The sequence below is a fragment of the uncultured Gimesia sp. genome, from assembly GCF_963976445.1.
Lineage (GTDB): Bacteria > Planctomycetota > Planctomycetia > Planctomycetales > Planctomycetaceae > Gimesia.
In genome coordinates, this window is record NZ_CAXBKP010000012.1 from 1 (window position 1) to 115,343 (window position 115,343).

Annotated in this window: 80 protein-coding genes and 1 other RNA gene; 44 read left to right on the top strand and 37 right to left on the bottom strand. The window is 49.4% G+C overall.

Annotated features, from left to right (window positions below; genetic code table 11):
- Positions 1-147: 147 nt before the first annotated feature.
- Positions 148-505: a transfer-messenger RNA gene (gene ssrA / locus AAC022_RS14530) on the bottom strand.
- A gap of 297 nt (positions 506-802) precedes the next feature.
- On the opposite strand from ssrA, the gene AAC022_RS14535 reads away from it, so the two are divergent.
- Both AAC022_RS14535 and AAC022_RS14540 read left to right on the top strand, forming a co-directional pair.
- On the top strand, positions 803-1,045 hold the full coding sequence (locus AAC022_RS14535; RefSeq protein ID WP_339732014.1) for a hypothetical protein: 243 nt from the start codon (positions 803-805) through the stop codon (positions 1,043-1,045).
- A 173-nt stretch (positions 1,046-1,218) separates the two neighbouring features.
- Positions 1,219-2,280: an alpha/beta hydrolase family protein gene (locus AAC022_RS14540; RefSeq protein ID WP_339732015.1), complete on the top strand. Its 1,062-nt coding sequence runs from the start codon at positions 1,219-1,221 to the stop codon at positions 2,278-2,280.
- Positions 2,281-2,295: 15 nt separating this feature from the next.
- Here AAC022_RS14540 and AAC022_RS14545 read toward each other — a convergent pair whose 3' ends face one another.
- Complete coding sequence (locus AAC022_RS14545) at positions 2,296-3,474, bottom strand: LptF/LptG family permease (protein ID WP_339732017.1); 1,179 nt, start codon at positions 3,472-3,474, stop codon at positions 2,296-2,298.
- Positions 3,475-3,939: 465 nt separating this feature from the next.
- On the opposite strand from AAC022_RS14545, the gene AAC022_RS14550 reads away from it, so the two are divergent.
- Positions 3,940-4,251 (top strand): Hpt domain-containing protein, encoded by a 312-nt coding sequence (locus tag AAC022_RS14550; protein WP_339732019.1) that lies wholly within the window; start codon positions 3,940-3,942, stop codon positions 4,249-4,251.
- A 55-nt stretch (positions 4,252-4,306) separates the two neighbouring features.
- On the opposite strand, the gene AAC022_RS14555 is transcribed toward AAC022_RS14550, so the two are convergent.
- Positions 4,307-4,639: a hypothetical protein gene (locus tag AAC022_RS14555; protein WP_339732021.1), complete on the bottom strand. Its 333-nt coding sequence runs from the start codon at positions 4,637-4,639 to the stop codon at positions 4,307-4,309.
- 280 nt (positions 4,640-4,919) lie between these two features.
- On the opposite strand from AAC022_RS14555, the gene AAC022_RS14560 reads away from it, so the two are divergent.
- A complete protein-coding gene (locus AAC022_RS14560; RefSeq protein ID WP_339732023.1) occupies positions 4,920-5,408 on the top strand; it encodes a hypothetical protein in 489 nt (162 codons plus the stop codon).
- A 15-nt stretch (positions 5,409-5,423) separates the two neighbouring features.
- Here the strand turns inward: AAC022_RS14560 and AAC022_RS14565 are convergent, their stop codons facing one another.
- Positions 5,424-7,478: a hypothetical protein gene (locus tag AAC022_RS14565; protein ID WP_339732025.1), complete on the bottom strand. Its 2,055-nt coding sequence runs from the start codon at positions 7,476-7,478 to the stop codon at positions 5,424-5,426.
- A 526-nt stretch (positions 7,479-8,004) separates the two neighbouring features.
- Between AAC022_RS14565 and AAC022_RS14570 the strand changes: the two genes are divergently transcribed.
- Both AAC022_RS14570 and AAC022_RS14575 read left to right on the top strand, forming a co-directional pair.
- On the top strand, positions 8,005-10,740 hold the full coding sequence (locus AAC022_RS14570; RefSeq protein WP_339732027.1) for a hypothetical protein: 2,736 nt from the start codon (positions 8,005-8,007) through the stop codon (positions 10,738-10,740).
- A gap of 200 nt (positions 10,741-10,940) precedes the next feature.
- On the top strand, positions 10,941-12,176 hold the full coding sequence (locus AAC022_RS14575) for a hypothetical protein (RefSeq protein WP_339732028.1): 1,236 nt from the start codon (positions 10,941-10,943) through the stop codon (positions 12,174-12,176).
- A 17-nt stretch (positions 12,177-12,193) separates the two neighbouring features.
- On the opposite strand, the gene tsaD is transcribed toward AAC022_RS14575, so the two are convergent.
- Both tsaD and AAC022_RS14585 read right to left on the bottom strand, forming a co-directional pair.
- Positions 12,194-13,225 carry a tRNA (adenosine(37)-N6)-threonylcarbamoyltransferase complex transferase subunit TsaD gene (gene tsaD, locus AAC022_RS14580; protein WP_339732030.1) on the bottom strand — a complete coding sequence of 344 codons (1,032 nt, stop codon included), beginning with the start codon at positions 13,223-13,225 and terminating at the stop codon, positions 12,194-12,196.
- Between the two features lie 109 nt (positions 13,226-13,334).
- The gene (locus AAC022_RS14585) at positions 13,335-14,768 is read right to left on the bottom strand and encodes a S41 family peptidase (RefSeq protein ID WP_339732032.1); all 1,434 of its coding nucleotides are present in this window, start codon (positions 14,766-14,768) and stop codon (positions 13,335-13,337) included.
- A 289-nt stretch (positions 14,769-15,057) separates the two neighbouring features.
- Here AAC022_RS14585 and AAC022_RS14590 point away from each other — a divergent pair, with 289 nt between their 5' ends.
- From AAC022_RS14590 to AAC022_RS14600, 3 genes are read left to right on the top strand one after another with little or no spacing between them, the layout of a single operon-like run.
- The gene (locus AAC022_RS14590; RefSeq protein WP_339732034.1) at positions 15,058-18,435 is read left to right on the top strand and encodes a PD-(D/E)XK nuclease family protein; all 3,378 of its coding nucleotides are present in this window, start codon (positions 15,058-15,060) and stop codon (positions 18,433-18,435) included.
- Between the two features lie 9 nt (positions 18,436-18,444).
- Positions 18,445-21,966 (top strand): UvrD-helicase domain-containing protein, encoded by a 3,522-nt coding sequence (locus tag AAC022_RS14595; RefSeq protein ID WP_339732036.1) that lies wholly within the window; start codon positions 18,445-18,447, stop codon positions 21,964-21,966.
- 8 nt (positions 21,967-21,974) lie between these two features.
- The gene (locus AAC022_RS14600) at positions 21,975-23,147 is read left to right on the top strand and encodes a class I SAM-dependent methyltransferase (protein ID WP_339732038.1); all 1,173 of its coding nucleotides are present in this window, start codon (positions 21,975-21,977) and stop codon (positions 23,145-23,147) included.
- 109 nt (positions 23,148-23,256) lie between these two features.
- On the opposite strand, the gene AAC022_RS14605 is transcribed toward AAC022_RS14600, so the two are convergent.
- A complete protein-coding gene (locus AAC022_RS14605; RefSeq protein ID WP_339732040.1) occupies positions 23,257-23,757 on the bottom strand; it encodes a hypothetical protein in 501 nt (166 codons plus the stop codon).
- Positions 23,758-24,138: 381 nt separating this feature from the next.
- On the opposite strand from AAC022_RS14605, the gene AAC022_RS14610 reads away from it, so the two are divergent.
- The 3 genes from AAC022_RS14610 to AAC022_RS14620 all read left to right on the top strand — a co-directional run bounded on the left by AAC022_RS14610 (position 24,139) and on the right by AAC022_RS14620 (position 28,756).
- Positions 24,139-25,338 carry a Gfo/Idh/MocA family oxidoreductase gene (locus AAC022_RS14610; RefSeq protein WP_339732041.1) on the top strand — a complete coding sequence of 400 codons (1,200 nt, stop codon included), beginning with the start codon at positions 24,139-24,141 and terminating at the stop codon, positions 25,336-25,338.
- A 72-nt stretch (positions 25,339-25,410) separates the two neighbouring features.
- A complete protein-coding gene (locus tag AAC022_RS14615; protein WP_339732043.1) occupies positions 25,411-26,982 on the top strand; it encodes a dicarboxylate/amino acid:cation symporter in 1,572 nt (523 codons plus the stop codon).
- Between the two features lie 208 nt (positions 26,983-27,190).
- Entirely contained in the window at positions 27,191-28,756 is a 1,566-nt protein-coding gene (locus AAC022_RS14620; RefSeq protein WP_339732045.1) for a GAF domain-containing SpoIIE family protein phosphatase, read from the top strand.
- 24 nt (positions 28,757-28,780) lie between these two features.
- Here AAC022_RS14620 and AAC022_RS14625 read toward each other — a convergent pair whose 3' ends face one another.
- Both AAC022_RS14625 and AAC022_RS14630 read right to left on the bottom strand, forming a co-directional pair.
- Positions 28,781-30,058 (bottom strand): hypothetical protein, encoded by a 1,278-nt coding sequence (locus tag AAC022_RS14625; protein WP_339732046.1) that lies wholly within the window; start codon positions 30,056-30,058, stop codon positions 28,781-28,783.
- A 314-nt stretch (positions 30,059-30,372) separates the two neighbouring features.
- The gene (locus tag AAC022_RS14630) at positions 30,373-32,451 is read right to left on the bottom strand and encodes a HEAT repeat domain-containing protein (RefSeq protein WP_339732048.1); all 2,079 of its coding nucleotides are present in this window, start codon (positions 32,449-32,451) and stop codon (positions 30,373-30,375) included.
- A gap of 256 nt (positions 32,452-32,707) precedes the next feature.
- Between AAC022_RS14630 and AAC022_RS14635 the strand changes: the two genes are divergently transcribed.
- The 6 genes from AAC022_RS14635 to AAC022_RS14660 all read left to right on the top strand — a co-directional run bounded on the left by AAC022_RS14635 (position 32,708) and on the right by AAC022_RS14660 (position 39,766).
- Entirely contained in the window at positions 32,708-33,496 is a 789-nt protein-coding gene (locus AAC022_RS14635; RefSeq protein WP_339732050.1) for a hypothetical protein, read from the top strand.
- A 30-nt stretch (positions 33,497-33,526) separates the two neighbouring features.
- Positions 33,527-34,348 (top strand): formylmethanofuran dehydrogenase subunit C, encoded by an 822-nt coding sequence (locus AAC022_RS14640; protein ID WP_339732052.1) that lies wholly within the window; start codon positions 33,527-33,529, stop codon positions 34,346-34,348.
- Between the two features lie 39 nt (positions 34,349-34,387).
- The gene (locus tag AAC022_RS14645; RefSeq protein WP_339732054.1) at positions 34,388-36,049 is read left to right on the top strand and encodes a fatty acid CoA ligase family protein; all 1,662 of its coding nucleotides are present in this window, start codon (positions 34,388-34,390) and stop codon (positions 36,047-36,049) included.
- Complete coding sequence (locus AAC022_RS14650; protein ID WP_339732056.1) at positions 36,046-37,047, top strand: NAD-dependent epimerase/dehydratase family protein; 1,002 nt, start codon at positions 36,046-36,048, stop codon at positions 37,045-37,047. Before AAC022_RS14645 ends, AAC022_RS14650 begins: the two co-directional genes overlap by 4 nt.
- Positions 37,048-37,233: 186 nt before the next feature.
- Positions 37,234-38,820, top strand: a complete 1,587-nt coding sequence (pckA, locus tag AAC022_RS14655) for a phosphoenolpyruvate carboxykinase (ATP) (protein ID WP_339732058.1) — start codon at positions 37,234-37,236, stop codon at positions 38,818-38,820.
- A 196-nt stretch (positions 38,821-39,016) separates the two neighbouring features.
- Entirely contained in the window at positions 39,017-39,766 is a 750-nt protein-coding gene (locus AAC022_RS14660; protein ID WP_339732060.1) for a hypothetical protein, read from the top strand.
- Between the two features lie 488 nt (positions 39,767-40,254).
- Here the strand turns inward: AAC022_RS14660 and AAC022_RS14665 are convergent, their stop codons facing one another.
- Positions 40,255-40,791, bottom strand: a complete 537-nt coding sequence (locus AAC022_RS14665; RefSeq protein ID WP_339732062.1) for an endonuclease V — start codon at positions 40,789-40,791, stop codon at positions 40,255-40,257.
- A 262-nt stretch (positions 40,792-41,053) separates the two neighbouring features.
- On the opposite strand from AAC022_RS14665, the gene AAC022_RS14670 reads away from it, so the two are divergent.
- Complete coding sequence (locus AAC022_RS14670) at positions 41,054-41,500, top strand: hypothetical protein (RefSeq protein WP_339732064.1); 447 nt, start codon at positions 41,054-41,056, stop codon at positions 41,498-41,500.
- 17 nt (positions 41,501-41,517) lie between these two features.
- Here the strand turns inward: AAC022_RS14670 and AAC022_RS14675 are convergent, their stop codons facing one another.
- Positions 41,518-42,453, bottom strand: a complete 936-nt coding sequence (locus AAC022_RS14675; protein WP_339732066.1) for a hypothetical protein — start codon at positions 42,451-42,453, stop codon at positions 41,518-41,520.
- A gap of 215 nt (positions 42,454-42,668) precedes the next feature.
- On the opposite strand from AAC022_RS14675, the gene AAC022_RS14680 reads away from it, so the two are divergent.
- Entirely contained in the window at positions 42,669-42,839 is a 171-nt protein-coding gene (locus AAC022_RS14680) for a hypothetical protein (RefSeq protein ID WP_339732068.1), read from the top strand.
- A gap of 153 nt (positions 42,840-42,992) precedes the next feature.
- Positions 42,993-43,511: a hypothetical protein gene (locus AAC022_RS14685; RefSeq protein WP_339732070.1), complete on the top strand. Its 519-nt coding sequence runs from the start codon at positions 42,993-42,995 to the stop codon at positions 43,509-43,511.
- A 625-nt stretch (positions 43,512-44,136) separates the two neighbouring features.
- Here the strand turns inward: AAC022_RS14685 and AAC022_RS14690 are convergent.
- The 6 genes from AAC022_RS14690 to AAC022_RS14715 all read right to left on the bottom strand — a co-directional run bounded on the left by AAC022_RS14690 (position 44,137) and on the right by AAC022_RS14715 (position 52,285).
- Complete coding sequence (locus AAC022_RS14690) at positions 44,137-44,487, bottom strand: DUF2149 domain-containing protein (protein ID WP_339732072.1); 351 nt, start codon at positions 44,485-44,487, stop codon at positions 44,137-44,139.
- Positions 44,468-45,148, bottom strand: a complete 681-nt coding sequence (locus AAC022_RS14695; protein WP_339732074.1) for a MotA/TolQ/ExbB proton channel family protein — start codon at positions 45,146-45,148, stop codon at positions 44,468-44,470. The genes AAC022_RS14690 and AAC022_RS14695 overlap by 20 nt, the downstream gene beginning before the upstream one ends.
- 23 nt (positions 45,149-45,171) lie before the next feature.
- On the bottom strand, positions 45,172-49,272 hold the full coding sequence (locus tag AAC022_RS14700) for a cobaltochelatase subunit CobN (RefSeq protein WP_339732076.1): 4,101 nt from the start codon (positions 49,270-49,272) through the stop codon (positions 45,172-45,174).
- Between the two features lie 67 nt (positions 49,273-49,339).
- Positions 49,340-50,293, bottom strand: coding sequence for a DUF1559 domain-containing protein (locus AAC022_RS14705; protein ID WP_339732078.1), 954 nt, complete (start codon positions 50,291-50,293; stop codon positions 49,340-49,342).
- A 68-nt stretch (positions 50,294-50,361) separates the two neighbouring features.
- The gene (locus tag AAC022_RS14710) at positions 50,362-50,622 is read right to left on the bottom strand and encodes a hypothetical protein (protein ID WP_339732080.1); all 261 of its coding nucleotides are present in this window, start codon (positions 50,620-50,622) and stop codon (positions 50,362-50,364) included.
- A 952-nt stretch (positions 50,623-51,574) separates the two neighbouring features.
- Entirely contained in the window at positions 51,575-52,285 is a 711-nt protein-coding gene (locus AAC022_RS14715) for a sulfite oxidase-like oxidoreductase (RefSeq protein ID WP_339732082.1), read from the bottom strand.
- Positions 52,286-52,681: 396 nt separating this feature from the next.
- On the opposite strand from AAC022_RS14715, the gene secA reads away from it, so the two are divergent.
- The 5 genes from secA (at position 52,682) to AAC022_RS14740 (ending at position 61,833) form a co-directional block, all read left to right on the top strand.
- A complete protein-coding gene (secA, locus tag AAC022_RS14720; RefSeq protein WP_339732084.1) occupies positions 52,682-56,230 on the top strand; it encodes a preprotein translocase subunit SecA in 3,549 nt (1,182 codons plus the stop codon).
- A gap of 46 nt (positions 56,231-56,276) precedes the next feature.
- Complete coding sequence (locus AAC022_RS14725) at positions 56,277-57,620, top strand: 3-deoxy-D-manno-octulosonic acid transferase (protein WP_339732086.1); 1,344 nt, start codon at positions 56,277-56,279, stop codon at positions 57,618-57,620.
- 369 nt (positions 57,621-57,989) lie between these two features.
- Complete coding sequence (gene metK / locus AAC022_RS14730; protein ID WP_339732088.1) at positions 57,990-59,168, top strand: methionine adenosyltransferase; 1,179 nt, start codon at positions 57,990-57,992, stop codon at positions 59,166-59,168.
- 60 nt (positions 59,169-59,228) lie between these two features.
- Positions 59,229-60,206, top strand: coding sequence for a hypothetical protein (locus tag AAC022_RS14735; RefSeq protein ID WP_339732090.1), 978 nt, complete (start codon positions 59,229-59,231; stop codon positions 60,204-60,206).
- Positions 60,207-60,684: 478 nt separating this feature from the next.
- Positions 60,685-61,833: a beta-ketoacyl-ACP synthase III gene (locus AAC022_RS14740; protein ID WP_339732092.1), complete on the top strand. Its 1,149-nt coding sequence runs from the start codon at positions 60,685-60,687 to the stop codon at positions 61,831-61,833.
- 120 nt (positions 61,834-61,953) lie between these two features.
- On the opposite strand, the gene AAC022_RS14745 is transcribed toward AAC022_RS14740, so the two are convergent.
- The 3 genes from AAC022_RS14745 to AAC022_RS14755 all read right to left on the bottom strand — a co-directional run bounded on the left by AAC022_RS14745 (position 61,954) and on the right by AAC022_RS14755 (position 67,807).
- A complete protein-coding gene (locus AAC022_RS14745; protein ID WP_339732094.1) occupies positions 61,954-63,222 on the bottom strand; it encodes a hypothetical protein in 1,269 nt (422 codons plus the stop codon).
- Between the two features lie 155 nt (positions 63,223-63,377).
- Positions 63,378-66,542: an efflux RND transporter permease subunit gene (locus AAC022_RS14750; protein WP_339732096.1), complete on the bottom strand. Its 3,165-nt coding sequence runs from the start codon at positions 66,540-66,542 to the stop codon at positions 63,378-63,380.
- Between the two features lie 62 nt (positions 66,543-66,604).
- Positions 66,605-67,807, bottom strand: a complete 1,203-nt coding sequence (locus AAC022_RS14755) for an efflux RND transporter periplasmic adaptor subunit (protein ID WP_339732098.1) — start codon at positions 67,805-67,807, stop codon at positions 66,605-66,607.
- A gap of 496 nt (positions 67,808-68,303) precedes the next feature.
- Between AAC022_RS14755 and AAC022_RS14760 the strand changes: the two genes are divergently transcribed.
- A complete protein-coding gene (locus AAC022_RS14760) occupies positions 68,304-69,254 on the top strand; it encodes a glucosamine-6-phosphate isomerase (RefSeq protein ID WP_339732100.1) in 951 nt (316 codons plus the stop codon).
- 200 nt (positions 69,255-69,454) lie between these two features.
- On the opposite strand, the gene AAC022_RS14765 is transcribed toward AAC022_RS14760, so the two are convergent.
- The 12 genes from AAC022_RS14765 to pheA form a co-directional block, all read right to left on the bottom strand.
- Positions 69,455-69,859, bottom strand: a complete 405-nt coding sequence (locus AAC022_RS14765; protein WP_339732101.1) for a bifunctional nuclease family protein — start codon at positions 69,857-69,859, stop codon at positions 69,455-69,457.
- A gap of 161 nt (positions 69,860-70,020) precedes the next feature.
- Positions 70,021-72,945, bottom strand: a complete 2,925-nt coding sequence (locus AAC022_RS14770; protein ID WP_339732102.1) for a valine--tRNA ligase — start codon at positions 72,943-72,945, stop codon at positions 70,021-70,023.
- A 162-nt stretch (positions 72,946-73,107) separates the two neighbouring features.
- Positions 73,108-74,682, bottom strand: coding sequence for a citramalate synthase (cimA, locus tag AAC022_RS14775; protein ID WP_339732104.1), 1,575 nt, complete (start codon positions 74,680-74,682; stop codon positions 73,108-73,110).
- 429 nt (positions 74,683-75,111) lie between these two features.
- The gene (locus AAC022_RS14780) at positions 75,112-77,412 is read right to left on the bottom strand and encodes a DNA translocase FtsK 4TM domain-containing protein (protein ID WP_339732105.1); all 2,301 of its coding nucleotides are present in this window, start codon (positions 77,410-77,412) and stop codon (positions 75,112-75,114) included.
- 473 nt (positions 77,413-77,885) lie between these two features.
- A complete protein-coding gene (locus tag AAC022_RS14785) occupies positions 77,886-78,515 on the bottom strand; it encodes a phosphopantothenoylcysteine decarboxylase (protein WP_339732106.1) in 630 nt (209 codons plus the stop codon).
- A gap of 49 nt (positions 78,516-78,564) precedes the next feature.
- Positions 78,565-79,104, bottom strand: a complete 540-nt coding sequence (gene coaBC, locus AAC022_RS14790) for a bifunctional phosphopantothenoylcysteine decarboxylase/phosphopantothenate--cysteine ligase CoaBC (RefSeq protein ID WP_339732108.1) — start codon at positions 79,102-79,104, stop codon at positions 78,565-78,567.
- Positions 79,105-79,137: 33 nt separating this feature from the next.
- Positions 79,138-79,422: a DNA-directed RNA polymerase subunit omega gene (locus tag AAC022_RS14795; protein ID WP_339732109.1), complete on the bottom strand. Its 285-nt coding sequence runs from the start codon at positions 79,420-79,422 to the stop codon at positions 79,138-79,140.
- The gene (gene gmk / locus AAC022_RS14800) at positions 79,406-80,020 is read right to left on the bottom strand and encodes a guanylate kinase (RefSeq protein WP_339732111.1); all 615 of its coding nucleotides are present in this window, start codon (positions 80,018-80,020) and stop codon (positions 79,406-79,408) included. Before gmk ends, AAC022_RS14795 begins: the two co-directional genes overlap by 17 nt.
- Before the next feature lie 67 nt (positions 80,021-80,087).
- Positions 80,088-80,972, bottom strand: coding sequence for a YicC/YloC family endoribonuclease (locus AAC022_RS14805; protein WP_339732112.1), 885 nt, complete (start codon positions 80,970-80,972; stop codon positions 80,088-80,090).
- 87 nt (positions 80,973-81,059) lie between these two features.
- Positions 81,060-81,590, bottom strand: coding sequence for a preprotein translocase subunit SecG (secG, locus tag AAC022_RS14810; protein WP_339732114.1), 531 nt, complete (start codon positions 81,588-81,590; stop codon positions 81,060-81,062).
- Positions 81,591-81,763: 173 nt separating this feature from the next.
- Positions 81,764-82,537 carry a triose-phosphate isomerase gene (gene tpiA, locus AAC022_RS14815; RefSeq protein WP_339732116.1) on the bottom strand — a complete coding sequence of 258 codons (774 nt, stop codon included), beginning with the start codon at positions 82,535-82,537 and terminating at the stop codon, positions 81,764-81,766.
- Positions 82,538-82,820: 283 nt separating this feature from the next.
- Positions 82,821-83,984 (bottom strand): prephenate dehydratase, encoded by a 1,164-nt coding sequence (gene pheA / locus AAC022_RS14820; RefSeq protein WP_339732118.1) that lies wholly within the window; start codon positions 83,982-83,984, stop codon positions 82,821-82,823.
- A gap of 687 nt (positions 83,985-84,671) precedes the next feature.
- Here pheA and dnaK point away from each other — a divergent pair.
- Both dnaK and clpB read left to right on the top strand, forming a co-directional pair.
- On the top strand, positions 84,672-86,582 hold the full coding sequence (dnaK, locus tag AAC022_RS14825; protein WP_339732120.1) for a molecular chaperone DnaK: 1,911 nt from the start codon (positions 84,672-84,674) through the stop codon (positions 86,580-86,582).
- Positions 86,583-86,845: 263 nt separating this feature from the next.
- Positions 86,846-89,461 carry an ATP-dependent chaperone ClpB gene (gene clpB, locus AAC022_RS14830; protein ID WP_339732121.1) on the top strand — a complete coding sequence of 872 codons (2,616 nt, stop codon included), beginning with the start codon at positions 86,846-86,848 and terminating at the stop codon, positions 89,459-89,461.
- 199 nt (positions 89,462-89,660) lie between these two features.
- Here the strand turns inward: clpB and AAC022_RS14835 are convergent, their stop codons facing one another.
- Entirely contained in the window at positions 89,661-89,831 is a 171-nt protein-coding gene (locus tag AAC022_RS14835; protein WP_339732123.1) for a DUF6800 family protein, read from the bottom strand.
- A gap of 316 nt (positions 89,832-90,147) precedes the next feature.
- Between AAC022_RS14835 and AAC022_RS14840 the strand changes: the two genes are divergently transcribed.
- A complete protein-coding gene (locus tag AAC022_RS14840) occupies positions 90,148-91,242 on the top strand; it encodes a DUF6268 family outer membrane beta-barrel protein (protein WP_339732125.1) in 1,095 nt (364 codons plus the stop codon).
- A gap of 3 nt (positions 91,243-91,245) precedes the next feature.
- Here AAC022_RS14840 and AAC022_RS14845 read toward each other — a convergent pair whose 3' ends face one another.
- Both AAC022_RS14845 and AAC022_RS14850 read right to left on the bottom strand, forming a co-directional pair.
- A complete protein-coding gene (locus AAC022_RS14845) occupies positions 91,246-92,349 on the bottom strand; it encodes a Gfo/Idh/MocA family oxidoreductase (protein WP_339732127.1) in 1,104 nt (367 codons plus the stop codon).
- A gap of 47 nt (positions 92,350-92,396) precedes the next feature.
- Positions 92,397-93,665 (bottom strand): CCA tRNA nucleotidyltransferase, encoded by a 1,269-nt coding sequence (locus tag AAC022_RS14850; RefSeq protein WP_339732129.1) that lies wholly within the window; start codon positions 93,663-93,665, stop codon positions 92,397-92,399.
- A gap of 435 nt (positions 93,666-94,100) precedes the next feature.
- On the opposite strand from AAC022_RS14850, the gene AAC022_RS14855 reads away from it, so the two are divergent.
- The 8 genes from AAC022_RS14855 to hemA all read left to right on the top strand — a co-directional run bounded on the left by AAC022_RS14855 (position 94,101) and on the right by hemA (position 104,375).
- Positions 94,101-94,346, top strand: coding sequence for a hypothetical protein (locus AAC022_RS14855; protein WP_339732131.1), 246 nt, complete (start codon positions 94,101-94,103; stop codon positions 94,344-94,346).
- 295 nt (positions 94,347-94,641) lie between these two features.
- The gene (locus AAC022_RS14860; protein WP_339732133.1) at positions 94,642-95,310 is read left to right on the top strand and encodes a CerR family C-terminal domain-containing protein; all 669 of its coding nucleotides are present in this window, start codon (positions 94,642-94,644) and stop codon (positions 95,308-95,310) included.
- Positions 95,311-95,515: 205 nt separating this feature from the next.
- Positions 95,516-96,964, top strand: a complete 1,449-nt coding sequence (locus tag AAC022_RS14865; protein WP_339732135.1) for an HlyD family efflux transporter periplasmic adaptor subunit — start codon at positions 95,516-95,518, stop codon at positions 96,962-96,964.
- Positions 96,961-100,194 (top strand): efflux RND transporter permease subunit, encoded by a 3,234-nt coding sequence (locus AAC022_RS14870; RefSeq protein ID WP_339732137.1) that lies wholly within the window; start codon positions 96,961-96,963, stop codon positions 100,192-100,194. Before AAC022_RS14865 ends, AAC022_RS14870 begins: the two co-directional genes overlap by 4 nt.
- Positions 100,195-100,324: 130 nt before the next feature.
- On the top strand, positions 100,325-100,714 hold the full coding sequence (gene panD / locus AAC022_RS14875; RefSeq protein ID WP_339732139.1) for an aspartate 1-decarboxylase: 390 nt from the start codon (positions 100,325-100,327) through the stop codon (positions 100,712-100,714).
- Between the two features lie 323 nt (positions 100,715-101,037).
- On the top strand, positions 101,038-102,078 hold the full coding sequence (locus tag AAC022_RS14880; protein ID WP_339732141.1) for a sigma-54 dependent transcriptional regulator: 1,041 nt from the start codon (positions 101,038-101,040) through the stop codon (positions 102,076-102,078).
- A 111-nt stretch (positions 102,079-102,189) separates the two neighbouring features.
- Entirely contained in the window at positions 102,190-103,098 is a 909-nt protein-coding gene (locus tag AAC022_RS14885; protein WP_339732143.1) for a hypothetical protein, read from the top strand.
- Positions 103,095-104,375, top strand: coding sequence for a glutamyl-tRNA reductase (gene hemA, locus AAC022_RS14890; protein ID WP_339732145.1), 1,281 nt, complete (start codon positions 103,095-103,097; stop codon positions 104,373-104,375). Before AAC022_RS14885 ends, hemA begins: the two co-directional genes overlap by 4 nt.
- A gap of 17 nt (positions 104,376-104,392) precedes the next feature.
- Here hemA and AAC022_RS14895 read toward each other — a convergent pair whose 3' ends face one another.
- The gene (locus AAC022_RS14895) at positions 104,393-104,875 is read right to left on the bottom strand and encodes a hypothetical protein (protein ID WP_339732147.1); all 483 of its coding nucleotides are present in this window, start codon (positions 104,873-104,875) and stop codon (positions 104,393-104,395) included.
- A gap of 355 nt (positions 104,876-105,230) precedes the next feature.
- On the opposite strand from AAC022_RS14895, the gene AAC022_RS14900 reads away from it, so the two are divergent.
- On the top strand, positions 105,231-108,290 hold the full coding sequence (locus AAC022_RS14900) for a PVC-type heme-binding CxxCH protein (RefSeq protein WP_339732149.1): 3,060 nt from the start codon (positions 105,231-105,233) through the stop codon (positions 108,288-108,290).
- A 13-nt stretch (positions 108,291-108,303) separates the two neighbouring features.
- Here the strand turns inward: AAC022_RS14900 and queA are convergent, their stop codons facing one another.
- Positions 108,304-109,359: a tRNA preQ1(34) S-adenosylmethionine ribosyltransferase-isomerase QueA gene (gene queA / locus AAC022_RS14905; protein WP_339732151.1), complete on the bottom strand. Its 1,056-nt coding sequence runs from the start codon at positions 109,357-109,359 to the stop codon at positions 108,304-108,306.
- Between the two features lie 239 nt (positions 109,360-109,598).
- Between queA and AAC022_RS14910 the strand changes: the two genes are divergently transcribed.
- The 5 genes from AAC022_RS14910 to AAC022_RS14930 all read left to right on the top strand — a co-directional run bounded on the left by AAC022_RS14910 (position 109,599) and on the right by AAC022_RS14930 (position 115,334).
- Positions 109,599-110,720, top strand: a complete 1,122-nt coding sequence (locus tag AAC022_RS14910; protein WP_339732153.1) for a glycosyltransferase — start codon at positions 109,599-109,601, stop codon at positions 110,718-110,720.
- Between the two features lie 202 nt (positions 110,721-110,922).
- Positions 110,923-111,378, top strand: a complete 456-nt coding sequence (locus AAC022_RS14915; RefSeq protein WP_339732155.1) for a cell division protein — start codon at positions 110,923-110,925, stop codon at positions 111,376-111,378.
- Positions 111,379-112,007: 629 nt separating this feature from the next.
- The gene (gene rsmH / locus AAC022_RS14920; RefSeq protein WP_339732157.1) at positions 112,008-112,919 is read left to right on the top strand and encodes a 16S rRNA (cytosine(1402)-N(4))-methyltransferase RsmH; all 912 of its coding nucleotides are present in this window, start codon (positions 112,008-112,010) and stop codon (positions 112,917-112,919) included.
- Between the two features lie 105 nt (positions 112,920-113,024).
- A complete protein-coding gene (locus AAC022_RS14925; RefSeq protein ID WP_339732159.1) occupies positions 113,025-114,920 on the top strand; it encodes a LysM peptidoglycan-binding domain-containing protein in 1,896 nt (631 codons plus the stop codon).
- Positions 114,921-115,013: 93 nt separating this feature from the next.
- Entirely contained in the window at positions 115,014-115,334 is a 321-nt protein-coding gene (locus AAC022_RS14930; protein ID WP_339732161.1) for a hypothetical protein, read from the top strand.
- The last annotated feature ends 9 nt before the right edge of the window (positions 115,335-115,343 follow it).

The following is a 115,343-nucleotide window of genomic DNA, read 5'->3' on the forward strand; positions in this document are numbered from 1 at the left end:
TGGATTCTGATGTCTGAAAACAGAGTTTATTACCAAAAATCAGACACGAAATCAGACATTATACCAGGAAAACAGTTTTTAACTGGGTTGTTGTTTTTTGTAACTCAATAAAAAATGGCCACTTACCGATTATGGTAAGTGGCCATTTAGTGGAGGCGGCGGGAATTGAACCCGCGTCCTGTGAACCCTCAGCTAAAGCCTCTACGTGCATATTTTATCGTTTGAGTCTCGTTTCTTCGGGCACGACAAACAGAGCCTTTCGGAAACCAGTCCACCACGGATCTCATATCAGACGGAGTGGTCATTGATCTGATACCAGCCTAATTTTGTGACTAGCCTTCGGACTCCTCAGGCGGGGATTCCTAAGCCAGGGATGCTTTTATTAAGCAGCCATTGAAAATTGCTTGTTTGCAATTAGATTGTGATCAGCTTTTAACGTGGCCAACTGATCAACCACGGCACGCCACCTTAACATACGGTGAACCAGTCAAATCCGATCGCCCCCCGTGTCTTAGTAGTACATCTATCATACGCAAAATGGTCACAAAAAGATCAACTCTATTTGAGAAATCTCTCTGTTCCGGTCTTATTATTATCAGCAGGTCGGCTGGAGTCAATTTACTTTGTTTCCAGAAATTCCTGATAGATAACAATTTAGCACCGAAATCCCCCTTTTGATCCGGTTCTGTGTCGTGTGTTCTTAAATCCACTAGAAATGGTATTTTCTGTCAATATTTGAACCACGGCAGCGAATCAACTTCGACTCACTTGAATTTGGATTGATTCTTCTCAGGGGCCAGCTATGGGTGATTTTGACATCATTGGATTTACTGCGATTATTTGTCTATTCGGGCTGCCTTTTGTGTGTGGGGTGACTGCTATTATCTCACGCGCCTGGGTGAAAATTGCCTGTCATCAAAAAGAGATCGATTTGAAACACCATCTGCTGGCTTCCGGTATGTCTGCTGCGGAAATTGAGCAGGTACTGAATGCAGGGAAGGGGGCGGAAAGAGTATCTTCTTCCGACTCTTGGCCTGAACAGTAATAATATTGCATTTTCAGTGTCTGTTTTCTCCTTTCAGTAAGGTTCTGTTTCAAATCGGTCTACAGAATTGTCTGTGTTTGGTCTAAAATAGGTCCGTTCTCTGCCGGCTACCCATAACGGAACTCGGTGGTTATTTTCTATTGATTTGTCTCAGAACGGGAATTTCATACGCAATGACATATCAACATCGTCTGGCGTCAGATCGACGTCTTCTGATTCTGGTTTGTGTGTTTTCTTTCAGTCTATTTCTACTGGCTGGTCAAAGCCGGGCGGAGAACAAACCGAGCGGCCTTGTGTTTGTAGACATTCCGGAGCAGGGGCAGGTTCAGTATGAAACCATCAAAGGGGAAGAGAATGTTCCCGTACGGTTTCATTTGGAGCCGCATACGTTTCCGTTCAGCTGCCAGTTTAAACGGATGAGTGGTCCGGTTCGCGTGTATGATGTTACGTTTCCCTCACCTGTCAAAACCGAAGTGGCAGAGAATAATACGGTACACGGGCATTATTATCAGCCAGAAGGCCCCGGGCCTTTTCCCGCGTGTGTCTGCCTGCATATTCTGGGGGGCGGTTTTGAGCTTTCAGAGATGTCGGCGAATTCACTGGCGCGTCAGGGGGTTGCGGCACTTACCATCAAGATGCCTTACTATGCCCAGAGACGGGGCGTAGGTGAGCAGAGCCGACGTCGGATGATTTCTTTTGTACCCGAACATACTGCAGAAGGGATGACTCAAGCCACGCTGGATGTGCGAAGGGCGGCCGCCTGGCTGGCTAGTCGGGAAGAAGTGGATACGGATCGGATGGGAGTGACCGGGATCAGTCTCGGGGGAATCATGTCTGCGTTGTCTTCCGCAGCCGAGCCCCGGTTCAAGAAGGTGGCGATCTACCTGGGCGGGGGCAATCTAGCTCTAGGAATCTGGGAAAATCCTCATCCGCATGCCAAGCTGTTTCGCAAGCATTGGCTGGAGAATGGGGAAACTTACGAGTCGTTTCTGAAGATCATGAAACCCGTTGATCCCCACACATATGGGCATTTACTGCAGAACCGTGATGTGTTGATGGTGGTTGCGAAGCACGATGAAATTCTGCCCCCCAAAAGTTCGCTCGCGTTGTGGGAGTCGATCGGTAAGAAGCCGGAGCTAGTCTGGCTGGATTCGGGGCATATCACAGCGGCCATGTACATTTTTGGCGAAACGCGGCGACTGACGACATTCTTCTCTGATTGGAAAACAAAGTAATCGTCTGACCGGGATTTAATTTCGGAGTACTTTTCGCAGCATATGAAAGGCGATGCACAGCAAACCCAGATTGCCGGCCCAGAGTGACCAGCTCGGTTCAATTTTCCCCAGCTTCGATAAATTGATCGTCAACAGGACGATGGGGTAATAGAACAGCAGGATCGGGACGAAGACCAGGAAAAAGCTGGTGAGGAATTGCCGGCGTGCCTGGGCGATGGAGAAGGGGCAGCCGACGAGGACAAAGAAGAAGCAGCTACAGCTTAAAGCGAAGCGGCTGGAGAGTGCTGTTTTGAGTTTGTTTTTCCGTTTTTCCTCAACATGATTCTGAGGCAGGTCGGTGTTGATTTCGGGAGATTGAAATCGTTCGAAATCTCCGAGGGCTAGTAGCATGGCGACTTCGATATCGCGTTGAAATTCGAATTCTCCCTGTTTTTCCTGCAGGTCTCCCAGTTCTGATTTGATGGACCGCACACTCATGTGTCTGGGTTTGGCCATTGCGGTTTGACTGGGTAGAGGAAATGGGAACACATCTTTCTCGACGTAAAATCGTGGTTTACCGGGAAAGTCGATGTGCCCTTTGGTGATATGCAGAATGACCTGCTGATTGGTCAGATCAAATTCCAGTGTTGCTTCTTCCGCTTGCAGATGGACGGGATTCTTGCCTGGGGGAGAATACCGAAATGTAGGGACGAGCAATGTTTTGTCTCGGACTCCCATCACGGTGATGGAGATACCACTGTTGGGGTCATGGATCTGGTTCTGGGAACGCAGTTTTTCCAGGAAGATCGTTTCGAGTTCGCAGGCAATGGTTTTTTCAATATTTTTTTCTGCCCAGGGAATGACCTGATCGCTGAGCAGTAGCGAACCTAGACTGAGAAAGCCTCCCAGAATAAAGGAAGGCCAGAGGAGTGAGAGCACATTGATGCCGGCTGCTTTGGCAGCGGTGATTTCCTGATCGCCGGCAATGCGGCCATAAACGACGCAAACAGTTAGGAGTAATGTTGCGGGAATGGTAAACGGCAACATGCTGGGAACGATGAACGGCAGAATTTTCAAGACCAGAAGTGCGCCCAGCCCCTGATTGGAAGCTTGCTGGAATGCGCCCACAAACACCAATAAAACGGTGAGAACTGTGATCATTAAGGTGAAAACGCGCAGCAATTCAAAAAGAATGTAGCGCTGAAGCAATCGCATGACAGGTGGTATTAATCTTGAAGTAAAGTGAAATGGGTGTGGATTTTAGGACAGGCAGTGGTTTGTACGATTTGACCGAGGTTGTATACGGGAAAAAGTGGATAAGAGTCAATATCAGACTCGAACGGATGTGCTTTTATGTATATGTGTTTGTTCCGGGTTAATAATTCAGTATCGGGCTGATTTAGGAGTTAAAGGGGATAATCATCGTTTGTCTGGTAACTTTGGTATCGGCAGATCAGGCATAATCCGAATATTCATTTCTTTGCAGGGAATTACATCCAGTGAAAATTGGATATTTTCGGTTTTTTTCAACAGGGGAAATAGTTCAACCTATTAATTGAAGAGGTCGTTACTCACCAGAATGAGCAGTTGTGTACTGAAAAATGTCTGAGTGAGCATGAACAATGTGGGAAATAGGCTGCAAAAGTATTCCCGGAAATATAACGAGATGGAATCTGGAACATGGTAAACGCCTTAGAAAACGCACCGATTCGATCATCTTTTTGTGATGACGAAGACTTTCTTGAGTTGATTGAGATGTTCGTTGATGGAATTGAAGAGAAAAAAATGATTCTTCGCGAGGCATCTGCTGATCAGGTAGAAGAACTGAAAGTCTTAGCTCATCAGATGAAGGGCGCCAGTGCGGGCTACGGATTTGAAGAACTTTCCCAACTGGCAGCTGATCTGGAAACAGCGTGCAAAGCGGAAGATCGAGCTGAAATTGAACGCGAGAAAGAAATTGTTCTCAATCATATGAATCGGATCGTACTTTAATCGATTGAATAGCTTTCATTTTCCATCGAAAACACAGATTTCACGCCAAATCTAGCTAATTTTCAAGCCGGTTCACCAGTTTCGAGAGCGCTACTATTCTTGTAATGAGCACGATGGCAGTTTGCCGTCCCGGTTGCCCCATTCCCTGCCGATCAAATAAAATCGATGTTTTTCGATGGCTGATGAATGCGGGTTGCACTTCTGCGATCTCTTCGCAAATCGAGTTCCATTCTGCCTTCAAATTGGCTGGAAGCGAAGAGGGCGTCTGGTCCGTTAACTCCAGGATTTTTTCAGAGAGATCCAGCAGCAGGTGTCTGGCGTCGTAATTTGCTTCCTGGAATTGTCTGACGAGATTAGTCAGGGCTTGCTGGAATTCTTCGGTTGTCATCTTCGGTCGTCTTTTGTGAATCGAATTCTGAGATCAGGTTCTATTTGTGCTTTATGTACGCTTTACGCTTTCAACAGCCTTAGATCAGGGCATTACTGGTTGATTTTTCAGGGTTCTTATTGACCTGAGCCGACAAATATTAGTAAATATGAGCTACAGATGTAGCATTTTGTCATTCTCTTTGAGCCAACAGTCTGAATTCATTTGATCAGTCTGGGGGATATTCTCATCTTGAATCGACGTCAATCATAACAAAAGTTGATTTCACGGGGAGTCTTTCATGTCCAGGTTGAGCCAGGTTTTCGTCGGTTTGCTTCTGATTTCTGTGGGCTATCTATTGGGGGCGTCAGAGACGTTTCAGACTCCAACATTACAGGCTCAGCAAAATAGCGGAACCCCTACTGAGGAGACCGAGGATAAGATCCGGCGCGGTGTGAAACAACTGGTTGAGGCGCAGTCTGCTTTGGAGCAGGAAAATTTCATGCGTACGGCGACCAAAGGTTTGAATGCATTTGCTGTCTCCTGTGGCGGAGTGAATGCGATGGATGATCTGGAAGCTGGAAATGGCGTGGATCCGGAAACCTTTGCCGGTTTGTATGCTGGTCTCGCGAAACCAGATGTGGCCGCTCAACTGGGGCGCGACGATCAGGGAAGAATTACCTACAAGAACAAGATCGTGCGAATGTATCCCGTTTCCCGTTTGAAGAAACTGTTTGCCACTCGTTTGAAATATACGGGTGAAAGTCAGGATGACTCCAGCAGTTTTTAATTCGTGTTAAATGAGTCAATTCTTCGTTGGTTTTGAAGTTTCTGCTAGCCGCTGTGCTGGTTGAGCGTCAAGCTTGAAATCGGTCTGTGCAGCCATTCGCTTTGATGTTTCTGTCTGGGCGATGGCCTTGAATGTCAGGCTGTCTGCGGTCTTCTGTTTCCGAAGTATCGTCCGGGGTATCCGGATCAGAAAATCAGTCACGCGGTTTTCGCCTTCCTGGTATGTGCCATCGGTTACTACTTCTAAGCTTGTTGCCTGTGATATCAACAATGAGTTCAGGCTGGAAGTTTGAAACAGGCGTGGCTGTCTGGCTGCGCGAGAGAGATAGGTGCCACTCAATTCCAGGCTGATGGTCTCTACCGTGGAGTCTGCTGGATGTTTGCAACTGAGGCGAATGTTCAGAAATTTCGCCAAGGTCGTGTCAGTTGCACTTGGGATGTTCTGTGTGGCTGTCAGTGACAGTCTGTTGCTGCTATGCGGGATTTTGAGCAGAGTCAACTGCATCTTCGGGGAGCCGTTCACATTGATCGTGACGTTTCCGTTTTGGGAATTGTTTGATTTGAGGTGTAGAAATCCCGAGGCCGTCGATGCGATGTTCAAGGAAGCCCGCGGTTCCTTGAACAGATCCCAGCTATGGAATGCGGGCCCCGCGAGGATGAATTTACCACAATGCCATGGGGGCTGATCACTGCCGGATTCTGGCTGAGTTTCTGGCTGAGTGTCTGGCTGAGTGTCTGGATCTAGCGTTTTTCTGGTAAGAGCTTGATGCGCCAGATTGAGCGACCACAGGCGAAACAGTTCCGGAAAGGGACGTGCTGTGAGTTGCTCCATTTTTGGGGTGCCCGTTAATGGATGATGCGTGAAGCGATGTGGGAAACGCTGCGTCGATTCAATTTGCGTGCACCAGTCCAGAAACAGATTGACGGCGCCGCGGCAGCCATGATTCCGCCAGAGTTGGGCGCGGTAGTAATCGGGGACCACCAGCGGGTAGGCTTCGGGTTTGCGATAAAACTCACTGATGCGATAATCACGGTTGGTATAACCGGGTTCCATAATGTGCGCGATGCCTTCGTTCAACCAGTCTTCTTCATCCATTAAGGAAGTCGCAGGGGAGTTGGATTGATCAGCGCGTAGGCTGGAGACTGCGGCGTGGGTCACTTCATGACTGAGGAGATCAAGTAGTTCCTGCCCTGGTTTGAGTGCTGAATTGAGATACAACATATCACAATGGTTGCTGAACGGTTCGGAAACTGTTTCCCGAAAGTCACTGGGACGCACAAAACCGTTGATGGAGGTTTTACCGCCTTGTAATCGACTTAGCCAAGGCGAAAGTAAAATGGTAAATCGTCCGTCCTGATCGATGTCTCGAATCGGGCCACATTCTCTGGTGATTTTATCCAGCACCTGCTGTTCCAGGGTTTCAATAATCCCATTGAGGAGGCCCGGTGCCAGTTCGCTTATTTTCTGTTGTTCATCCAGATAAATGGCAACGCGGGGACTATCTTGAACTAATCGTCCTGTGATTCGGGTGTATTGATTTCGGTCGGAGAGATTCCCATCGGTTACGAATAAGTAAAAGGAACGTTCGCTGGTCACTGATTTTTGTTGTGTTGTCGGCTGTGATGTTGTCGGTCGTGACGAGGAGAGGTCTGGTTGTGATAGAGCAGGCCTATGGCCGACATGCGAGGTTTGTGAGAGGGGCGTCGTATTTTGAAAGTAACAGCCTGTGGGATGTCGCTCCACGGAATCGAATTCAGCCACGAGGTGGACCGTTTGCGTGCGATGGGGCGCTTGTTCCAGGTTGTTGATGATTAACAGATATTCGTCGCCTTCTGTCAATGCAAGTGGGAAACGTTGATTGTTACCGGTGGGAATGATGCAGACAGGTTGATTCCAGTCGATGGGCAGTGTCTCTGCCATTACTGGTTTGCGGGCGATGATCCTACTTGGTGAGGTGGGGCTTCCTTTGGAAGGGGCGGTGCGTACGTTCTGAATTCCCAGCGCGATGAGTAGCGCTGCGATCGGGAGGAAGATCAATGTCAATATTTTGAAGTATCGTCGAGATAACATGCGCAGCAACAAATCGAAGAAGTGAGATCGAACTAAGGGTCTGCAGGATCTATCCGTGTGTACCGGGATCCCGTCAACAACAGGCAGTGATGATTGGGAAACAGCGGCGAGTCTCTGTCAAAGATCGTCAAATCGGTGGGAGGTTAATGAGTAGAATCGGTATAAAGCCTCTAAGTTATGATCCCACGTATAGATGAAATGGTCTGGGTTTAATGGACAATTGGATACAGTATGTCCGTTTTAATACAAAGAGTTTCTGAAATCGTCGATTTCGCTAAGTGGATGTTGATCCTCAATTTCCCCATAATCGGACTATAAATTACGCGGATCCTCCAGTCCGTGCCGCCAAGCCCTTTTCAAGTCGCACCAAATTTGGAGAATTCAGAGAAAATCGGGGGAATTTCCTTCAATGGTGTCCGAGACTGAATATACAATGCACAATTGAGGAGAATGCGCAATTTGGCAATCGCCCATCTTGGTTTGAGTTAGAGCATTCTTGCCTAAAGTTACTCGGGAGAGAGAAATCATGTCAGTATCCAGATTTGGAATATCAATGTTTGTTTGGGCCGCATCTGCCATTTTGTGGTGTGCTCCGGAAAGCTTCGCTGAGAGTCAAGTTCCAGAAATATCAAACATTGGCCAGATCCTCAGTTACCAGAACAGTCAAGGCGAGCATTATTATGCTCTGCAATTCAAAGCGGATCGGTTGCCCGCTGCGACTCATTCAGGAAAGCAAATCGCTGTCCTGTTTGATACGTCAGCGAGTCAGGTTGGCGAGCACCGGACTCAGGCTTTGGACGTTCTGAAGTCTTTGCTGAGTGAACTCCCGAATGATGCTACGGTTGCCCTTTATGCTGTCGATGTGCAATGCACGCCGTTCGTCACTGAGTTTGTGACACCTCAAAGTCGACAGGCGAAACTCGCTGTTGAATCATTAACATCTCGTGCTCCTCTGGGGGCGACTGATTTTGCTCAGGCATTGAAAACTGTAATGCAGGGCCTTCAGAAAGAACAACCACGTTCGATTGTTTATATTGGCGATGGAATGAGTTCTGCCAAGTTAATTTCTCTCCCGGAAATGGCAGCCCTGACTCGTCAACTGGCAACTCAACAGATTCCCGTTCACAGCTACGCTGTAGGTCCTAAGAAAGATTTACAACTGCTGGGTACATTAGGCGTCTACACAGGGGGCGTAGTTCTGATTGACCGAGCAGAGGGAAAACAGGATCGACCTGCCATCGTGGGGAAGGAACTGGCCAAAGCAGTTCAAGCTCCTGTTTTCTTTCCAAAGTCGATTCAGGTCTCAGATAAAAAATTAGAATTAGATACATCACGTGCTCTGCCAGTTCGGACAGACCGTGAAACCGTTTATCTTGCCAGAGGCGATCTCAGTGGCAGACTCAGTGTTGAATTGAGCAGCCGGAACTTGAATGCTGTCTGGAAATTTAATGTCCCTGTAGCACAGGCTGTCAACAGCTTCCTGGCTGTTCCCTGGGCGAATTACGAGCAGGGACAGGAACTGGGAGTCGCTTTTGCCGGACAACGAATGATGAATCTGGCTCGTACCGCCCATGAAGAGCAGATGGCTCAATTGGAATTTGCTGGTACGCGTGCGATTCGTAGTGGTAAATTTGAGCAGGCTGCCAAGTTTGGAAATTTGCTACAGCAGCTTGATCCCGGAAATTCCCGCGGTGACTCGTTACTAAAATTATCAAACAAGTTTCAACAGGATCAACTGGCACAAGCAGATACCAAGCAGCCAACTGCTGATGCAAAAGCGCAGCCGGAAGCGAAGAGTGATCTTCAGCCTCCGATTAGTGATTCAATCAGTAAAGTCGAGCAGTTACGGCAGATCAAGGGAGCCCAGATGAAGATCGAGGTTTCCAATGCGATTGAAGAGGCACGTCAGACTTCTGCCGAAAATCCCAACGGGGCACTTGGTTTATTAAAGCGAACTCTGAACTTTGTTAAATCCACTTCAGACATTGATGTCGATCTGCGTCAGCAACTGGAACGTCGCCTGAATAATATGATGGTAGATGTCCGTAGTCAGATGGAAGTTGCTGAAACACGTCGAATTCGCCAGCAGCAACAGTTGGCACAGGTGGAGCAGCAAAAGCGTCTGGTTGATCAGGTGCTTTTGGAGGACGAAAAACTGGAACAGTTGATCGACCGCGTTCGTTCTCTGATCCAGGATGGTAGGCACGGCAACAGTGATGCTTATGAAGAAGCGGAAGCCGTTTCTCGTGTAGCCGTGGATATGGAACCTGGTAACGGACCCGCGACTGCGGCCCTGTTTACCTCAGAAGCAGCCGGACAGCTGGATAAAGTATTCCGGATGCGTTCTTTACGGGCTGACCGCTTCCTGGAAACACTCTATCAGGTTGAATTATCACACGTCCCATTTCCTGATGAACCCCCAATTCGTTGGCCAGCCGCACCCGTCTGGACTGCTTTGACGGAACGCCGCAAGCAATGGGCCGCTGTGGACCTGCATCAAAATAGTCCTGCTGAACAGCGTATTTTTGAAGAGCTACAGCAAGAAACAGAAGCGAACTTCCCGGATATTCCACTTTCAGAAGTAATGACTTACTTTGCAGAGTTGCACAATATTACCATTCTGATCAATTCGAATGACCTTGGAGAAGAAGGTTTGACTGTTGATGAACCAGTCAACGTTTCTTTGAGTGGTATCAAATTGAAGAGTGCGATGAATATTATCTTGAAGCCGATTGGTTTGACCTATGTCATCGAAGATGAAGTGATGAAAATCACTACCATTCTTAAGGCTGATGAGATTTACGCCACTCGTGTTTACCCCGTTGCTGACCTTGTGATTTCAGTGTCTGCTCAGCAGTCATCAGTGGGATCGAGCCAGGGTGGCTTTGGTGGTCAGCAAGGTGGTCAAGGTGGCCAGCAGGGTGGCGGCGGTCAAGGTGGCTTCGGCGGCGGTGGCGGTCAAGGTGGTGGTCAAGGTGGCGGTCAGGGATTCTTTAATATCGCACCGGAATTTTTGATGATGAACGGAGCCAATGCACTACAGGGGCAGAAACAACCTGCTGTTAAAAAAGTGCAAGTAAAAGCTGATAAAAAAGTCATCAAGCCGATCAACGATCCGGAAATGAAATCCATCCTGGATGACATTCTGGGAGAGGCTGATTCAAAGCAGTCGAAAGCACAATTTCAAGTTGAAGACAATCCGTTTCGATTTGATAATCGCACGATTGAACAACTCAAAAAAAAACCGGAAAGCGTAAAGTAGGCGAGAAATCGGCACTACCTGATGTACCCGGACAATCTAAATTAACAGTACGGAGCCGTTCCCAAGGGAAAGGCTCCGTTTCTGTTAAAGGGAAGCCAGAAAAAAAGAACGAATTCAAGGCCCCTCTCACCAATGATATCAAAGATCCGGCAGCGTTCTGGAATGATTACTTTTCCAAGCGGAAACCTGCTCCTACTTTGGTGAATGATCTGATTTTCAATTTGCATCAAGCGGGGAAACACGAGCATGTGATTGCCGCCATCAATGCGGCTTTGATTCACAATCAATCGCAACCCTGGATGTATGATGTGCTGGCCTTGTCGATGGAAATCGTCGGACGCCCCAAGCAGGAAATTCAGCGAGTTTTACTTTCACGCATCGACTTTTCTGCCACGGATGTTCCAAGTATGGTTTATTCGGCCGCTTATCTCTCCCGGTTCGCTGCGGATGAACAGGCGCTGAAATTGTACCAGCAGGCTTCAAAGCTGCAGCCGACCCGTCCGGAGACTTATATTATGGGGCTACGGCTGGCAGAGAAACTGCAGGATGCGGAAGCGATCCAGTGGGCGGCGACCGGAATTTTGACTCATGTGTGGGTGAAAGATCATCAGACGTTACACAAAAAAGCGTTGAATGCGCTGGCCGATTTAGAGCAGTCGTTCAATAAAGCAGGACGAAAAGCAGAAGCCGCACGAGTGCAGGCAGCCCGGAAACAGGCTTTAGAACGCGATCTGAAGCTGGAACTGACCTGGAACGGGGACGGTGATCTGGATCTGATTGTGGAGGAACCCCAGGGGACTGTCTGTTCTTTTGAGGCACCTTTGACTGCTGGAGGCGGCGTACTGCTCAATGACGGGTATGGTCCCAAACAGGAAAATTGCCGTGAAGAATACGTGTGTGCAAATGCTTTTCCCGGTACTTATGTGGTTCGCGTGCGGTATGTCTCTGGAAATATTGTCGGCCAGCGTGCCCGATTAAAAGTAACGCGTTATCGGGGTTCAAAACATCCAATGATTCAATCCATGATCGTCCCACTGGCAAAAGAGGATCAGTTGATCCGCATCGATCTTTCAAAAGGGCGGCGTAGTACTAAGTCAGAGGCTGTGCGGCCTGCACCAAACTCTCAGAAAACAAGTCAATTTCAAAATCGCTCGCATCATCATCAGCGGCTTTCAAAGGGATCGCGGGTTGCACTTCAAGATTTTCGTGTATCACGACAGTCTGGAATTTCAACCGGACGACAGACGCCGTTTGTGACCGGGACACAGAACGTGGGGGGCGTTGCCAATCAACCTGTGATTACCGTCATTCCAGAGGGGATCAGTCTCTCGGGGGCGGCAGTCGTCTCGCCTGACCGCAGATATGTGCGGTTATCTTTGTCACCGCAGTTTACGAATGTGACAGAAATCTTCACATTCAGTTTTCTGCAGCCATAATGGTTTCGGGCGTTACGTCAGCGAACCAGGCCCGGTGTCACATCCAAATCGAGCGAGGCAATCCGCCCTTGATCCAGATGGTGCCAGGCGATTGCGGCCATCGCAGCGTTATCAGTGCATAAGTCGGGAGGGGCGATGCTGAAATAAACGCCGGCTTTCTCTGTCATTTCAGCTAACCGTTCCCGTAGCAGAGCATTCGCGGCGACGCCTCCGCCGACACAGAGTGTCGAATAGTTATGCTGCTCAAGTGCCTGCTTGCATTTACCAACAAGAACATCGACGACGGCTTCCTGGAAGCTGGCAGCGAGGTCCGCAATGCGTTCTTCGGTGAGTGGCGGTGGTTGTTTTTTTGCGCCCGGATTACCAAGGGCGGCATACAGAACCGCTGTTTTCAAGCCGCTAAAGCTGAAACGAAGTTCCGGATCTTTCAGAAACGAACGTGGAAAGGGAAAGGCTTTCGGATTTCCCCGGGCGGCTGTTGTCTGGATGGCAGGGCCTCCGGGATAGGAGAGACCTAATATTTTGGCGACTTTGTCGAAGGCTTCGCCGGCAGCGTCATCAATGGTGGCGCCGAGTAGTTTAAATTCAAATGATTCAGAACAATGATACAAATTCGTATGGCCGCCACTCACGACGAGTCCGATTGCCGGGAACAAGGGGCGTGTTTCCTGCATCTGGCAGGCAAACAGATGGCCTTCAATATGATTCACAGCAATTAAGGGGAGATCGAGCGTCATGGCCAGGGTTTTGGCTGCGGTTAAGCCGATGAGCAGCGAGCCCACCAGCCCCGGTTCCGTTGCGACCGCGATAGCGGACAACTGATTTAACGTGATGCCGGCCTGTTTTAAGGCGTCATCGATTACTGGCAGAATGCGTTCCAGATGCGCGCGGGACGCGATTTCCGGAACGACGCCTCCAAACTTTTCGTGCAAGTCGATTTGTGATGAGACGATATTGGAAAGGATGCGCATATCACGTGTGATGACGGCAGCCGCCGTTTCGTCGCACGAAGATTCGATTGCCAGCAGGTATTCTTCAGGTTGGTTCATAGATGATACGTTGATAGCTAAAAATGAAAAGCGACGTCCGGATAAAAAGTTGTCCGAAAGTCGCTTTGCTGTAAGAGCGAGCTGATTTCAGTTCTGCAGGATTGATCGATCAGGTTGTTTTAATGACCAGCTTGTCTTTCGCTGGCTGGGGAAGACTTGCTGCTTTTTTGGCTGGTTTGGCCTCTTTCGCGTCCGGTTTTTTTTCCGGATTCTTAGCTTCCTCTTTGTCAGCAGGCTTCGTTTTGCCGCTTAATGAGTCTTTGATATATTTTAATGCTAGTTCCAGTTGCTTATCTTTGAACTCTTCATCCAGCTTTGCACTATGGTCCAGAATATCGCGTTTACGGCGGTAAACTCCCAGTGCTTCCAGTTCGTCATCCGTCAGGCGTAAACGATAGTTTTCATCAGGAGTAACGCCCCAGACATCGGTGTCTTTCGATCCTGGGAAACGGTGGATGTTTTTTCCACTGGGGCGATGATAACTGGCTGTTGTCAGTTTTAAGGCACTATCGCCTTCTTCCAGCTCGATCACGTTCTGGACACTACCTTTCCCCCAGGTTCGTTCGCCGACGATGATGGCTCGTTTATGGTCCTGCAGGCAGGCGGATACGATTTCACTGGCCGACGCGGAATAGCGGTTCACAATGATCGCCATGGGGAAACCGGAATAGGTGCCTTCTTTGGTGGCTTCCCATTTTCGGTTGCGACTGTTGCGACCTTTGGTACTGACGATTTTTCCCGATTCGATGAACATGTCTGAAATTTCCGTGGCTTGAGAAAGTAAGCCACCCGGATTAAATCGCAGGTCGAGCACCAGGCCTTTCATGCCTTGTTTTTTCAAATCGTCGATTGCTTCCTGCAATTCTTCGGAGCTATGTCGACTGAAGTGCGTCAGGCGAATATAGCCAATTTTATCTTTATCATTGAGCATGTAGTTCCAGGAGTCGTCGGACTTGTATGTATCTCCCAAAACGGTGGCAACGTGGATGAGTTCACGTTGGATGGTGAGTGGTTTTGCTTCTTTCGTCCCTTTGTGAATCACAGACATACTGACTTTTTCACCGGCACGACCTTTGAGAAATTTGATGGCCTGCGGAAGGGTAAATCCTTTGGTCGATTTGCCTTCAATCGCATCAATGATATCGCCGGCCCGAATTCCTGCTTTATAGGCGGGAGTCCCCGGCAGTGGCGTCATCACGGTCAATCTGTCGTTATTTTCATCAATATGAACCTGAATCCCAATTCCCCCGAATTCCTGCTCAACAACCTGGTTAAATCGGGAAAGGTCTTTGGGACTGATGTAGTTGGAGTACTGGTCTAACTCTTGTACCATGCCTCGGATGGCTGCTTCGAGTAAAATACGCCGATCAATGTCTTTGACGTAATTCCGCTCAATCTGCTCGTAGGTATCCGCGAACAGTTTCATCATCTGGTAGTAGTCATCGTCTTTTTCTTTTTCATCCGCGCAGATCGATTGAGAGAGCGGTGCGGAAATCATCAGAATGAGTATTAACAACGAACTGATCAAGCGGAATTTTTGCATGGATGATTCCTTATGAGATATACAGAACACAACTCAAACCAGCCAGAAATAAAACTTCAAATCGTTGAAATGTGTTTTGTCTGGATATTGAAACTCGGGAGAGCTTCGTTTTTCTATAGTATTAGTGTAGGCGATCCGCAAACCAGTGGCAAGATTTGCTCTGTAACCAAAATGCCTAAAACGAGTTAATCTTAGAAATACCTCTGAAATTGAATTCTGACGATCAGCTGGATACAGTTCACTCTAGATCCGTTTTTTGGACATTTTTCCTTTAATCGAGCAACAGCAAATGCAGCCTGAAGTTCAAATATTGATTGGTACAGCAGGTTCCGGGAAAACGGAACAACTGCTGGATCAGTACCGGGGTGCATTACAGTCAGGTCTGGCAAGGCATTGTCCCGGAACGACACTCTGGATTTCTCCGACAATCCGTTCTCGTCGGCAGGTGCTGGATCAGTTGCTCTGTGAGAAAATGCCGGTCTGTTTTGCACCCAATGTTTATACGTTTGAAGCGTTTGCCGAAACAATCCTCAAGTCTCTGGATGAACCAATCCAGACCTTACCCGAGATCTCCAAACGGTATCTGCTGCGGACGATTGTAGATGATTTCATCGCAGCCGGGAAGATTCAGTATTTCAGTTCCATCGCGGGCACTTCTGGTTTTCTGGATCTGGTTTCGAGTTTCATTTCCGAGTTAAAGCGGGAAGAAATCTGGCCGGAACAGTTTTCAAAGGCCTGCGGGCAGCTCAATTCGGATTCGCGGCAAAAGGACCAGGAACTGGCTCTGATCTATGACCGATATCAGGTCGCTCTGCATGAGATGCGTCGCTATGATTCGGAAGGTCGTTTCTGGTCTGCGAGAACGGCGTTGCAGGAAGGCATGTGGGGACCCTTTGGACAATTTGATCTGGTTGTGCTGGATGGATTTGCCGACTTTACACATACGCAGTACGAGATCCTGGAACTGCTGGCACGCCGGACCGAACAACTGATGATCTCGCTTCCTCTGGAAGGTGAGATACGACGGAATGATCTATTTGCCAAATCGGTCGTCGCCAAACGAATCCTGGAATCTCGATTACCGGGCACGATCAAAACGGTCTGTTGCACACCGCCTGAATCTCAAACGTCGCGGTGGCAGATCAGTCATTCCTTGTTCGGAAACCCACGAGCAATTCAGCCTCTGCCGACCGCCGATCAGATCAAAGTGCTAGCGGTGGCAGGACAGCGGAATGAAGTTGAAGTGCTGGCGTCGGAAGTGAAGCAGCTACTACTGCAGGGGATTCTGCCAGAAGAGATTACCATCGCATTCCGTTCGACCCAGGAATACGGCGATCTGATTGAAGAAACGTTGACAGCAGCCGGCATTCCTTATTTTCTCGGTCTGGAGCAGGAGTTTGCCCGGTTTCCGGTGGTACGAGCGATCTTTACATTTTTGCAGATCGAACTGGAGAACTGGTCTTTCGACAGCATGATGTCGATTCTGGATTCGAATTATTTTTCACCCGATTGGCCGGAATATCGGGACGGCACCGCCGTTCGAAGTTTGTCGCGCGTGTTACGACAACTCAAGATTGATTCCGGAAAAACAGATCTTCTGAATGCACTGGAGAAAGAAAGCCAGAAGGCACGTGAACTGTGTGCTCGCTATCCGGGGCAGCCAAAGTGGGAATCACTGAGGCGAGAGTCGCAAGCCGCGAATCAGCTTGCCAGGCGGCTTGCCGATGCGACACAGCGATTGAGGGGGAAAGAGCTGTTCGTGAACTGGATTGAAATTCTGATTTCACTGGCAAATGAATTCGGTTTGCAGAAGGCATGGGCGGGAGCCGACACGGAACAGGGCCAGCTTGATAAGCGGGATCAATTCATCTGGGAACGATTTCAGGAGCTACTGTTTCATGCGGTATCGCAGATCGAACAGATTGAAGAATTTCATCAACGGGACGCGGCACCGCTGGATTTGATCGGATTTCGAGGGTTGCTGCTGGATCTGCTCGAACAGCAAACCCTCTCCATGCAGCCGGAAGAGACGGGACGAGTCCGGGTGCTGGATGCGACACAGCTGAGGAATTTAAGTATCCCCTATCTGCTGATCGGTGGCTTAAGTGAAGCCAGTTTTCCCCGCAGTCATCGTGAAGACTGCCTCTACAGTGAAAAAGATCGCGGGGAACTGAATCAAAACGGACTCTCGCTCAAGCAGCATGCAAATCAGCAACAGGAAGAAATGTTGCTATTTTATGAAGTGATGACCCGGTTTTCGAAGCAGTTAATTCTGAGTTATCCGGCCATCAGTTCAACCGGGCAGCCTCTGTTTCCCAGCCCTTATCTGACAGCGTTGATTGAATTGTTCGAGCCAGTGGCATTATCGGTTCAACAGGTGGGCGAGTTGAATCCACTGCCACGTCAGGAGCAGACGTTATCCAATCGCGATTTACGGGTACTGGCGACGGACCAGTTAAAGCAGGGGCGAACCGGAGTGTTTCTCAGTCTGTTGAATGATCCGGTGTTGAGGGATACGGCACATAATATTCTTGCAGCATCCGAAATGGCGGTTGCGCGTTTTGAATGTGAAGGGTTCACCGCGTATGAAGGTGTTCTAGAATCACCGCAAAACAGGCAGGCCATTCGCGAGCGGTTTCCGCGGGAATACGAATTCAGTACCACGCAACTCGAACTCTATTTAGCCTGTCCTTATCAGTTTTTTACACAGAGTATTTTGGGGATTGAAGTTCCTGAACCACCGGAGCTGCGTACGAATCATCTGCAGCGCGGCATTCACGTTCACAGCATTCTGACGAAGTTATATGAACTTCTGATTGAACAGGGAGCGATGGATCGGTTTTACGCTGCTGACCAAGTGGAATTCTTGTTTCTGGATCTGCTTGATAAACGGGTTTCCGATGAGATTGCAGAGACCAAACTCCAGCAGGTGTTGCTGACGATTGAAAAACAAATTCTGGAAGACTGGGGGGGATTGTTTGCGGAACAGTCGGAGATGTATGGCAAGCTATTTGATGAACTCTGGGATGATCCACCGGCGATCGTAGGGCGAGAAGTTCCGTTTGGCAGGGTGCCGACAGAACCAGATCCAACGCAGGAACACTACCAGCATCTGACATTGGGAAGTGGGGAACGGGAAACTCGCATTCGCGGCCAGATTGACCGGATCGATGTGGGACGTATGGAAGGGAAAAAATATTTCAACATCATCGATTATAAAACCGGGCGGGCGCTGCCTTCTGCATCAGAGATTCGTGCAGGAAAAAAAATCCAGCTTGCATTATATCTGATTGCCGCCCGGCGGTTGGAAATGATCGACATCGATGCGGAGCCGTTTCATCTGGGGTACTGGAAAGTTCAGGAGACCGGATTTGTCATGCCACTCCGTTCGCGGAAAAAGCTGGTAGAACCAATTTCAGGTGAGGATCTGGAATTACTGGAAACAACCATGGAAGGGCTGGTGCCCCATTTAGCACATTTGATTCGTGGTGGAATCTTTCCGGTTCAGGTGGATGAGAAGATTGCACATCTCGATTCGGCGTTTCAATCGGTGTGCCGTTTCTCGCAGGTAGAGAGTTACCGGGACTCGCTGGGCAAGCAGATTGACTTATTGCACTATTTAGAAACAGACCAGGATCTTTCCGAAGAAGAATCACCAGAAAAGTAACTTAAATTTATGTCAAACCAACCCACTTATACTGACCAGCAGGCGGCTGCCATCAGCACGCGTGATGTTTCGATTGCGCTATCTGCTGGTGCCGGTTGTGGAAAAACGTTTGTTTTGACACAGCGGTTTCTGAAACTGATTGAGCCAGGCACGCCCACCGATCGGTTGAGTCATATTGTGGCGATTACGTTTACCGAACGTGCGGCTCGTGAAATGCGGGATCGAATCCGTGAGACTTGTCTGGCGCAACTGCGCAACTGTCCTGAGGACGAAGTGGCACACTGGCAGACGGTGATTCGTGGTCTGGATTCCGCGCGGATCAGTACGATTCATTCATTTTGCACTTCAATTCTGCGAAGTCACGCCGTCAGTGCCCGGCTGGATCCTCATTTTGGATTGTTAGAGCAGGGGATGAGTGACACGTTTCTCAGAAAGGTCGTTCGCGAGGCGGTTCACGATCTCTTGAAACAGGAAAACGCGGACGGTATGCAGTTGGTATACCGTTATGGTCTGGAAAAAACGTACGAACTTCTGATCTCGCTGGTTCCACAGCAGTTCCGGATTGAATTCGAACAGTTCGCTGAGATAACTGTCGAACAACTGGCGGGGCGGATGCGTGAATATTGGGAGCAGACCTTTATTCCATTGCAACTGGCGGAAATTGCGAATGCAGAGAGTACACAGTTTTTAGTGAATCTGATGTCCGCGAATGAGCCGACCCATCCTAAAATGCGAGCGAGGTTTCAAGTGCTACTCGCGCGGCTTCCTGAATTAATTAACGGGTCAGCAAAGCTGCGCGGGGAATTATTGGAGACCTTGATCAGTCATGCCAAAGTGCAGGGGGCGGGGACCAAAAAAGACTGGGAGGACGTGACTGTTTATGAACAGATCAAAGATGGGTTTTCTGCATTACGGGGATCGCTGGGAAAAATTTATGAAAGTCTTGTGCCAGATCCTGCTCAATTTCAAATGGCGGCCGAATATAGTCTGGTCGTTTTAAAAGTCACCAAATATGTGGCGAAACGTTATCAGCAGAGCAAAGCAGAAAAAGGGCTGCTCGATTTTGATGACCTATTGTTACAGACGCGGGATCTGTTTCGCCGCGATCCGCTCGCTAAGCAGCGGGCGGCTGCCGGGATTGAGTTTTTGATGGTGGATGAATTTCAGGATACCGACCCGGTGCAGAGCGAAATTGTGCGTTCGCTGTGTGGTCAGGATCTGTTGACCGGCAAACTCTTTTTAGTGGGCGATGCGAAGCAGTCGATCTATCGTTTCCGTCGCGCTGATCCGGAAGTGTTTCATCAACTGCGGATGGAAATACCGGAACCGGGGCGTCTGCCACTGAGTACAAATTTTCGCAGTCAGCCGGCGATCTTGAATTTTACGAACTGCCTGTTTGCCTCAGCGATGGAACACTATTACGAACCCTTAATGCCCTTCGATCCGGAACAGCATTCACCCACTCCGGGCATTGAGTTTCTATTTGCCTCTCCGGATGATCCAGATCTCAAAGGGGCGGATGCCGTACGGGAGACGGAAGCGGAATGGATTGCCGCCCGGATTCGTCAATTGCTGGAAGATGAAACGCCACGAATCTGGGCCAAAAATCTAAAGTCTGGTGCACGCGAATTGCGGCGGGTGGAACCGGGCGATATCTGTATTCTGTTTCGCTCTTTGTCGAGTGTCAGTATTTATGAAAAAGCGTTACAGCAGCGGGATCTGGATTATTACCTGGTCGGCGGACGTGCCTTTTATGCCCAGCAGGAAATTTATGACCTGAGTAATCTGTGTCAGTATCTGGATAATCCTGATGACGAATTGAGTTTGCTAGGCGTCTTGCGTTCGCCTTTTTTCAGCCTGTCGGACGATACCATTTATTCGATCGTTCGAAATGCAGGGACACTCTCCGCAGCGATGTTGATGACGCCTTCGGAAGATCTGCAGCCGCGGCAGAAACGTCAGGTTCTGTATGCACAGAATGTAATGGCAGAACTGCGTTCGAAAAAGGACCGCCTGTCACTGGTGGAATTATTGAATCTGGCGTTAGAACGAACCGGTTATGATGCGGCTCTGTTGAATGAATTTCTGGGCGATCGCAAGATTGCGAACCTGAGAAAACTGATTGAGATGGCGCGCAATTTCGAATCAACGGGGCTGTTTACTCTGAAGGATTTTGTGCAGCGGGTCAGAGATTCGATTCTTGAAGAGAGTAAGGAAGAACTGGCGGCGACATTGCCGGAAACGAGTGATGTGATTCGCCTGATGACAATTCACCAGTCCAAAGGGCTCGAATTTCCGATTGTGATTGTGGCTGATCTGGATCGTAAATCTCAAGGGGCTGCGAAAGATCCGTTTTTGCATCCCGAATGGGGGGCCTTACTGCCGCTACCTGCGGTACGTGGGACCGTGCCGGAAAATTATGCGTTCAAGATGCATCGCGTGCTGGAACAGAGGGCCGACGAAGAAGAAACCGTGCGGCTGTTGTATGTCGCTGTCACGCGTGCCGCTGACTATCTGATTCTTTCGGCAGGTTTACCGTACAACCAGAACTATCAATCCCCGTGGATGAAACTTCTGGCACGCCACTTCGAATTGTCAACCGGGTCTCCTGCCATCGATCCTTACCTGGGGCGACTATCATTGGGTGCGATCCCCGCCGATCAGATTCCCGAAATTCGCGTGCATCATCAGAAACCCGAGACTGTAACGAAGGCAGCGAAGAAGCAGAAAACTTTGAAGCCGAGTCAGTTTTTTGAAACGCTGGCGCAGGGGGCGCCGGAAGCATTTCCAATGTCATTTAGAAAGATTCCGCCGCAACGGGAAGAGCGAACGCATGTCAGCGTGTCTTCTCTGGAAGTCATCGATGCGGAATTGCAGCAGTTCCCAATTCATTTTCAGGAGCCGTTAACAGGGGGGGCGTCTCTGACGGCCGAAGAAGCGACCCAGCTGGGGACCTTGACGCATGAGGTCATCGAACGTCTGGATCCACAGCGACCCGAACAGGCGGCCCGGATTGTGGAGTCTGTTCTATACGAGCAGCCTCATCAGATTCAGGAAAAGTTACGGCCCTTGATCACGCGTCAAATATCTGCCTGGTACGATTCTGATCTGTGTCAGATGCTGCAGTCGGCGCGGGTGCATTATCGGGAACTCGATTTCCTGTTACGCTGGCCTGATTCGACCTCGGGGGCCGAAAGCGATCCGATTACGGTTACCGGGACGATTGATGCGGTTTTGCAGACAGCTGAGGGGCGTTGGGTCGTCTTGGATTACAAAACCGGTTCCCGCCTATCGCAATTGACAGAAGAACAGCTGATTGAAGAGTATGAATTTCAGTTAGGAGTGTATACACTGGCGGCAGAGCAACTCATTGGAGGCCGACCCGAATCAATTGGTTTGGCAGTGGTGCATGATACCGTCCGTTTTGTAGAATTCGATTTGAATCCGACGCGACTCGATGAGATTGCCGGGAGGCTGTCACAAGCGGTTTCCCAATTGAATCAACCTATGCCAGCGACAGAAAGTCGTTAAACCGTTCCATGTCCAGTGAGTCACATTCCGAGCTTGATTGCGTTCGTCAGCTGTACGATGCTCCTGAAATTTTTGAGCTGATCCAACAGCATTCCGGATCAGAATTCCAGCTGCAGAAACAGTTGCGACAAACCTATTCTCATGAAATGGTGCGGGCGGCGTTAACCTTATCCGAACTACGGATCCGAGGGCGTGCCAAATTTTCTAAAGCAGACCAGATGTGGTTCGACCGCAAAAGTCTGGAACAGGCGACACCCGAACTGGTTTCTCAGCATAAAGCGACGCGTTTTTCTGGAACAGTTTATGATTTTTGCAGTGGCATGGGAGGGGATCTGATTGCGCTGGCAAAACACGCGCGTGTGACGGGCGTTGATCTGGAACCGCTGCTGTGTCAGTTTGCACTGTGGAACAGTGACGTTTACGGCGTGTCGGATTCGGTGAGCGTGTTAAATTCTCGCCTGGAAGACATTCAGGATCGCGAGGGTCGATTGCACATTGACCCTGATCGGCGGCCTCACTCTGGGGGAAAAGTGATCCGGATTGAAGATTATCTACCCAGCCTGGAGACACTGCTGGCGTTGATCGAGCAGTTTCAAGGAGGGGCGATCAAGCTTAGTCCTGCCAGTAATTTTTCTGGAAAGTTTCCCGGCACCGAGGTGGAGTTGATCAGTCTGAATGGCGAATGTAAGGAGGCCACGATCTGGTTTGGTGATCTGGCAGGCGAGCAGGAATATCGCGCGACTGCCATTTCCAAAACGGGCAAGGTCGACAGTATTGCCGGTCATCCGATGGATGCGTTTGTGAATATCACGGAGCCGGGCGCTTATGTTTATGATCCCGATCCGGCGATCGTCCGTTCCGGGTTACTCGATGTGGCCGCGGATCAATATGGGGTGAGTCGCTTAGACCCTGAAGAAGAATATCTGACGTCCATGGAAGCGGTGGAGTCTCCTTTTTTCAGACGTTTTCGAGTTTTGGATGAGTTGCCGAACAATGACCGGGATCTGAAAAAGTATTTCCGGTCTGCCGATTTTGGGCAACTGGAAATCAAGTGCCGTCGTATTCCGGTTTCGATTGAAGCGTTGCGACGCAAGCTGTCTTTAAAAGGGGATGCAGCGGGGGTATTGATCATTGCCCGCTTGCAGGGGAAATCGCGGGCGCTGATCTGTGAACGCGAATAATTCAACAGCTTGAGTCGTTGAGTGGCAGTTCTGCGCAAAAAAAAACGAGAGCCGGTGAAAGGCTCTCGCTCGTATGGTGTTGATTCCCGTTGACGTTGGATGGACTGATTTACTGTGCCTGTCGGAACTGGAAGCGGTCCATGGGAAGCAGTTGTTGTGGCGCTCCCGGTGCATTGTTAAACACGAAAGAGAATGCATAGCAGACCACCATTCCGGAAGTCATTTCTGCGACATACAGTCCGCCTTCGGCAAACTGGGCACGCCCTTGAGCGGGTAAATTGACATCACCCGAAACAATGACGTAATGCGGTTTTGCAGTCGGATCGACGTTGAAGTCGGCAGCCAGGTTTCGAAAATAAGCGTGCGTAAACTTACCCGATCGCGAGTTCAAAACGGCGCCCTGCAGACGTCCGGTCAGAAAGTCGAGTACGAAGACCCCTTCTGCGTTTCCGTTTCGAGTCGGAACCGTGGTAATGGCAAAGCGATCACCATCGCGGTCAGTTGCTACTGCGAAGGCTGGTTCGTGTGGCCAGAAGTAGGATAAACACATGCCGCAAATGATGCCGACTGTCAGCCATAGAAATCGGCGTTCCCCAATTCGATTTTTCACCACAAATGCCTCCCGGTGCTGTTTGTTTTCAGATGGAGTATGAGATTTCTCACTCCACCAAAGATTTGAAATCTGAAAATGTTGAAAACTGGAATCTGAATTTGCTCTACGAATTATAGAGACAAGTCTTGTTTATTGTACCCAAGAACGGAAATCCTCGCCAGAGTTATTTGCGGGCAAAAATCGGAAAGTGCCTCCGGTGAAAAGCCCCAATCATTGCTCCCGATAATTGCCGTTGGTTGTAATTCTGAACGTGCAAAAGTATGCTGCTTTGTAAGGAACCGTCTTCAGGACTGGTCAGATTCAACATCTCGCTGCTCAACTCTAACTCGTCTCGTGGTACGGGTATAGAATGAATCATCAAGAGGAAGGAAGTCAACAATGGAAACTATGAACGGTCAACTCAATCGTAAATTGCGGATGGCACTTGTAGGTGGGGGACAGGGTTCGTTTATCGGTCGGGTTCATTCCATCGCCGCCTGTCTGGATAATCGGGCCGAACTGGTGGCAGGAGCTCTGTCATCGAATCCCGAAAAAGCAAAAGCATCAGCGCCCGCTTATGATATTAAACCAGACCGGGCCTATGGTTCCATTGAAGAACTTGTCGAGAAAGAGTCGGCTCTGCCGGAAGATCAGCGGATTGATTTCATCAGCATTGCGACGCCCAACTTTACCCATTTTCCGATTGCGAAAACGGCTATCGAAGCCGGGTTCAATGTGATTTGCGATAAGCCGATGACCTTCGACCTGGCGCAAGCGGAAGAATTGAAAACACTCGTCGAGAAATCAGGCGTGGTGTTTGCCGTCAGTCATAATTACACTGGGTATCCTCTCGTGCGGATGGCGCGGGAAATGATTCTGTCGGGGGAACTGGGCGAGATCCAGGCCATTCGATCCAATTATATTCAGGGGTGGTTGCGTTCTCGTCTGGAAGAGGAAGAACAAAAACAGGCTGCCTGGCGAACCGATCCTGCGAAATCGGGAGCAGCCGGTGCCTTTGGTGATATCGCCACGCACGCCTATAACCTGGGCCGCTATATGACGGGACTTTTGCCCGAAGAAATTTCATGCAACTTGAAGATATTCGCCCCCGGTCGCCAGTTAGATGATTATGGTCATGCTTTGATTCGTTTCCAAAACGGAGCACTAGGCACAGTGACCGCCAGCCAGATTTCACATGGCCGCGAAAATGACCTGTCTATTGAGATCGACGGCACCAAAGGTGCATTGAGCTGGCGACAGGAAGACCCGAATCAGATGGTGATCCGTCGCAACGGGCAACCGCATTCGCTTTACACACGCGATCCGAATGCTCCGTTCATGAATGAGATGGGAGCCGCCGCCTGTCGATTACCCTCTGGTCATCCGGAAGGATTCTATGAAGCGTTCGCCAATATTTACCGTGGGACTTATGACGCGATAATCAACCGAATTACCGGACAGCCTTTCGAACCCAAAAACACGATCTACCCGAACGTGTATGATGGGGTGGAAGGAATGTTCTTTATTCAGCAGTCGGTTGCCAGCAGTCATGAAAATGGTGCCTGGCTACCGTTTCAGTGTGAGAGCGCCCGTAGTTAACCCGACTTCGGGTTGATCGAAGTGATTTCATTTACGGACATTAATTAAAAAAAATCGGGAAGTTGGTGTTTTATGAAGAACATTCCACTGCACTATCAAATTCTAGTTGCTTTGATCGCAGGGACACTTCTCGGTTTTGTTTTTAATCCTGGTGAAATTTCGCTGGAAGATCTGTCACTGACGATCAAACCATCGGACGGGGGTTATCAGGTTTCACAGGAAAACGGAGCCCAGGACCAGAAAGAGTATCAATTCAAAGACCGCGCGGAGTTACTCAAGCGGTATCCCGAATTGAAGGGCCTGTATGCCAAAAAAGAGCTTGAGAAACCGGTGACACTGGAAGTCACCGGTCGCTCCATTCACATTGTTGATTCATTCAAGAAAGTCGAATTGACTTACACCCGGACTGTGAATAAGCAGGGTACTGTGACTTCGTATTCTGCGCCGAGCGGTGACGCGTTGGTGAAAACCTATCCGCAGTGGAAGGTCGACTATCAGTTGTTTGGGATCGGTATTTCTCAAAAAGTGATGGCGATTTCCAAATGGGTCGGGGACTTGTTTCTACGGTTACTGAAAATGGTGACGATCCCTCTGATTGTGACCTCGTTGATCACCGGAATTGCCAGTCTGGGGAATGCAGCTCGGTTTGGAGCCATGTTTTCCCGGACGATGCTGTATTATCTTTCCACCAGTCTGCTGGCGATTTTTACCGGGATTTTTGTGGTGAATCTGCTTCGTCCTGGTATTGGGGCTGTGTTACCAGGGGGCAATGGGTCTCTCTCTTCTGGTCAGGAATCGATCAGTTCTATTTTTCTGGATATGATTAATCGATTAGTTCCGACGAACATCATTCACTCTTTGGGTGAAGGAGAATTTCTTTCGATCATTTCGTTCAGCATGCTGACTGGAATATTTATTCTGCTGGTGGGGGGAAAGCATGGCAAAGTCATGACGGACTTTTTTCAGGCCGGTTTTCAAGTCATGATGCGGATGACGATGTTCATTATCAGCTTGGCGCCGATTGGCGTGCTGGCGTTTATGGTATATGCAGTCTCGTCTCAGGGGATTGAAATTTTCAAGATACTGAGCTGGTATATGGCGGCCGTTTTTCTGGCGTTATTGATTCATGCGGTGGTCATTTTACCCTGCCTGCTGAAGTTTGTGGCGCGGCGTTCCCCAATTGAATTCGCCCGTGCGATGAGTCCGGCATTGATGACGGCATTTTCAACCGCATCATCGAATGGGACGCTGCCTTTGACAATGAGTTGTGTCGAAGAAAACGCGGGGATTTCCAACGAAGTCAGTTCGTTTGTGCTTCCGCTGGGCGCGACGATCAATATGGATGGTACGGCTTTGTATGAAGCGGTGGCAGTGCTGTTCATCGCGCAGGCGTATACTGGGGAAGTGATGCCGATTTCCCAGCAGCTTGTCGTTGCGATTACGGCTTTACTGGCGAGCGTTGGTGCAGCCGGCATCCCCCATGCGGGGCTGGTGATGATGGCGATTGTCTTACAGGCGGTTGGCCTGCCACTTGAGGCACAGGGAATCATCATCGCAGTGGACCGGGTTCTGGATATGTGTCGAACTTCGGTCAATGTCTGGAGTGATTCCTGTGGCTGTGCAGTTATCGAACGCTACCGCTAAGAGATTGCGGCAAAAGTTACCTGGTTCCAAGTTAACTGGAAGCTGCTAAAAACCGGGGTTGGTCAGGAATTCCTGAGGGATAACCAATTCAACCGTCACAACCGGATGCGGGGGTGTTTTGCCAGCCCCCGCCAGTCGATAGAAGGATACAGAGCAATCCGCTCAGTTTCTCGCATTTTTTGTATCGGCGCTTCTTGGATCAGGTGAAATGGAACAAACAATCACTCCGCCTCAGGAATGGGTTCAGACCATTTGTGACCAGTTTTCGGAAATCACCGGCTGGCCTTTACGGTTCACGCCAGCTAAGCCGGGAGAGCGAAAATCGCTGGAAGCAGAGTTGTGCCGAAGTGAGAAATATTGCTGGTATGAATCGATAGAAGATGGCAATCGCTGTCTGGGTTATCTGTATCTCTCACTCCCTGATGAGACAGCCAACGATCACCTGTTTGTGACGGCAATCAAATTTGCGGAGTTAGTAGGAAGTCTGATTTCGCGCATCGAAACGATGAATTCTTCGCTAGAGACGAAGGATAAAGAAGTCACCACGCTGGTGGATGTCGGCTTGTCCGTGACGAAACAGGAGGCGCTACAGGATTCATTGCAAAAACTTCTGGAAGCCGCATTGCAGCTCACTGGCTTTCGCGCTGCGGGTTTCTTTTTATTGAACTCGGAATCAAATCAGTTATCACTCCGAGTTCAGTATTGTCTGACTGCATTTGAGATTCCCTTTCATCGCCGAAAGTTATCGGAATCTCCCCCTGATTTGGAAGCATTCGCCAAAGAGGGGCTGATTATCAATCGCCAGGACACACCGGAACTGGCGCGCTGGTTACCAGAAGGTTGTCTGACGGGGATGTGTGTTTCGGTGCAGTCTGAATCGGGGCCGTTTGGGACTCTGTGGGCGTTCGACCGACGTGCCCGTCATTTGAATGAGCGGGATATCCATGTTTTGAAATCCATTGGTGCGCAGGTCAGTACGATTCTGGAACGAGCCGTCTTAATCAAAGAGAGCCAGAACCAAATACGTCTGAAAAAAGAACTCAAAGTGATTTCGGAATCCTTTCCAGCGGAATTTGCCGAGGAATCGACGCGGGATCGTGACTTTCAGATTGCGGTCCAGGCCATCAGTCATCATGAAGTGGGTGGCGATTTATGCGAATTCGTTTCACTGGGTCCTCACGTGACCTGTTTTGCATTGGGTGATGCTTCGGGTGATAGTATTCCTGCCGCCGTTGTGATGGCTTCGGTCCGGGGGGCCTTACGGACGTTGACGGAAGGGCCGATCGAACAGGCGAAAGATACTCGTTTTGTGATTGGACGAATCAATACTGCGCTCTATCATACCTCACTCCCGCATCAGTTTATGAGCATGATGTATGGTGTGATCGATACTCAAAACCGAACATTTACCTATACCAATGCAGGACATCCCGCGCCATTCTGGGTGCATAAGGGGAAGATCACAAGCTTAACATCGCATGGAATGTTATTGGGGGTTACGGAATCAAACGAGTACGATTATTCCGTGATTCCAATTTGCACGAACGATATTGTGGTTGGCTTCAGTGATGGAATCAGTGAAGCGATGAGCAGCGAACGCAAAATGTTTCGCTCGGACGGGATTATGAATGTCCTGAAAGGTCACACTGAAGATTCAGCTGAGGAAGTGATGCTGGGGATCTGGACCAAACTCCAAAAACATCTGGAAGGTGGAAACGACGGCGATGACCGGACGTTGATGGTCCTGAAATTCGCTCGGTATATCGGGGATTAAATCAGCAAACCGCAGCAGTCTCTGCTAGCCGACAACGCGAAATCGGGGGCGATCTTCATTGGTACGTGACGTCTGTGACGTCTGGTTGCTGTCCCATTCTGGTGGTGCTTCCGCAGTAAATTCAATGCTGGAATCCGAGTCTGTTGTCTGCGACAATTTCAGCTCCGGTTTGGTCGTAGCGACCATTTCCGTTCGACTTGGTTTGGGCACTGGTTGCTGAATCCAGCGGTTGATGCGTAAGAGTTGTGACCGCGGCGCTGTAATGGGGAAATGCGAGCAGCGGTAGCTTTTTTGATTCTGATTTTTCCACATGTCGGCGAACTGAGGATTGAGCAATGACAGGTTCAGCGATGGTTCTCCATCGTGAATCGATTGCTGAATCATGCGGGAGACCAGAGTCGTGATGACTTCTGGGGACGCGTTTTTCTGGCGGCCTAATGCGAGGTAATCGGTGCCTTGTGCATGCTGTAAGCCGTAAGCACAGGCAACCAGTGTATGATTGATAAACAGGGCGTCAATCCGTGCGAGACCTGCGCGAACGGCAGGACCATGTATTTCGCGGAGAAAGGCCAGTTTCCTGCTGTTTGCATAAGAACCACCGGCGATCGTGGTCTGGTTTCCGTATGAGAATTCCATCTGTTCGAATTCGGTCCAGAGATCCCAGCGGGGATTCCAGCCGGGCGCGAGCGGATCTTCCAGCCGTGAACGATAAAAGGCGACGTGTCCCGCTTTGGACGTGATCTGTTCTGCGGAATGAATCTGTTGTTGTGTCTGAGATGAGCGACTGCCGAGATAAGTGCTCCAGTTTGTATCTTGTGTCTTTACAAGAGGAAGCTGCTGCCAGACGGCCTGGCTTCCCTGAAAAGCGACCGACTTGAATGCATTGGAAGTTCGTTGGCGGTCGAGACCATCCTGATCAATATACCGCAGGTCTATCAGATCCCAATCACGCTTAGAAGTGCGAATGTGCCTCATGGCGGTGACCATGGTGGCGGCTGGGTTCTGCCCAATCTGGCTAAAGAATGCGCCCCAGCCATCGAGTGGATAGGTGAGGACGCGCATGGTTCCCATTTTGGTGGGAACCGGTTTCACAACCAGGGGCACGATACCGATGACTTTATTTCCCAGCGTGACCATCAGCGTGCGCAGTTTGAGATCCTGGCCGAAGTGCTCCCAGTACTGTTCCAGCCACTCAGGAGAATGGGCGAACGTGACTCCTTTGGTTTTGCCGAGCAGGGAACGCCATGCCAGCCGAAAATTATCAATGCGATCGATGTCATTGATTTCAGCAACTGTGATCATAGTGCGCTCCGGTACTGGCTGAGATGAGACGAGTGATTACATCATTTGTAAATGCACTTGAACTAGAATCGCAACAATCATGCCACTTTCCCGGTTGAGGGAGCCTGTTTCCTTTATTTCCCTTGGGAAAACGCGGTCGACACAGAATGCACCGATAAAGCGTTGGGAATATACTGGTTATCATTACACGAAGACGCAGTTATTAGCTGTCAGCCGGTACTGTGAACTGACGACGCGCTATCGCGATGTTGTTTTTTCTCAACATGACTCAAATTCGTGTTGAGAAAAAACAACGTAATTTATGCTCTGACTTCTCAGCTTCCCAGTTTTTTGAGTGCTGCTTCTGCTGCTTTTTTCACGTTTAGATCTTTATCTTTGGTAGCGGTTTTCAGCGCTGTAATGATCTCAGGAGTATTGATGCCAAATTCTCCCAGGCTGATCGCCGCTTCCAGGCGGGCATCCGGATTTGGGTGTTCTGTGACAAGTTCCGTCATCGCGGGGGCTGCTGTTTTGGCTCTTTGAGGGCTTGGATCAATTTTCGTTAATGCCCACAGAGTGATTGCGTTTTCATCTTTGCTGTTTTTCGCGAGTTCTTTTTCCAGAATCGGAACTGCAGAATTCGCTAGTTTTCCAAAACGGGCCAATGCATAAGTGGCAGCCACGCGTAACATGGGGTTGTCAGAACTTACGTAGGGAGTGATCAACGGAATGGCAGAAGCAGCTGGTGGTCCGATTTCTGCCAAAGCCGTAATCAGTTCAAAAACGACACCCTGATTCTGTTCCATTTTGAGGGCTTGGGTGAGATTTGGTGTTGCTGATTTTGCCAGCGGACCCGAGAGTGAGATGGCATTGGCTGCTTCTCTACGGAGCAGGGGGTTTTCATCGGCAAGTACCTTAATCAATCCAGGCAGTGCCGCTTTCACGGTTGCGGGATCGGTGGGGTTGGCTCTTAAGAGTGCCCAGGCACAGACCGTACGAAATCGTTCGTCTTCGGTGGTGGATTCCGCGTACTTTTTAATGAGTGGCAATACTTTTTTACTACCGATTTTTGAAAGGGCATACACGGCTGTGTTTCTAGTTTTTCCTGTGGAGTCTTCCAGGATTTTTAGTAGCTCCGGTTCGACTGAGATTGCCGCTGGGCCCATTTCTCCGAGACTGATAATCGCGGTCTCGCGAATATCGGCGTCGGAAGATTTTGTGAGTTTCACCAATTCCGGGATGGCTGCTTTTGAGGATGCACCGATCTCACCCAAAACATGAATCGCCAGCAGTTTCAGGCGAGAATCTTTGATTAACATTTCATTTAACGAGGAAACAGACGCCTCACCAATGGATGCCAGAGCAGAGGCGCTCGTCAGGGTTAAAGAGGTCGGTCCCGCTTGCATGGCAGCGGCAAGCTGCGGGACAGCAGCAGAGGCATTCGGGCCAATTTCTCCCAGTGCCGATGCCGCATCAAGCTTGACATTCAGATCAGAGTCGGAAAGCAGTTTGATTAATTCTGGCACTGCTGATTTTGCTTCTGCTCCAAAATCACCAATCGCAATCGCAGCCTGTGCACGTACAATGGGAGAGGAACTGCTCAGCAATTTGGTTAAGGCGGGGACCACTTCCTCTGGCTTGGCATTGATCGATCCCAAGGCATGAGCCGCGTGCCAGACGAGGTTCTGATCTTCCGAGTTCAATACCTTCAGTAAAGTGGGAATTGCTGTTTCGCCTCGAACTCCCATTTGCGCTAAAACATCACAGATTTTCCCACATTCGGAATGATGATCTGCGGAGTGTTCTTTCTTTAGTGCTGCGAGCAATGGTTTGACTGCCGGTTCACCGATTTCGGAAAGTGCGACGGCAGCATCGGAACTCACTTCATTAATTGAGACCTCAAGGCTGCTGAGTAATGCCTTGATTACCTGATTCTGATTTTCTTTGTTTTCCGGATCAACAGACCAGAGCGCCCAGGCGGCAGCAACTTTGATGTAGGAATTATTGCTATCTAATAATGGTGCCATTTGTTTTGCTGCGGGGCGCGAAGCAGGACCAATAAGCCTTAAGGCTTGCAGTGCATTAAACTTGAGAATGACAGAATTACTTCGCAGGAGTTTTGTAAGTTCAGGAACAGCAGGGGCTGCAGCGGGACCAATCTTTCCCAACGCGATAATGGCTTCACTCCGCGAAGAGACGGAACCGCCTTTGACCACGCGAATCAGTGCGGGAACTGCGGTTTTGGAAACCGGGCCAAGCTCTCCCAGTTGATGTGCGGCCAATGCCTGTTTTTCTTCATTCTCACTGTCTAACTCAATAATCAGCAAATTGATGTCAGGAGCTTGTGCAGAGACGAAATCGGAAGTGAGTAGACAAATCCCTAAAAAAAGTCCTGCTGTTAGTAGCTGACGCATGAGCATAGTTCCTGCTAATCATCGTTGCGAATGCCAGATTTTCCGAAAGGAAAAGAATTCACATTACCTTCTCAAGAAAGACTGGCGAAATTGAAAGGAGAACATTAAACTATAATGTAATAGATATCATGATCTGAGTTCAAAAATCAAGTTATTCTGCTCAGATTCATCAGGAAAACATATAAGCCTTGCTGACAGGAATTGAAAAATTCACGTCGAGGGTGGTTTATTGTCAATTTATGCTTAGAGGTGCGAGATGAAAACAGTGATACGCAAAATGACCCTCTCCGGATTATGTTTGATCATCCTGTTTTCTGCAGGGGATAGGGCAAGCGCTGCTGGCCCGTTCTTCCCGAGACAGACTGTCTATAATTTTGGGGGAGGACTCAGCCCTTCGGTCTATTATGGTAACCGTTGGGGGTATGGTGGTGGCTATTACGGCGGTGGTTATTATGGTGGTAATTGGGGAGATACTCGCTCTTCTTTGATTCGTGCTCAAGGACAAGCCGCTGAGTCTCGATCTAAGGCAATGGTTAACTACCAGGAAGCCAACAGTAAGTATCTTGATAATCAAAAGAAACTGGCTGAGACTTATGTCGCACGCCAAAAAGCACAGCGAGAATCGATGCATGAAGCGGCAGCGATTAAAGACATGCAAGCTCAGCAGCGTCAGGCAGCCATTGATGCACAAGCCGCAAAAAATCGCAAAATGCAAGAATCCGGTTTAAGCCCTTATTTTAATGCGGCTTCTTCTCAGGATAAAGAAACGTTAAGCTCCAGTCAGCTCAATCCTGCGACAGGTGAAATCTCTTGGCCTGAATCACTGATGGGTGATGAATATCAAGCGTCACGCGATAAAATGCAGGAGTTATATTCTTTGAAAAATTCAACAGGTGTGACATCAAGCCTGTCTGGAGAAATTGAGAGTGAAGCGATCGTGATGAAAAATATCCTCCGCGGGCAAATTCGAAACATGCTGCCTAATGATTATCTGTCTGCACGTGGATTCATCGAAGGTCTGGCCAACATGGGTAAGACTGCTTAATCGCTGTAGCTGATAAAGAAACACTTTCGAATGGCTCTCACGTTTACACTGCAGCAAGCGCTCACGGTTCCTCTTGAAGTGATTTCGGTGAATCATGCCTCTGTGAGTGGGCAATCGGTAGATCAGATTCGCGGCCTGCCCGTTTTGCATGGCAATCGTAGGCTGACGATGGGCGATTTTTTTGACGTACAACAAACTTCAAGCGACGAAGATTTACTGGTCTGGTCGGGTGATTGTTCGCGTGTGAAATATATCGGCGCCGGCCTGAACGCGGGACAGATTCGCGTGGAAGGCAACGCCGGAATGCATTTGGGCGCTGAAATGACCGGTGGCGAAATTCTGGTCGAAGGCGATGCTGCCGACTCGATAGCGACCGAGATGAAGGGGGGCACATTATGCATCAAAGGCAACGCCGGCGATCTGGTGGGAGCTGCCTATCCCGGAAGCAAACGGGGCATGAACGGCGGGACGATTTTGATTCACGGGAATGTCGGCAATGAAGCGGGGCACCGCATGCGTCGTGGCACGATTGTGATTGGTGGCACCTCGGGTGAAGCGACAGGCTTCGATATGATTGCCGGTTCAATTTTTTCGTTTGGGAAAATCGGCAGAAGACTGGGAGCCGGCATGCGGCGCGGTACGATTGGTCTGTTTGGCGAATCTGATGAGCCGGAATTGCTGCCGACGTTCAAATATTCGTGTGTGTATCGACCGACGTGGCTTTCTTTTTTTCTGCGAGAATTAAGCACCGCGGGGTTCCCGGTTCCCGACAATTGTTTTGAGAGTGAATATCGACGATACTGTGGGGATTTTCTGGCTCTTGGCAAGGGGGAGATTCTGGTCCGTCAGTGATGAGTGCCGCTCCTTTTGACACTCGCGTTCCTTTTGCTCATGTCTACACAACGTAACATCGCCGATCGACTTCGTCAGTCGGCTCAGGATTACCCTTTCCAAAAAGCAGTTATCTTTCCGGCAGGAAAAGATAAACAGGGCCGTTATGCCTACACCAGCATGACGTTTCAGCAACTTGATCAGGAGAGTGATCGACTGGCCCGTGGTCTGATCCAGCTCGGCGTGAAACCGGGAACCCGGATGGCATTGATGGTCCGGCCTGGTCTGGAATTCATCGCGCTGACATTTGCATTATTCAAAGCGGGCGCTGTGATTATTTTGATCGACCCAGGCATGGGTGGAAAAAATATCATTCGCTGTTTGTCAGAAGTTGAACCGGAAGGCTTCGTGGCGATTCCATTGGCACAGCTCATTCGGAAACTGAAACGGCGATCCTTTCCGAAAGCCCGCTTAAATGTGACTATAGGCAAACCGGTTTTGACATCGGGGCTGGATTATCAATGGTTGCTGGGCGGAGACTGGTCACCGTTCGAAATCGTACAGCGTACGGCGACGGATCCCGCGGCGGTTATCTTCACGAGTGGCAGCACGGGGCCTCCGAAAGGGGTGGCGTACGAACACGGAATGTTCTGGTCGCAGGTGGATCTGTTGCGCGATTATTATCAGATTCAACCGGGAGAAGTCGATCTGCCAGGTTTTCCGCTGTTTGCGTTATTCAATTCAGCAATGGGCGTGACGACGGTCGTTCCCGATATGAATCCGACCAAGCCAGCGCAGGTCGATCCAGAGAAGATCATTCGCCAGATTAACGATCAGGGAGTAACGCAGGCTTTTGGTTCGCCGGCGATGTGGAATCGGATCGGCCGTTATTGTGAGCAGCATCAGATACAACTGCCTTCGTTAAAACGAGTCCTGTCTGCGGGGGCGCCAGTTCCCGTGCATGTGATCGAACGCATGCGAAAGACGTTTGTGAATCCAGAAACCGACATCAATACGCCTTATGGAGCCACCGAATCGCTGCCGGTCGCTTCGATCAGCGGGCGTGAAGTGCTGGAGCAAACATCAGCACAGACGGCATCCGGTGCCGGGACGTGTGTGGGTTCTCCCTTTACGGGAGTGCAGGTGAAAATTATTCAAATTCACAACGAACCGATTGCTTCGATCGAACAGGCAACGGAACTCGCGCCAGGTGAGATCGGAGAGATTATCGTACAAGGGCCGATGGCGACGCGCGAATATTTTCTACGGCCTGAAGCAACGCGGCTGGCGAAAATTTCCGATGGCGAGCGGTTCTGGCATCGGATGGGTGATGTCGGCTATCGTGATGCGGCGGGCAAACTCTGGTTCTGCGGACGCAAAGCACATATAGTCCATACTGCAAGTGGGTCGATGTTCACGATTTGTTGTGAGGCGATTTTCAACCAGCATCGGCATATCTATCGCAGTGCACTAGTGGGGGTTGGCGATGCAACGGCGCAGAAGCCGGTGATTATTGTGGAACCGGAGCAGGGGGACTTCCCTGAAAGTCAATCCGCCCGTGATCAACTAACACAGGAACTGCTGGCATTAGGGCAGGCTAATCCATTAACCGAGTCGATTGAAACGATTTTGTTTCATCGTTCGTTGCCTGTCGATATTCGGCACAATGTAAAAATCTTTCGCGAAAAACTGGTACCCTGGGCAGAGAAACAGATCCGATGAACGTACTTGTTACCGGGGGAGGCGGCTTCCTTGGTCTGTATATAGTGGAGCAGTTGGTTGAAGCGGGGGAGACGGTTCGTGTCTTCTGTCGTGGTGAATATCCGCGTCTTAGCGAATTGAACGTTGAAACGGTGCAGGGGGATATTCGTGATGCAACTGCCGTTATGCAGGCTTGTGAGGGAATCGACACGGTTTATCATACGGCGGCGGTTTCCGGAATCTGGGGGCCGTGGGATTATTTCTATAGTATCAATACGCAGGGAACGCTGAATATTCTTGAAGCTTGCAAAACGCAAGGTGTGTCCCGGTTGATTTATACGAGTTCGCCTAGCGTGGTTTATGATGGCGCTGCGCATGAAAATGCGACAGAAAAGTTGCCTTACAGCGAGCATTTTCTCTGTCATTATCCGCATACGAAAATGCTTGCAGAAAAAGCAGTGTTGGCGGCCAATGGTGAAAACGGACTGGCTACGGTGGCGCTCCGGCCGCATTTAATCTGGGGGCCGCGCGATAATCATTTGATTCCCCGGTTAATTCAACGCGCCAAATCCGGTCGTTTGCGGCAGGTGGGAGACGGGACCAATCTGGTTTCGATGAGTTATGTGGAGAACGCGGCAGCCGCTCACTTACAGGCAGCCGCCCGACTGTTTGCTGATTCCCCGGTCGGAGGGCAGGCTTATTTTATCAATGAGCCGGAGCCGGTGTTGTTATGGGAGTGGATCAATCAGCTATTGGGTCTGGCGGAATTAACGCCGGTACAGAAACAGATTTCCGTTACAGCGGCCAAGCGGATCGGGGGTGTGATGGAATTTTTGTATCGCATATTGCATCTGCCTGGCGAACCGCCGATGACGCGTTTTCTGGCATCACAACTGAGCAGCTCGCATTATTACGACATCAGCCGCGCCCGGCATGATTTTGGCTATCAACCGATTGTTGACTATGCAGAGGCGATGCGACGCCTGGAGCCGGAATTGAAGCGTCTCGCTGCACAATAGTTCTGCCTGATTTCCCTCGCGAATGCTTTCAGAAAACTGGATACAAAGGTGCGAATCTCTATTGGTGAAAATACTGATAGAGATTAAACTTGCGGCGATTAGAACAGATAAGTGGCTTTTCTGAATTCCAGCTCGCTCAGGATGTGGAAAGTCTCATAATTTCAATTACGTGAATGGAGTGGCAAAATGGAGTCGTTTGATCTGTCCGAGCATGGCATCAACGTGGAATGGGTTATGCGGAATCCCGATCCCTCGATTTTGTATGAAGAGGCAATTCGCTATGAGCCTGGTGCTTCGATTTCGGATACCGGGGCCTTGCTCGCGTATTCCGGCGATAAGACAGGTCGTTCTCCCAAGGACAAACGTGTTGTCAAACATAAAAGCTCGGAAGAAGATATCTGGTGGGGCGATGTAAATTATCCCCTCGATCAACATGCGTTTTATTGCAATCGGGAACGAGCCACCGATTATTTGAATATCTGCCCGCACCTGTATGTGATTGATGCGTTCGCCGGCTGGGACCCTGAATATCAGATTAAGGTCCGTGTGATCTGTTCACGGCCCTATCACGCGCTATTCATGCACAACATGTTGATTCGTCCGACTGAGGAACAACTGAAAGACTTCGGCAAGCCCGACTATGTGATTTACAACGCAGGCACGTTTCCGGCCAACCGTTTTACAACCGGCATGACGTCCAAGACCAGTGTGGACCTGAGTATTGAAGACGGCGAGATCGTGATTCTCGGAACCGAATACGCGGGGGAGATGAAGAAGGGTATTTTCACAGTGATGAATTACCTGATGCCCAAACGCGGGATTCTGTCGATGCACTGTTCGGCGACCGCAGATCGACAGACGGGCCGTTCTTCGGTTCTGTTTGGTCTGTCGGGTACGGGTAAGACGACGCTGTCTGCAGATCCTAAGCGTTATCTGATTGGCGACGATGAGCATTGCTGGACCGATAATGGCGTGTTCAATATTGAAGGGGGCTGCTACGCCAAGGCGATTTATCTTTCGCGGGAAAACGAGCCGGAAATCTTCCAGGCGTTGCGCTACGGTGCGGTATTGGAAAACGTGGTGTATGATGAATCGCATCATCATGTGGATTTCAACGATACCAGTTTTACACAGAATACACGTGGCGCGTATCCGATTGAGTATATGCCCAGTGCCAAAATTCCATGTGTTTCAGATCATCCCACTGATGTGATTTTCCTCACCTGTGATGCGTTTGGCGTACTGCCTCCGGTCAGCAAGCTGACTCCCGAGCAGGCCATGTATCACTTTATCAGTGGTTATACCGCGAAGGTGGCTGGAACAGAAATGGGTGTGACCGAACCCGAAGCGACGTTCTCTCCCTGCTTTGGCGGGCCGTTCCTGGTCTGGCATCCAGGGAAATATGCAGATCTGTTGGCAGACAAAATCAAGCAGTACAACGCAAACGTCTGGCTGGTGAATACCGGCTGGAACGGTGGGGCGTACGGCGTGGGGAATCGGATCAGCCTGCAGCATACGCGGGCGATTATCGACGCCATTCATTCGGGAACGCTGAATCATGCTCCGACCGAGGTCGACCCGATTTTCGGAACGGCGACTGTGACGAAGTGTCCCGATGTGGATGACAAGATGCTCGTGCCTCATACTTCCTGGGCCGATCAAAGTGCCTACAAAGCGACTGCGATTAAACTGGCCACCGCTTTTAATGAGAACTTTATGAAATATGCATCCGGTGTTTCCGAAGAAGTTCTCGCCGCGGCGCCGCGGGTATAAGCATTGGGAGATCACCTGGCAGGAGATTGTTGCCTGTCAGGTTGAATCTGAGTAGGTCTGTTTCTACCTCTGGTTTCTTTTCTGCTGCGCGGTAATGAATGAATTGCGCATCCCTGTGTGGTTGCTTGACATTTATACCATGATTTGTTCGAATTCGAAAAACGAATCAGAATAGAACAACAAGAAGGAAAGTGAAATGTCGAAGCTCAATCAAATCATTGCCGTTGCAAACGGAAAGAAGACTAAGACCACGCGTGAGATCACGGAATCATACAAGAAGGTTCAGAAGTCTGCTCTGTTTGAAGGAATCACCCGAACTTATCAGCCAATTGATGACGATGGGGAGACATTCCCTCCAGAAAAGAAAAACATTCAGTATTCCGTTCCTAAAGCCATCGAAGAGGTCTCGAAATCTCTGGCTGGTTTATTTGACACTGTAGCGACGCAGGATTGGGCGAACACCCAGGCCAAAGCCGATATTGTCGTTGATGATCAGACCATTTTGACCGATGTGCCTGTCACTTATATGCTGTTCCTTGAAAAGCAGTTACAGGACATTCAGACATTTGTTTCATCGTTGCCGGTACTTGATCCTGCTGAAAACTGGCAGTGGTCGGACGCCGCCAACTGCTATGGGAGCGAAGTCACGCAAACCAACAAGACAAAAAAAGTCTTGCGAAACCACGTGAAGGCGGAAGCGACCGAACACCATCCTGCACAGGTTGAGACTTACAGCGAAGACGTGGTGGTCGGAAAATGGAACACGATCAAGTTTTCCGGGGCGGTTCCGGCTACTGAGAAAAATGCAACACTGCAGCGAGTGGGGCGTCTGATCGATGCTGTGAAATTTGCCCGTGAGACGGCCAATATGACGGAAGTCACCTCGGTCGATGTGTCACGTCCGATCTTCGATTACCTGTTCCATACGACGGTGTCGGCTGAGTAAGTAACGGATTGCAAACGCCCCTGTATCTGGTATGATGCTTTTCAAGAGTCGCACTCGAATCGTAGAGTGCAAGATTTAGTATCAGACTCAAGCTGATCTGTTTGTTGCATCGAGTTGCAGGTTCGAGTCCTGCCCTCGCCACTTTGGAATGTTTCACTGGCGAGGTAGCCCAAAGGCAGAGGCAAATGTAGCGAACAAAAATGAAGTTTAGTTTATCACTCTAGACTCATTTGCACTGGTTGTTGTCTCGACTGCCGGAAGTAACTACTCGAAAATGCGAGTTCGATTCTCGCCCCCTTCACTTATGAGCGTTTATCAAGCGTGCCATTGACGTTTGAAATTTTGAAGGGGTGGACCTAATGGTAAGGTCGTTCGAGCGATAGATTAAACGATGGCTTAAACGGATACTGTCAACGACCAACGACTGAAAGTCAGTGCATCCACGCCCACCACGGGAAGGTTAGACCTGTGGTGGGCCCTTTTTTACCTCACGTAGAGCCTGTGGATTCGTCTTCAGCTCTGCAGAGCTGGTCAACGCGTTTGAGCAACGTGGGGATGCGAAACTCGCCGTGCATGGTGGTGATCTTGTGTTTTGCTTCGGAGAGTGGAATGCCGAGGGACGTGACAAATAACGGATTCTTACTTTCTCCCCGATAGATGTGGGTTTCCTCGGGGGTATCCGCGAAACGGGATTTGGCCACGCCGATCACGGGAGTCTGCTTGTTTAGTTGATGATAGAGATGCGCCCCTAGACCGGGGTGTTGGTCCTGTCCCAGCGTGACGAAGCCGTCGATAATGATGACATCCAGGGGACGGTCAATGTCGAGAATCAATTCCAGCAGACAGGGGAGTTCGCGTTTATAAAAATGGCCGGGTTCGTAGGGAGCGACCTGGGGAATGGTTTTTACCAATGAAGCTTCAACAAGATCTGATTCCCATTCCTGAAACAGAATACCTGCGACCTTCGCGGAATCATCATCACGATATTGTACGTCCAGGACCAGGTTCAAAATAAAAACTTTCATGAATGTGTTTAGAAGTGTGTCTGGCTGTGGATTTAATGCTGACTCATGCCATTCAGAAGCGAACCCTGTTATCATTGTAAAACCATTTTTACAATAATCCTATCGTCACCAGGGAGTTTGTATGTGGAATGTATCTTGCGAACCGGTTGTTGATCGTTGCATTCTCAGGTTCACTATTGAAGATGATTTTGAGCCTGTTTCGTATGCGGAAGTTCTCAGGCTTTGGCAACAGGACACGGACTTTTGCGCATGGTTCGTCTCCTTGCTAGCTGACTCTCCTTTTTCTGCATTTCGCTGGGAGACGCCGCCTATTTCGACTGCAACAGTCAACAGGCCATTTGAGTTTGTGTTGATTGACAGCCCGGGGCTGGCTGGTACTCCCGATGAACAGACATTTGCGGCGCACTTTCGAGATGTTCAAGAAACTGGAATAGTTGTATTTCCCAATCTGAGAGCGGATGCGACTCTGGTAGTGCCATGTCCACAGGTCGTGGCGACGGCCTATGGTCATCTGGCGTCATTTGTCCGGGATGCTCCCCAATCGCAGAACCGGGAGCTATGGAAAGCCGTCGGTGCTGCGATGCAGCAGCGGATTAGTGCGAAACCGGTGTGGTTGAGTACCGCGGGAGCCGGTGTCTCCTGGCTACATATACGGCTCGATGACCGTCCGAAGTATTATCATTATCAACCGTATCGAACCGTGGAATAGCCGGTCTTATCTGCTAATTACAGTTCTTTTACAAGTGACGCCAGCGCCTGTCGGACGTCATCGAGAGTACCGATGGCGACGAACACGCGAAAGGGATATTTGCCTGCGGGAATACCCTGTTGATTGCGCACGCGGAAGGCACAGTTCCATTTGACGACTTTGGCAGCCGTGAAGCGGAAGCGGCCGTAGCCGGCGTGTTCAAAGCCAGCGGATGGTTGTTCCGGAGAATACACGCCCATTGCGTAGTTGCCGTCTTTCGTGCTTAATATGACGGGCAGGTTCTGTTCGCCGGGACCATCGTCGATCGGTTTGATTTTTCCGGTTTCAGGGTTGAAGGTCCAGAATGTTTCAAACTCGGCGGGCATATAACCAGTGAGTGCTTCAAACTGGGCATAGGTGTGTTGTTCGCCTTTGGGAACAGTAAATGTGGCGAGATACTCAATGACATTAGCGTGGTTTTGATAGCCGATGCGCACGTGTTTGGAAAGCAGATGGTTCGAGAGAATTTTTTCATTCAGTGCGGGTCTGCCCGATGACTTTTGGCCAGGGGCTAACCAGTAAGCCATGCGGGTCGTGGTTTGTAATTCATTTTCTGTTGCACGGAGTGAAAGCAGCTTGCTGGATGAGGTCGGGCCGACGCCGTCAGAGCGGGAGCCGGCTTCGGTTGGGTTATAGCGTTCGGCCCAGAATTCGCCGGGCAGGCTGCAATCGAAGCTGGCGGCAGACTGCAGTTGCCGACCGTGATCAAAGCTGTCGATAAATTCTTTCCCGTTCCAGGTGAGGGAGTGGATCGCGCCCGCCAGACGATTGGTGGTGGTGATGACAATTTCGGAGTCACCTGCCTTGCGTCGGATCGTTGCATTGCCGTCAGGTGGTGTGTCTGCGAATCCTGCTTGAGCGAATCCGATCGCGCAGAAAAGAAACAATGAGGCTTGGATGAGGCGAACAGGCATGTTGAATTCTTCTTCTTGAGATGAATGGTTGTTTCTCCCTTGATTGTATTCGATCAAAGTCGGTTCGGGAATGGTTTGGTTGATTTGTATCAGTGAATTACTGGTTCCTGATGAACCAAAGAATCTGGTATTCCTGCCCTCAAGTCAGGATAATAGAATGGAGCAAAACTAAAAATACCAGCGTTGAATTTTCAGTAGATGGAGAGAAGACCGGAATGATTGGAAGAATGCAGGTGATCAAGGGGGCCTTGATACTGTTTCTGGTGACTCTGGTTTCCTCCCTGATCTTGCTGATTGTGATCATGCAAAACTCGTTTCGTGCGATGGGGGAGTTCTCTGATCTCTGGAATACATCGGACACGCTGGTGCATTATGTGAGTCAGTAACAGAAATGGCCTGAAGAATTCGAAGATCTGAATGAGACGTTCCCAGTCTTCTGACCGGGATTTAAAGCGAAAGATATGGTCTTGCTCAAAGAACAGGTCGAGGTAAATTTTAACATCCATTTCAGCAAGTCCCCCTTTAAGGAACTGAATATTATGAGTTTCGACATTTTTTTTCAAACCTCTCACCTCAGTGATCAGACTGAGGAAGCAGTAAATCCATTCACAGGAAAAGTGGTTCAAAAACCTGTTGGGGAAACGGTGACCAGTTCCGAGCGAGAGGCATTGCAGAAGTTGATTGCCTCGGCAGGTGCAGGCGATCCCAGTGAATTCGGGTGTTATGTCATCGATTTTCAAGATGGTCCTGGTCTGGAACTTTTCTTCGATGGTCTGTCAGGAAAAGACGAATTCGGTGGGGGAATGGCAGCGCTGCGTTCCTTGACACCGGAGTTGGCAGAGTTCCTATACTCGCTGGCGGATACGGGGAATCTGATCATGTTGGCTGCCATGGAAGAGAGTAGGCCGATCGTGACCTCAACCGCGACAGCAGAACGTGTTGTCTCTCGCTGGCCCGATGCGGTTGTGGTTTCATCCTCAGAAGAACTCTCTGCGATGCTGACTTCAGGATTTGATGGTTGGGATTCGTACCGGGATCAAGTGGTTGACGAATCATAAGTTCATGATGTATGAGACTTTGACGGGATGCTTTATGCAAATGGGAGCCGCTGATCAGCTTCAGCATGCTGGCGTCCTTCAAGTTGATCTCTCTTAGGGATTACTTTTTTTTTAGCGCGCATGCACTACGGAATTCCTGCTCGCTGCGATCATCCCGAATTGCATTCGTGACCACCTGGTTTTATCTGTTTTTGATTTTCATATCTTAAGGAGATACGATGAAATTCGATCTTTGTTGACAGGGGAAATTCAAATGAAAGAATGTCTCATGAAGTAGCAGCATACATAATTTGAATGCCGCTCGTGAATTACCACCAGCTCATGATTGTTTTATTCAACGGATTTGGACTCTTCGGGGTTTTCTAACTTTGCCAATTTTTTCTCGATTTGGTCAACTCTGACATAGGCAGAGAGACCGAACCCCCAACCTGTGATTGCAATCATCCAGATGGAAAATGTCATGCCGATTCCTTGTTGAATGGGTCTGCTGATTCATTGTGTGAGGAACCACAGTGATGTTTAATACGATCTTCTCAGAGTATATTCGAGAAACACCACATGTAAAAGAGACGAGTATTATTTTGCATTCAAGCTGCTGCAACAGTAGCTCGGAAGCAAAACAGTTTTACTCTGTTTCCGGAACGTAGACGACCTGACCGGTTTTGAGGCGGTAGGCGGTGCCCAGACGTTCGCCTTCTCCCTGAATTGAGCTCTGGCTGATGCGGGAGTGTTCGATGACTTTGCCTTTGCGACGGATGACTTCCATTTTGGACGTGCCCGGGTTTTTGAGAATGGTCACGTCCTGGCTTTGTAGCAGGTCTTCCAGGTGGAAATGCGAAACCATCGCTAGGAGTAACGCGACCGCGAAGACCATGGCTACATCAAACAGGTTAGCGACACTACTCAGCGGATCGTCTTCCTGTTTTTCGAGCAGGCGGCGGTGCCCGGTCAGTTTTCTACTTTGCTTCAAGGGCATGCTGGTTCGTCCGTTTTAAAGAAGCAAGACTTGATTCTAAAGCGAAGTCGGAGGCGGGTTCCGCTTGAATCAACTCATAGATGTATTCGATTTCGTTCAAGTCACGGGCATACCACTGGCGGCGGAACATCTGCATGGCATAACAGACGCCGCCGACAAACAGACCTAAGACTGTGGTGCTGAAGGCGACAACCAGATTCTGCGACAAGGCTTCGATATTTCCATCGGTGAGTCCTTTTAAGGCGGGGCCCATCGGAATGAGGGTGCCCATGAGACCCAGGATGGGAGCAGTACGAACTCCCAGGTTGATACGGGCCAGGCGGCCGGCAGCTTCGAGTTCCAGCTCCGAAACCAGTTTGGCCAGTTGTTCCGGGGAATTCAGGATCAAACGGGCACGGATTGCGAATAAAGCGAGCAGGCCGGGATAATTTGTTTTGTGGAAGAATTCTGAATTGGTGAGAGAGGTTTTAGATTTGTGCTCTCGCACGAATTCTGCCAACGCCGTTTCGTAAGTCAGCTTGCTGGAAGAACGCTGCATTGATTCGCGCAGAAAGCCGCCAAGTTCCATAAGTGACCAGATGACAAATCCGAGCAGTAACAGAATCACCGGGATCAGCAATGCCGTCGAAAGGGTATACAGGATTTCGATCAGGAAACTCATTCGCGTTTGATGTCCTTGTGCAGTTATTTTGAAGGAATGCCACGGCCGGCCCAGAAGCCGATGCCGACGAGAACTCCGCAGGTTAGAATTAACAGTAGGACCCAAGGGATATATTCCGCGGGAGCAGCGGGTTGAGGTTGCTCCTGTTCGGCCGGCATGAGTTCTTTGCCTTCCACCTGTTCTGTTTGATTTATATGCTGTTCGGTGTTTTGCTCTGCTTGTGCCAGTTGATTGGCAGTCGGTTCCCGAGGTGTGATCGACTCCTGTGACTTTTTCTGATAAGCGGCGAGCAGGGAATCCAGTTCTTTGCTACCGGGTGCACTGAGAACTTTCTCGACGAAGGCCTCCAGTTTTTTATTCCCGCCACCACGCAGGCCACCCCCTTCGCCGTGCCGGGCGACTGATTTGGCGTATTCGGTGGCAACTTCCAGCAGAGTTTCGGGGCTTGGTTTCCAGTAGTCTTTGCGGGCGGATTCCAAGAGGATTTCGGTGAGTTCCTGATAGGCGAACGGGTTTTCCGATTCGAACCATTCCTTAATATTAAGATTGCGTTTGTCACGAATATACGTATCGACGATTTCGTTCCAGGTTTCGTCGGTGACGCTGTTCTCACGCATGATCTTCCAGCCCATCGTGTTGGAAACGTGGACGGCGATCTGGTCGGCTCCCGCGTAACCTTCTTTCATCATGCCTTCGATCCATTTGCGGTTGAACAGCCGAACGCGGTAGTCTTTGCGAAGGGCGTCTTCGGCGTTGACCATGGATGCCTGATCGGGATCACGGACATCTGAGAAAAACCACTCAGGCTCTTTGCCGGTCAGGTGTTTGATGGCCAGAGAAAGGCTGCCCCCTTTGTACCAGTCGTATTTGTTCGAGAGAGGGCTACGTGTACGGTCGGACCAGCTGCGGATCAAAACTTCGGTACCCTGAATCTGTTTATTGTAGGTTTCGGGGGCATCTTCGCCCCAGATGCCATCGGTGTAGACGTGGCGGGAAAAACTGAGATAGGTATTCATCAATTCCTCACGCGTGTCCCATTCGCCCGAACGTTCGACGAGATAATAGTAGCCGGCAGACCCAAATTGGCCGGGTGGGCTGCCGAAGATGCGGGCTCGTGAGAGGCGTTCTGCTTTCTCGGGTTTGACGCCCTGTTGTTCCAGTTCCGCTTTCACCTGTTGGCTGTTTTTGTAGAGGATGTTATCGGACTCGTTTTGACTGGCAACGAGCCGAATGGCTTTGTCAATCAGTCGCATACGAGTGGGCAGCATGTCGCGGTAGTAGCCGAGTGCGGAGATGAAGACATCAACACGCGGGCGTCCCAGTTCGGCAGCAGGAATTAGTTTGAGGTCGGCGACCAAATTGCGTTCATCCCAGATCGGTTCGACGCCCATCAGGTAGAGAATCTGTGCTTCCATCACGCCGTAATCCTGAAAGGTAGCGAATGAATTCAGCGTGAAGGCGATTTTTTCCGGGTAGTGACCTTTGTCTTTCAGGTGCTGGGCTAATAACTGATCGACGAGTTGCTTGCCGATCTGCCAGGAAGGACGCGAAGGGACTTCTTCGGGATTCACTAAATACATATTGCGGCCAGTGGGTACGACGGCGGGATTGCGGTCGGGGCTGTTGCCGGGGCCGGGGGGGATGTATTTCCCGTTCAAGGCGGCAAGCAGGTTATCGACTTCGTTGTGCGTATGTGTGAAGGCTTCGTTTAAGGTTAACGCGAGTGCGAGACCTTTGGTGACTTTCTCGGGCAATTCGCCTGCAAGCGGTTTTTCCACAACGGACTGCACGGCTTCTTCTGGGGTGAAGCCTTGGTCTAAAAGCAGCGTGACGATCTCTTCCGATTTCTGGCGCAGGTATTTTTGTTTGTCGCCGGGATTCAAGGCTTCTTCAGGGGGGACTGCGACGACTTCATTTAAGGCGTCGCGGAATCGTTTGCCGAGACAAGTGACGATCCAGGGACACATCAGGTTGCGCGGTGGTGCTTCACCCAGAATATGCAGGCTGATGGGAGTCGTCTCATTGTGGATATCGTGCATGTATTCCAGGACGCGTTCGATTTGAGCAGCTGTTAAGAGTTGTTTTTCTTTGAGTGAGATTTTGAGATCCTGATGCAAGTTTGCTTTGAGGAACTGGTCGGTGATGGAAGCCCGGAATTTTTCTTTGAGGGCGCCCTCTTGCAAAACGACCCACTTGTCGATGTCGTTGTGCAGGTTGAGCAGTTCATCGGAGAGTTCCGCGTTCACGGAAGGGGGGACGAGGTGATTGATCAGCGTGGCATAAGCGCGGCGGCGGACGGGCGAGGATTCTCCCAGGTTGTTAATGATCCAGGGATTGATATTGGGAATAACGCCCATGATCATGTCGGACCAGTCAGACGAAGACAGGCCGACGGGTTTGCCGGGCAGGAGAAATTCAGTGCCATGCGTGCCGAAGTGAATCATAGCGTCAGCAGCGAATGCTTCCTGCAGCCAGAAGTAGGTCGCCAGATAATTGTGGGGCGGGGGGACGAGTTTGTTATGTACGAGTGAAGTGTCGTGGGCTTCCCCGCGCAGAGGTTGTGGAAGCAAAATGACGTTGCCGAGATCAATGCGCGGGACAACGATGAATTTTTCCCCAACATCTTCCCAGACAAGAAACTTGCCCGGCGGCGGTCCCCAGTGTTTGATGATGGCCTCGCGCTGCGGTTGAGGGACTTTTTCATCGAGCCATTTTTTATAGGCGGCGACGGGGATCAGGACTGCATTTCCACTGCGTGCGAGCCGGTCAAGTACGCCGGGCGCCCAGACGCCGATCTGGCGACCCTGGTTTTGCATCAATTCGATCAGTTCATCTTCATCTTGTGGAACACGGGAGAGGGAATAGCCGTCGGCCTTCATGCGGTTTAAGACGTTGATCAGACTGCGAGGGCCGTTCATAAACATGCCGGTGGCGCTGCCACGCATCAGCTCGGCTTTACCCATTTCCCGGTCATAGTACACGACAGCGATTTTCTTTTCTGCATTGGGCATGCGGGCGAGTTTCGTCCAGCCGATCGTGCGGTCTGCCAGATGATCAATACGGTCTTCGATCGGCGTGAAGGCTTCAGGACTGCCGCCGCCATGCAGTGTGCCTGAACCGATCTGGGGTTCGATGGCGCCCAGTAATTCCTGGCTGATGACGTGCAGCGCCATTTCATTGGCGGCAATGCCTTCGAGGTTGTTCTGCCAGTCTTCGATGGATTGCTTGCGGAAAAAGATCGAGTGCAGATGCGGGACGCCTAGCTTTTCACGAAACGTGCTGGACTCGCGACTGTGGCAGGTGTGCACGACTGCCTCGGGTTTAAACTGAAAAATGTTGGTTTCGTAGTCGGGGCCACCGTCGATCATGGCGACGGCGAGCACTCCTTTTTTCTCGAACTGTCGGACTAAGGCGTCGACTACTTTCGGTTGCTGAAAGGCCAGGTGTGTGGAGTGGACAGCGATCACGACGCGAGGAACATCGTTTGTTTCTTTCCCTTGTTCTTTGCTCCAGTTCAGAAATGTATCGGTGTCTTTGAACATGCCTTCGTGATCGGGGTGATACAGGCCCGTCAGGCGTGCGATCGTTTCTGCAGGTAGAATCGTTCCTGGTTGTTTAAGATAGTTGACATTTACATACAGCAGGAAACGGCGGAGATTTTCGGGTGAAGAACCGTAATAGCTTTTCAGTTCTTCATCGTGTTCGATGACTCCCTTTTGTGTGAGTAAGGGGAGATGTTTTTCCGCGAGTCCGGAGATGGAGATGATTCTCAAATTCGGATTTTGTTTTTGGCCAGCTGAGATTAACTTGCGGTAGTGATCGCGATCCTGACCACGAACGTGTTGAAAAAAGACGACCTGATAGAGGGAGAAGTCGACGGTTCCACTTGTCAATTGTTCGTCGGTGAAATAGTCGAGTTGCAGCTGATAGTCGTCTTCATAGCGTTTGAGGATTTCGAAGATTCCACCATGCAGGCCGATAAAGGCGAGTCGTTGAATGGTGGGTTTCGACAGGGAAATGGTTTGCGTTTTCAGAGCCGGTTTCGGCGCAGACAGGGGTGGTTCTGCCTGCAGTGGTGCGGCGGCAAGAATCAGGCTCAGGCAAAACCAATGAATGAAACGCACGTGTTGTCCTTCGAAATCTTCAGGATTGAAACTGGTATGAACTGGTTAACAGAAAGGCTTACTCGGGTTAAAATTCTCCAACAATTTCACCACCTTGTTTGGTGCCTAGTGCGTGGTAGACTTCAAGGCTAATATTTTCTGAGAGAAAATGGACCGAGCCGTCACACATCAGCAAGTGAGCGCCGCCGGTGTGTGCGCTGCGGGCGGCGTAATTTGTGCAACCATTATTGGGCGCGCGACAGTCAAGACGGGGATCGTTGGGACCGCGGTCTGTGCTGAACATATTGTTTTGAGGGTGTCCTCCGAGCCAGATGTTTCCCATATCAGAAGCATTGGGGGGAGAACTTTGACAGGTATCGATGTCGGATGCATCGGCACCGCTGGTGGCGATGTAGTTATCGTTCAAAGTATTGACGTCAAAGTCGCCTTTGAGAATTTCTCCGATGGCGATCGTATTCGATGTGCCATCTGTGATGTCTCTCATTTTTAGATAGGTATTATGGCCAAACACACCTGTGCAATCGGCGCTACGGCAGCCACATTCAATACCCTGATTGGCGAGGTAATTTGTGGGCGCCCAGTCGGGATTTACACGACCAACAGGATCGCTGGGGCAGAGAAAGACAACAATGTCAGTGCTGCCTGCCGGCTGAAAGGCAGGGTTCTGGCTGGCGGAGAGCGAGAGGTCAATCAGATTGAAATCGATTAAATTGTAGACGTTGGCCTGATCGATGTAAGGCAGGATGTAAGTCATCCAGCTGAACTGGTGCCGATAGGAGGGACCGTCATTGCCGGATTCCATGTGTCCGGGAGGGAACAGGCGGTGGGATGATTCATAGTTGTGGAGTGCGAGTCCCATCTGTTTGAGGTTGTTTTTGCACTGGGATCGCCGGGCTGCTTCGCGAGCCTGTTGGACGGCCGGGAGCAGGAGCGCGATTAGAATCGCGATGATGGCAATGACGACGAGGAGTTCTATGAGTGTGAAACCATGCTTTTGTTGCGTGTGGTTGACGTTTTTCATGTCTATCATATTTTCTTTTGAGTTCGGGTTATCAGTGGAATCAGCAGGATGTCGGTTTTGCAACGGCGTTACTGACTGGCAAGTTTCTGTTTGAGTTCGTTGGCGCACTTTTCGCTGCAGACGACGTGTTGAATGGCGTTATATGTCATCAAGTTTTCAGCAGCGACGGTGGCGATTTTCTGTTTGCAGTTATCACAAACGCCTGGTTTGCCGACGGGCGATTGAACACGAATTTCTTTTTGCGGTGGCGCATGTCCGCAACCAGCTATACAAGTACAGATCGCGAGGAACAGGGGTCGCAGCACTTTGTCTGATAGACGCACATTCATTTACTTGAGTTCTTTCACAGTTGTTTTTCAGAAGCAGAGCCGATCAAGATGGAAACTCGGCGGGGAGTGTCACTGGCACGCGCAACTGCTATCGCATTTCACATACCGTTTATTGGATACAGGGACGAAATGGAGAAACGTGGACTATGATGGAAAAGAACTTAAACGGCTCAGGCCTTATTTTCACGAGAGAACAGGCTTGTGGGGAACTGGATTATGACATGAAAAATAAATCCTGCTGGAATGATCGCCACTTTGCTTCTTGTTGAGGGCGATTCTGAAGTGTTGCGCGAAGTGACGGATGTGTCGAGGAAGTCGACAGGCAGAGATAAAGGAAGGTGATAAAAGAGTCGTCTATCAAGGATAGGGAGTGTCTGATTTTCATCTGCGTTGAAAAATCACTATCTGGTAGAGTGTGGTTTGTGGGGGGGATGTGCGACCGAGAATTTACGGTCTCCCTCGATATTGTGGTGGGGAGCTTGCTTGTGAAATGGTTATCATGGGAAATGGCATGTCAGCGTCAAGCAGAGAGTTGGATTTCGAATTGAAACTAACGACATGGGATAGCCTGGGATCACCCTGTGATAGCGCGTTATGTATTCACGAAGTCAAACGAAGGCGGATTGAAGTGAGGGAGTTGTTTGATCGCTGGTTCCTGATGTTCCGGTTCCGATCTGTTAAAACAAGGGGTTTTTATAGTGCTGAGATCATCAGGACGCCTGGAAGTTCAGTAATTGTGATCCCCGTCTCGCGCGCGACGCGATTTTCGCTACTATTGGGAATGGCGTGAAGGTGTCAAGCAGAAATAAAGTGCTTGTTTTCAGGGGGAAATGTAGGGGGGCAGATTTCCGAAATTGTCAATGGAATTTAGAAGGGGAGTGATTTGCGACATTCAGGGGACTTGCCTGGCGCTGGTTCACGAAGTTCACGTGATATGCTTACCGTGGTCGGTTCAGTCAAAAAAGCCGGGGGGGATGTTGTCTTTGGATTGAAAGCGTTCGCCGTCGGGATTATTTTCGTCAACGATCCAGGGGTCGCCGTGATTGTGGTAGCCGCAGCGTTCCCAGTAGCCGGGGGTGTCTTCGGCAATGAAGTCAATTCGTCTGAGCCATTTGGCGCTTTTCCAGGCGTACAGTAGGGGGACGATCAAGCGGAGGGGCCCGCCGTGATCAGCGTCAAGGGAGTCGCCGTCATGCTTGTCGCAGAGGAGGACGTCTTCTGACTGGAAATCTTTGAGGGGGAGATTGGTAGTCCAGCCGCCATCGTAACCGGTGGCGATGACATATTGGGCTGCGGGTTGAACGTCGGCCCGTGACATGATTTCTCTGCCGGAGACTCCTTCCCAGAGATTTCCAAGACGTGACCAGCGAGTGACACAGTGAAAATCGGCGAAAACTTGCGTGCGGGGTAGCAGCTGGAATTCGTCCCAGGTGAAGGAGAGTGGGTTTTTGACGAGGCCACCAATGTCCAGTTTCCAAGTGTCGCAATCGATTTTGGGAACCGTGGTGGCATGCAGTACGGGCCATTTACGAGTCCGGGATTGGCCCGCGGGAATCCGGTTCTGACGGAAAGTGTCTGAGCTGATCATGATTTTGGAATCTGGGGCAGGGGGAGACGGAGGATCGCCATCCTGGTACTTTTCTGCTTCAGGACCGTTATACATCTGTAAGCTCCATAGGGATTTAAGTCATGTAACGTATTTCTGGAAGATATCTGGAATATAAGAATTTCTGTTTAATTATCCAGAGGAAGATATTACAAATCCCCCAGACTTGGCACATTGGTTGCATTTCAGTATGAGTGAGTCTTTCCAGAGTGCGGAGTGATGGTCGTGTACGGATGAAATACCGCCATTGACCATATTTTTCAAAATAAATAAACTTCGGGAAGAGAAGAACTTACAGAGATTAAATGTATTCCGGACAGGAATGAGGCGTTGTTGTTACGTACTTCGATCATTCTGGAGCGGAACGCGCGTACTGCCAGTATGACAGTCGGGCTGTGATCCGCCTGATCTATAATAAAGACTATTTTCGAGAATTCGAGTTCAGGTTAAAAAATGGAATTCCTTGACAAACTGGGTGAGTGGTTATCTGTAGTTACGACATGGCTGGAGCGATTTCTGACAGGAATGTTCGGTTCTTCGAACGAACGTCAAATTCGCAAGCTGGGTTTTGTCCGAAAGAAAGAGGGCAAAGACGAAATCGTGCCTGGTTCGATGCTGGCGGAAATTGATAGTTTCGAGCCCGAGTTAATGCAGCTCTCCGATGACGAATTGAAAGAGACGGCGTCGAAGTTGCGCGCACGTCTGGCGGCGGGGGAGACGTTAGATGATATTCTGACCTATGCGTTCGCGGCGGTACGCGAGTCTGCGCGGCGGAATTTGAATATGCGGCATTACCCGGTGCAGATGATCGGTGGCTACTTTCTGCATAAAGGCATGATCGCCGAAATGGTGACCGGTGAAGGGAAAACGCTGGTTTCCTCATTGCCGGCATTTTTGAATGCGTTGGCTGGTAAAGTGCATATTGTGACGGTCAACGACTATCTTGCGCTGCGTGATATGGAGTGGATGGGGCCGATTCATATTGCACTGGGATTGAATCTGGGTGCGATTCAATCGCGGATGGGACCCGAGGAACGGCAGAAACATTACGCTTGCGATATTACTTACGGAACGAACAACGAGTTCGGGTTCGATTATCTGCGGGACAATATGAAGCCTGTGAAAGAACTACAGGTGCAGGGATCATTGTATTATGCAGTGGTTGACGAAATCGATAATATTCTGATCGACGAAGCGCGAACGCCGTTGATCATTTCCGGGCCTGCGCAAGATGATTTGACGAAATATTCCAAAGCCAATTCCGTGGCGCTAAAGCTGACGCCTAACGTTGATTTTGAAGTCAAGGAAAAAGAGCATACCTGTCACATGACAGATGCGGGTGTCAAGCATGCAGAAGAATTAGCAGGCGTTGAGAGTTTTTATACTGCGGGCAATATGGAGTGGCCGCATTTGATAGATAACTCTCTCAAAGCGCATCACCTTTACAAGCGAGATGTAAATTATGTGGTGCAGCAGGGTGAAGTCATTATTGTGGATGATCACACGGGCCGATTGATGCCGGGGCGTCAGTGGGGCGATGGTCTGCATCAGGCTGTGGAAGCCAAAGAAGGCGTTAAGATTAAGGAAGAGTCACAGACTCTGGCGACGATTACACTGCAGAACTTCTTTAAGCTGTACGATAAATTAGCCGGGATGACCGGTACCGCGATGACCGAAGCGGAAGAATTCTGGAAGATCTATCAGCTGGATGTGGTCAGTATTCCGACGAACCGGCCGATGCAGCGGATTAATTATCCCGATGTGATTTATCAGACCGAGAAAGAGAAATGGACAGCGATTGCTGATGAGGTGCGTGAAGTCCATGCAGAAGGGCGTCCGATTCTGGTGGGAACGGTTTCGATTGAACAGTCAGAAATCGTCAGCCATCGGCTGAGCAAATACGGGATTCCCCATAACGTCCTGAACGCCAAACATCACGAGCGTGAAGCGGAAATTATCGCGCAGGCAGGGCGAAAAAAAGCCGTTACGATCGCGACGAATATGGCCGGTCGTGGTACCGATATTATTCTGGGTGGAAGTGCCGAACACATCGCCTGGGATGAATTGAGCCAGAAATACGAATCGCGTCTGGATGTTCCCAAAACAGAATGGGACCAGTTGGTCGACGACATTGAAAAACGGGAAGGCATGGATGTGGAAGCCGCGGAAGTGATGAAGCTGGGGGGCCTGCATGTGATTGGCTCCGAGCGTCATGATTCCCGCCGAATCGATTTACAGTTGCGCGGTCGGTCTGGTCGTCAGGGAGACCCGGGTTCGAGTCGTTTCTTCCTGTCGCTCGAAGATAAACTGATGCGTGTGTTTGCCGGCGAGTGGGTAAAAAATATCCTGGCGCGTCTGGGGATGGAAGAGGGAGAAGCCATCGAAAGTGGAATGGTTTCCAAGCGAATTGAAGGCGCCCAGAAGAAAGTCGAAGAACGTCACTTTGAGCAGCGAAAGCATCTGCTTGAATATGATGAAGTGATGGACGAGCAGCGTAAAACTGTTTATGGATATCGACAGCAGATTCTGGATGGATGCAACTGTCGCGATTTGATTTTGGAGATGATCGAACGGCAGGTTGATGAAGAAACCGAGCGTTTGCTCGAAAAAAATTATCGTTGGGATACGATTGCCGCCTGGTGTAGCCAGGAAGCGCATATTGATGTCGATGCTGCGAATGTTCGTGAGATGACTTACGAACAACTGGTCAGTTATCTGAAAGATGAGGCGACACTGCAGGCGGATGATCTGATCGCCGAACAGATCGGTGAAAATCTTCCAGAAGAGTATGAAGATGACTGGAACTGGCAGGCCCTTTCAAAATGGACGAACGCGCATTTTAACCTGAATCTGAATGAGCGTGAGCTGAAGAAAAATGGTCGGGATGGCTTGCATCAGACGCTGTTCGACCATGCCCAGAAAGCCATTGGACGCATTGATTTTACGCCACTTCAGGCATTTCTGGATGAAGACTGGGGAACGCGTTCTCTGGTAGGATATCTGGATTACCAGTTTGGGATTGAAGCCGATCCGAAGGACTTCGTGGATCTAAGTGTTCCCGAATCCAAAGAAAAGATTCTGGAGATCGTAAAAGAACTCTACCAGGAAAAAGAAGTTTCATTTCCTGTGACGGTTGGGATGTATAACTTCCTGGGGAATCAGCAGCCTGGAAATGAAGCGAATAGTCGGGTGGGTCTGGTGAAGTGGGCCAATACACGATTTCATTCCAATCTGGATCAGGAAGCATTGAAAGGCAAGCAGGTCAATGAAATTCAAAACATCCTTTCTGCGGAAAGCGAAAAGGTGTTTGTGAATGGGGAAGCTTCAGCACAAATTGAACAGTTGCTTACGAAGGCTTATGCCGGTGAAAGTTCTGGTGCTTCGGGAAATGGCGTCCATTCCAGTGAGCGCAAAGCGGCTCTGGATGAGATTGCCAATTGGGCCAATCAGGAATTGGAACTGAGTGTAACAACGGAAGAGCTTGAGCCGTTAACCGATGCTGAAGTTCGGATTCGCTTGTATCAGGCTTATAATAAACGGTATCGTCCGGAACTTAGTCAGGCGGAACGTTCTCTGATCCTGGAAGTACTGGATACATCCTGGAAAGACCATCTGTATTACATGGATCACCTGCGGTCCGGCATTGGTCTGGTGGGATATGCCCAAAAGGATCCCAAAGTAGAATACCGCCGCGAAGGAATGAAAGCCTTTGATGGGATGTGGGGCCGGATCGGTCAGCAGGTTACCTCGGCAATTTTCCGATTGGAAAAACAGAGTCCTGATTTTGTTGGCTCGTTGTGGCAGGTGACTTCGACAGTACATGAAGAGGTTACGGATGATTTCAATTATGATGAGCCTGTTGGTGATGAACAGAGTGCATCCGAGCCTGTAGAGCAGTCAATCGAGCCGATTGTGAATCAGCAGCCAAAGGTTGGCAGGAATGATCCCTGTCCCTGTGGAAGTGGTAAGAAATTTAAGAAGTGCTGCGGAAAGAATCTGTAGTTTTAGAGAATCAAATCGCTGAACTCAACCAGGGGAATGGAATCCCGTGCGTATAATTTCCTATCTATTGAATCTGGGTTACTGTCTGTTACTGGCAGTGGTTTCGCCTGTGATATTTTACAGGGTGTTGATTCTCAAGAAATATCGATCTGGCTTGGATCAGAAACTTCTGGGAAGTCTGCCTGTGCGGGATAGTTCTGAGCCTTGCTTCTGGTTTCATGCCGTCAGTGTAGGGGAAGTGCTGCAGTTGCCCCCTCTGTTAGAGGAGTTGGCAGCGCAGAATCCCGAAGTGGAATTTGTGATTTCAACGACGACTCATACCGGATATGCGGTTGCGAAAGAGAAGTTCCCCCAGCATTGTATCTGTTATTTTCCCTTGGATTTTTCCTGGGCCGTCTCGCGTGCATTACGGCGTATTCAACCTACGGCCGTATTTCTAGTTGAAATGGAACTCTGGCCGAATTTTGTATTGGCTGCCGATCAATTAAAGATTCCCGTTTCGATCATTAATGGACGGTTGAGTGAAAACAGCTTTCGTGGCTATCAGAAGATTCGGGCGTTGGTCGGGCCATTATTAAACCGACTGCATCTGATCGCCGTTCAGACGGAGACGTATGCCGAACGGTTTGCGAATTTGAGAGGGAATTCCGAAGGGATTCATGTGACGGGATCAATCAAGTTTGACGGGATTCAGGTTGAACGGGATGATCCACTAACCGATGAATTACGAAATACGTTTCAGTTAAAAACATCGGAAACAATTCTGGTGGTGGGGAGTACACAATCACCTGAGGAACGGATTGCATTGGATGTTTATCTGGAAGCCCGAAAGCGGTTCCCTCAGTTACGGCTGATTCTGGTTCCTCGTCATCAGGAACGTTTCGAGGAAGTCGCCGGACTTGTGAAACGCTACGGGTTGCCTTTGATTCGTCGCAGTCATCAAAGCCGGGAAGACGTTGGTTCTGTTTTGCCATTTTCCACCAGTGGTCAGCCAGCGATTTGCCTGTTGGATACACTGGGAGAGTTGAAGGCCTGTTGGGGGCTGGCTGCGTTCGCATTTGTGGGGGGAAGTCTCACGAAGCGAGGCGGACAGAATATGATTGAGCCAGCCGGTTTCGGTGCAGCATTGATGTTTGGGCCGAATACCTGGAATTTTAAAGATGTGGTCGATGCATTGATTCAGCACCGGGCGGCAACAGTCGTACAAGATCAGGGGGAATTGCTCGACACTTTAGTAGACTGGCTGGAAGACCCTGAATCGGCCAGAAAGCAAGGCGTGCGGGCACAGACATTTGTATTAAATCAGCGGGGAGCGACAAGTCGAACCGTTGAACTGATTGCGCCTCTGGTAGTCGATCCAGATGCTTCGTCTTGTGATCGGGCGGCTTAGAAGCCTCCGTGATTTACCGCAACGATTCAATTCAGGACTGATTTTTGAGAAACCTTGTCCAAAACGGCTTGGGGGAGTCGAGAAGCTCTTGTTGAGTTGATTCAGGGGCCCTACAATTATACTAAAATCGTTATCTTCGGAGCGCATTCACAATGGTGATGCGGTCTATCATGTTAAGTATCAAAGGTTGAGGTGGCTCTCAGGTCGTTCGCTTGGATCAAGGTATCTTGGGACATCTCCAGGATGATTTCGAACGTAAAAAAGCATGGACAACGCTAGCGTTGATGAGGGCGTGCTCGAGAGTCGGTCCGGGTCGGACACAACACATTTCATGATCACGTTGTTAAATGTAAAAGGATGGAGTGACGCATGGCTAATTTTTCGTTTACAAGTGAATCTGTCAGTATGGGACATCCTGACAAAGTATCTGATCAGGTTTCGGATGGTATTCTCGATGCATTACTTGCTGGCGATCCAAATTCACGCGTCGCTTGTGAAACATTGTGTACAACTGACTTTGTTGTGCTGGCAGGAGAGATCACAAGTAATGCCCAGGTTGATTACGAACAAATTGCCCGTGATGTGATTCGTGATATTGGTTACACCAGCAATGATATCGGATTTAATGCGGATACCTGTGAGGTGTTGGTGAAGCTGCATCAACAGAGTGCTGATATTGCACAGGGTGTTGACGCCGAAGGGGCCGGCGACCAGGGGTTGATGTTCGGATATGCCTGTAATCAGACTGAAGAATATATGCCCGTGCCGATTGCACTTTCGCATCGCATTTTAAATAAGCTGACCGAAATTCGTCAGAATAGTGAAGTGAACTGGTTATTGCCCGACAGTAAAAGCCAGGTGACTGTTGATTATGAAGATGGGAAGCCGGTTGGCGTTTCCGCAGTTGTGGTTTCGACTCAACATACCGATGATGTGACTCAGGAAGAAATTCACAAATTCATCATTGAGAGTGTAATTAAAGAAGTGGTTCCGGCCAACTTTTTAAGCGATGAAACCAAGTACCATATCAATCCGACCGGTCGGTTTGTGATTGGTGGTCCGCACGGCGATACTGGTTTGACAGGCCGCAAGATTATCGTAGATACGTATGGTGGCTGGGGACGTCACGGTGGCGGTGCTTTCAGTGGTAAGGACGCGACGAAAGTCGACCGTTCTGCGGCCTATATGGCACGGTACATCGCGAAAAATATCGTGGCATCCGGGCTGGCGACTGAGTGTGAAGTTCAGCTTTCTTATGCCATCGGTGTGGTTGAGCCAACTAGTATTTATGTTGATACCAAGGGGACCTCGGTCATTCCCGAAGAGACAATTTCGGAACTGGTGAGAGATCTCTTCCCGCTGAACCCACAGGGGATTATCAATCATCTGCAGTTGCGTCGTCCGATATTCAGAAAAACAACCTGGGGTGGTCATTTTGGCCGCAATGATCGCGATTTTACCTGGGAAGCAACAGACAAAGCGGCAGAGTTGAGAGATGCTGCAGGATTGGGAGCGGAAGTTCCTGAGCCTCAATTCGCCATCTCCTGAATTCAGGAGTTGTGTCAGGATTGAAGTCACTCTCGCCGGGCAGGATGGAGGATGCTCGTCATGGAAGAAACAAACCAGCGTCAAAATCAGTTCAAGGATCGACCTGTTCAGGGAAAGCCATCTCGGTTGAGGTGGCTGTTCCCTTTTTTTTTGATCGGCGGCAATCTTCTGTTTGCCAGTCTATTTCTGTTGCTGCGTGGTGTGGGGGGCTTTCAAATACAGCAGAGTTATTTGCCTCTGCTGACAATAGGCGGCCTACTCTCATGTGCTTCAGTAGGGACCCTGCTGTTGATCCGCTCTCTGCGGCTAATGAATCTTTCCAGCGGTCAAAAACACAGTTTAACCTTGGCGCTGATTCTGCCCGTCTTAGCTGGAATGCTGGCTGTTCTACCCCAGAATGGACTGAATCTAACAGGGATCTTGTTTTTCAGTCTGGCGTATTTTCTGGCCTTTGCCGGTGTCTTGGAAGTGATCGATCGTGAGAATTCCAACTGGCAGAGATCCGAGTTTCTCCCTATTGGTAACTCGGATCAAGGGAACCTGGTTTCACAGGCTTCCGCACTGTCTGATCGTGCCGATTCGCCTCAGATAGTACCTGAGACTGAGTTGGAAGACGTGCAGGATGCGCCCGACAGTGAAGAGAACAACGAAGCATTGTTTGAGGCGTTGTTAGGCCAAAGTGATGCCGCTCAGCAGGAGACAAGTGAGGCTGATGAAAGCAGGGAAAACTGCTCGCAGTGGATGAACCGTTCGCAGAATACGGATGGATTTGAAGTGATCGAAGGCGGGACTCTCATTCAGTTTGCAAAGCATCAGAAAGCCAGCGTTGTACATCTCGGGCTTTTTCCCCCTGTGGAGGGAAAATTACATGTCGTCTGTACTTTCGGGCTTGGGATGGCTATCAGAGCACGTGTGCTGGAAACCCGGGGTTATGGTGTCAGTGTTGAAGTCAAACGGACTTATGACCTGGAACACGCGTTCGAGGCCGAAATGAATTATCGGATTACTAACCAGGCTCTGAATGAAGATGTTGCCTGAACCAAAGGTCGTATTTTTGGTCAAATGGTTTGTGGTTAGATGTGATAATAGGTAAGATGGTCGGGGTTTTTGATGTGAAATATGGAAAAATGGGTGTTTATGCTTATTTGCAGGACAGTTAATTTTACCTATATTATACGATAGCTGGAATTTTCTATATTTCGCTAGTTTCCAATTTTATGAATCGCTATACTTTGCAGTCATTGTCAGTCACTTGGGGAGTCTCCCTAACTGATTATGACGAGTGGGATTCGAGCATTTTCTTTCTCACAACCAATCATAGTAGCTCATTGGTTATTAATGCGGAAACGTTTTGATAATCACTTAGTGCATCTACATTTATAACAGGTTCTTGCATATGTTAAGATCCTGTGTTGAGTGGAATTGTGCTGCATCACGATGGGATTCGTGTTGAGGGGATGTTGGGCTCTGTACTTCGTTCAGGGTCTGACAATTGCTGAATAAGGATGTCAGGAACATGCACAAGATTTCTTTAAAATATCAAACAAAAAATCAGGTAAAGTCGACTGACCTAGAGTCAGTTCTAGATGCGTCCGGTTTGCTGAATGAGCAAATCAACGAATCGCCTGAGACTAAAAAAATAGAGAGCAAGCGTGGTCGCCAGGTGATTAGTCAACGAACTAATTCATTGTTGGGAGTGCAAATTGTTTCGAGTGGATCTTACGTACCAGACAATGTCGTTACGAATCAGGATCTGCAGGAGCGTTTTGGTTTTGACCCGGAATGGATTGAACAACGAACTGGTATCTTGGAACGCCGTCATGCCCCTCCTGAGATGGCGACAAGTGATTTGTGTTATGAAGCAGCACAAAAGGCAATTCGCGCCGCCCGCGTGAATCCTGAAGATATTGATTTGCTGATTATTGGAACTTTCACTCCCGATTTTCAGTGTCCCTCGGTGGCTTGTCTGGTTCAGGATCGATTGGGGCTGGATGCTCCTGCCATCGATTTACAGGCAGCTTGTGCCGGGTTCATGTATGCGTTAGTGACTGCAGCGCAATACGTGGCGACAGGGAACAGTAAACTGGCGCTGGTGATTGGTGGAGACTGCAACAGTCGCATTGTCAATCCGGAAGACCGCCGCGTCGCTCCGCTGTTTGGAGACGGTGCTGGAGCCGTGCTGCTTGCCAAGGGAGATCCTCATCAGGGACTGGCCTGTTATCAGACCGGTTCCGATGGAAGCGGTTGCTCTTTACTGGATCGTCCCGCCGGTGGGACTCGGAATCCCGCGACCGTTGAAGACATTCGAGAGGGACGTCACTTTTTAAATATGGATGGCCGCAGCGTCTTTAAATGGGCCGTCCGAACGGTTGCTGATTCGATTGATCTGATGCTGACCAAAACCGGCATGAGCGTGCACGACGTTGATTTATTTTTGTTGCATCAGGCAAATATCCGGATCATTGACTCAGCTTGTGAGCAACTGGGAATTCCCAAGGATAAAGTATTCAACAACCTTGACCGGTATGGGAATACTTCAGGGGGATCGATTCCGATTGTACTCGATGAAGCATTCAACGCCGGTATGATTAACCGCGGCGATACAATTCTGCTGAGCGGCTTTGGAGCCGGACTTGCCTGGGGAACCGGATTGTTCCGCTGGTAAGCTACGAGAACAGACGTTTTTTAGGTCCTGTTTCGAGTATGAAACTGACTTCCGCCGATGGCGTATTTTCGTTTCCACACAAATGAGCGGCTCTTCAAAGACAGCCCCGTTTCAAGATGTTTATTCTGTTTCCTGTTCCGGACCAGCTGGTTCTTCCGATGTAACAGGTCGCTCAATCACAGGCTCTCCCGCTTTGGCCACGCCTGCCAGTGGCAGTTCGTCTGCCTGGTCCTGATTTTCGTCTGCGTTATAGACATGATCGAGCGGAGTTCCATCATCGCATTTTCGCAGCAGAAAATAGATCACGGTATTGGCCGACCAGAAAAAACTGATCACAAAGCCGGTAAACAGAATATTGAGGATCGATCCCCAACCCATGGAAATGGTGGTGGCGAGTGTGTTTTGATTCGAGTGGAATAAATCACTCGCCTGTTGACTGCCCATTCCCCAGCTGACTCCCCAGAAGGAAAGATAAGAGACCAGCTGGATGAGTAATTCAACAAAGAGCAGGCAGATCGCGGCATAGCAGAGTGTGACAATCACGAGCCAGAGAAAATACCAGATGCGTCCAAACAGGTAGCTGAAGATGCGACTCAAACCGTCAAATCCATCACTGTCTTCGACGCTGATCGTGGTCATCATTAAAGGCCAGCCTGCAAGTGTGACCAGTAGAATTAAACTCATTACAAAAGCAAACAGGAACGCCAGCCCCCAGAGTAGACCGACGATGATGCCGCCCGCATCAGGAATATTCCCAAATAAGCCGATCAGCAGGCATAAGCCCCAGAAGAATCCCAATCCTGCAAAAGGGAGCAGGGGGGCACTGACCAGTGAGAGGATGCGTTTCAACGAGAATCGCAAGGCAGCTCGAGAGCCGATATGTTCGTCCTGTGCAAACTGGATGGCGGCGATTCTGGTAATCGCACCACCAAAAACGGCCCAGACGATAATCGCCCATAAGAGTTGTGTCGTAGCATAAGCCAGTGAACTCCAGCTGGCATCGATGCGGAAGAGCGCTACGACAGGTTCTGTAAAAAAGGACATGGTCCCAAGCACCGAGGTTCCGTCACTAAGGAGGCCGAACGCGGAGAAGCTGTTTTCCCTGAGGAAGCTGCCGCCAGAGAGTGGTTGTAGAATCTGCTGGGGAGACGGTGGTGGAAACAGGACGTTTTGTGGAACCTGTTGTATATTTCCCGGGTGTTGTGGCGGTGCAAAGGGGAGTTGGTTAAACAGCTGATTTCCCAGGAGCAACAGCAGCAGTCCTGCCGAGGCCAGCAAAATTTTCTGAAAATCGACAGCCAGTCGAAAGACGCGAAACAGATGCAGCCAGGGGAAAATGGTTTTATACGGTATTGGTTCAGATATGAGAGAAGGTTTTTGATTCATCATAATCAGAATGATTATCCAAGGGCCCACAGATGAGGTAGATGCTGATCAGATTGCAATTCAAGAACTGAAGACGAAATGCCTGACAATCCTATTGAAGCGTATTATAGACACTCTGACAGATTTGATGCTATCGTAGACTGTGTTTACCAGCAATTTCAGGTAGATTTTACCTGTTGGGCGAGAATGTTCTCTTCAGTAATTGTTGCCTGAGTTTCTTGCGTTTCTTTTTTTACCGTCGATGTACAGGACTGATAGATCAACGGAATCGCAAGGAGCGTGATGATCGTTCCCGCTAGCAGGCCACCGACCACAACACGGGCCATGGGGGCCTGCAATTCGCCTCCTTCGCCCCAGCCGAGGGCAATCGGCATCATTGCGAGAACGGTGGTGAGCGTGGTCATCAGAATCGGTCGGAATCGGCGGGTGGATGCCTGAAGAATCAAGTCGGTCAGCGGTTTTTCCGGAAAGCGTTTTCGTAATTGATTGATATAATCGACGAGTACGATCGCGTTGTTCACAACAATTCCTGAGAGAACCACGATGCCGATGAAAGATTGCACATTCAAGGTCGTGTCTGTGAACACAAACACCCAGATGACGCCGATCATTCCCAGTGGAACCGAGAATAAAATGTAAAACGGGTCTCGTAATGATTCATACTGAGACGCCATCACCATATACATCAGAATGATGGCGAGCACAAAACCCTGTTTCAGTGCGTTAAAACTTTTTTGCTGTTCTTCCCAGTCGCCGGCCACTCTGATGGAATACCCGGAAGGAATCTGGATGGAATTGAGGTGCTGTTCCAGCTCAGGAACGATACTGCCCAGATCTCTGCCTTCGACATCAGCAAACACGCGGAGCACTCGTTGCTGGTTGTGCCGTTCGATAACAACCGGTGCTTCATCGGTATCAAACCGCAGCAGGTTTTTCAGAGGAATCGTACGTCCGGTGGCAGTGGTCACGCCGACTTGTTGTACATCCGAAAGATGGTCACGGTCTTTCTCACGAAGGCGAACCACTACAGCGAATTCGTCCCCTTCCTCTCGATAGAGCGTGGCTTCAGTCCCCTGAATTGTGGTTTCCAGAGTCTGTGCGATATCCTGCACACTAATTTGGAGCAGCCCGGCCTTTTCCCGATCAATGGATGCGGTCAACTCCGGTCGTTTATCTGCGATTTCTGCTTCGACATTGATTAAGCCGGGAATCTGCTGCATGACTCCCACGACCTGATCGACAATTTTTTGTGAGAGTTCGAGATTGTGTCCTGCGACCTGGACGACGAGATCTCCGCTACCACTTCTGCTGATCATTCGCATCAACATCATCTCGGTTTGTGCTTTGACCTGGACTTTCATGCCGGGAATGGGGCCGATGGCATCATCGAGTGATTTGCGAATCTCTTCGATTCCCCGTTTTCGTTCGCTACGCGGTGAGAGCTTGATGCGTAATGTCGTGCGGTTCCAGCGGTCGGCGTCATCAGCACCATCGCCGATAAAAGAAGCCACGGCGACTGCTTCCGGAACAGATTGGATTGTTGCCTGCTCCAGAATACGTGTTTGCTGATCGAGCTTTTTGAGTTGAATGCCGGCTGCCATTCGCGAATATATATTGATGGCCCCCTCGTCTGTTTTGGGGAGAAACTCCGTTTTGATGCGCGGGGATAAGCCGAGTGTTGTTGTAAAACAGAGTAGCAACAGGAAGCTGGTGATGGTCGCGTGTTTTAGGCTGAAACTTAAAATTCGTGCATAAGCGCGTTCGAGTAACAGTAGAAATTTATAGTTCATACTATGGAATGCATCGATGATCGTAAACCAGGGTCTGGTCCAACGCGAGTGGACGACTTTTGTCTCATCAGGAATCCAGTATGCACTCATGACGGGAGTCAGTGTCAAACTGGCAAACAGGGAGCAGATCAGTGAGAAGGAAACTACCCATGCCAGCTGATGCAGCAGGATCCCGGTAGTGCCTTGGATAAAGACCAGAGGCAGGAAGATAATCAACGTCGTCAGCGTACTGGCGATGATTGCCGCCGAGACTTCTTCAGTGCCTTCGATGGCGGCGGTGATGGGGTCGACTCCCTCTTCCCGTTTACGGAAGATACTTTCCAGTACCACGATGGAATTATCGACCAGGAGGCCGACTCCCAAAGCCAGGCCGCCGAATGAGATGATATTCAGCGTAAATCCCTGGAAGTAGATCAGAATAAAGGTAGCCAGAACAGACAGCGGCATGCAGGTACCGATGACGAACATACTTCGGAAACTTCTCAGAAAGAGAATCAATACCAGAATCGCCAGGCCCATGCCGTAGAGCGCGGCTTCTTGAATATTAGCGATCGATTGTCTGATAAACTCGGATTTATCAACGCGGATACTCAGTTTGACATCGGGGATCGATTTGTTAACGCGCTCCATCTGCTTTTGTACCCGGTCGCTGACACTGATGGTATTGGCGCCGGATTGTTTATAGACATACAGCAGAATTCCCGGCTGTCCGTTCATGCGGGTGAGCTCGGTGCGTTCTTTTTCTCCATCGACGACTTCCGCGATATCCCGGACATGGACGGTTGCGCCGGCCACTTCCCGGACGACCGTGTCTTCAATTTGATCCAGGCTGGTGAATTCACCCTGACTGCGGATATGCAGGTTGAGGTTACCTTCCTCATAGTTTCCCGCAGGCTGATTGATATTCTCCTTTTTCAAAGCATTGATGACTTCGTTCACGCCCATATTCAGCGATTCGAGTTTGCTTCGATCGAGTTGGATCTGAATTTCACGCTCAATACCACCTCGCATGCGTAAGCGGGCCACGCCTTCCAGTTGTTCAAATTGAGGGATAATTTGATTTTCTGTCAGACGGGACAAGGTGATCGGATCGAGTTCGCTGTTCAAGCCGAGATAAATAATCGGGCTGTCGGCGACATCGAAGTGCCGGATATAGGGGTCTTCGGCTCCTTCGGGAAGTCTGTTTTTCAGTTTATTCAGCGCATCCCGAACTTCATTAATCGCTAAGGTTAGATCGGTGCCCCACTGAAATTGCAGCCGCACGGTGCTGCTGCCATCCATACTGCTGCTGAGAATATTCTCGACGCCAGAGACAGAACTGAGTGTCTGTTCGATGGGGCGTGTGATCAGCGTTTCTGCTTCACTAGGGCCTGCTCCCTTGTAGATCGTAATCACACTGACGCTGGGGTTCTGGACGTCGGGCATCAGGTCCACCGCCAGTTGCGATAAGGACACGCAACCCAACATGACCAGTACCAGAGAGGCCATGAGTGTTGTAATCGGGCGTTGGACTGCCAGTCGAGTCAAGGACATAAATGATTCTTCAATGATTAATCAGCGGGAATGCTGTCATACAGAAAATTCGATCAGCCTGATCACAAATTCGTTTTCTGTGGTATGGTTGACGGTGCTTGAAGAACCTCGTCCATGGGGACCTCAATCGGGGTGACCGTCTGGCCTTCATCAACCAGTCGATTTCCCAGTGTAATCACGAGATCTTCCGCATTAATTCCGGAAAGGATCTCGACCAGTTCACCGTCATTGATGCCGACCTCAATGTTCCGTCTTTCTGTGATCGGCGGGTTTCCACCAATGATAAATACTGCTGATCCCGGACCGTCTTTGCGGTGGGTCAGGGATGCGATGGGCAGGACATTGGTTTTATGACGGTGTTCGAATACGATTTGCACGCGAGCATGCATACCGGGTTTTAACGAGAAATCACTATTGGGGATTTCAATGTGGACAGCCGCGGTGCGAGTCTGGGGATCCAGAATGGGGGCTTTCCGTTTTACACGACCAGTAAATGTTTTGCCTGGGAAGGTGTCAACGGTGATTGCCGCCTTCTGCCCGATTTTGACATCTTCATAGTCTTTTTCGACGATGTGGACCACTGTCCGGACATTGTCCAGATTGACAATTTTCATGAGCGCGACATCGGGCTTGGCGAGATCGCCGATATCGACCAGGCGTTCGGCCAGAAATCCGTCGGTCGGAGCCAGGATTTTATTTTCCAGCAACCGCAGGCGGCTTTGTTCGAGGTCCGATTCTGCCTGTTCGACGCGTGCTTCTTCGAGCTCGGTCTGGGCTTCCTGGATGGCCATATTGGCAAGTGCCTCTTCCATCTGCTGTTTTGTGCTTACGCCTGATTTTTGCAGCACTAATAATCGCTGGTATGCTTTTTGGGCCAGTTCTTGTGAAGTGACCTGAGCTCTGAGCTGGGCTTTGGCCACGGTGAGTGCGGATTCGGATTTGCTGACCAGCTCCTGGTTTTCCGAATCATTCAGTTCGAGAATGACTTCACCAGCTTTGATCTGGTCGCCGACATCGAACGGCATCGATTTAATAAAGCCGCTGTAGCGTGTTCGTATTTCGACTTGCGAACCTGCTTCAAGATTACCAACAAGAGTGATTCGCTTTTCGAGATTCTTTTTGGTGGAGCGGGTCACTTGCACCGCGATGGGCTCAGTGATGATGGTTTTAGGGGCGGTTTTGATGTCTTCGAGAGACTGTTCATAAACAAACCAGCCAATCACCATGGCAATTGCCGTACAGGCTGGAGCAATCAGTACTTTCATCTTTTTGGTATCTCCGGTTGTGTGAACCGCAGCAAGGGCGTTTGTTCAATAGAATATCCATCGGATTGATTGCATATGCGATCAAACTTAAACTGAAGGAGTCTGGATATTTATTTATATAAGCCCCTGATTTATGACAGCAGAGAGGCCTCTGTTGTTCATTCAGGCAGGTCGACGTTATCGTAAAGATAAACTATTCGGTTTATTAGGAAGGTTCTATTCAGGCAGGATTGAAAGCTCGCAGGAGTAATCAACTCGGCCACTCTATTAGAACTATATCGGCTAGAGAATTCAAGATGTTTGTCTATCTGAGAGCTGTTGTTTAATTATTCTTTTGTTTGTGAAATCGTTACCGTCTGGTTCCTGTTATCAGGGGCAGTCTATGCTAAAATCCACACCTGCAGCTGAATTTTGCAACAATCGTTAGAAATTATTAATTTTTGATATTTTACACAGTGTGACAAACCTGTGAATTTGCTTTGAGAAGGGGAAACCAATGGATTTAATGAGTACGATTGCCGGTTCGATGATGGAAGGTTATTTCCCAGCCGGTTGGGATCTGACCAAGATTGATCAATGCATGAGTGCCGATCCGACCTCGATCACTGATCGCCAGTCCTGGTGGCACAAAGACTTTGAGCCCGTGATGTGTGGGAGTGTGACCGATTTCGATACGATTATGGGGCATGAAATTGCGTTAACGATTAAGCAGTCACGGGATGCTGGCGAGAAGCTGGCGTTAATTCTGCCCGTCGGACCGATGGGCATGTATCGCTGGGCCGTGTTCTTTCTTAAGGAATGGAATGTCTCCTGCGATCATGTTTATGGATTTAATATGGATGAATGGAGTGATGCCAACGGGAATACGTTACCCCCAAACAATCCGGGTGCCTTCCAGTATGCGATGCAGGAAGCCTTTTATGGTCCTCTGGGTGATTTGACGGTTCCGGAAAATCAAAGACATTTCGCGACGTCAGATGTGCTGCCGACCTATGCGGAAAAAATTGGTGAGCTGAAGTCAGCTGGCGCCAAGCTGGGTGTGATTTTTGGAATTGGTCGCGTCTGTCATATCGCGTTCTGGGAACCTCATTTTGCCGAAGAATTCAATTCGGAAGAGGAATGGAAAGCACAAACACACCGTATTGGTGCCAAACTGCATCCGCTGACGATTGAGCAAAATGCCGTCACGAGTTTCAAGAGTCGTACGACTCTGGTTCCCGCGTATGCCAATACGATTGGTCCTGGCTGTTTTCTGAACGCCGACAAGATCATTGGCGGTTGTGACGGAATTTTCTCCCGGGGCATGCAGTGGCAGGGGATGAGTGTCTGGATGACGTTACGACACGAACCAACCAGCTGGATTCCTTCGACCTACATGACGACTCAGCCGGGCCGTCTGATCATTTTGGATGAACTCGCCGGTCCGCTGACTGCTGAATGTAACTAGTGGAGTATCATTTTTAAATTTTGGGTTGATAGATATCACGAGAGTGCGACAGCGGAGCACGTAAACAACACCCCAACCCTCAATTCCTAGCTTGACAAAGCACTAGTTCCCCATTCGGTCGAGTCGATCAAAATAGAGAAGGGTAACCTCCTGTCAGTTTGAGGTTACCCTTTTTTCGTATTTCAGATTATCGTCGGCGTTTATTTCGCGGTCTGTTCCAGAACCAATTCATGGACGTAGATCGGCAGGGGGGGCTCGTAGTGAATTGAGAGGGCAATCGCATCACTGGGGCGACTGTCGATTTCGATCAATTTTCCATCCTGGTCAACACGTAGTACGGCAAAGTAGGTATGATCCTCCATATGTGTGATCACGATATCTTTGAGGATGCCCCCCAACGATTCGATGGTACTTTTCAAGAGGTCATGAGTTAAAGGACGCTGTGGGGCGAACTCCTGATTCACACGACGATCAATAGTGGTGGCTTCGAAAATTCCAATCAGGATCGGAAAGATACGCTCGCCATTCACTTCGCGCAGGTAAATCACCTGCTGATCACCAATCTCGCTGATAATAATACGAGACAACTCCATTTCAACTAGCAAGAGAACCTCCTGAGGTCAGTCCCTCTCAAACAGAGAGACGCGTCAACCAGAATGAGATTGAATATCGGGAATCAGAACGCCTGAATTCATTTATAAATTATTATAGACCGGAACAGACACGGACAACAGAAGCTCTACAAATCTGTTCCAGGAAAGTGCTACTACTGGTCGCCGAGCTGATCCATCGAATCCTGGACACTCTTTAACTGTTTCTGCAGACCGGCCAGAGTTTCCTTAACACCTTCCACCACGTCGGCAGGGGCTCGGTCTACAAAGCTTTTGTTCGCCAGCTTCTTTTTACTACCATCAATGTGTTTCTGTAGCTTCTCTGCTTCTGCCTGGAGTCGGGCGAGTTCGGCATCGAGATCAATAATCCCTTTCAATTCGATAAATCCGTCGACATCGTTTAAGGAAAACGTAGCGGATCCACCGGGACGCTGCACGTCAGCACCAGCCGATTCCAATAATGTTTTGGCTAGATTGTCGAACTGGCCGGCGACATTCTGCATATCATCGGCGACATTCGTTTCGCACCGCAAGAACATCTTCAGCGGTGTGGCAGGGGATATCTTGTAAACCGCGCGAATATTACGCACAGCAACGATCATTTCCTGCAGACGTTCAAAGCGTTTTTCGAGTTGTGAATCCTGCCAGCTTTGTGGAGGTTCCGGCCAGGGAGCAACCATGATGCTTTCTGCAGCCTGTTCCGGAGTGAATAAACCACGCTCCGGTGCAATTTCATTTAAGCGTTGCCAGAGTTCTTCTGCGATGAAGGGTACGAATGGCTGGAGCAAACGCAGCAGTGAATCGAGTACGCCGACAAGTACACGCTGGGCGACCGGTTTTTGCTTCTCATCCCATAGACGAGGCTTGATCATTTCCAGATACCAGTCGCAGAATTCATTCCAGGTGAAGTCGCGAATGGCGCGGGTAGCGACATCGAACTGATAGCGACCTAGGACGGTCGTCATTTCTTCGGCGACACTGGAAAGACGGCTTAAGATCCAGCGGTCTTCCATCGTCAAATCATTTTCATCGATCGGAGCAGGGGTGTAACCTTCCAGGTTCAGCATCGCGAAGCGGCTGGCATTCCAGAGTTTATTACAGAAGTTTCTGCCATACTCAAAACGCTCACTCACAATGCGTGCGACCTTTTCGCCTGGATCCGGATCAAACCAGGGGCTTGTGTACTGATACGATTTTCCACTCTTCGGAAACTTGATGCGTGGTTTCTCGCCACCGGCGGGAATCGTTGTCTGATGTTCCAGTGTCTGCGGAACGACTTCACCGGTTTCCGGATCTTCATAGCCCACAGGCAGTCGGACGTCCTGAGTTTCACCGGCGAAAGACGCGATCGTAAATCGGACCGCGTCCACGCCGTACTTGTCGATCAGGTCCATCGGGTCGACGCCGTTTCCTTTGGATTTGGACATGGTCTGTCCGAACCCATCCAGGATTTTCGGATGAATACAAACATGTCGGAACGGTACATCGCCCATGTTATACAGGCCAGCTAGTACCATGCGGGCGACCCAGAGCGTGATGATATCACGACTGGTAACGAGCACGTCGCCGGGGTAAAAATAATCCAGATCCGGATTCTTATCGGGCCATCCCAGAGTGGCGTGCGGCCACAAGGCACTGCTGAACCAGGTGTCGAGTACATCGTCGTCTTGAACTAATTGATGTTCTGAGCCCAGCTCATCGCCGGTCAGATCGGTTTCACTGCAGATCAACCAGCGGGTGTCTGCATCATCGCGGCGGAAGCTGATATCGTATCGATCGCCAAATGCCTGATTGAGGTCTGCTTCGGAGCAGGTTTCACAATACCAGATCGGAATTTGGTGTCCCCACCAGAGTTGACGGCTGATACACCAGTCCCGTTTTTCTTTGAGCCAGTCGAGATAGGTTTTTGAATAACGGCTGGGAAAGAAGCGAACGCGTCCATCCTCGACCGCATCGATGGCCGATTGTGCGAGCGTATCCATTTTTACGAACCATTGATCGGAGAGATATGGTTCAATCGGTGTTTTTGAGCGGTCGCTGTGTTTGACGGGAATCTGCCGATCTTCGACCTCAATGAAGTATCCCAGCTTGTCCATATCTGCGACGACTTTTTTGCGTGCTTCGTAGCGGTCAAGCCCCTCATAGTCGCCGGTGACTTCGTTCATGCTGCCATCGGGATTGAGGATGTTGATCATTTCCAGATCGTTGCGTAACCCGCAGGCATAGTCATTCGGATCATGTGCGGGAGTAACTTTAACGGCACCGGTTCCCAGTTCTTTATCCGCCAGCAGCGCGTCGGCGATGATCGGAATTTCACGACCGTTTAAAGGGATTCGCACTTTTTTCCCCACCAGATGCGTATAGCGTTCATCAGAAGGATGTACGCAGACGGCGGTATCGCCGAGCATGGTTTCAGGGCGCGTGGTGGAAAACGAAATCCGTTCGTCACTGTCGACCACCGGATATTGGAAGGTCCAGAATTGACCGGCGATGTCTTCTGAAAAGACTTCATCATCGGCGACTGCGGTCTGCAGGAACGGGTCCCAGTTCACCAGGCGTTGTCCGCGATAAATCAGACCGTCAGAAAAGAGTTTCAGGAATGTACGGCGGACTGCTTTAGAGCACATCTCATCGAGCGTGAAGCGCGTCCGTTCCCAGTCGCAACTGGCGCCCATTTCTCTCATCTGATTTAAGATCCGTTTTTCGTACTGGTCTTTCCAGTTCCAGATCCGTTTTACTAACGCGTCGCGGCCGATGTCGTGGCGTGTGAGATTTTCTTCTTCCTTCATCCGCCGTTCGACGACCGCCTGAGTTGCGATGCCTGCGTGGTCGGTTCCGGGCATCCAGAGGGCTTCACAGCCTTGCATGCGGCGCCAGCGGGTAATCAGATCCTGCAGTGTGCCGTTCAGCGCGTGCCCCATGTGCAGCGCCCCGGTGACGTTGGGGAGCGGGATCATGATCGTGTGTGGTTGTTTTTCCGGGTTGGGTTCGGCGTGGAAATAGCCTTTTTCTTCCCAGTATTGATACCACTTCTGTTGTGCACTCGCAGGGTTATACTGTTTTTCAAGCGATTCGGTCATGAGTTCTGGTTGGGTCTTAAATTCAAAGGCCTGATTTGCAGGAGAAAATTCCATCAACAACGGAACAAGTGTGCTAGACCAGCTACAAAATGCGACCGATCAGACTCAGATATAGCAAAAATGAGCGTTGCGGGCATTGTAGATGCTGGGGGTTTCTACATTCTAGTCGAAAAAAGTTCCTTCATCCTTATAGAGCTTGTATTCGACGCTGTCAGCTAGTGCCAGCCAGCTGGCTTCGATCACGTTTTCACTGACACCAATGCTGCTCCAGACGTCGTGTTCATCTTTACTTTCGATGACCACACGTACGCTGGCAGCGGTGCCTTCTGCCGAGTTGATGACGCGCACTTTATAATCGACCAGATGCATCTTTTCGAGGGCTGGATACGCAGGGCAGAGGGCTTTTCGCAGTGCCGTATCCAGTGCGTTCACCGGACCATCTCCTTCGCCAACCACATGTTCCTGTTCTCCGTTCACAACCAGTTTGATGGTGGCTTCGGTAAGTGGTTCGTGGGTAGCGTCAGATTCGACATTCACACGATAGTGCATCTTTTCAAAGTGTGGTTTAAAGGTTCCGGCCACTTTTTTGACGAGCAGATCAAAAGAGGCTTCGGCGGCTTCAAACTGATAGCCTACATTTTCCAGGTCTTGAACTTTTTCCAGGATTTTCGTGAGCAGTTCAGGGTCGTTATCGAGCTTATATTTGGTCGTTTTGGCAACGATGTTCGAACGACCGGAAAGTTCGCTGACCAGGACTTTTCGTTGATTGCCGACCACTTCCGGCTCGATATGTTCGTAACTTTTGGCAATGCGATTGACCGCGTGGACGTGCATGCCACCTTTATGGGCAAACGCACTGCTGCCGACAAAAGGCTGACTGGACCGGAAATTCATATTGGCTAATTCGTAAACATAGCGCGAGAGCTCAGTCAGTTTATGCAGATTGTTATCCAGCAGGACCGAATACTCTTCTTTTTTGGTGACCAGGTTGGCAATCACGCTGATCAGGTCGGCATTGCCGCAACGCTCGCCGATTCCGTTGATAGTTCCCTGAACCTGGATCACACCATGATTCACGGCTGCTAATGAGTTGGCGGTAGCCAGATCACAGTCGTTATGGCAATGAATTCCGAGTGGCGTTTTCAGTTCGCTATGCACGAGATCAACATATTTCGTGATGACTTCGGGCAGGCTCCCACCATTTGTATCACAGGGGATGATGATGTCTGCGCCGGCGTCTGCAGCGGCTTTGATTGTTTTCAAGGCGTATTCCGGGTTGGCGCGAAAACCGTCAAAGAAGTGCTCGGCATCGTAGATGACTTCACGACCGCAGGATTTGATGAAGGCGACGGAGTCGGCGATCATCGCGAGATTTTCTTCAAGCGAGACCCGCAGAACTTCGGTGACGTGCAGATCCCAGGTTTTGCCGACAATGGTGACGACAGGGGCTTGTGAATCGCGGAGTGCCTGCATGCCGACGTCGTCTTTGGCGTGGATCTCCTTGCGGCGCGTCATGCCGAATGCGGTCACTTTGGCGTGTTTCAGATCCATTTCTGCCACACGTTGGAAATACTCGGTGTCTTTCGGATTGGAAAGGGGATAGCCGCCCTCGATGAAGTCGAAGCCCATTTCATCGAGCTTTGCGGTAATTTGCAGCTTATCTTCCAATGAGAAGTTAACACCTTCTCCCTGGCTGCCATCCCGCAAAGTGGTGTCATACATCTGAATTCGGGCCATCGTAGGGGCTTTCTTTTACTGTTAAAATTGAAGAATCGTTGATCGCGTCTGTCCTGAAATTCGAAATCACTCTGAAACGATCTCCTGTTATTCTCTTCAGGTTATCGTGTGTCAATCCTTGATGTGTCTTAGTGAATGCAATAAAAAAACCTCAGGTTGTGACCTGAGGTTATGAAAATCTGTTAAATTGGTAATGATCCTCAAGTCATTGGGAGTCTGTAATTTCGCAAATAATAATAATGCTGCTAATGCAGACAGTATTTGAAACAGACACCATGGACCAGAAAGCCTTCAATTTAGATAATTAATTTAGTGAGAGATGTTCCTCTGCGAAGATCATAAGCAGAGTGGCTGTGGTAGTCAAACGAAATCCTGACTTCCATGCTCTTTTCAAGCGAGATTCCGAACAGAGCAGGGGAGAATCAGAGGTTAGACGAATTCTTCTTCGAATTCTTCTTCGCCGTAATCGTCTTCGAATTCATTCTGTTTTGCGGATTCCCATTCATCGATTGTGTACAAGACTTCACGTGCTTGTGATCCATTGTATTCGCCGACGATGCCATCTTCGGCCATGTAGTCGATCAAACGGGCACCACGTCCGTAACCCACGCCGAGGGCACGTTGCAGCAGAGAAACAGATCCACGACCTTCGCGAATCACAACTTCAACCGCGTCGTTGTACAGACTGTCTTCTTTACGGTCAGAATCGCCTTCGTTGTTTTTCTTCGAGTTGGCTGAAGTGATTCGAGCCAGTTCCGGACTGTATTCTGGTTCCATATCGCTGAAGAAGTCGATCACGTTTTCGATTTCTTCATCGCTGACATAGGCACCTTGAGCGCGGGTCAGTGTACTGGTTCCCGGCGCGAGATAAAGCATATCGCCGTTACCGAGCAGGGCATCTGCTCCGTTTTCATCCAGAACAACCCGGCTATCGCCGCGACTGGCAACCTGGAACGAAATGCGGGCAGGCAGGTTCGATTTAATCAAACCGGTAATCACGTCAACAGTTGGTTTTTGAGTTGCCAAGACAAGGTGAATTCCGACGGCTCGCGATTTTTGTGCGAGGCGAATAATGTGTGCTTCCACATCTTTCCCCGAGGTCATCATCATGTCTGCAATTTCGTCAGCGACAATGACTATCGAAGGCATTTTTTCCGGCATCTGCAGGGCTTCGTCCGATTCTGGATCAATGCCCGCCAGTTCCAGTTTTTTATCTTTTCCGAGTTTGTTGAAGCTCTCAATGTTTCGGGAGCCACAACGTGCCAGCAAATCGTAGCGTTCTTCCATCTGATCTACGGCCCACGCTAGAACGGCTTCCGCTTTTTTCATGTCGGTAATCACGGGATGCATTAAATGGGGGATACGTTTGTAGCCGCTCAATTCGACCATTTTCGGATCGATCATCAACATTTTGACTTCGTTGGGGGTGCGTGTCATTAACAGAGAGAGAATCAATGTATTCAGGCAGACACTTTTACCCGTTCCCGTACGACCGGCGATTAATAAGTGAGGCAGTTTGGCCAGGTCGGCGGTCAGAGGGCGGCCACTGACATCTTTACCCATGAAGAGGGGGATGCGACTGTTTTCTGCTTCGTCAGAGCAGGCTTCAATCAGCTCTTTCAAACGCACCATGACTTGTTTTTCGTTGGGAACTTCGACACCAACCGTATTTTTTCCGGGTATCGAAGGAACCACACGGACAGAAGGAACACGCAGTGCGACAGCCAGATCATGCGCCAGAGCGGTGACTTTCGCGACTCGTAAACCAGGTTTCAAGTCGAGTTCGAATAGTGTTAACACCGGTCCGGTATCGATTTCTGAAACTTGAATATCCAGACCAAAGTCAGCGAAGGTGTTTTCCAGAATCTCGGCTGCTTCTTCCGCTTTTTTGGCTAACATTTCAAACGGGAAAGCTTCTGCCTCTTCCAGGAGTTCTAACCCGGGCAGTTTATACGTGCTGTTTTTTTTTTGCTCAATGGGTTTGTTATTCCGCGCCAGGCGAATGCCGGCCGGTGGATTAACTTTGATCGGCTTGCGTTTTTTTGCTTTTTTCGATTTAGATTTAGGAGCAGTGACGACGACTTCTTCTTCGTATTCTTCTTCCTCATCTTCAGCGACAACGTCTTCTTCTTCCTCTTCATATTCTTCTTCACCTTCTTCATCCACTTCAGAAGGTTCACGGCTCAAGGCTCGGAAAGGAAAGGTGAGGCAGGAGAAAAGGATTCGTACCGGCAGTGTATCGGCAGTTAATAACAGTCCGGCGAAGAACATGGATGCCAGCAGGACTAACGAACCAGCGACTGAAAATTTGGATTCCAGTAATGAGAAGCCGAGCGCACCAATATAACCGCCGCTTCCAATTAAGGGAGTGGCGCTGTTGTTGCCAAGCATCATCTGGCTGACGATACAGACTGAGATGAGAATCAGGCTCAGACCAAAGAGTTCTACTATAACCCCGGCGGCTTGTTGACGGGAGAACATGCGCATATCGACAACGATGAACGCCAGCAAAATGCCCCAGGCACCGATTCCAAGTCCGGATCGGAGGAGATGAGCGATCTGAGCGCCTGACGTTCCACACAGGTTTTGAGCGACATCGCGAACAGGGTAGACGAGTTGCGCAGGTGGATCGGCGGGATCGTAGCTGAACAGACTCAGTCCGAGAAAGACTGTGACCGCGAGTAATCCCAGCGCGATGAGATCTGTTTTGAATCGATGAATGTCGATCATGGTGACCAACCTACAAATCTATCTATTAAAGTTTTCGTTTGTATTTCAAAAAGGGGAATCAACAGCGCGCAAAGCGGACGCAAAAAAAACGTTGTTTTAGTGGGGATCATTCAGCTTCGAGTGAAAAACTGTTCCCGACTGAGACTAAACCCAAGAACGTCAACAGACGGGAACGTTTTCACGACTAAGTGTCTCAATGGGGGGGCATTGAGACGTACCAAACAAAAGTATGGATTCTGCTAAATGTTGATTTCCTTAACTACTCAAACCTAGCACACGAATGGGAGGGGTGTCGGAAAAAGTCAACAAACGGTGTTTCGTTTTTGCCACAGGAGTGGGGAAAGGTCGGGTTAGTGAACCCAGTCGATGCTGTACGGGCCGGTTGATTCAGTATGTAACGATGATACCGATTAACGGATATTCTGACTTACGGGCCCATAACACAGAGATGACACCTGATGGTTTCAGGTGACTTATTTGCCAGCAGCAATATGTTCCTGGATCCAGGCGATCAGGGAATCAGCGACCTGTACTTTTTGACCAGAATAGGTCGCGACAGTTTCCTGACTATGGTCGATGACTTCGACATGGTTTTCCGTGGACCCGATGGCGCTGACGCTGTTGAGTACAATGGCATCACATTTTTTACTGTAGAGTTTACGAACGGCATTGAACCGTGCGTCCTGGGACTCGAGGGCAAACCCCATGACCCAGCGGTCTCCTTTTTGTGTGCCTAACTCCGCGAGCACATCAATGGTCTCCACGAGCTCGAGTGTGATGGCTTCTCCGGTTTTGGCAATTTTACCGGGTTTGCGGGTTTTGATGCGATAATCGCAGACAGCCGCTGTTCCGATCACGCCATCACAGTCAGCGAACAGTTTCTCACATTGCTCAAACATCTCATCGGTTGTTTCAACCGGGTAGATCTCACACCCTGCGGGGGGAGAGAGTTTGACCGGGCCGGAAACCAGAGCGACTTGATGACCAGCCTGGATTGCAGAGCGGGCCAAAGCGTATCCCATCTGGCCGCTGCTGGCATTGGATAGATAACGGACATCGTCCAGATATTCTCGTGTCGGGCCCGCAGTGATGAGAATTCGCATGTTATTTATTCACGTCCTGGGAGTCGAAACTGGCTGGAGTCATTGCGTCTCAGCCCAAGATTTCTTCAATTCGGGTTAAGATGTCTGCCGGTTCAGCCATACGGCCTTTTCCGACCACGCCGCAACTGAGCCAGCCTTCTCCCGGTTCCACAATCTGAATTCCATCTGTTTTGAGCTGTTCCAGGTTGCGTTGTACGGCCGGTTTGGCCCACATTTCTGCATTCATTGCAGGAGCCAGCAGAATCGGGGTGGGGCAGGTTAGCGTCAGTGTGGAGAGCAGGTCGTCGGCAAAGCCGTGGGCCATCTGCGCGATGACATTGGCCGTTGCCGGTGCGATCACAAAGAGTTCGGCTCGCTTTACCAGGCCGATGTGTTCTCCCTGAAAATGTTCCTGTGGTGAAAACACACCCTGGTAGACCGGGCGCCCGGTAAGTGCTTCAAAGGTGGTGGCGCCAATAAACTTTTGAGCCGCCTGTGTCATCACGACACTAACGGCTGCTCCTTTCTGGACCAGTTTACTGGTGAGGTCAGCCGCTTTGTACGCGGCAATTCCTCCAGAAACCCCTAATAGAATTTCACGCCCCTGCATGAGTCAATTTCCGAGCAAACGAATCTGGTTTGATTAGGGAGCCAGATCTTCCAGTGAAGGACCTGCATCGTCGTATTCGATGCCTTCCAGTGGACTGACTTCTTCTTCCACGATGGCGACTTCGCCAGATTGATCGAGATAGATTTTGTCTTCCATGATTTCCCGGACGACGACTTCCATATGATTTTTCGTCGGTAAATCAACCAGAGGTCTTGCGCCTCGGTTGAGGGCGACGATTCGTTTTTGAATCAGTGACGACAATTTGAATCGACCGCCGACTTTGTTGACGATTTCTTCTTCTTTAAATTCTTCTAACATTAATTTCTTGCTCCCGTTGTTTCAGGATAGTGCCAATTTCAGTGACAGCTCGATCCAGTTCGTCATTAATAATGACATGGCTATAATGTTTGGCCTGTTCCAATTCTTTCCGAATTGTTGCCAGCCGTTTTTCGATAACTTCTTCTGACTCTGTGCCTCGACTCCGAATGCGCTTTTCGTATTCCTCATCGGAGGATGTTCTGATAAAGAGTGTGATGGCTTGAGGGAACTGTTCTTTCAGTTTCAGGGTTCCCTGAACATCAATTTCCAGAAACGGCCAGCCGCCCTCTTTGGCAGCCCGATCCACTTCCGATTTTAACGTACCATACCAGTATCCCAACCCATGAACCTGTTCGCATTCCAGTAATTCGTTGTTTTGTCGCCGTTCTTCAAATGCTTCCTGCGTCAGGAAGTAATAGTCCTCGCCGTCCACTTCACCTTTTCGTCTCGGTCGGGTTGTTGCTGAGATTGCTTTGATCAGCTTAACTGGAGACTCCTGCATCAGCCGATTGACAATCGTCGTTTTTCCACTGGCCGTAGGTCCAGAGAGCACAATGATCGGAATTTCTGGTTGTGTGTCTGCTTGAGGTTCGGGCACTTTACAAAGCTCCAGAGTGATCGTTGTATCGTCTCAGTCTTTTGTTTTTAGGGGACAATGGAATATTCTATTCAACGTTCTGGACGTTTTCTCGGATTTTTTCGACCGCCAGTTTCATATCAATCACAGCATGGGAAATTTCCACATCGTTGGCTTTGGAGCCAATGGTATTGATTTCACGAAACATTTCCTGCACCAGGAATTCCAGTTTTTTCCCTTGTGAAGTTTTGCCTGTGATGATCGTATCGAATTGTTCCAGGTGACATTGAAGTCGCGTGATTTCTTCGTTGATATCGCAGCGGTCTGCAAACAGGCTGACTTCGCGAATCAGGCTATCGGGATCGAATTCGACTTCCTGATCTTGCAGCAGGTCGCTCAGTCTTTGATGCAGGCGATCGCGGTAGCTGGTAACGACGAGCGGGGCTTTCTGTTTGACGACATCCAGTTGATCACAGATGATCTGGTTGCTGGTCAGCAGGTCGGCCTGAGCTGACTCGCCTTCCTTTTTGCGGAATTCAGTGAGCTCTATGAGGGCTCCCTGGATCGCCTGTTCAATCAGAGACCAGTCGGCTTCCGGATTATGTGATCGAGAGTAATTATCAATGGCTGCACCTGGCAGAGAAAGCAGGCTGTTAAGATTGTCAGGCAGAGGCAGGTGACAGACTTCGGTGAGGTGCTTCAGCTGTGACCAGTATTGCTGAATTACCTTTTCATCCAGCAGATAGTCGCTCGTGCGATTCAGACTATCGATTTTCAGCGTCAGGTTAACCGTTCCGCGCGTAATCGAACCTCGCAATAACTTTTCAATTTGACTGCCAAGTTTTGCGTAAAAATCCGGGTATCGGGTCGATATTTTCAGGTAACGGTTGTTAACAGTTCGTATTTCTGCCTGGACCGAGATCCGGTCGTCTTCAGCAGTCGAACTTCCAAAACCAGTCATGCCTAGCAGCACAACACACTCTTTTCTGTCTAACAGGAATGTTTGGAGGTTAAGAGAACAGTCTCTTGGTTGAGTATTTTTCGATGTTTGCCAGACAGACTAATTTGGTTTTGTTTCTGGCTTGGTTGTTTCAGCCTTGGTTGCCTCAGGCTTAGCAGGAGCTTCCTGTTTTTTATCTGCTTTTTTCGATTCAGGTGCCGGTGTCTCTACTGGTTTTGCAGACTCGGTCTTTTCTTCTTTCGCTGGTGCTTCAGGAATGTCTGTTTTAAATGGCGACTTCTCTGATTTATCATCCTCAAGAATCGGTGATTCTTTTTCAGGATCCGTAGTGCTGGCACCTTCTATAATCGCATCTTTACCGCCTGAGTATTTCCCAGAGCTGGCTCGTGTTGCGATTCCGGAAACCCCTGCCAGGATTACCCAGATGATGGCCATGACGACTGTGATTTTGGTAAAGACATCACCGGCTTTGGTACCTAGTGCACTCTGCCCGCCAGCACCACCAAATGCACCGGCCAATCCACCACCACGTCCTTTTTGCAGTAGGATAATGACGATCAGAAGTAAGCCGAAGATCATTAACAGAGTCATCAAAACGGTGGCGAGGTCCAAAATGGCTGCAAACAACATTATGTCATCCTAATTGGCTATAGAACATCCAGCGAACGAGCAGGCTCCGTAAGGAGAGTTGCTTGTTACGATAGTGAGTAAGAATAGCGGTATCATACAGTAGTGTCATACGATCTGTAAATCGATCCTGCAATACGAGTGCAGGTGAATCGAGATAAATTGACCGCTTTCAGTTAACCAGCTGATAATTCAGCGGCGGCCTGAATAATGGGAATGAACAGGTCTGGCTTGAGGCTGGCCCCGCCAACCAGTGCGCCATCGACGTTCTCCTGAGAGAGGAGTTCTTTGGCGTTATCCGGTTTTACACTACCGCCATACAGAATCCGGGTGGAATCTGCAATCTCAGCAGAATAGTGTTCTTTAAGCCAGTTTCGCAGGTATTGATGAGCTGATTCCGCTTGATCGGGAGTCGCGGTTAAGCCTGTGCCGATGGCCCAGACTGGTTCATAGGCAACGACGATCTGATCAAACGCAGCAGCGTCAACTCCTTCGAGGCCACCTGTCATCTGGGTATTCAGGACAGCATCAGTCTGTTCGGATTCGCGTTCGCTTTGAAGCTCACCCACGCAGAGAATGACCTGCAATCCCGCGTCAAGGGCCTTTTTGACTTTCAAATTGATGTTGGCGTCAGTTTCCTTGAGGATATGACGTCGCTCGCTGTGCCCTAAAATTACAGAACGGCATCCGATATCGGTGAGCATTTCTGTTGCTGTTTCCCCTGTGTAGGCTCCTGGTGCTTCTTGATAGCAGTTTTGAGCGCCAAAACCGACACCTGAGCCATTTACGATATCGCCGACTGTGGTCAGGTAGGGAAAGGGGGGGCAGACCAGAACTTCGACCGCTTGGTTCTCTTCTGGGACTTCAGTGACCAGAGCTTTTGCTAATTGTGCACCGGATTCTTTGGTTGTATTCATTTTCCAGTTACCAGCTACAAGAAAGCGACGCATAATTCATCCTGTAATTAAAGAATGTGAAAGGGTTTGTGTTTCTCGTACTTCACTAATTCTCTCAGGCTTCTGAAGAGAGCGAGGAGCAAGAAACGAACCGTATTATAGAGCATTAAAATACGGAAGCATTGTTATTGAGGCGTATCGTGATGGATAAGGTATTGAGTCGGGGGCTGTGATTCAAGGAATCCATTGAGAAATCCTGAAATGCCGCGTTTTTTCACTCGAATTCTCTTATTATGAGGAGAATTCGAGGTAAAGCAGTCAAAATGGAGAGAGTCGTTTACTCTAAAATGCCACTACGAGGGTAGGAGCCCATTGCTTCCAGTCGAACGACACGTTTTTCGAGCTCGCTGACGGTTCGTTTGATGTGAGGTTCCTGAATGTGGCCTTCAAAGTCAATAAAGAACAGGTATCCCGGCTCTTCTCCCCGTAATGGGAAAGATTCAATCCAGGTCAGGTTGACTTTGTTTTTCTTGAAGATCTGTAGCGTGTCGGCCAGGGAACCTGCTTTATGGGCAATTTGTACCAGAATGGCAGTGCGATCTTTACCCGTTGGTTCGCAGACTTCTTCGCCGATCACGGCAAAGCGGGTCACGTTGTTGGCGTTATCTTCGATACCTTCGACGATAATCTGCAGATCGTACTCAACAGAGGCCTGATGGCTGGCGACTGCGGCAGCGCCTGGCTTGGTGGCCGCTAATTGCGCTGCGGTTGAGGTGCTGGTGACTTCGTGTAGATGCGCCTGAGGCATGTTTTTGGAAAGCCACTCGCGGCACTGGGAAAGTGCCTGTGGCTTGCTGTAGATCTCCGTAATTTCGCTTCGGTCACAACGGGCCAGCAGGTTATGGTGTACGGCAATCAGGACTTCACCGCAGATTCTCAACGGGAGCCTGGTGAACATATCAAGCGTATCCACCACACGCCCGTCTGTGCTGTTTTCAATGGGGACGACGCCGAATTCCGTGTTACCTCGATTTACTTCTTCGAATACGGCCCCGATAGTGTTTACGGGGACCATATCGGCTCCTTCGCCGAATCGTTCGAGAGCGGCGAGATGCGTGTAGCTATAAGCGGGGCCGAGATAAGCGACTCGTTGTGGATGGATTTTTCGGCGGGCGGAGCTCAAAACTTGCCTGAAAACCCCGCGAATTGCGTTGTTAGTCATCGGGCCAGAGGCATTGAGCTTTTCGATGGTTTCGCGAAGTTCTTCGTCCGACTTCGGATCAAACATTGCCTTGCGCGGTTCCGGATCGGATTTGATCTGCTTGATTGTCATCGAGCAGCGTTTGTTGACCAGTTTGACGATTTCCCGGTCAATTTTCTTTAGCTCGGATTGAAGCGAGGCAGGGCTGCGTTTGCTGCTTTGTGGGGCGACTTTTTTCTTGGCTGGCGACTTCGGTTTGCTAGTTGAAGTTCGTTTGTTAACCGCTTTTTTCTTGGCCATCGGAATCTTTCAGGATGTGAGTCTCGTTTCTGTCTCTCAGAAAATTAACCGCAGCCAGTTCACACGCCCTCCCTGGTTGTGCTTCGTTGCTTACTGACAGTTTCACAATTGGATTACAATCCCTTAAGAATTTCTCTGCTTGGGATTTCTCCCGAGGGTCTTTGGTGTGTAGTGTAAGCTGTTATTAAATAAACAGTTATGTGTCTCAGGTGGAGAGCGTTCATAGAACTGCTTAGAATGTTTATTAATCAATAAACAGTTTAGTCTTCAATTGTTCTAGTTTGTACCGCCGTAAACAGGGACTGTCAAGCGGTTGAGCGTTACCTGTGAACTGTTTAGCCTTTATTCTAAGGGGCGGGGTATTTAAACTGCCAATATGTCATTTTGTCGTACCGGCAGGTCTAGAGTGGCTCTGTGCCAATTTGGCAGCTTTTATGAGTGTCTTTTTAGTTCGTTGAAAGTTGCATGGTCTGTAAGTTGTTTAATAACAGTAGATTATGTTTGTTTTTCTGCTGTTGCGATTAACTTGGCACACTCATTGCTATCTAAACAAACAGCCTGTATAAATTGGCTGTTTTGGTTAAAACGATGAGAAACGAATGATTGATGTATGAAACCGGAAGGTTCAGCTCGAATCTGCATTTTGTACAGATCTGAATTAAGAATATGGAAAGAGGGGAAATTTAAATGTCGTCTTCAGGTGAAAAGATCATTGGAATTGATTTAGGAACTACAAACTCAGTGGTTTCGATTATGGAAGGTGGGGAAGCAAAAGTAATCCCTAACCTGGAAGGGAATCGGATTACCCCCAGCGTGGTCGCATTCACCGACAAAGGGGAGACGCTGGTTGGGGAGCCTGCTAAGCGGCAGGCGGTTACGAACCCAAAGAATACGGTTTACTCGGTAAAACGTTTTATGGGGCGTCGCCACAACGAAGTAAAGAGCGAAGAAAAGATTGTTCCCTATAAAATTATTGGCGGGCCAGAAGATTATGTCAAAATTGAAGCGGGGGGCAAAACGTATACTCCGCCAGAGATTTCTGCATCGATCTTACGGAAATTAAAAGAAGCCGCAGAAAGCTACCTGGGACATAAAGTGAATAAAGCCGTGGTAACCGTGCCCGCTTACTTTAATGATGCCCAGCGACAGGCGACAAAAGATGCAGGTCAGATTTCCGGCCTCGAAGTTTCGCGAATTATCAATGAGCCGACGGCTGCTGCATTGGCCTATGGTTTAGAGAAAAAGAACGACGAAAAGATTGTTGTTTTCGACTTTGGTGGTGGTACGTTCGACGTATCGGTTTTGGAAGTCGGCGACGAAATCATTGAAACGTTGAGCACCAATGGTGATGGTCACCTCGGTGGTGATGATTTCGATGAAGAGTTGATCAACCACATTGCAGACGCCTTCAAGAAAGAGCAGGGAATCGATCTGCGTGAAGATGCGATGGCGTTGCAACGTCTGCGTGAAGCTGCTGAAAAAGCGAAGAAAGAATTGTCTTCATCACAAGCGACCGATATCAATCTGCCGTTTATTACGGCTGACAGTTCTGGCGCGAAGCATTTGCAGTTGGCGATTACCCGCGCCGAATTTGAGAAATTGATCGATCCACTGGTAGAGCGGTGTCGTAAGCCGGTTGAGCAGGCAATGAAAGATGCCGGGCTCAGTCCCAGTGAAATTGACGAAGTTGTTTTGGTTGGTGGCTCAACGCGTGTTCCCAAAGTTCACGAATTTGTGAAGAAGATCTTTGGGAAAGAACCACATAAGGGAGTGAATCCTGACGAAGTAGTTTCCATTGGGGCTGCGATTCAGGGGGGAATTATCTCTGGTGAAGTTCAGGACATCGTTCTGCTTGACGTTACACCACTGTCTTTGGGTATTGAAACCGAAGGTGGCGTGATGACCAAACTGGTTGAGCGGAATACGACGATTCCGGTTACCAAGGATCAGGTGTTTTCTACTGCAGCCGATAACCAGACTGCGGTGACGATTCGCGTTTTTCAGGGTGAACGTCAAATGGCCAGCGACAACCGTTTGCTGGGACAGTTTAATCTGGAAGAACTGCCACCTGCACCTCGTGGGGCGCCACAAATTAAAGTGGTCTTCGATATCGACGTGAACGGGATCTTGAATGTCTCGGCGAAGGATGTTGCCACTGGCAAAGAAACTTCTGTCAAGATTGAGCAGTCCAGTGGTTTGTCCGAAGCGGAAATTGAAGATATGCAGCGTCAGGCAGAAGCCCACGCTGATGAAGATAAGCAGAAGAAAGAACTGGCTGAAGCTAAAAATAATGGCTCACGAATTGTTTACGATGTAGAAAAGCTGTTGAAAGAGCATGCCGAGAAAATCGATGCTGCTTCGAAAACAGCCATTGAAGCATCAGTGAAAAAAGTGAACGATTCTCTTGAAACAGAGGATGCAGCAGCCATCAATACGGCCTGTGAAGAATTGCAGCAGGCAACTCATGCCTTTACCGAGCAGATGTATAAAGAAAGTCAGGCTGCCGAAGGCGAGGGAGCGACAGCAGAAGGAGGAGATGCTGCTCCTGCTGAAGATGAAGAAGAAGTAATAGATGCAGAATTTGAGAAAAAGGACTAGTTCTGCAGATCGTTGATCAGGGAAAACGGGGCTCAAATCTCATGCTGAGCCCCGGGCTCCCCAATCAACAAGACCTTTCATACCAGAAGACGTTTTACATTTTCAAACTGGTTTGCAGGCGCAATTTCATTCCCACCTCACCGGGCCTGTTTTATAAAAAATAGATAAAAAGTTCGAAGCACTGCTTGTCGGCTGGTTATTTCGTATGATAATCCAGACTGTTGAGTTGCTGCGCAGGTAATAAACAGAATTGGAGAAGCATTATGGCGTTTCGATTTGAAAAATTGACTGTGAAAGCTCAGGAAGCAGTGCAGCGTGCCCAGCAGGCGGCCGAAGATTTTGGTCAACAGGAAATTAAGCCCCTGCATTTGCTGAAAGCATTGTTAGACGAAGAGCAGGGAGTCGTTAAGCCGCTGGTTCAAAAAATTGGCGCCAATTTGCCTCAGTTGCAAAAAATGATAGATGATGAAATCAGTCGCATGCCGAAAGTCTCAGGGGCTGCCATGCAGGTTGGTATCGGTCAGGACTTGCTCAAGGTGTTAGGGGCGGCACAGGATCGCGCTGACCAGATGCAGGATAATTTTGTGTCGACCGAACACCTGCTGCTGGCGTTTACGACTGTTGATGATCAGTCCAAGCGGCTGCTGGAATTGAATGGAGTCGAAGAAGGCGATGTTTTATCTGCGTTGCAGGCGGTGCGCGGCGGGCAACGGGTGACCGATCAAAGTCCGGAAGAGAAGTATCAATCGTTAGAGCAGTACGGTAGGGATCTTGTAGAACTGGCACGTCAGGGCAAGATTGATCCCGTGATTGGCCGCGACCAGGAAATCCGTCGTGTGATTCAAATTTTATCCCGCCGTCGAAAGAATAACCCGGTTTTGATCGGGGAGGCCGGTGTCGGAAAAACGGCCATCGTGGAAGGGCTTGCCCACCGGATTGTGATGGGCGATGTGCCACAGAACCTGAAGAATAAACGGGTTATTTCGTTGGATATGGGGGCGCTGATTGCCGGGACGAAATACCGTGGCGAATTTGAAGATCGTCTGAAAGCCGTGCTGAAGGAAATTGAGCAGGCCAAGGGGGAGATTATTCTGTTTATTGACGAATTGCATACGGTGGTCGGTGCGGGGGCAGCAGAAGGGGGCGCGGATGCGTCTAATCTGTTGAAGCCGGCGTTGGCACGCGGCGAGTTGCATTGCGTGGGGGCAACCACACTCGATGAATATCGTAAGTATATAGAGAAGGACCCCGCACTGGAACGACGTTTTCAGCCGGTCATGGTTCTGGAGCCAACCGTCGAGGATACCATTTCTATTCTGCGTGGGTTGAAGGAACGTTACGAAACCCATCATGGCGTGCGAATTATGGATGACGCGTTGATTAATGCGGCGACGTTGTCGGATCGTTATATCAACGATCGTTTTCTGCCTGACAAGGCAATCGACTTAGTGGATGAGGCGGCGAGTCATTTGCGGATGGAGATGGATTCGATGCCATCTGAAATTGATGAGGCAACGCGGCAGTTAACGCGAATGCAGATCGAAGCGACAGCGCTGGCAACAGAAACCACGCCAGAGAGTCAGGAGCGGTTGGAAGAACTGCGCAGGCAGATTGCCGACCGTGAGGAAAGTGTGAATGCCCTGAAGACCCGTTGGGAAACGGAAAAAGAGGCCTTGGCTGGGTTGCAGCCGTTGAAGGAAGAGATCGATCGCCTGAATACCGCGTATGAGCAGGCATTTCATCGGGCACAGCAGACAAATTCCAACGAAGATTATTCGACTGCGTATAACGCAGAGCAGGAATTGAACGCCGCCCGTCAGCGGTTGTTGGAAATGGAAGAGCGGATGTCGGAGCTGGGAGATGTCAGCGGGGAACGATTATTGCGCGAAGAAGTCACTCCCGAAGATATCGCCAAGGTAATCAGTATGTGGACGGGAATTCCGATTTCCAAAATGCTGCAGGGAGAACGGGAAAAACTGCTGCGGATGGAAGAGGAAATCCATCAGCGGATGATCAATCAGAACGAAGCGGTCGAAGCTGTGTCTAATGCGGTCAGGCGGTCTCGTTCCGGCCTGCAGGATCAGAGTCGGCCCATTGGTTCCTTCATGTTTCTGGGCCCGACGGGTGTGGGGAAAACGGAACTTTGTAAGGCACTCGCGGGATATCTGTTCGACGATGAACGCAGTATGATTCGTATCGATATGAGTGAATTCATGGAGAAGCATTCTGTCGCGCGGTTAATTGGAGCTCCTCCGGGATACGTGGGGTATGAAGAAGGGGGCCGATTGACCGAGGCAGTAAGGCGTCAGCCTTATTCGGTGGTGCTGCTGGATGAGGTCGAAAAGGCACACCGTGATGTGTTCAATATATTGTTACAGGTTCTGGACGATGGGCGATTGACCGACAGTCACGGTCGAACTGTCGATTTCTCGAATACGATTGTGGTGATGACATCCAACATTGGAAGTCAGACGATTATGGATCTGTCGGGTAAAGAAGATGAGCAGATCATTCATAATCGTGTGATGGATGCGTTGCAGCATGAGTTTCTGCCTGAGTTTCTGAACCGGATTGATGAAGTGATTGTCTTCCATCCTCTGGGGCGCGAGGAGATTCGTCAGATTGTTGACTTGCAGTTGATGAATCTGTCTGCGCTGGTTGAAGAGAATGGATTTACTCTGGATGTATCGATGGCGGCCAAAGATTTATTGGCTGAAGAGGGGTACGATCCAGTATATGGAGCACGACCTTTGAAGCGGGCGATTCAGCAGAATATCCAGAATGAGCTTGCAAACAAGTTGCTTTCTGGTGCCTTCACAGAAGGAGCGACGATTTACGTGGATGCCAGCGAAGGTTCGTATCAGTTCTCTGAAAAGTAATGACGGCCCATTAGGGGCAATGAGTTTTCGCAGCCTTGGGGTGACACCCAGGGCTGCTTTTTTTTGGGGCATTTAGCAGGGTGGGTGAAGCGTTTGGGTTTGGTAGGGCAACAGGATGTTGGTTACTGCGCATGAAAAAACGACGCTCACTTTGAATCAAGTCAGCGTCATCGTTTTATGATCAGCGGCTTAAAGGGCCTTAGGCAGATTCTTCCAAGACAGCAAAGGGGCTGATCTTGCGAACTTTTTCTTTGATCTGCTCTTTTTCAGATGGGTCTTTTGCTTTGGCAAACTTTTCCCGGAGTTTCTTCAGCTTGTGCTTCCGTACTCGACGTTGGGCAAGTTCACGCCCTTTTTCAACACGTCCCATTTCTTGTCAGTTCCTGGTAAAATAAAATTGGTGTGTTCTAATGTATATATCTCACTTGAAGTACCTGATTCTAACATCTCTTGTGGTAAGGGGCAACGATCAGAGCAGGGCATTTTACCAGAGTTTTCGAGAGAACAGAGGCTTGAATTCGGGTTGACCTGTTCGCAATTCCTTGATATTTCACTCTTCCCCTCTCTCAGCCCCTTATAGTTTGTGTCCACCTTCCCTGTTTGTCAGATCACGCTCTCCAAATTGTGAAGGTCAGCCAGACATTTTCTCTGTCTCATCTCATCCTCGATCCGGGAATCAATCAGGTATGTTATTTCAGTCTCAACAGGCTGTTTTTCGTGGGATTACGCTATGTGTACTCATTTTGAGTTGTATTGCCGGCCCGGTTAATGCGCAAAAAGGAGCTTCCCGTCTGGAGGAGGCTGATTCCACCAAGGCTCGTTCTCTCCGGCATCGTACTATATTTATGCCCCGTGATTCTGATCCTGGCATCAAGCAGATTAGCCAATCACCTCAGGTGCCCAATGTGTTAGACGCCGAGTCGCGGGAAGCACTAGGGATTCCCCCTCAATTACTGGATGATGGTCAAGACTGGGCTGAACCCGAGGGTGACTGCATCGATTGCGAAACGTTTGTTCCCCTGGTTTCCCATAAGAGTGCGACTGCCAGTACCACCTGGCTGCCTGGGTCGGGGAATGAATTAGGCATCTTCAGTCTGGCGTTCTCCGAAACGGCGGAGTTTCCACGTTTTGAAGGGTTTACTACCACACCCCGATTTGGTGTGCATTATCTGAATGGTCCTGTGAGTACGGATTTGCCGGCGCGAGTCTACGACACGTCCGTTGCATTTCGTTGGTTTAATAAGGTCAATGAAAAGTGGTCCTATGAACTGGAAGTGGCACCGGGGGTTTATAGTGATTTCAAGAATGTGACGTCCGATTCTTTGCGTATCACGGGAAAAGGGCTCGCGTATTACGTGCACTCACGGGCCAAGCAATTTGTGTTTGGGGTTGTGTATCTGGATCGGGAAGACATCAGTCTGCTTCCGGCCGCGGGGATGATTATGTGGTTCAGTGAAGGCTCGCGCCTGGAGCTGATATTTCCCAAACCCAAGTTCACGTATCGAATTGAAAAGGATGAGTCTAAGGAGCGCTGGCTGTATGTTTCAGGCGAATTTGGCGGTGGTTCCTGGGGAATCCGACGCGGCTCAACCGGCATCGATGATGTTGCGACTTATAGTGATCTGCGATTAATGGGTGGTGTGGAGACCAAGCATACGAACGGAATGATCAGCCAGTTTGAAATTGGCTATGTCTTCAATCGTAAGCTGGAATACAAATCGGATATCGGAAATTACGATATCTCTCCCACGGGGATGGTTCGTTATCAACTGACCTTCTGAGCCTTATAGATCGCAGTTGATGTCGATCCAGGTCCGTTTATCAAACGATTCGAGTACGGAGTCTGCGATAAGCTGGGCAGAGGCACCATGATCGAAACCGGGGATCGCGTCCCGTTCTTCTATTATGGCTGACACAAATTCGTAAACCAGATCATAACGAAAGACCGTGCTGGGAATGCCTTCGTGCGGCTTGCGCGGGCTGCCTTCAATTACCAGAAACTCTTCCGGGACGGGCAGTTTTTCCATGGTTTGGCCAGGTTTTCCGATCAGGATGTTATTGGGGTCAGTCAATTGATAAGCGGCCGAACCTTCGGAGCCGTTCACTTCAGCCCACTCATAGCCAAAGCCATCATTGTGATAACCCTTCATTAGGGTGCTGCCTTCCCAGACACCGACGGCACCGTTTTCAAATTGACCGATGAGGGAAGACCAGTCATCTACCTCGGATGCTTCACAGGGCTCGCCATCGGCTGTTTTATCCCGGGGAACAAATTGCGCCACTGCACCACAAATGCTTTTGATCGGTCCGAGTAAATCCTGGGCGAAGTCGATCCGGTGAATCGTCATGTCAAACAGATCGCCGGCACCAGCCAGCTTTTTGCTTTGACGCCAACCCCAGCTCGATTCAGGCCAGTCGAGAAACCGCTGGCTGCGGAAGTGGCGGGGGGCACCCAGTGCGCCGGATTCGACAAGGTGCTTGACGTACCGCATGGAAGGAGCAAATCGATAGGTAAACGCCGTCATGTGTCTCAGGTTGGCATCACGGGCAGCACGATACATTTCGGCTGATTCAGTGTAGTTTAAGCCCAATGGTTTTTCGCACATGACATGTTTGCCGCCTTTGATGCAGGCCAATGCGATTTCGTGGTGCGTAAAATTCGGTGTGGCGATAATCACGGCGTCGATTTCGGGGTCGTTGGCCATGTCTTCGAACTTGGTCGTGACTCTGGTTTTACCCCAGTCGGACTGGCGTTTCGCCAGTAATTCGGAATTGGGGTCACAAATCGAGACCAGTTCTGCGCGAGGATCGAGATTAATGCCTGGGACATGGTGGTAATCGGAGACTGCGCCGGCACCGATAATTCCGATACGAACTGAATCTGTCATGAAAAAACCTTAGCGTGTTTCTATTGATAAAATCGGGAGAGAATGACTTATGTTTGCTGCAGTCTGGTGAGCAGTGCAAGTGCTTCCTCGTGCGTATGGATTGATTCTTCCAGCTGCGCGTCCTGAATCCGGGTCAGCAGTTCTTTAAACTCGGGGCCTGATTTGATGCCGTAGTCAATCAAATCATTTCCCGTGATGAGTGGGGGAGGATTCAATACCTCGATGGGAGTATGATCCCGATACTGGCGACAAAATTCAAGGTCCTTCAAAGGTTGTTTTTGAGAAGTCAGGTCAGCGTGGACCAGTTCAAACAGGTAAGAGCAATTTTCATGGGCCAGCAGTCGTTTGAGTTTTGAAAGTTTAAATTTGGGGGCGCCTTGCAGGCTTGTTCGGTGTTCAATCAGCCAATGTACGAGATGGAGTGAATGGTTGGAAAACCGAAGTTGTTTGCAGATTTGGTGGACTTCATCAAGCTGATCTGAGGGTGTTGCCGCTGGTAAATCCAGCAGTAACGCAGCAAAGGCGGTCTCGCAATCGTCCGTGGTTAACTGCGCGAGCCGATCCAGGGTTCGGTTCCAGAGGGGCAGATACTCCTCTTTTTCCCATAACGGCACGAGTTCAGGGATGACCGGTTTCAGCAGTCCGGAGCTTTGCACGAGTTTAATTGCATCGCTGCGGTTGGGGTGGATCAGCATTTTGCGCAATTCATCGGAAATCCGTTCCGGGCTCACGACGGTGATTTCGTTTGCCATCGTTTGAATCGCCTGGAATGTGGTTTCAGCTAGATGAAACTGAAGTGTGGCGGCAAAGCGAATGGCACGAAGCAGGCGTAGTTTATCTTCCTGCATGCGCTCCAGAGGGTCTCCAATGGCGCGAATCAGATGTTGCTGGAGGTCCAGTTTCCCCCCGACATAATCGTAGATTGATTCATTGATGGGGTCATAGAACATGCCGTTGATTGTGAAATCGCGGCGATGTGCGTCTTCCTCGGCTGTAGTGAATTTGACATGTTCGGGGCGGCGTCCATCAAGATAAGGGCCTTCGCTGCGAAACGTGGCGATTTCGACATCGCAGTCCGGCTGATGGCCTCGGACAATAATCACTCCAAAGCTGGCTCCGACGGCCAGGGTACGACGTTTTCCAAACAGGTGTCGCACCTGATCGGGAAGGGCATTGGTCGCTACGTCATAGTCTTTGGGCTCTTTTTTCAGAAGCAGGTCCCGTACGCAACCGCCAGCCCAGAGGGCCTGGAATCCTGCGTCGCGCAATTTGCGGACAATGTCTACGGCAGCGTTATAGGGTTCGGAGTGTTTCATGACTGATTGGGGGATTCGAAATAAAATCTAACGAGTGACAGTGCGGTTACAATAATAGCAAGTTCTGATTACTTATCGACTTATGTTCGCTGTTTTTTGGTGGTTTCAAAAAAAACGGTGTTGAGGCGCTCTTGTGTCCTGGTTTTCAAAGGCAGAGAAAAAGACAGGGAAAGTGAGAGTGAGGTTCATAAAACGGACTTCGCAAAACCAGGGGAATGCCGTATGATTTATTGTCCAAATTATTTCGTTTCCCTGGCATGACGGGTTCATTGATTAATGGCACTCAGAATTCCCAGATACAAGACAGGACCAGAAGTTTTGAGAGGAACACACGGTATACGCTTTGATGGGACCCGTTTCTGGGTTCTCCATCGCAGAAGGGAGTTCGGCCCATTCGATTACGAGTGGAGCAAGGACTTCGCTGGCGTAGAATTTATGTACCGTGATCAAAAATTTGGCGAATATTGTAGTGCCGAAGAAATCTTTGCTGATTTGAAGCAATTTTCACTACCGATGCGCGTGGTTGAAGTTTCCAGCCTGACAATCGGCATGATCATGTATGGCGTGTTGAATGGCCTTCCGGAAGCACTCTGGAAAGAGCTGCTACGGCAGCGTCTGGATGAAAGTGGTTTTGAACGCTTCAATTTTCAGGAAGAGGGCCCGGAGCGGCTCACCGGTTAAATCTGGAAAATTCGTCACAAACGCTTTATTTTTCACAAGATGAGTCACTGGGAAGCGAACTCATTAGTCGTGGGTGTCTGGCTATCGGCACGATGAGTGAATCGTTCTTAACCTTTTTTATTGAAATGACTTAGGTGAATGGTGTTTGTTTTGTTTCAGATTGCCATTGATTTTAAACACGTGTTTAATACAATTGTTTGAAACATGCTTTTGAAATTTCTGTCTCGTGAAGTTCTTCAGCAGAGTGATTGTCAAGTTGGCTTCATGCGCTAGAAAGATTTGGAACAAGTAACTTATGGCGTCTTGTACTGTTCGTGATCGATTACTGGATGTGGCCGGGCCCGTTTTTTCGGAAAAGGGGTTTGAAAAGGCGACGGTGCGTGAAATCTGTCAGAAAGCGGACGTCAATTTAGCCAGTGTGAATTACTATTTTGGCGATAAGGAACAGCTTTATCTGGAAGTGGTCTGTCTTGCCAAAGAGATGGGAGTTTCGCGGGCACCGCTCCCGGAATGGACTGCTGAGATTACAGCCGAACAAAAGCTACGGGACTGGGTCTCTACTCTGGTGAAACGAATGCTGGGGACCGGAGAGCTGTCCTGGAGTAACCATTTGATTATGCGTGAAGTACTAAGGCCTACGAAGGCGTGTGAGCATCTCATTCAGGAGTTGTTTCGGCCGTTCGTAAATATTGCAGATTCCATCCTGCAGGAGATACTGGGGAACGAAGTTCCTGACTATCGGCGGATGCAGTGTGTTTTCAGTATTGCCGCACAATGCCAGTTCTATCGTGTTTCTAATGGCCTGGTGACTTTGATGTTAGGACACGAGGAAAAAGAAATTCACTACGATACTGAGCATCTGATAGAGCATATTCTGCAGTTTTCGTTAGCAGCGGTTAAGAACCTGAAGCAGGAATTCACCGCATCGGAAATGGAATCTTCTTCATCACTTCACGGAATCTGAACACCCAGAGTTAAGAATAGGTGCATTGATTAATCTGATTGTTTTCCTGATTTAAAGAATTTTGCCAGAACGAAAAAAAAGACTTTCGTGTGGGAGAGGACTCTCGCTACTGTTTTAACAATCCATTTCATTTGATATTCACAAATTGGCTTTCCGCGTCCATCGTCAATTTTAGTTGTGAAGCATTTCGCGATAGAAAATAGTCATGTCAGATTTGAAGACTCAAAAATCGAGCAGTTTTTCCAAGAAACTCAAGCATTTTTTGCTTCCGATTTTTATCATCGCGATCGGCTGTGGCAGCCTGGTTGTGCTGATGGCAATGAAAAAAGAACCGGAGAAGAGTGAAAAACGGTTAGCCGATTTGGCGCCGCTGGTATCGACCGAAACGATTGCTCTTTCTGATTCCGGTGTCACGATTACCGTTGACGGGATCGTTGTTCCTTCGCGGGAAGTGAAGCTGGCTGCTGAAGTTTCCGGTAGGGTGCTTTTTACGCGTGATGGATGCAAGGTCGGAAATCTGGTTCGCAAGGCAACGACACAGGAACTCACATCAGCGGGAACTGAGAATCTCCTGATTCAGATTGATCCCGAGAATTATGAACTGGAAGTCAAGCGGCTGACTCAGGAACATGCCCAGGCACAGGATGTGATTGATGAATTAGAAGTCGAAATTGACAATTCCAAGGCAATGGTTGATCTGGCACACGAAGAGGTGCAACTGCAGAAATTACACTTAAATCGAATCGAGAAATTACGAGCGAGAAATGTCGTTTCCGATACGGATTTTGAAGAGGCAAAGCGAAGCGAACTTGCTGCACGCAATGCGCTGCAGAAATTGACGAGCGAATCTGATTTGCTCAAATCACGTCGACAGAGAATGATGCATGCCCGCGAACTGGTAGGAGTACAGCTTTCCAGAGCCAAACTGGATTTAAGCCGCACCCGAATTTATTCACCGATTAACGGGGTCATCGTCGAAGACTCCGTTGAGAAAGATGGTTACGTCAAAGTGGGTGATCCACTGGTGACGATCGAAGATACCTCAGCAGTGGAAGTGCGAACGAATCTGCGGATGGAAGAACTGTATCAACTGTGGCAGCACGCCGCGCAAACAGCAAAAAAAGGACAAACACTCTCCGAGCTGGCGCAAACGAATCGACATGATCTGGGGTATCAGCTTCCGCAACTTCCAGTGAAAGTGTCCTATGAGCTGGGGGGGAGGAAATTTGTCTGGAACGGAAAACTTTCCCGCTATGATGGGATTGGTCTGGATGAGAAAACGAGAACGGTTCCCTGTCGGATCGTTGTTGCCGACCCCAGAGCTGCAGAGATATTGGTGAATGGCAAACCGACTGATCAGGTTGTGGGAGCGCCCCCTTTGACACGCGGGATGTATGTCTCAATTGAAATTCCGCTCATTGGAAACATTTCATTGTTGACAATTCCCGAAACGGCGATTCGTCCCGGCAACCTGATCTGGGTTGTCAAAGAAGGCGCATTGCATTCTGAAAAAGTCCGTGTTGTCGACACCAGTGGCGACTTATTACTGGTAGAGCTGGGGGCTTCCGGGCTGAAACCGGGTGACCATGTCGTTACGTCTCCACTGAGCACTGTAAATGAAGGCATGCTGGTTCGTGAAGGAGCAGCCGAATGAGGTCGGTAATCAAATGGGCGATTAATAACTCGCCTGCGATGAATACGCTGATGGTTACCGTTCTGGGGGTGGGACTGGTTTCGTTGATGATGATGCGGCGGGAGGTGTTTCCGGAGTTTGAGCTGGAAATTATCCTGGTGTCGGTTCCTTATCCCGGTGCGAGTCCAGATGAAGTCGAGGAAGGCATCTGCCAGAAGATGGAAGAAGCCGTCCGTTCGATTGACGGGATCAAAAAGATGACCTCAATCGCCAATGAAGGCGCGGGGTCGTTGGTGTTAGAATTACGGGCCGACGTGCCTGATGTGCAGAAGATTCTGAATGAAATACGCTCCGAGATTGATCGAATTCCCAGTTTTCCGGAACTGGCAGAAGATCCGGAAGTCCAGCAGATTACGTTCAGGCAGGTCGCCATTGAAGTGGCTGTGATTGGTCCGGATAACGAAAGTGAAAATAGTGAGTGGGAGTTGCGGTCTGTCTCCGAGCGAATTCGCGACGAATTGTTACAGCTCAAGTCGGTCTCACAGGCAAATATTGCGGGCGCCCGCGATTTTCAGATTGATATCGAAATCCCCGAAGCGACACTTCGCAAATATGGTTTGACATTACAGGATGTCGCGAGAACCGTTCGCAGGGAAAACCTGGAGTTACCGGGTGGTAAGTTGATTACCGATTCGCAGGTCTTACTGCTGCGAGGTAAGAATAAACATCTGATTGGTAGTGAAATAGAGAAGATTCCTCTGGTGACAGAGTCAGGGGGAGTGGTGCTCACTGTTGGCGATATCGGGCATGTGAAAGATGATTTTTCTGATACGACAATGATCAGTGAAATTAACGGAAAACCGGCTCTGTCGATTTCCATAGAACGGACAGCACAGGAAGACCTGCTGGCGATTGTGGAGCAGGTTCGCGCTTATGTTGAAACCGCCGACTTGCCGCCGGGCTATTCATTAGAGTTGTGGAAGGATCAATCGATCGACGTACGCGATCGCATGGATCTGCTCACTCGAAATGGACTGCAGGGTCTGATCCTGGTTTTTATCACACTGGCTATTTTTCTGGAACTTCGTCTGGCGTTTTGGGTTGCGTTGGGAATTCCGATTTCAATGTTTGGTGCGTGTATCGTGCTTTACTATACCGGCCAGACGTTAAATATGCTTTCGATGTTCGCTTTTCTGATGGCGCTGGGGATTGTCGTTGATGATGCGATCGTGGTGGGTGAAAATATACACGAGCATCGGCAAATGGGAAAGTCGTTCCTCCTGGCAGCGATCGATGGTGCCACTGAAGTGCTGCCTTCTGTTTGTGCTTCCGTGACAACGACCGTCATCGCATTTATGCCTTTGTTGTTTGTTTCAGGTATTATGGGGAAATTTATTGCGGTGATGCCGATCGCCGTGATTGCGATGCTGATCATTTCCCTGTTGGAAAGTACGTTTATTCTTCCTTGTCATCTGGCACATGGAAAGGTTCCTGCGGGAGGGACGCAACAGGATCAGTCAGAAGGCTTTGTGGGGAGGAAACTCAACAAATTTATCGAACGAGTCTATCTACCTGTCTTGAAAGCGGCGCTAAACTATCCCAGCTCAGCACTCGCGGTGGCGGGAGCACTCATGTTGTTATCGGCAGGATTAATTATGGGCGGATTTGCGCCGTTTAATATTTTTCCGAAGACCGATTATCGCATGATTGAAGCAACAGTCCAGTTTCCCGATGGAACGCCACAGGCAATTACCGGGGAGGCGACTCGGAAAATGCAACAGAGCTTTGAGGAGTTGGATCAAGACTATCAGAAGGAACATGGGAATTCTCTGATTAAGTTGGTTCGCAGAAATGTTGGATTTGGAACGCGGGATGAATCGGGCGGAGGAGTTGGCGGCTCAGTGGAAGGGAGTCATGTTGGAAAAGTCTCGGTGGAGATTGTCGAAGCCGAAGAACGCACGCTAGGCAGTGAAGCAATTCTTGATCTCTGGAGAGAGCGTGTGGGTGAAGTGCCTGGCGTTGATCGACTTACTTTTGGTTCTCCCTCAATGGGGCCTGGTGGCAAGCCCATTGAATTTAAGCTGTTGGCTGATGCAAAAAATTTGAATGAACTGGAAGCCGCTGTTGAAGCATGTAAACAGGAACTGGCAACCTATCCGGGAGTGAAAGATATCAACGATGATTCCAGTCCCGGTAAGTGGGAATTTCAGATCAAGATCAAAGACAAAGCGCGTGCCATGGGCGTTCCTTTAGCGGATGTGGCAGAGACTGTTCGTGCTACGTATTACGGAGAAGAAGTCATGCGGCTTCAGCGAGGGCGGCATGAAGTTAAGCTCATGGTGCGTTATCCGAAAGAAGAGCGTCGTTCGCTGAAGGGCTTTGATGATATCCGGATTCGAACGGGAGATGGCTCAGAACGACCTATCACAGAACTGGCAGAGATTGATGTGAAGCGTGGTTATTCTGAGATTAATCGCATCGATCAACAACGCTCAATTACTGTGTCTTCAGATTTGAACGAGAAAGAAGGTAATGCACGGGAGATTGTCCAGGCACTAAAAAAACCGGGTGGTTTTATGGATCAGTTATTGGCCAAATATCCAGGTGTGCGTGTGCGTTGGGAGGGCCAGCAGGAGCAGACAGATGAATCAGTGAATAGTTTGATTGTGGGATTGATGATCGCGATGGCATCGATGTTTGCCTTGTTGACCGTGGAATTTCGATCTTATATCCAACCTTTGATCATTTTAGGCATTATTCCTTTTGGAATTATTGGAGCCGTGTTTGGCCATGCAATTCTGGGGATGGAGTTGACGCTGTTTTCCTTATTTGGTTTGGTCGCTTTAACAGGTGTCGTGGTGAATGATTCGATTGTATTAATTGATTTTATCAATCATCGCATTGCCGATGGTCTGCCTTTGAAGGCGGCTCTGCTTGATGCCGGGCAACGTCGCTTTCGGCCAGTTATGCTAACTTCGATGACTACGATCGTCGGTTTAGCGCCGATTTTGAAAGAGACTTCATTCCAGGCCCAGATTATTATCCCGATGGCTGCCAGCTTGATTTTCGGTTTGATGCTGGCCACCGTTTTGGTGCTATTTCTGATTCCCACGTATTATTACCTGTACGCTCGGGCTATGGGGGCCAAGCCAGACGAACCCTGGATTCGCAAAATGGATGGAAACGAAGAGGAACAAGGCTATAATATTGCTGAAGGGCAGCTCTCAGAGGTTACACCCATGCAGACTTAAGAGGCAATGGATGTGATCGTTTGGATATCTTCTTGCTTGTCGATGGGGCCTCTGGTTAGTATACCCCGTCAGTTTTGGTCTGAAAGTCTGTTTTACAGTCGGAAGAAGTCGCGCTTCTTTTAGGTTTAGAATGATGAAACGTGTTTTGCTCAAATCGAAAATTCACCGCGCTACCGTCACGGAAGCGAACCTGGAGTACAATGGCAGTGTGACCATTGATCAAGAGTTGATGGAAGCTGCGGATATTGTTGAGTACGAGCAGGTACAAATTTACAACGTCACTTCTGGTACCCGACTGACTACGTATGCCATAACCGGTGAGCCAGGTTCTGGTGTGATCTGTATTAACGGCGCAGCCGCTCACCTGATGAAACCGAATGACTTGGTGATCATAGCCAGCTATGCAGAGTACAAAGAGAAGGCATCACGGCGCCATCAGCCTAAAGTAGTTCTGGTGGATGGGCAAAACTGCCCAGTTCCTGAGCCGGCCGAGATGCCCGTCGTCTTTGGATCGGAATGAGAAACGCACTTAACTTAAGCATGCATGCCTTTTTTTGTCGCAGGCTAATCCGCTTGTAACGAATGGATTAGGCAAACATCATTGTTTCTCAAAAAAAATCATTCTACCTCTTTCGTGGTCCGATGGGAGAGCCTATTATATTGATGCGTTCGCCATCTTTTTGTGCATGTAGGTGCAATTATTTCATGCTGAATTAGCAGGGACTTCGTGTTCTTTCGAAGAATCATCGTATCTGAAGGATATGATGTCTCGGATGTTTACTCAATAAGTGACTTCTGAGGCTGGTTTTCCCTGTGATTTAATAGGATATTCCCAGAGTTAGAATGGAAGACGATCGCCCTATTTTCGAAGACATGGTTGGTTCTAGCGCGGCCATGCGAAATATCTATCGCCTGACTCGTCGCGCCGCCAGTACGTCATCAACAGTCTTGCTGACTGGTGAAACTGGTACTGGTAAGGAATTGATTGCCAGAGGCATCCATGAGTTGAGCCCTCGCGCTACAGGTCCCTTTATCCGTGTGAACTGCGGCGCACTTAGCGAAAGCCTGCTGGAGAGTGAATTATTTGGGCATATTAAAGGTGCCTTTACCAGCGCTGTCGAAAATCGAACCGGCCGATTCGAAGCCGCCCATGGTGGGACGATCTTTCTGGATGAAATTAATTCTGTCAGTTTTACCTTGCAGGTGAAATTGTTACGGGTATTGCAGGAACACGAATTTGAGCGAGTAGGAGATACACGTTCGATTCAGGTCGACTGTCGCATTGTTGCGGCGACAAATCGCAATTTACTGGATGAAATTGAAGCAGGTCGTTTTCGTGAAGACCTGTATTATCGTCTAAACGTGATCCCGATCGATCTTCCCCCGTTGCGCGATCGTGCTGAGGATATTCCTGATTTAATCCACTTTTTTGCTAAGCAATTCTCTGCGGAAGAACAGATTCCGCTGCCTCATTTTTCGGAGGAAGTGCTATCAACCTTCAAGAATTATGCCTGGCCCGGGAATGTGCGTGAGCTGCAGAATTACGTTGAGCGGCTCATTGTACTATCAGGAGAAGACGGTCCTTCTTTGGATTTATTACCAGGACACGTTACGGGCAAATCCATGCCGCGATCGTTGTCTTCCAGGGAACAGGATCCAGAGATGCTCTGTCGGGAACTGGTAGCGATGGAATTACAGCGTGTTGGAGAAGACTCAACCAATGTGCACACGCAAATCGTGTCGCAAGTGGAAAAGGAACTGATTTTACAGGTTTTACGGTCTTGTCAAGGGGTTCAGACTAAGACGGCCACGCGTCTGGGGATCAATCGAAATACACTACATAAAAAAATATCAGAGTACGAATTAGAATCTGAAGCAAGATGACTTGCCCTTCACCTGCTGTACGGCCCTATAATAGGGAGTCGTTCTGATTCCCATCAGTCGCGTGCAGAGCCCTCCACTTTTGTTCCTCTCTTCTGAAACAAAGTATCAAGCATGTTGTCGAATGTGACTGTTTTCTGTTTTATGGCCAGTTATCTGGTGGCTTTTGGTTTAGAGCTGGCCCGATTCTTGCGAAAAAAAAGCGGATACCTGCGGCCTTTGATTTTTATGTTTTCTCTGGCTGGGCTGGTGGCGCAGACGGCTTATCTTTTTAATCGCGCCCGGGAAACACAGCTTCCGCCTCTCCTGAGTTCTTCTCATGACTGGCTGATCGTCTTTTCCTGGCTGCTAGTGGCGATTTTTCTCTTTATCAATCTGATTGATGAAGAGCTTTCAATCGGTCTGTTCCTGTTTCCCCTGGTTCTGGCGTTGGTGGTTGCATCTTACTTTGTGGATGATGTGACCAATGCATTAGTGCAGCCGGCCATTCGCTCCTGGGCACTGTTGCATGCTTCGTTGCTGGTACTGGGAGGAGTAGGGATTGCACTCTGCTTTGTCATCAGCGCGATGTATCTGATTCAGCACCGCCGCCTGAAGCAGAAACAGAATTTTTCTGAAGGATTCAATCTTCCCAGTCTGGCAAAATTAGCGCGTCTGAATCGTTGGGCACTGATGATTTCCGCGCCCTTACTGACAATTGGGATGGGGATCGGGATTGGGATGGGGGTCTATGTTCGCAAAGGAGCCCAAGCCATTTCATTCCTTGATCCGGTGATCATTGTGTATGAAATTGTGTGGGTCGCAATGATGGTCAGTGTCATCTTTATTCTCCGCAAAAAACAGCCCAACCAAAAACATATCGCCCAATTAACCATCTGGACGGGGGGACTGTTGCTGTTAACAGTGATCGGTATTCAAATTCTGACAAATGTGCGAATACTGAATTATGATTCCTGGCACTCCTATTATTCTTCTCCGAATGGGGAGTCTCTGGAATCGACTGCAGAAAGGGGCATTTCGTGAATCTGCAGGTCGTTTACTGTAACCATCAGACAGCAGGATTGGATATTCGTGAGAAGCTGGCTTTCTCGTCGAAAGAACAGTTGGATAGCGCCTATTCTGTATTGAAGCAGTCCTATCCTGATACCGAAATGGTCGTGATTTCGACCTGTAATCGGGTTGAGCTGTATACGGCGACGCAGGAATCAGAGGCCGGTCCCTCTCATCAGGATCTGGCAAAATTCTTTTCCGAGTTTCATCAGGTTCCCGTCAGCGATTTTTTTGAAGACTTTCTGGAGCGCACGGGGCCGGATGCGGTCCGGCATCTATTTCAGGTTGCCTCCAGTCTCGACAGTATGGTGTTAGGCGAACCGCAGATTGTGAACCAGGTCAAAGAGGCCTATCAACGCGCGACCGAGAATGAATTGTGTGGTCCCTTAACCCATGCGCTGTTTCAACAGGCGATTCGGGTTTCGGCACGTGTGCGGACAGAAACGCTTCTCTCGGAAGGGCGGGTTTCGATTGCCAGTGTGGCAGTGGGTACCTTCGGGAAAGGGATTTTCGAACGCTTTGACGACAAAACCGTCCTGGTGATTGGTGCTGGCGAAATGGCGGAAGAAACGCTGACTTACCTGAGAGATGAGGGAGTGAAGCAGATTAACGTCGTGAATCGCAGCTTCGAAAATGCAGAGAAGCTGGCGATGAAAGTCGGTGGCGAGGCAAAGCCTTATCAGGATCTGGAAGACTGTCTTGCGGAAGCCGATGTGATCGTCAGTACGACAGGCGCCTCTCAGCCCATTGTCGATGTTGACTGCTTTCAACGTGTTTTACAGAACTCGGGGAACAAAACATTTTTCATTCTCGATTTAGGAGCACCTCGTGATTTTGCTCCCGCTGTAGGCAAGATCAGCGATAACATCTTTCTCTACGATATTGATGATCTGGAAGCGACCTGTGAGAAAAATCGAAAGGCACGACGAAAAGAGGTTGAGAAAGCACTCACAATTATTGATGAAGAAACCGAACGGTTCATGCATGGGGTTTATCATCGGGCGACAGGCCCCATCATCAAGCAGTTGCGAGAACAATGGCACGACGTGCGTGAGCAGGAAGTGGACAAGCTGTTTAGCAAGCTGACCCACCTGGACGAAAAAGATCAGGAATTGATCAAACGCTCTATCGAACAAATTGTGAATAAACTGTTGCATCCCCCACTGGAAGTATTGAGGCAAGAGGCCCGAGAAGGGACCCCGCACGGACTCCTGGATGCACTCAAACAGTTATTTCATATTCGAGATTAAGCGGTTACGCTTCTGCTTTACTTTTGCTCTGAAATTTTGTTCTGGGATTGCACGGGTAAGCTTGCCAGAATCGCGGCGATCAGACTTAACAGAATATTGACGCTGTTTATGTACTTGGATGCCTGGTGGTAGATTCGAAACTCGGCAGGCCGCGGGCTTCCCGGGGGCGTGATCATTGCTTCGAGTGGCGTATAGATCCAGAAGTAGTCAATCAGGCTGATGCCCAGCGCGATCACGACTAGCCCCAGAATCAGATTGGCTCTGCGGCGCGAAATTAATTCTTTGCCCCGGATTCCCAGACACCCCAGAAATGATCCCGCTAATAAGACCCAGGCGATCGTATAATAAACGGGAAAGTGCAGCGAGATCAGCTGGTCTCGTACCAGGGAGTCAAATGGCTGGAAGGTGACATCCTGAACGCCATTGATGACAAAAATGACTGCCGCACCGACCCAGGCCGACAAACAGAAGCGAGTTAAAACCAGGCTGGTGGAGGACATAGTTCACTTTGAAGTAAATAAGTATTCTGATGCCATTCATTGCTGCAGAACGGCCTAAATGGGGCAGTTATCAGGGTAAACAATTTGGGAGAGGACATGAAACCAATTTGAACCTCTCAGAGCAGGTTTTATCAAAATAGATGGTGTTTCTGTGTCAAAGCCTCAGCAGTTTGTCAGCATTGCTGGTTTTGGATCCTGTTAAACGTTAAGATTGTTAATAAATTCAGCCGGTTTCGAAAACCGGCTTTAGGAAAGATAGAGAATCGTCTGAGTGTCAGTTACGATGGATCACTCTGACTTATCAAAAGTTGTCATTCAAACCAGAATTCAGTCTGTATTGATACGGTGATCGAACATGAAACGAGCGAAGCTTCTTGCGTTAAAACAACGTTTATTGGGACACAAGGAATTGGGATCAGAACTTGCTGCCACTGGAACGCGGTGGGGGTTTGTGGTGCTGGCTTTGGGGGTCTGCCTGCAGTTGACACTTGCTGCAGATAAGCAGGCGGAGGTTCCCAAGTCTCCGTTATCTCCTGTGGAATCTTTGAAGCAAACTGTGGTTCACCCTGACTTCGAAATGCAGGTCGTGGCGTCCGAGCCAAATGTGATCAACCCGGTGGCGGTGGCGTTTGATGAGACGGGGGTGCTCTGGGCTGTGGAAATGACAGATTATCCGCATGGACCCAAACCAGGTGAAGATCCTAAAAGCCGTATCAAATTGTTGCGCGATAAGGATCAGGATGGATATTACGAAACCGCGACTGTCTTCGCCGACAAACTCTTATTTGCCACCGGGATTCAACCCTGGAAGGGGGGACTGATCGTCACCCTGGCCGGCAAAGTACAGTTTATGAAAGATACCAACGGCGATGATAAAGCCGATGTCGTGGAAACGTGGTTTACCGGATTCAAAGAACAAAACTCGCAATTGCGAGCAAATCATCCGACGTTGGGTTTGGATAATCACGTTTATATTTCCAATGGCTTGCGTGGTGGTTCTGTGATTGCCACGCATCCGGAATGGAAGAAAAAGGCAAAGCAGGTTCCAATTAGTGGTCTTGATTTTCGCTTTCATCCCTTGTCTGGTAAGTATGAATCGATTTCTGGAATTGGTCAGTTTGGTCTGACGTTTGACGATTATGGAAATCGGTTTGTCTGTACGAACCGGAATCCGAATAAACACATCGTATTGGAAAATCGTTACCTGAAACGAAATCCTTATCTGGCAGTGAAGTCGGTTTACCATGATGTCTCACCGGATGGCGAAGATTCCCGTGTGTATGCCATCAGCCGGACCTGGACAACATCAACGCTACATGCGGGACAGTTTACCGCCGCCTGTGGCGTGACGATTTATCGGGGAGACTTGTTTCCCAAAGGGTTTTACGGAAACAGTTTTACCTGTGAGCCGACTGCGAATCTGGTGCACCGTGATGTCATGACACCCCTGGGTGCGACCTATGATTCGAAGTATGGTCGTGATCAGGTAGAGTTCATCGCCAGCCGTGATGAATGGTTCCGACCAGTGAATATGGCTAATGGTCCGGACGGGGCCTTGTATTTATGTGACATGTATCGCGCGGTGATCGAGCATCCCCAATTCATGCCCGCGGAATTAAAAGAACGTTCCGATCTGAATGATGGCATTGATCGGGGGCGAATTTATCGCATCGTTCCGAAGAATGCCAAGATTGATCAAAGCGTTTATACGTCTTTGAAAAACGCAACGCCTACGCAACTGGTGGCAGCACTCGATTCTGAAAATGCCTGGCAGCGGGAAACCGCCGCGCGATTGATCTTCGAACATCAAGACGCCTCGCTTCAACCACAGTTAGAGCAACTGGTGTCTAATGGTAAAACAGAACAGGCCCGAATCCATGCCTTATGGGCTTTGGAAGGATTAGGGGAATTGAATGATGCGGTTCTGGAAACGGCATTAAAGGATGCATCTCAGCGCGTCAAAGAGCAAGCCGTTCGTCTCAGTGAGCCGCGTTTGTCGGAAAATGCCAAGCTGCAAGAACAGGTGCTTTCCCTGGTCGATTCTGCCGATGGTCGTTTGCGGTTTCAGTTAGCCATCAGTCTGGGAGAGGCAAGCGATGTCTCCTCGATGGTGGATCAACTGGCCCGTCTGATGTTAAAGGGGGCCGATGATTCCTGGACGCGAGCGGCGGTGCTTTCCTCTGCCTCCGATCACACCGTGGCAATTTTCAAATCATTCCTCAAGCAACTCAATGCAGCAGATACCAAGTTGTCGGCTCAGGCAGGCGTGACAGACGCCGTTCGAGAAATGACGGCTGTAATTGGTCCTCGACTCAAAGCGGAAGAAATTGAAGAAACACTTTCGTTGATTGCCGGGATGGATTCCGATCAGCAACTCGTGTTACAGATCGCTGGTTTTGAAGGACTGGGTAACAGCCTCAGACGACGTGGGAAGTCCATCGCACAGTATCAGGCTAAGTTGTCTGACGCTGACCAGCAAAAGTTAAAGGCATTCTATCAAAAACTGGTGACTGCGGCGGCCGATCCGAAAACGCCGTTAGCACAAAAACTGAATGCGATTGGCGTGTTGCGGTTCGTCGGTTTTGAAATGGGCGGCAAAACACTGCTTACGTTGATTCAAAGCGATGCTTCCCAGGAAATCAAAATCGCCGCTATGGAAGCCATCAGTCCCTATTCTGATCCGCAGATTGGTGTCGTTCTGATGGAGGGGTTTGATAGTCAGACGCCGGGGATGAGACGGGCGATTTTGGATGCCATGTTGTCGAATCAGGATCGGACCAGTCTGTTACTGGACGCGATCGACAAGAATCAGATCAAAATTTCAGAACTAGGGCCTTCCCGTTCTACTCGTCTGCTACGGCACCGCAATTCAGAGATTCAGAAACGGGCGATTGCATTGTTTGCTGCTGCGATTCCGGCAGATCGCCAGAAAGTACTTGCCGCGTATCAGGCCTCGTTGAAGCTCAAAGCCAATCCGCTGACGGGGAAGCAGGTGTTTGTCAAAAACTGTGTGACCTGTCACAAGATTGGGGATATCGGCGTGAATGTGGCTCCTGATATTGGCGATTCCCGCACGAAAACGCCCGAATATCTGCTAACGAATATTCTCGATCCCAACCGGGCCATCGATGCGAATTTCTTCAGCTACACGATAATCACGATTGATGGCGTGGTGCATACCGGGATCATTTCCTCTGACAGTGGTGCGTCGATTACATTGACCCAGCCGGAAGGGAAAACGATTACGATTCTGAAAGAAGAAATTGACGAAATGAAATCCAACGGAGTTTCTCTGATGCCTGTCGGTCTGGAGAAGACGATCAATCCGCAACAGATGGCCGATTTGATTTCCTTTATCAAGAACTGGCGTTATCTGAGCGGTCAGGTTCCCAAGGACATTGCCAAGCCGCAGTAATTTTACTGACCGGCTATAAAATCAACATGGCGTCACCATAGCTGTAGAAGCGATAGTTTGCTTCTACAGCTTTTTTGTAGGCTTCGCGGATGAATTCCGAGCCGGCAAAGGCGCTGACCAGAACCAGCAGTGTTGACTTGGGTAAATGGAAATTGGTCAACAGACAATCGACGGCCTGGAACTGATAGGGGGGATAGATGAAGATATCGGTCTCACCTTGCCACGCTTTGAGCGGGCCTTGTTTCGCGACCGATTCCAGAGTACGGACGCTGGTCGTTCCCACGGAGACAATCCTGCCTCCCTGATCGCGTGTGGCGTTTAACAGGTCGGCAGATCCTTGTGGTAATTCACACCACTCGGAATGCATCTTGTGTTCTTCGAGTGTTTCCGCGGAGATTGGTTTGAATGTTCCAATGCCGACATGCAGCGTGACGTTGGCAATGCCGACTCCTTTTTGTGTGCAACGTTCCAGGAGTTCCGGAGTGAAGTGCAGGCCGGCGGTCGGGGCTGCGACCGCGCCTGGTTGATTAGCATAGACGGTTTGATAACGTTCCCAGTCTTCGTCGGTTGCCAGCTCCCGTCTCATATAAGGGGGGAGAGGCATGGTGCCGAAGTGTTCGAGCAATTGGTGATGATCTTCCTCAGACTGGACGGTGACTGTCCAGTAACCTTCGTCGTCTTTGGAATCCATTTGCAGTGTGAGCTGTTTCTGTTCGCTTCTTTGATGCGCGGGCTGCAGCTCAATGATCTCTCCCGGCACCAGCTTGCCTCTGGTTTTACTCATCAGCTTCCACTGTCCCAAAGTGTTCGAGCCGAGGTAAAGGCCTTCCCACTTTCCGCCCGTTGATTTTCGGACGCCGAACAGACGAGCGGAGAGCACACGCGTGTCGTTCAAGACCAGGCAGTCGTTGGGATTCAAATACTGGGGGAATTCGGAAATGGAACTATGGCTGATGGTGTGTGTTTTACGGTCCAGCACCAGTAGCCGCGACTGATCCCGCTGTTGTGTGGGTTCGGTGGCGATTAATTCGGGGGGAAGATGGTAGTCAAACGCGTTTAAGTTGGTCATCGAACAGGTTTCTAAATCATTTCCTTTTGTGAGAGTCTGGTTCGACCTGATCGAATCTTCTCTGAAAACAGCAGGAATTGTCTGGTTTTAACGGAGATTTTTATATTCTCTTAGCATATTAAGCACAATTTCGAAATCTAAGCTTGTCGCCAATTTCCGCCTTCGAACAATAGAATTCAGGCAGGATGGACAAATCCTGATTGTCGTTTGATTTCTTGTTGTCCTTAGAGGCTGGACGCTTGTCTGATAGTAAAGCACCCATTCCGATTGCGTTTTGTATTACCGGCTTGCAGCCCGGTGGGGCGGAACGTGCGCTGGTTCAGATCGTGACGCGGTTGAATCAGGAAAAATGGGCTCCCGTCGTATACTCTCTGACAGGCACGGGGCCTCTTGTCGCTGATCTGCAGGCTGCGGGAATTCCAACCGAAATCCTACACACGCATTCCACTTGGGATGTTGGTATTATCCGGAAGTTGGCACGAAAGTTCAAAGAACAAAAACCAGTTTTACTGCAAACCTTTTTATTTCATGCGAATTTAGCGGGGCGGATCGCGGCCCGTTTGGCAGGTGTGCCTCATGTCGTCTCTGGGATTCGTGTTTCTGAGAAACGTAAAAATGGACACCTGTTGCTAGATCGATTGACAAATCGTCTGGTGGATTTAAATATCTGTGTGAGTGAATCGGTGGCGAAATTTTCCGTTCGACAGGGAAAACTTGCCGAGTCAAAGGTGACGGTGATCCCGAATGGCGTCGATTTTGAATTGTTTTCGACGGCTGAGGCATTGGATCTGAGTCCTTGGGATATTCCGTCTGACGCGAAAGTGGTGTTATTCGTGGGGCGGCTGGATCCACAAAAAGCACCCGGCGATTTATTGACTGCGTTTGGCCGCTTTGCAGAACAGGCCTCTGACTTTCATTTGCTGTTTGTCGGTGAGGGACCATTAAAGGCAGAGTTACGTGAGAGTGCCCGCCAGTTGCCGTGTGCAGATCGCGTTCATTTTGCCGGCTGGCAGTCCGAAGTTCCTCAATTGATGCGGGCCGCCACTTGTCTGGTGCTGCCTTCATTGTGGGAAGGAATGCCCAACGTGGTTCTAGAAGCGATGGCCTCAGGATTGCCTGTAATCTCAACTGATGTGGATGGGGTTTCCGAATTGATCCAGCCTGGAGAGCAGGGGACTTTGGTCGCTCAGGGGAGCCCCGCTGAGATCCAGCAAGCATTACAGTCTCTAGCTACCCAGCCCACCCTGTCCTCCAGGATGGCTGGTAGTGCGCAAAGTATTGTGAAGAAAGAGTTTACATGGGACTCGATTGCTCACAAGTATGAACGGGTTTATGAGAAAATCCTGTCCGCACACGATTGATTTTTAACAAAAATATGACCGCAAAACAGGTGTGTCGCAACAAAATTTAAAAATCATCAAAGTCGCAATTCCAGTTGTGATAAGTATCTAGGTCAATTCAAGTTTGCCGATTTCAACTCCACCTTTCAATCTTGCTTGACGATTTGATTCTGGCTGGTAAATTCATCACTCTGTGGTGAATAGTGGTGGCGAGTGGGGATCAATGGCGCTGACAGGGACTTTCAACAAGATTCTGGATGGAAAACGGCGATTGGCAATTCCCAAACGGCTCAAGGAAGAGCTTGTGAACAAAGAGTTCACCCAGATTTATATCGCACCGGGAACGGAATCTTCTTTGTTGCTTTTTTCTGAGAAAGGATTTGAACAGCAGGCACAACGATTGAAAGAGTATTCCAAGAATGGCCCGGAAGCAGCTCAGTATCTGCGACTTTATTATTCGCGGGCCGAGAAAGTGGAAGTCGACTCTCAAGGACGGATCTGTATTCCCGAACGTCTGGCGGAACTGGCCAGCCTGCAAGCAAAGGAAGAAGTGGTGTTGATTGGAGTTCAAGACCATGCCGAAATCTGGAGCAGCACGCGTTGGAATGCCTATCTTAACAATCATGGACCTCATTTCGATGAGATGGCTACACAAGCCTTTGGGCAAATGCCCTGGTAATCATGTGATGTAATGTGGAACATTTCATTGCTGACGACCTAATTGAATATTGGTAGATGTAACGAACTTAAACAGAGTGTTGTTCAAGGAGGATAAATTGGAACTCTTCCGCTGGCTACCGGGCTTCGCGGATTGAAAGTGAAATGGATGTCACTTGTGTGTGCTCAGAACATTGGGTTGGGCCACCGGTCGTTCGTCTCCTGATACAAGTAGAATGGAAGCTACTTGAGACGGATGACTTCAGGGTTCCTTCCTTGGACAGGAATCGAGTCTGTTCGAGACAGAATTCTTATCAGCCTGCTTCCCTTTGGGGGGTATGAGCTTGATTCAATCGGTTTCTGAGAGAGAACTTAGGTCGTGAGAGTTCTTCCTCTCAAAAATCTTTAACTGATCTTGCCAAAAAATCAGGATTTTCCTAAACTCTCCACGCTTGAGAAGCAGGCCGATTCTTGTGTATGCATCTCAGGCAAGAAATCTCTCTGAGTAACACTTCAAAAGTCTCTACCCCTCCCCAAAAATTATCAATTCATATTTCTCCTGTTGGTGGAATGGGAATGGTCAGTCCGACGGTTCTCCAATCACTGATGGATCATTTTATATTTAGAATCGTTACCAATTGAATGTCAGGTATGTCTGGTGATAAGAAGCGGCCCCTTCACTTACCGGTCTTGTTACGAGAGGTGGTTGAACAGCTGGATTTATCTCCTGGTCTGGTCGTCGTTGACGGCACAGTCGGAGCCGGTGGTCACAGCGAACATATCCTACGGCAAATTGGTGCAGAAGGAACTTTAATCGGTCTGGATCGTGATACGATGATGTTGGAGTTTGCCCGAGATAAATTAGGAGTCGAGAAATTGCCAGCGGGGCAATGCCATCTCAGGCAAGCGAGTTACGCTGAGCTTCCAGCAGTTCTGGCTGAATTAGAATTGACGTCTATTGATCGCGTTTTGTTGGATCTGGGTTTGTCTTCTGACCAACTGGGAGACGATGAGCGTGGTTTTGGGTTTGAATCTTCGGGCGAACTGGATTTACGGTTTGATACCAGCACGGGAGTGCCCGCCTGGAAATTGCTGCAAACACTTTCGGAATCCGAGTTGTGTGAAATATTCGAAGTCTATGGAGAGGAACGGTTCAGTCAGAGGATTGCCAGCCAGCTAGTCAAACAACGGAAAACGGCGCCCCTCAAAACGGCGGCAGAGTTAATTAAAGTGGTCCAGCAGGCAATTCCTGCCAAGGCACTGGCGGCTGCCAGGAAAAATCCGGCAACTCGTGTGTTTCAGGCATTACGGATTGCGGCGAATCGGGAACTTGAACAACTGGAAACGATATTGGAATCGGTGCTTCCTGAGGTTTTGAAGCCGGGGGGCAGAGCTGCGATTATCAGCTTTCACTCTCTGGAAGACCGAATGGTCAAGCAGGCTTTTAAAGATCGAACAATCTGGAAAAACTTAACACCAAAACCGATCGTGGCAACGCAAGCTGAGCAACGGGTGAATCCGCGTTGCCGAACCGCAAAGCTGCGGGTTGCGATGAAAACATAAGATGAAAACATAAATAGTACAGCTGAATAGAACAGGTAGACAAGCAGTTTTCTGTTTGTCTGGAAAACCAGAAATTTACGTTTAAATTGGAAATGGTTCAAAGCCATGACTGAAGAAAAAAAAGCAGAACAGGCGTCAGAAGAAGACTGGGGTGTTGAAAAACCCAAGTCGGGGATCGCCATTGAAACCAAAGTCGGGCTGTGCTTGATTTGCATCCTGCTCAGTGCTTTTGGGTTGGTCGTCTATCAGAAAATCAATCGGCCACAGGAAGATCTGGCAGTGAATGGTCCTGCAGATGTGACGTCTGAGGATGATCAGTCGGCGAAAGCAGATCCATTTGTCGAGGGAAGTGCGGAAGCTGACGCGACCGGTCAGGTGGCAAGTCAATCGAACGAATTTGATGCTTTGGGAAATGGATCCAGCGGAGATAACGCTGGCTTTTCAACTCCTCAGGAAGAGCGGGGAAATCCGTTTGCTGAGCAGCAGCCAGGAGCACAGGGCACAGATCAGTTTGCGCAAAATGCGTTTGATAATCAGAGTGAACCGCAACAGGCAACTGAGATGGCTGCCAATCAGACAGATAACGGATTTCAGCAATTCGATACGCCGGCCGGGGCCAGCAATGAGTTTGCGAATCCTGCTCAAAATGAATTTCAAAATGAAATGCAGAAGCAGCCCGAGCCAGCCGCCTTTGATAATGGGCAACAGGATCCTTTTTCAGGAGCGGATCAATTTGCGCAACAACCTGCTGGTGCCGACGCATCACAGGCTGCGCCACAACAGAACAATTTCAACGTCGGTTCCGAATCTGAGTTTGCCCCTCCTGCCGCCGGCGTCGATTCCGGTTTGATGGAACAGTCAGGGGAGCAGGAATTTGCTCAGTCACCGGCAGCAAATGCCTTTCAGGGTGAGTCAGATCCTTTTGGTGGTGCAGCAGCAGGTCAGGGGCAAGCGATGCAGCAGCCACAGCAACCGGCGGAAAATGCATTCGATGAATTTGGCTCGTCAGAGAGTTTGAACGATGGACAGATGCAAAATAGAGAAGAGTTTCCTGCGAAAACCGCGAAAGTAAATATCACGGAGATCTCAAGTCCCAGCGATGCAAACTCATTTAGTGATGCCGATTTCTCGCAGGACGAACGTCAAGTGCCGGCGCCGCAACCTGAAAATGCCTTTGAGCAGGAGACACCTGCGATGGCGAATGAGCAGTTTGAACAGCCTCAAGCTTCTGGGCTCAATGAACCGACTCCAAGCCAAAATGAAGAACGGTTTGGTAATTTTCAACCGGAAGAGTTTTCTGCTCAGCAGGCAGAAAGTGTGACAACGGTCAAGCGTCCTGCCGCAGCCATCGATTCCGGTGCGTTTCGTGGTTCGGAAATGACGGCGGAGCAGGTTCCTCAAGCTCAGGGGTTATTTGATGGTCCCGCCCCTGTCAGAGAAGTATCTACACAGAAATTTAGTTCGCAGCAGGAAGCGATGTTCAACCAGCGGCCCGCTGTGGCTACAGGGGGTGAGTATACGGTACAGAATGGAGAGAATTTCTGGACGATTTCCAAGAAGCTGTATGGTAGCGGGCGGTATTTTCAGTTGCTAGCAGAAATCAACCGGAGTCGTGTGAGTGATCCGCGCAAGATGAGACCTGGTTTGAAACTGATTGCTCCCGATCAGGTGGCGATTGATGCACAATATCAGGCCCGTCATAAATCAACGCAGACTACGATCAGTGAATTTTCCGGAAAAGGAGCAACTCGCAAGCCAGGTAAGCCAACCGGATTTTTTATCAGCCAGGATGGCCGTCCGATGTATCGCGTTGGAAGCAGTGATACTTTGACTGATATCTCACAGAAACATCTCGGGCGTTCTTCCCGCTGGTATCAGATTTATCAGATCAATCGTCAGAGAATGCAAAATCCGAACAAGCTACAAATTGGAACTGAATTGCAGCTGCCTTATGATGCCAGCCGAGTCAGCCTTGTTCCCGGAAAGTCATCCAGCCGATAGTAAAAATAGGCGTATTCGTCTTTTTTCAAAAGGTACTAATCCGGCAGCATATCTGAATATCTCCGACCTGCTGCCTGGGGAAGGCTGGGGTCGATGTTATTCCGATTTGGTAGCGCAATCTTGCTGGCGGTTGCTGTTTCACTGGTCGGGATTGCGCTGGAGAAAGAAAGCCTGAAGCTGAAACGCCAGGTGAGTCGGCAGCATTATCAACTCGATGTGCTGGTTGACGCCCATGCCAAGATGAAATTGGCCACACAACGGGCCGGTTCCCCCAGGCAGGTATTGAATTCGATGGAACGGGGAGAACTGGGCGTCGAAACAAATCAGCAGCCAGTCTCGACCAATCGCCGTGAAATGCCTTTACTGCAGTGGCATTTGAACCATTCGTCGCAACAGGCTGATGACGAGAATTGATCGTATCTC

Excerpts from the sequence above, each read along its gene's own strand:
- AAC022_RS14690 (WP_339732072.1), bottom strand. The coding sequence starts at position 44,487 with ATGCCCTTGAAGCAAAGTAGAAAACTGACCGGGCACCGCCGCCTGCTC.
- AAC022_RS14625 (WP_339732046.1), bottom strand. The coding sequence starts at position 30,058 with ATGATCACAGTTGCTGAAATCAATGACATCGATCGCATTGATAATTTT.
- secA (WP_339732084.1), top strand. The coding sequence starts at position 52,682 with ATGGAATTCCTTGACAAACTGGGTGAGTGGTTATCTGTAGTTACGACA.
- AAC022_RS14795 (WP_339732109.1), bottom strand. The coding sequence starts at position 79,422 with ATGTTAGAAGAATTTAAAGAAGAAGAAATCGTCAACAAAGTCGGCGGT.
- clpB (WP_339732121.1), top strand. The coding sequence starts at position 86,846 with ATGGCGTTTCGATTTGAAAAATTGACTGTGAAAGCTCAGGAAGCAGTG.
- AAC022_RS14850 (WP_339732129.1), bottom strand. The coding sequence starts at position 93,665 with ATGAAACACTCCGAACCCTATAACGCTGCCGTAGACATTGTCCGCAAA.
- rsmH (WP_339732157.1), top strand. The coding sequence starts at position 112,008 with ATGTCTGGTGATAAGAAGCGGCCCCTTCACTTACCGGTCTTGTTACGA.
- tpiA (WP_339732116.1), bottom strand. The coding sequence starts at position 82,537 with ATGCGTCGCTTTCTTGTAGCTGGTAACTGGAAAATGAATACAACCAAA.
- AAC022_RS14565 (WP_339732025.1), bottom strand. The coding sequence starts at position 7,478 with ATGTTATCTCGACGATACTTCAAAATATTGACATTGATCTTCCTCCCG.
- AAC022_RS14885 (WP_339732143.1), top strand. The coding sequence starts at position 102,190 with ATGTTGTCGAATGTGACTGTTTTCTGTTTTATGGCCAGTTATCTGGTG.
- AAC022_RS14760 (WP_339732100.1), top strand. The coding sequence starts at position 68,304 with ATGGATTTAATGAGTACGATTGCCGGTTCGATGATGGAAGGTTATTTC.
- dnaK (WP_339732120.1), top strand. The coding sequence starts at position 84,672 with ATGTCGTCTTCAGGTGAAAAGATCATTGGAATTGATTTAGGAACTACA.
- AAC022_RS14540 (WP_339732015.1), top strand. The coding sequence starts at position 1,219 with ATGACATATCAACATCGTCTGGCGTCAGATCGACGTCTTCTGATTCTG.
- AAC022_RS14880 (WP_339732141.1), top strand. The coding sequence starts at position 101,038 with ATGGAAGACGATCGCCCTATTTTCGAAGACATGGTTGGTTCTAGCGCG.
- AAC022_RS14550 (WP_339732019.1), top strand. The coding sequence starts at position 3,940 with ATGGTAAACGCCTTAGAAAACGCACCGATTCGATCATCTTTTTGTGAT.
- AAC022_RS14915 (WP_339732155.1), top strand. The coding sequence starts at position 110,923 with ATGGCGCTGACAGGGACTTTCAACAAGATTCTGGATGGAAAACGGCGA.
- AAC022_RS14615 (WP_339732043.1), top strand. The coding sequence starts at position 25,411 with ATGAAGAACATTCCACTGCACTATCAAATTCTAGTTGCTTTGATCGCA.
- AAC022_RS14930 (WP_339732161.1), top strand. The coding sequence starts at position 115,014 with ATGTTATTCCGATTTGGTAGCGCAATCTTGCTGGCGGTTGCTGTTTCA.
- AAC022_RS14595 (WP_339732036.1), top strand. The coding sequence starts at position 18,445 with ATGTCAAACCAACCCACTTATACTGACCAGCAGGCGGCTGCCATCAGC.
- AAC022_RS14755 (WP_339732098.1), bottom strand. The coding sequence starts at position 67,807 with ATGAAAGTACTGATTGCTCCAGCCTGTACGGCAATTGCCATGGTGATT.
- AAC022_RS14570 (WP_339732027.1), top strand. The coding sequence starts at position 8,005 with ATGTCAGTATCCAGATTTGGAATATCAATGTTTGTTTGGGCCGCATCT.
- AAC022_RS14735 (WP_339732090.1), top strand. The coding sequence starts at position 59,229 with ATGGAAGAAACAAACCAGCGTCAAAATCAGTTCAAGGATCGACCTGTT.
- AAC022_RS14650 (WP_339732056.1), top strand. The coding sequence starts at position 36,046 with ATGAACGTACTTGTTACCGGGGGAGGCGGCTTCCTTGGTCTGTATATA.
- AAC022_RS14710 (WP_339732080.1), bottom strand. The coding sequence starts at position 50,622 with ATGAATGTGCGTCTATCAGACAAAGTGCTGCGACCCCTGTTCCTCGCG.
- metK (WP_339732088.1), top strand. The coding sequence starts at position 57,990 with ATGGCTAATTTTTCGTTTACAAGTGAATCTGTCAGTATGGGACATCCT.
- AAC022_RS14585 (WP_339732032.1), bottom strand. The coding sequence starts at position 14,768 with ATGCAAAAATTCCGCTTGATCAGTTCGTTGTTAATACTCATTCTGATG.
- AAC022_RS14590 (WP_339732034.1), top strand. The coding sequence starts at position 15,058 with ATGCAGCCTGAAGTTCAAATATTGATTGGTACAGCAGGTTCCGGGAAA.
- AAC022_RS14560 (WP_339732023.1), top strand. The coding sequence starts at position 4,920 with ATGTCCAGGTTGAGCCAGGTTTTCGTCGGTTTGCTTCTGATTTCTGTG.
- AAC022_RS14660 (WP_339732060.1), top strand. The coding sequence starts at position 39,017 with ATGTCGAAGCTCAATCAAATCATTGCCGTTGCAAACGGAAAGAAGACT.
- AAC022_RS14665 (WP_339732062.1), bottom strand. The coding sequence starts at position 40,791 with ATGAAAGTTTTTATTTTGAACCTGGTCCTGGACGTACAATATCGTGAT.
- AAC022_RS14675 (WP_339732066.1), bottom strand. The coding sequence starts at position 42,453 with ATGCCTGTTCGCCTCATCCAAGCCTCATTGTTTCTTTTCTGCGCGATC.
- AAC022_RS14705 (WP_339732078.1), bottom strand. The coding sequence starts at position 50,293 with ATGAAAAACGTCAACCACACGCAACAAAAGCATGGTTTCACACTCATA.
- AAC022_RS14845 (WP_339732127.1), bottom strand. The coding sequence starts at position 92,349 with ATGACAGATTCAGTTCGTATCGGAATTATCGGTGCCGGCGCAGTCTCC.
- tsaD (WP_339732030.1), bottom strand. The coding sequence starts at position 13,225 with ATGAACCAACCTGAAGAATACCTGCTGGCAATCGAATCTTCGTGCGAC.
- AAC022_RS14545 (WP_339732017.1), bottom strand. The coding sequence starts at position 3,474 with ATGCGATTGCTTCAGCGCTACATTCTTTTTGAATTGCTGCGCGTTTTC.
- pckA (WP_339732058.1), top strand. The coding sequence starts at position 37,234 with ATGGAGTCGTTTGATCTGTCCGAGCATGGCATCAACGTGGAATGGGTT.
- AAC022_RS14855 (WP_339732131.1), top strand. The coding sequence starts at position 94,101 with ATGTACCGTGATCAAAAATTTGGCGAATATTGTAGTGCCGAAGAAATC.
- AAC022_RS14535 (WP_339732014.1), top strand. The coding sequence starts at position 803 with ATGGGTGATTTTGACATCATTGGATTTACTGCGATTATTTGTCTATTC.
- AAC022_RS14635 (WP_339732050.1), top strand. The coding sequence starts at position 32,708 with ATGAAAACAGTGATACGCAAAATGACCCTCTCCGGATTATGTTTGATC.
- coaBC (WP_339732108.1), bottom strand. The coding sequence starts at position 79,104 with ATGCAGGGGCGTGAAATTCTATTAGGGGTTTCTGGAGGAATTGCCGCG.
- AAC022_RS14900 (WP_339732149.1), top strand. The coding sequence starts at position 105,231 with ATGAAACGAGCGAAGCTTCTTGCGTTAAAACAACGTTTATTGGGACAC.
- AAC022_RS14600 (WP_339732038.1), top strand. The coding sequence starts at position 21,975 with ATGTCCAGTGAGTCACATTCCGAGCTTGATTGCGTTCGTCAGCTGTAC.
- secG (WP_339732114.1), bottom strand. The coding sequence starts at position 81,590 with ATGTTGTTTGCAGCCATTTTGGACCTCGCCACCGTTTTGATGACTCTG.
- AAC022_RS14870 (WP_339732137.1), top strand. The coding sequence starts at position 96,961 with ATGAGGTCGGTAATCAAATGGGCGATTAATAACTCGCCTGCGATGAAT.
- AAC022_RS14745 (WP_339732094.1), bottom strand. The coding sequence starts at position 63,222 with ATGATGAATCAAAAACCTTCTCTCATATCTGAACCAATACCGTATAAA.
- AAC022_RS14865 (WP_339732135.1), top strand. The coding sequence starts at position 95,516 with ATGTCAGATTTGAAGACTCAAAAATCGAGCAGTTTTTCCAAGAAACTC.
- AAC022_RS14620 (WP_339732045.1), top strand. The coding sequence starts at position 27,191 with ATGGAACAAACAATCACTCCGCCTCAGGAATGGGTTCAGACCATTTGT.
- AAC022_RS14835 (WP_339732123.1), bottom strand. The coding sequence starts at position 89,831 with ATGGGACGTGTTGAAAAAGGGCGTGAACTTGCCCAACGTCGAGTACGG.
- AAC022_RS14680 (WP_339732068.1), top strand. The coding sequence starts at position 42,669 with ATGATTGGAAGAATGCAGGTGATCAAGGGGGCCTTGATACTGTTTCTG.
- AAC022_RS14715 (WP_339732082.1), bottom strand. The coding sequence starts at position 52,285 with ATGTATAACGGTCCTGAAGCAGAAAAGTACCAGGATGGCGATCCTCCG.
- AAC022_RS14640 (WP_339732052.1), top strand. The coding sequence starts at position 33,527 with ATGGCTCTCACGTTTACACTGCAGCAAGCGCTCACGGTTCCTCTTGAA.
- AAC022_RS14695 (WP_339732074.1), bottom strand. The coding sequence starts at position 45,148 with ATGAGTTTCCTGATCGAAATCCTGTATACCCTTTCGACGGCATTGCTG.
- AAC022_RS14740 (WP_339732092.1), top strand. The coding sequence starts at position 60,685 with ATGCACAAGATTTCTTTAAAATATCAAACAAAAAATCAGGTAAAGTCG.
- AAC022_RS14895 (WP_339732147.1), bottom strand. The coding sequence starts at position 104,875 with ATGTCCTCCACCAGCCTGGTTTTAACTCGCTTCTGTTTGTCGGCCTGG.
- AAC022_RS14610 (WP_339732041.1), top strand. The coding sequence starts at position 24,139 with ATGGAAACTATGAACGGTCAACTCAATCGTAAATTGCGGATGGCACTT.
- AAC022_RS14785 (WP_339732106.1), bottom strand. The coding sequence starts at position 78,515 with ATGCGAATTCTCATCACTGCGGGCCCGACACGAGAATATCTGGACGAT.
- AAC022_RS14685 (WP_339732070.1), top strand. The coding sequence starts at position 42,993 with ATGAGTTTCGACATTTTTTTTCAAACCTCTCACCTCAGTGATCAGACT.
- AAC022_RS14925 (WP_339732159.1), top strand. The coding sequence starts at position 113,025 with ATGACTGAAGAAAAAAAAGCAGAACAGGCGTCAGAAGAAGACTGGGGT.
- AAC022_RS14645 (WP_339732054.1), top strand. The coding sequence starts at position 34,388 with ATGTCTACACAACGTAACATCGCCGATCGACTTCGTCAGTCGGCTCAG.
- AAC022_RS14555 (WP_339732021.1), bottom strand. The coding sequence starts at position 4,639 with ATGACAACCGAAGAATTCCAGCAAGCCCTGACTAATCTCGTCAGACAA.
- pheA (WP_339732118.1), bottom strand. The coding sequence starts at position 83,984 with ATGGCCAAGAAAAAAGCGGTTAACAAACGAACTTCAACTAGCAAACCG.
- AAC022_RS14750 (WP_339732096.1), bottom strand. The coding sequence starts at position 66,542 with ATGTCCTTGACTCGACTGGCAGTCCAACGCCCGATTACAACACTCATG.
- AAC022_RS14630 (WP_339732048.1), bottom strand. The coding sequence starts at position 32,451 with ATGCGTCAGCTACTAACAGCAGGACTTTTTTTAGGGATTTGTCTACTC.
- cimA (WP_339732104.1), bottom strand. The coding sequence starts at position 74,682 with ATGGCCCGAATTCAGATGTATGACACCACTTTGCGGGATGGCAGCCAG.
- AAC022_RS14770 (WP_339732102.1), bottom strand. The coding sequence starts at position 72,945 with ATGACCGAATCGCTTGAAAAACAGTATAACCCTGCGAGTGCACAACAG.
- panD (WP_339732139.1), top strand. The coding sequence starts at position 100,325 with ATGATGAAACGTGTTTTGCTCAAATCGAAAATTCACCGCGCTACCGTC.
- AAC022_RS14780 (WP_339732105.1), bottom strand. The coding sequence starts at position 77,412 with ATGATCGACATTCATCGATTCAAAACAGATCTCATCGCGCTGGGATTA.
- AAC022_RS14840 (WP_339732125.1), top strand. The coding sequence starts at position 90,148 with ATGTTATTTCAGTCTCAACAGGCTGTTTTTCGTGGGATTACGCTATGT.
- AAC022_RS14860 (WP_339732133.1), top strand. The coding sequence starts at position 94,642 with ATGGCGTCTTGTACTGTTCGTGATCGATTACTGGATGTGGCCGGGCCC.
- queA (WP_339732151.1), bottom strand. The coding sequence starts at position 109,359 with ATGACCAACTTAAACGCGTTTGACTACCATCTTCCCCCCGAATTAATC.